Source organism: Novosphingobium acidiphilum DSM 19966, from assembly GCF_000429005.1.
Lineage (GTDB): Bacteria > Pseudomonadota > Alphaproteobacteria > Sphingomonadales > Sphingomonadaceae > Novosphingobium > Novosphingobium acidiphilum.
The window spans coordinates 57,672-172,006 of sequence record NZ_AUBA01000006.1; the positions used below are offsets into that span (position 1 = coordinate 57,672).

Annotated in this window: 106 protein-coding genes and 1 tRNA gene (2 of these 107 cut by a window edge); 44 read left to right on the forward strand and 63 right to left on the reverse strand. The window is 64.6% G+C overall.

Annotation, left to right across the window (positions count from 1 at the left end; all coding sequences use genetic code 11):
* From G404_RS0106900 to G404_RS0106930, 7 genes are all read left to right on the forward strand, one after another.
* On the forward strand, positions 1 to 454 hold the final stretch of the coding sequence (locus G404_RS0106900; protein WP_036520695.1) for a hypothetical protein. It extends 548 nt beyond the left edge of the window; 454 of the gene's 1,002 nt are visible here — the last part of the coding sequence; its start codon lies off the left edge, out of view; the stop codon is at positions 452 to 454.
* A 20-nt stretch (positions 455 to 474) separates the two neighbouring features.
* Positions 475 to 2,154: an ABC transporter ATP-binding protein gene (locus G404_RS0106905; protein WP_028640432.1), complete on the forward strand. Its 1,680-nt coding sequence runs from the start codon at positions 475 to 477 to the stop codon at positions 2,152 to 2,154.
* Positions 2,147 to 2,791: a S8 family serine peptidase gene (locus tag G404_RS0106910; protein WP_028640433.1), complete on the forward strand. Its 645-nt coding sequence runs from the start codon at positions 2,147 to 2,149 to the stop codon at positions 2,789 to 2,791. The genes G404_RS0106905 and G404_RS0106910 overlap by 8 nt, the downstream gene beginning before the upstream one ends.
* 219 nt (positions 2,792 to 3,010) lie before the next feature.
* Entirely contained in the window at positions 3,011 to 5,491 is a 2,481-nt protein-coding gene (locus G404_RS0106915) for a TonB-dependent receptor (protein ID WP_211230742.1), read from the forward strand.
* 193 nt (positions 5,492 to 5,684) lie between these two features.
* Positions 5,685 to 6,509: a hypothetical protein gene (locus G404_RS0106920; protein ID WP_156906222.1), complete on the forward strand. Its 825-nt coding sequence runs from the start codon at positions 5,685 to 5,687 to the stop codon at positions 6,507 to 6,509.
* Between the two features lie 191 nt (positions 6,510 to 6,700).
* Positions 6,701 to 7,672: a helix-turn-helix transcriptional regulator gene (locus G404_RS0106925; protein WP_084601101.1), complete on the forward strand. Its 972-nt coding sequence runs from the start codon at positions 6,701 to 6,703 to the stop codon at positions 7,670 to 7,672.
* Positions 7,673 to 7,818: 146 nt separating this feature from the next.
* Positions 7,819 to 8,583, forward strand: coding sequence for a hypothetical protein (locus G404_RS0106930; RefSeq protein WP_028640437.1), 765 nt, complete (start codon positions 7,819 to 7,821; stop codon positions 8,581 to 8,583).
* A gap of 5 nt (positions 8,584 to 8,588) precedes the next feature.
* Here G404_RS0106930 and G404_RS0106935 read toward each other — a convergent pair whose 3' ends face one another.
* Positions 8,589 to 9,449 carry an oxidoreductase gene (locus G404_RS0106935; RefSeq protein WP_028640438.1) on the reverse strand — a complete coding sequence of 287 codons (861 nt, stop codon included), beginning with the start codon at positions 9,447 to 9,449 and terminating at the stop codon, positions 8,589 to 8,591.
* The gene (locus tag G404_RS18370; RefSeq protein ID WP_051280335.1) at positions 9,449 to 10,111 is read right to left on the reverse strand and encodes a TetR/AcrR family transcriptional regulator; all 663 of its coding nucleotides are present in this window, start codon (positions 10,109 to 10,111) and stop codon (positions 9,449 to 9,451) included. Before G404_RS18370 ends, G404_RS0106935 begins: the two co-directional genes overlap by 1 nt.
* Before the next feature lie 87 nt (positions 10,112 to 10,198).
* Between G404_RS18370 and G404_RS0106945 the strand changes: the two genes are divergently transcribed.
* The 3 genes from G404_RS0106945 to G404_RS18375 are packed head-to-tail and all read left to right on the forward strand — an operon-like array spanning position 10,199 to position 14,430.
* The gene (locus tag G404_RS0106945; RefSeq protein WP_084601102.1) at positions 10,199 to 11,644 is read left to right on the forward strand and encodes an efflux transporter outer membrane subunit; all 1,446 of its coding nucleotides are present in this window, start codon (positions 10,199 to 10,201) and stop codon (positions 11,642 to 11,644) included.
* Between the two features lie 42 nt (positions 11,645 to 11,686).
* Positions 11,687 to 12,805, forward strand: a complete 1,119-nt coding sequence (locus tag G404_RS0106950) for an HlyD family efflux transporter periplasmic adaptor subunit (RefSeq protein WP_028640440.1) — start codon at positions 11,687 to 11,689, stop codon at positions 12,803 to 12,805.
* Positions 12,806 to 12,819: 14 nt separating this feature from the next.
* Entirely contained in the window at positions 12,820 to 14,430 is a 1,611-nt protein-coding gene (locus G404_RS18375; protein ID WP_084601104.1) for a DHA2 family efflux MFS transporter permease subunit, read from the forward strand.
* Here the strand turns inward: G404_RS18375 and G404_RS0106960 are convergent.
* On the reverse strand, positions 14,360 to 14,998 hold the full coding sequence (locus G404_RS0106960; RefSeq protein ID WP_028640441.1) for a glutathione S-transferase: 639 nt from the start codon (positions 14,996 to 14,998) through the stop codon (positions 14,360 to 14,362). The two genes, G404_RS18375 and G404_RS0106960, sit on opposite strands and share 71 nt — an antisense overlap.
* Positions 14,970 to 16,778 (reverse strand): DUF885 domain-containing protein, encoded by a 1,809-nt coding sequence (locus G404_RS0106965; protein ID WP_028640442.1) that lies wholly within the window; start codon positions 16,776 to 16,778, stop codon positions 14,970 to 14,972. The genes G404_RS0106960 and G404_RS0106965 overlap by 29 nt, the downstream gene beginning before the upstream one ends.
* A gap of 138 nt (positions 16,779 to 16,916) precedes the next feature.
* Between G404_RS0106965 and G404_RS0106970 the strand changes: the two genes are divergently transcribed.
* A complete protein-coding gene (locus G404_RS0106970; protein WP_028640443.1) occupies positions 16,917 to 18,542 on the forward strand; it encodes an alpha-amylase family glycosyl hydrolase in 1,626 nt (541 codons plus the stop codon).
* A 6-nt stretch (positions 18,543 to 18,548) separates the two neighbouring features.
* Here G404_RS0106970 and G404_RS0106975 read toward each other — a convergent pair whose 3' ends face one another.
* The 8 genes from G404_RS0106975 to G404_RS0107010 form a co-directional block, all read right to left on the reverse strand.
* Entirely contained in the window at positions 18,549 to 19,424 is an 876-nt protein-coding gene (locus G404_RS0106975; protein WP_084601108.1) for a tetratricopeptide repeat protein, read from the reverse strand.
* Between the two features lie 151 nt (positions 19,425 to 19,575).
* Positions 19,576 to 20,532, reverse strand: a complete 957-nt coding sequence (locus tag G404_RS0106980) for a fumarylacetoacetate hydrolase family protein (protein WP_028640445.1) — start codon at positions 20,530 to 20,532, stop codon at positions 19,576 to 19,578.
* Between the two features lie 4 nt (positions 20,533 to 20,536).
* Positions 20,537 to 21,316 carry a cyclase family protein gene (locus G404_RS0106985; RefSeq protein ID WP_028640446.1) on the reverse strand — a complete coding sequence of 260 codons (780 nt, stop codon included), beginning with the start codon at positions 21,314 to 21,316 and terminating at the stop codon, positions 20,537 to 20,539.
* A 21-nt stretch (positions 21,317 to 21,337) separates the two neighbouring features.
* Positions 21,338 to 22,510: an alpha/beta hydrolase family protein gene (locus tag G404_RS0106990; RefSeq protein ID WP_028640447.1), complete on the reverse strand. Its 1,173-nt coding sequence runs from the start codon at positions 22,508 to 22,510 to the stop codon at positions 21,338 to 21,340.
* A 3-nt stretch (positions 22,511 to 22,513) separates the two neighbouring features.
* Complete coding sequence (locus G404_RS0106995; protein ID WP_028640448.1) at positions 22,514 to 23,416, reverse strand: VOC family protein; 903 nt, start codon at positions 23,414 to 23,416, stop codon at positions 22,514 to 22,516.
* 20 nt (positions 23,417 to 23,436) lie between these two features.
* Entirely contained in the window at positions 23,437 to 24,552 is a 1,116-nt protein-coding gene (locus G404_RS0107000; protein ID WP_028640449.1) for an FAD-dependent oxidoreductase, read from the reverse strand.
* 106 nt (positions 24,553 to 24,658) lie between these two features.
* Positions 24,659 to 25,567: a LysR family transcriptional regulator gene (locus G404_RS0107005; protein ID WP_028640450.1), complete on the reverse strand. Its 909-nt coding sequence runs from the start codon at positions 25,565 to 25,567 to the stop codon at positions 24,659 to 24,661.
* Positions 25,568 to 25,647: 80 nt separating this feature from the next.
* Positions 25,648 to 26,100, reverse strand: coding sequence for a c-type cytochrome (locus tag G404_RS0107010; RefSeq protein WP_051280337.1), 453 nt, complete (start codon positions 26,098 to 26,100; stop codon positions 25,648 to 25,650).
* 301 nt (positions 26,101 to 26,401) lie between these two features.
* On the opposite strand from G404_RS0107010, the gene G404_RS0107015 reads away from it, so the two are divergent.
* A complete protein-coding gene (locus G404_RS0107015; RefSeq protein ID WP_156906223.1) occupies positions 26,402 to 26,704 on the forward strand; it encodes a hypothetical protein in 303 nt (100 codons plus the stop codon).
* Between the two features lie 150 nt (positions 26,705 to 26,854).
* Here the strand turns inward: G404_RS0107015 and G404_RS19795 are convergent, their stop codons facing one another.
* From G404_RS19795 to G404_RS0107035, 4 genes are all read right to left on the reverse strand, one after another.
* Positions 26,855 to 28,537: a TadE/TadG family type IV pilus assembly protein gene (locus G404_RS19795; protein WP_028640453.1), complete on the reverse strand. Its 1,683-nt coding sequence runs from the start codon at positions 28,535 to 28,537 to the stop codon at positions 26,855 to 26,857.
* Between the two features lie 4 nt (positions 28,538 to 28,541).
* A complete protein-coding gene (locus G404_RS19800; RefSeq protein ID WP_051280338.1) occupies positions 28,542 to 29,195 on the reverse strand; it encodes a TadE/TadG family type IV pilus assembly protein in 654 nt (217 codons plus the stop codon).
* Entirely contained in the window at positions 29,189 to 29,920 is a 732-nt protein-coding gene (locus G404_RS18390) for a TadE/TadG family type IV pilus assembly protein (protein WP_051280339.1), read from the reverse strand. Before G404_RS18390 ends, G404_RS19800 begins: the two co-directional genes overlap by 7 nt.
* 138 nt (positions 29,921 to 30,058) lie before the next feature.
* Complete coding sequence (locus G404_RS0107035) at positions 30,059 to 31,360, reverse strand: MFS transporter (protein WP_156906224.1); 1,302 nt, start codon at positions 31,358 to 31,360, stop codon at positions 30,059 to 30,061.
* A gap of 137 nt (positions 31,361 to 31,497) precedes the next feature.
* Here G404_RS0107035 and G404_RS0107040 point away from each other — a divergent pair, with 137 nt between their 5' ends.
* A complete protein-coding gene (locus G404_RS0107040; RefSeq protein WP_028640455.1) occupies positions 31,498 to 31,896 on the forward strand; it encodes a GFA family protein in 399 nt (132 codons plus the stop codon).
* 6 nt (positions 31,897 to 31,902) lie between these two features.
* Here G404_RS0107040 and G404_RS0107045 read toward each other — a convergent pair whose 3' ends face one another.
* The 10 genes from G404_RS0107045 to G404_RS0107090 form a co-directional block, all read right to left on the reverse strand.
* Positions 31,903 to 33,426: a hypothetical protein gene (locus G404_RS0107045; RefSeq protein WP_028640456.1), complete on the reverse strand. Its 1,524-nt coding sequence runs from the start codon at positions 33,424 to 33,426 to the stop codon at positions 31,903 to 31,905.
* 158 nt (positions 33,427 to 33,584) lie between these two features.
* Positions 33,585 to 34,754, reverse strand: a complete 1,170-nt coding sequence (locus G404_RS18395; RefSeq protein WP_051280341.1) for a hypothetical protein — start codon at positions 34,752 to 34,754, stop codon at positions 33,585 to 33,587.
* 1 nt (position 34,755) lies between these two features.
* Positions 34,756 to 35,943, reverse strand: a complete 1,188-nt coding sequence (locus tag G404_RS0107055) for an acyltransferase family protein (protein ID WP_036520697.1) — start codon at positions 35,941 to 35,943, stop codon at positions 34,756 to 34,758.
* Between the two features lie 180 nt (positions 35,944 to 36,123).
* On the reverse strand, positions 36,124 to 36,903 hold the full coding sequence (locus tag G404_RS0107060; RefSeq protein WP_028640458.1) for a DsbA family protein: 780 nt from the start codon (positions 36,901 to 36,903) through the stop codon (positions 36,124 to 36,126).
* A gap of 10 nt (positions 36,904 to 36,913) precedes the next feature.
* Entirely contained in the window at positions 36,914 to 38,260 is a 1,347-nt protein-coding gene (locus G404_RS0107065; RefSeq protein ID WP_036520698.1) for a M48 family metalloprotease, read from the reverse strand.
* Positions 38,261 to 38,280: 20 nt separating this feature from the next.
* Positions 38,281 to 39,273 (reverse strand): alpha/beta hydrolase, encoded by a 993-nt coding sequence (locus G404_RS0107070; RefSeq protein WP_084601113.1) that lies wholly within the window; start codon positions 39,271 to 39,273, stop codon positions 38,281 to 38,283.
* A gap of 75 nt (positions 39,274 to 39,348) precedes the next feature.
* Positions 39,349 to 40,731, reverse strand: a complete 1,383-nt coding sequence (locus tag G404_RS0107075) for a PAS domain-containing protein (RefSeq protein ID WP_028640461.1) — start codon at positions 40,729 to 40,731, stop codon at positions 39,349 to 39,351.
* A 131-nt stretch (positions 40,732 to 40,862) separates the two neighbouring features.
* Positions 40,863 to 41,501, reverse strand: a complete 639-nt coding sequence (locus G404_RS0107080) for a glutathione S-transferase family protein (RefSeq protein ID WP_028640462.1) — start codon at positions 41,499 to 41,501, stop codon at positions 40,863 to 40,865.
* Positions 41,498 to 42,085, reverse strand: coding sequence for a Rieske (2Fe-2S) protein (locus tag G404_RS0107085; protein ID WP_028640463.1), 588 nt, complete (start codon positions 42,083 to 42,085; stop codon positions 41,498 to 41,500). The genes G404_RS0107080 and G404_RS0107085 overlap by 4 nt, the downstream gene beginning before the upstream one ends.
* Positions 42,082 to 42,951, reverse strand: a complete 870-nt coding sequence (locus G404_RS0107090) for an aromatic ring-hydroxylating oxygenase subunit alpha (protein ID WP_028640464.1) — start codon at positions 42,949 to 42,951, stop codon at positions 42,082 to 42,084. The genes G404_RS0107085 and G404_RS0107090 overlap by 4 nt, the downstream gene beginning before the upstream one ends.
* A gap of 290 nt (positions 42,952 to 43,241) precedes the next feature.
* Here G404_RS0107090 and G404_RS0107095 point away from each other — a divergent pair, with 290 nt between their 5' ends.
* Entirely contained in the window at positions 43,242 to 45,716 is a 2,475-nt protein-coding gene (locus G404_RS0107095; protein ID WP_084601115.1) for a TonB-dependent receptor, read from the forward strand.
* Positions 45,717 to 45,806: 90 nt separating this feature from the next.
* Positions 45,807 to 47,165, forward strand: coding sequence for an NCS2 family permease (locus G404_RS0107100; protein ID WP_028640466.1), 1,359 nt, complete (start codon positions 45,807 to 45,809; stop codon positions 47,163 to 47,165).
* A gap of 3 nt (positions 47,166 to 47,168) precedes the next feature.
* On the opposite strand, the gene G404_RS0107105 is transcribed toward G404_RS0107100, so the two are convergent.
* The 6 genes from G404_RS0107105 to G404_RS0107130 all read right to left on the reverse strand — a co-directional run bounded on the left by G404_RS0107105 (position 47,169) and on the right by G404_RS0107130 (position 52,728).
* Complete coding sequence (locus G404_RS0107105) at positions 47,169 to 48,056, reverse strand: HpcH/HpaI aldolase/citrate lyase family protein (protein WP_281170258.1); 888 nt, start codon at positions 48,054 to 48,056, stop codon at positions 47,169 to 47,171.
* The gene (locus G404_RS0107110) at positions 48,043 to 49,284 is read right to left on the reverse strand and encodes an MFS transporter (protein ID WP_028640468.1); all 1,242 of its coding nucleotides are present in this window, start codon (positions 49,282 to 49,284) and stop codon (positions 48,043 to 48,045) included. The genes G404_RS0107105 and G404_RS0107110 overlap by 14 nt, the downstream gene beginning before the upstream one ends.
* Positions 49,285 to 49,310: 26 nt before the next feature.
* The gene (locus G404_RS0107115) at positions 49,311 to 49,763 is read right to left on the reverse strand and encodes a DUF2141 domain-containing protein (RefSeq protein WP_084601117.1); all 453 of its coding nucleotides are present in this window, start codon (positions 49,761 to 49,763) and stop codon (positions 49,311 to 49,313) included.
* On the reverse strand, positions 49,760 to 50,470 hold the full coding sequence (locus tag G404_RS0107120; protein WP_028640470.1) for a sterol desaturase family protein: 711 nt from the start codon (positions 50,468 to 50,470) through the stop codon (positions 49,760 to 49,762). Before G404_RS0107120 ends, G404_RS0107115 begins: the two co-directional genes overlap by 4 nt.
* Before the next feature lie 111 nt (positions 50,471 to 50,581).
* Positions 50,582 to 51,949, reverse strand: a complete 1,368-nt coding sequence (locus G404_RS0107125) for a DEAD/DEAH box helicase (protein WP_028640471.1) — start codon at positions 51,947 to 51,949, stop codon at positions 50,582 to 50,584.
* A 281-nt stretch (positions 51,950 to 52,230) separates the two neighbouring features.
* Complete coding sequence (locus tag G404_RS0107130) at positions 52,231 to 52,728, reverse strand: MmcB family DNA repair protein (protein WP_028640472.1); 498 nt, start codon at positions 52,726 to 52,728, stop codon at positions 52,231 to 52,233.
* Between the two features lie 137 nt (positions 52,729 to 52,865).
* Between G404_RS0107130 and G404_RS0107135 the strand changes: the two genes are divergently transcribed.
* Positions 52,866 to 52,942 (forward strand) — tRNA-Arg (locus G404_RS0107135).
* An 86-nt stretch (positions 52,943 to 53,028) separates the two neighbouring features.
* Here the strand turns inward: G404_RS0107135 and G404_RS0107140 are convergent.
* From G404_RS0107140 to G404_RS0107150, 3 genes are all read right to left on the reverse strand, one after another.
* Positions 53,029 to 53,289 carry a hypothetical protein gene (locus G404_RS0107140; RefSeq protein WP_028640473.1) on the reverse strand — a complete coding sequence of 87 codons (261 nt, stop codon included), beginning with the start codon at positions 53,287 to 53,289 and terminating at the stop codon, positions 53,029 to 53,031.
* 113 nt (positions 53,290 to 53,402) lie between these two features.
* Complete coding sequence (locus G404_RS0107145; protein WP_028640474.1) at positions 53,403 to 55,052, reverse strand: M28 family metallopeptidase; 1,650 nt, start codon at positions 55,050 to 55,052, stop codon at positions 53,403 to 53,405.
* A gap of 32 nt (positions 55,053 to 55,084) precedes the next feature.
* Positions 55,085 to 56,911, reverse strand: a complete 1,827-nt coding sequence (locus G404_RS0107150) for a DUF885 domain-containing protein (RefSeq protein WP_156906225.1) — start codon at positions 56,909 to 56,911, stop codon at positions 55,085 to 55,087.
* Positions 56,912 to 57,071: 160 nt separating this feature from the next.
* On the opposite strand from G404_RS0107150, the gene G404_RS0107155 reads away from it, so the two are divergent.
* Together G404_RS0107155 and G404_RS18400 are read left to right on the forward strand one after the other, a co-directional pair.
* Positions 57,072 to 58,427, forward strand: a complete 1,356-nt coding sequence (locus tag G404_RS0107155; protein WP_028640476.1) for a sugar porter family MFS transporter — start codon at positions 57,072 to 57,074, stop codon at positions 58,425 to 58,427.
* Positions 58,424 to 60,028 (forward strand): glycoside hydrolase family 32 protein, encoded by a 1,605-nt coding sequence (locus G404_RS18400; RefSeq protein ID WP_051280343.1) that lies wholly within the window; start codon positions 58,424 to 58,426, stop codon positions 60,026 to 60,028. Before G404_RS0107155 ends, G404_RS18400 begins: the two co-directional genes overlap by 4 nt.
* Here the strand turns inward: G404_RS18400 and G404_RS0107165 are convergent.
* Together G404_RS0107165 and G404_RS0107170 are read right to left on the reverse strand one after the other, a co-directional pair.
* The gene (locus G404_RS0107165) at positions 60,025 to 60,462 is read right to left on the reverse strand and encodes a DoxX family protein (protein WP_028640477.1); all 438 of its coding nucleotides are present in this window, start codon (positions 60,460 to 60,462) and stop codon (positions 60,025 to 60,027) included. The genes G404_RS18400 and G404_RS0107165 overlap by 4 nt on opposite strands.
* Positions 60,463 to 60,599: 137 nt before the next feature.
* Entirely contained in the window at positions 60,600 to 60,878 is a 279-nt protein-coding gene (locus tag G404_RS0107170; protein ID WP_028640478.1) for a BufA1 family periplasmic bufferin-type metallophore, read from the reverse strand.
* Positions 60,879 to 61,307: 429 nt separating this feature from the next.
* Between G404_RS0107170 and G404_RS0107175 the strand changes: the two genes are divergently transcribed.
* Positions 61,308 to 61,805, forward strand: a complete 498-nt coding sequence (locus tag G404_RS0107175; RefSeq protein WP_036520702.1) for a c-type cytochrome — start codon at positions 61,308 to 61,310, stop codon at positions 61,803 to 61,805.
* Between the two features lie 40 nt (positions 61,806 to 61,845).
* Here G404_RS0107175 and G404_RS0107180 read toward each other — a convergent pair whose 3' ends face one another.
* The 7 genes from G404_RS0107180 to G404_RS0107210 form a co-directional block, all read right to left on the reverse strand.
* Positions 61,846 to 62,121 (reverse strand): hypothetical protein, encoded by a 276-nt coding sequence (locus G404_RS0107180; RefSeq protein ID WP_245584433.1) that lies wholly within the window; start codon positions 62,119 to 62,121, stop codon positions 61,846 to 61,848.
* 5 nt (positions 62,122 to 62,126) lie between these two features.
* The gene (locus G404_RS0107185) at positions 62,127 to 62,609 is read right to left on the reverse strand and encodes a TspO/MBR family protein (protein ID WP_028640481.1); all 483 of its coding nucleotides are present in this window, start codon (positions 62,607 to 62,609) and stop codon (positions 62,127 to 62,129) included.
* A complete protein-coding gene (locus G404_RS0107190; protein WP_028640482.1) occupies positions 62,606 to 63,808 on the reverse strand; it encodes a geranylgeranyl diphosphate reductase in 1,203 nt (400 codons plus the stop codon). Before G404_RS0107190 ends, G404_RS0107185 begins: the two co-directional genes overlap by 4 nt.
* Complete coding sequence (locus tag G404_RS0107195) at positions 63,805 to 65,112, reverse strand: BCD family MFS transporter (RefSeq protein WP_028640483.1); 1,308 nt, start codon at positions 65,110 to 65,112, stop codon at positions 63,805 to 63,807. Before G404_RS0107195 ends, G404_RS0107190 begins: the two co-directional genes overlap by 4 nt.
* Entirely contained in the window at positions 65,109 to 66,017 is a 909-nt protein-coding gene (gene chlG, locus G404_RS0107200; protein ID WP_028640484.1) for a chlorophyll synthase ChlG, read from the reverse strand. The genes G404_RS0107195 and chlG overlap by 4 nt, the downstream gene beginning before the upstream one ends.
* Positions 66,018 to 66,087: 70 nt before the next feature.
* The gene (gene ppsR / locus G404_RS0107205; protein ID WP_028640485.1) at positions 66,088 to 67,518 is read right to left on the reverse strand and encodes a transcriptional regulator PpsR; all 1,431 of its coding nucleotides are present in this window, start codon (positions 67,516 to 67,518) and stop codon (positions 66,088 to 66,090) included.
* Between the two features lie 33 nt (positions 67,519 to 67,551).
* Entirely contained in the window at positions 67,552 to 68,370 is an 819-nt protein-coding gene (locus G404_RS0107210) for a cobalamin B12-binding domain-containing protein (RefSeq protein WP_245584434.1), read from the reverse strand.
* A gap of 310 nt (positions 68,371 to 68,680) precedes the next feature.
* Between G404_RS0107210 and bchF the strand changes: the two genes are divergently transcribed.
* The 15 genes from bchF to G404_RS18410 are packed head-to-tail and all read left to right on the forward strand — an operon-like array spanning position 68,681 to position 84,529.
* A complete protein-coding gene (gene bchF, locus G404_RS0107215) occupies positions 68,681 to 69,199 on the forward strand; it encodes a 2-vinyl bacteriochlorophyllide hydratase (RefSeq protein ID WP_028640487.1) in 519 nt (172 codons plus the stop codon).
* Entirely contained in the window at positions 69,196 to 70,473 is a 1,278-nt protein-coding gene (locus G404_RS0107220; RefSeq protein WP_028640488.1) for a ferredoxin:protochlorophyllide reductase (ATP-dependent) subunit N, read from the forward strand. The genes bchF and G404_RS0107220 overlap by 4 nt, the downstream gene beginning before the upstream one ends.
* Positions 70,473 to 72,017 carry a ferredoxin:protochlorophyllide reductase (ATP-dependent) subunit B gene (bchB, locus tag G404_RS0107225; RefSeq protein WP_028640489.1) on the forward strand — a complete coding sequence of 515 codons (1,545 nt, stop codon included), beginning with the start codon at positions 70,473 to 70,475 and terminating at the stop codon, positions 72,015 to 72,017. Before G404_RS0107220 ends, bchB begins: the two co-directional genes overlap by 1 nt.
* Positions 72,007 to 75,675, forward strand: coding sequence for a magnesium chelatase subunit H (locus tag G404_RS0107230; protein WP_084601124.1), 3,669 nt, complete (start codon positions 72,007 to 72,009; stop codon positions 75,673 to 75,675). Before bchB ends, G404_RS0107230 begins: the two co-directional genes overlap by 11 nt.
* A gap of 11 nt (positions 75,676 to 75,686) precedes the next feature.
* Positions 75,687 to 76,592 carry a ferredoxin:protochlorophyllide reductase (ATP-dependent) iron-sulfur ATP-binding protein gene (bchL, locus tag G404_RS0107235; RefSeq protein WP_028640491.1) on the forward strand — a complete coding sequence of 302 codons (906 nt, stop codon included), beginning with the start codon at positions 75,687 to 75,689 and terminating at the stop codon, positions 76,590 to 76,592.
* A gap of 1 nt (position 76,593) precedes the next feature.
* Entirely contained in the window at positions 76,594 to 77,280 is a 687-nt protein-coding gene (gene bchM / locus G404_RS0107240) for a magnesium protoporphyrin IX methyltransferase (protein ID WP_028640492.1), read from the forward strand.
* A complete protein-coding gene (locus G404_RS0107245; protein ID WP_084601126.1) occupies positions 77,277 to 78,776 on the forward strand; it encodes a BCD family MFS transporter in 1,500 nt (499 codons plus the stop codon). The genes bchM and G404_RS0107245 overlap by 4 nt, the downstream gene beginning before the upstream one ends.
* 13 nt (positions 78,777 to 78,789) lie before the next feature.
* Complete coding sequence (gene puhA / locus G404_RS0107250) at positions 78,790 to 79,557, forward strand: photosynthetic reaction center subunit H (protein ID WP_028640494.1); 768 nt, start codon at positions 78,790 to 78,792, stop codon at positions 79,555 to 79,557.
* Positions 79,554 to 80,192: a photosynthetic complex putative assembly protein PuhB gene (gene puhB, locus G404_RS18405; protein ID WP_051280347.1), complete on the forward strand. Its 639-nt coding sequence runs from the start codon at positions 79,554 to 79,556 to the stop codon at positions 80,190 to 80,192. The genes puhA and puhB overlap by 4 nt, the downstream gene beginning before the upstream one ends.
* Complete coding sequence (gene puhC, locus G404_RS0107260) at positions 80,189 to 80,674, forward strand: photosynthetic complex assembly protein PuhC (RefSeq protein WP_028640495.1); 486 nt, start codon at positions 80,189 to 80,191, stop codon at positions 80,672 to 80,674. The genes puhB and puhC overlap by 4 nt, the downstream gene beginning before the upstream one ends.
* Positions 80,671 to 80,967, forward strand: a complete 297-nt coding sequence (locus tag G404_RS0107265; protein WP_028640496.1) for a hypothetical protein — start codon at positions 80,671 to 80,673, stop codon at positions 80,965 to 80,967. The genes puhC and G404_RS0107265 overlap by 4 nt, the downstream gene beginning before the upstream one ends.
* Before the next feature lie 5 nt (positions 80,968 to 80,972).
* Positions 80,973 to 82,034, forward strand: coding sequence for a magnesium-protoporphyrin IX monomethyl ester (oxidative) cyclase (acsF, locus tag G404_RS0107270; protein WP_028640497.1), 1,062 nt, complete (start codon positions 80,973 to 80,975; stop codon positions 82,032 to 82,034).
* A complete protein-coding gene (gene puhE / locus G404_RS0107275) occupies positions 82,031 to 82,834 on the forward strand; it encodes a putative photosynthetic complex assembly protein PuhE (protein ID WP_028640498.1) in 804 nt (267 codons plus the stop codon). Before acsF ends, puhE begins: the two co-directional genes overlap by 4 nt.
* Positions 82,831 to 84,051, forward strand: a complete 1,221-nt coding sequence (gene hemA, locus G404_RS0107280) for a 5-aminolevulinate synthase (protein ID WP_028640499.1) — start codon at positions 82,831 to 82,833, stop codon at positions 84,049 to 84,051. The genes puhE and hemA overlap by 4 nt, the downstream gene beginning before the upstream one ends.
* 40 nt (positions 84,052 to 84,091) lie before the next feature.
* A complete protein-coding gene (locus tag G404_RS18410; protein WP_156906226.1) occupies positions 84,092 to 84,529 on the forward strand; it encodes a DUF5990 family protein in 438 nt (145 codons plus the stop codon).
* Positions 84,530 to 84,533: 4 nt separating this feature from the next.
* Here G404_RS18410 and G404_RS0107290 read toward each other — a convergent pair whose 3' ends face one another.
* From G404_RS0107290 to G404_RS0107345, 12 genes are all read right to left on the reverse strand, one after another.
* Positions 84,534 to 85,043, reverse strand: a complete 510-nt coding sequence (locus G404_RS0107290; protein ID WP_028640500.1) for a YqhG/Tai3 family protein — start codon at positions 85,041 to 85,043, stop codon at positions 84,534 to 84,536.
* Positions 85,044 to 85,070: 27 nt separating this feature from the next.
* The gene (locus G404_RS0107295; RefSeq protein WP_028640501.1) at positions 85,071 to 86,324 is read right to left on the reverse strand and encodes a DUF3422 domain-containing protein; all 1,254 of its coding nucleotides are present in this window, start codon (positions 86,322 to 86,324) and stop codon (positions 85,071 to 85,073) included.
* A gap of 61 nt (positions 86,325 to 86,385) precedes the next feature.
* On the reverse strand, positions 86,386 to 87,501 hold the full coding sequence (gene pufC / locus G404_RS0107300) for a photosynthetic reaction center cytochrome PufC (RefSeq protein ID WP_028640502.1): 1,116 nt from the start codon (positions 87,499 to 87,501) through the stop codon (positions 86,386 to 86,388).
* Complete coding sequence (gene pufM, locus G404_RS0107305) at positions 87,498 to 88,472, reverse strand: photosynthetic reaction center subunit M (protein ID WP_028640503.1); 975 nt, start codon at positions 88,470 to 88,472, stop codon at positions 87,498 to 87,500. Before pufM ends, pufC begins: the two co-directional genes overlap by 4 nt.
* Positions 88,473 to 88,487: 15 nt before the next feature.
* The gene (gene pufL / locus G404_RS0107310) at positions 88,488 to 89,312 is read right to left on the reverse strand and encodes a photosynthetic reaction center subunit L (protein ID WP_028640504.1); all 825 of its coding nucleotides are present in this window, start codon (positions 89,310 to 89,312) and stop codon (positions 88,488 to 88,490) included.
* A gap of 152 nt (positions 89,313 to 89,464) precedes the next feature.
* Positions 89,465 to 89,644, reverse strand: a complete 180-nt coding sequence (pufA, locus tag G404_RS0107315; protein WP_028640505.1) for a light-harvesting antenna LH1, alpha subunit — start codon at positions 89,642 to 89,644, stop codon at positions 89,465 to 89,467.
* A 61-nt stretch (positions 89,645 to 89,705) separates the two neighbouring features.
* The gene (gene pufB / locus G404_RS20050) at positions 89,706 to 89,861 is read right to left on the reverse strand and encodes a light-harvesting antenna LH1, beta subunit (RefSeq protein WP_084601128.1); all 156 of its coding nucleotides are present in this window, start codon (positions 89,859 to 89,861) and stop codon (positions 89,706 to 89,708) included.
* Between the two features lie 136 nt (positions 89,862 to 89,997).
* Positions 89,998 to 91,443 carry a chlorophyllide a reductase subunit Z gene (gene bchZ / locus G404_RS0107325; RefSeq protein WP_028640506.1) on the reverse strand — a complete coding sequence of 482 codons (1,446 nt, stop codon included), beginning with the start codon at positions 91,441 to 91,443 and terminating at the stop codon, positions 89,998 to 90,000.
* 1 nt (position 91,444) lies between these two features.
* Positions 91,445 to 92,881: a chlorophyllide a reductase subunit Y gene (gene bchY, locus G404_RS0107330; RefSeq protein ID WP_084601148.1), complete on the reverse strand. Its 1,437-nt coding sequence runs from the start codon at positions 92,879 to 92,881 to the stop codon at positions 91,445 to 91,447.
* Positions 92,882 to 92,963: 82 nt separating this feature from the next.
* Positions 92,964 to 93,962, reverse strand: a complete 999-nt coding sequence (locus tag G404_RS0107335; protein WP_028640508.1) for a chlorophyllide a reductase iron protein subunit X — start codon at positions 93,960 to 93,962, stop codon at positions 92,964 to 92,966.
* On the reverse strand, positions 93,959 to 94,876 hold the full coding sequence (gene bchC / locus G404_RS0107340) for a chlorophyll synthesis pathway protein BchC (RefSeq protein ID WP_036520741.1): 918 nt from the start codon (positions 94,874 to 94,876) through the stop codon (positions 93,959 to 93,961). The genes G404_RS0107335 and bchC overlap by 4 nt, the downstream gene beginning before the upstream one ends.
* Before the next feature lie 107 nt (positions 94,877 to 94,983).
* Positions 94,984 to 96,108, reverse strand: coding sequence for a methyltransferase (locus G404_RS0107345; protein ID WP_028640510.1), 1,125 nt, complete (start codon positions 96,106 to 96,108; stop codon positions 94,984 to 94,986).
* 58 nt (positions 96,109 to 96,166) lie between these two features.
* Here G404_RS0107345 and crtD point away from each other — a divergent pair, with 58 nt between their 5' ends.
* A complete protein-coding gene (gene crtD / locus G404_RS0107350; RefSeq protein WP_028640511.1) occupies positions 96,167 to 97,729 on the forward strand; it encodes a 1-hydroxycarotenoid 3,4-desaturase CrtD in 1,563 nt (520 codons plus the stop codon).
* The gene (locus tag G404_RS0107355) at positions 97,630 to 98,562 is read left to right on the forward strand and encodes a carotenoid 1,2-hydratase (RefSeq protein WP_028640512.1); all 933 of its coding nucleotides are present in this window, start codon (positions 97,630 to 97,632) and stop codon (positions 98,560 to 98,562) included. The genes crtD and G404_RS0107355 overlap by 100 nt, the downstream gene beginning before the upstream one ends.
* On the opposite strand, the gene G404_RS20055 is transcribed toward G404_RS0107355, so the two are convergent.
* From G404_RS20055 to G404_RS0107370, 4 genes are read right to left on the reverse strand one after another with little or no spacing between them, the layout of a single operon-like run.
* A complete protein-coding gene (locus tag G404_RS20055; RefSeq protein WP_211230743.1) occupies positions 98,509 to 98,688 on the reverse strand; it encodes a hypothetical protein in 180 nt (59 codons plus the stop codon). The two genes, G404_RS0107355 and G404_RS20055, sit on opposite strands and share 54 nt — an antisense overlap.
* Positions 98,685 to 99,569: an alpha/beta fold hydrolase BchO gene (bchO, locus tag G404_RS0107360; protein ID WP_028640513.1), complete on the reverse strand. Its 885-nt coding sequence runs from the start codon at positions 99,567 to 99,569 to the stop codon at positions 98,685 to 98,687. The genes G404_RS20055 and bchO overlap by 4 nt, the downstream gene beginning before the upstream one ends.
* Positions 99,566 to 101,275, reverse strand: a complete 1,710-nt coding sequence (locus G404_RS0107365; RefSeq protein ID WP_051280349.1) for a magnesium chelatase subunit D — start codon at positions 101,273 to 101,275, stop codon at positions 99,566 to 99,568. The genes bchO and G404_RS0107365 overlap by 4 nt, the downstream gene beginning before the upstream one ends.
* Positions 101,272 to 102,204, reverse strand: a complete 933-nt coding sequence (locus G404_RS0107370; RefSeq protein ID WP_425411621.1) for a magnesium chelatase ATPase subunit I — start codon at positions 102,202 to 102,204, stop codon at positions 101,272 to 101,274. Before G404_RS0107370 ends, G404_RS0107365 begins: the two co-directional genes overlap by 4 nt.
* Before the next feature lie 94 nt (positions 102,205 to 102,298).
* On the opposite strand from G404_RS0107370, the gene G404_RS0107375 reads away from it, so the two are divergent.
* Positions 102,299 to 102,790, forward strand: coding sequence for a TspO/MBR family protein (locus tag G404_RS0107375; protein ID WP_028640516.1), 492 nt, complete (start codon positions 102,299 to 102,301; stop codon positions 102,788 to 102,790).
* Here the strand turns inward: G404_RS0107375 and G404_RS0107380 are convergent.
* From G404_RS0107380 to G404_RS0107390, 3 genes are all read right to left on the reverse strand, one after another.
* The gene (locus G404_RS0107380) at positions 102,775 to 103,215 is read right to left on the reverse strand and encodes an allene oxide cyclase family protein (protein WP_028640517.1); all 441 of its coding nucleotides are present in this window, start codon (positions 103,213 to 103,215) and stop codon (positions 102,775 to 102,777) included. The two genes, G404_RS0107375 and G404_RS0107380, sit on opposite strands and share 16 nt — an antisense overlap.
* Positions 103,216 to 103,232: 17 nt before the next feature.
* Positions 103,233 to 104,708 (reverse strand): amino acid permease, encoded by a 1,476-nt coding sequence (locus G404_RS0107385; RefSeq protein ID WP_028640518.1) that lies wholly within the window; start codon positions 104,706 to 104,708, stop codon positions 103,233 to 103,235.
* Between the two features lie 75 nt (positions 104,709 to 104,783).
* On the reverse strand, positions 104,784 to 105,917 hold the full coding sequence (locus tag G404_RS0107390; RefSeq protein ID WP_028640519.1) for an aminomethyl transferase family protein: 1,134 nt from the start codon (positions 105,915 to 105,917) through the stop codon (positions 104,784 to 104,786).
* Positions 105,918 to 106,076: 159 nt separating this feature from the next.
* On the opposite strand from G404_RS0107390, the gene G404_RS0107395 reads away from it, so the two are divergent.
* From G404_RS0107395 to G404_RS0107425, 7 genes are all read left to right on the forward strand, one after another.
* Positions 106,077 to 106,700: a dimethylamine monooxygenase subunit DmmA family protein gene (locus tag G404_RS0107395; RefSeq protein WP_245584435.1), complete on the forward strand. Its 624-nt coding sequence runs from the start codon at positions 106,077 to 106,079 to the stop codon at positions 106,698 to 106,700.
* On the forward strand, positions 106,697 to 107,641 hold the full coding sequence (locus G404_RS0107400) for a PDR/VanB family oxidoreductase (RefSeq protein WP_245584436.1): 945 nt from the start codon (positions 106,697 to 106,699) through the stop codon (positions 107,639 to 107,641). The genes G404_RS0107395 and G404_RS0107400 overlap by 4 nt, the downstream gene beginning before the upstream one ends.
* 11 nt (positions 107,642 to 107,652) lie before the next feature.
* On the forward strand, positions 107,653 to 108,714 hold the full coding sequence (locus tag G404_RS0107405; RefSeq protein WP_028640522.1) for a heme-dependent oxidative N-demethylase family protein: 1,062 nt from the start codon (positions 107,653 to 107,655) through the stop codon (positions 108,712 to 108,714).
* A 24-nt stretch (positions 108,715 to 108,738) separates the two neighbouring features.
* Positions 108,739 to 109,434 carry a helix-turn-helix domain-containing protein gene (locus G404_RS0107410; RefSeq protein ID WP_084601131.1) on the forward strand — a complete coding sequence of 232 codons (696 nt, stop codon included), beginning with the start codon at positions 108,739 to 108,741 and terminating at the stop codon, positions 109,432 to 109,434.
* 93 nt (positions 109,435 to 109,527) lie between these two features.
* The gene (locus G404_RS0107415) at positions 109,528 to 110,883 is read left to right on the forward strand and encodes an NAD(P)-binding domain-containing protein (protein ID WP_028640524.1); all 1,356 of its coding nucleotides are present in this window, start codon (positions 109,528 to 109,530) and stop codon (positions 110,881 to 110,883) included.
* A gap of 23 nt (positions 110,884 to 110,906) precedes the next feature.
* The gene (locus G404_RS0107420) at positions 110,907 to 113,051 is read left to right on the forward strand and encodes a trimethylamine N-oxide demethylase (RefSeq protein WP_028640525.1); all 2,145 of its coding nucleotides are present in this window, start codon (positions 110,907 to 110,909) and stop codon (positions 113,049 to 113,051) included.
* 22 nt (positions 113,052 to 113,073) lie between these two features.
* Positions 113,074 to 114,335 carry the 5' portion of a trimethylamine N-oxide permease gene (locus G404_RS0107425; protein WP_028640526.1) on the forward strand. Its footprint extends 358 nt past the window's final position, so only the first 1,262 of its 1,620 coding nucleotides appear in the window; it begins with the start codon at positions 113,074 to 113,076; its stop codon lies beyond the right edge, outside the window.

Genomic DNA, 114,335 nt, shown 5'->3' on the forward strand with positions numbered 1-114,335 from the left:
GGTGGCACCGGCAGTCGGCGCCATCGGTCAGGTCGCCGCGCGGTTTGAAACTTCGCCGCGTATCCTCGAACACCCTGCCGCGTCCGATCGCCTGACGTTGGGCAGTGCGGCGCTGGCGCTCGATCCGATCTGCGGTGATGGCACGGCAACGGCGGTGCGCGGCGGCATTCTGGCGGCAGCAGTGGCGGCGGGCATCACCGGGCACGATGGGCCGGGGGCCGATGCCCAGGCGCTGTCGGCGCATTATCGCGCGATGCTGATCGCTGCGATGCGCCGGCACCTTGCCGTGTCGTGGCCATTCTATGCGCGCGGCGGGCACAGCGCGTGGTGGCAGGAAGAGGCCGCGGCCTTGGCCGATGGTCATGCCTGGTGCACGCGCCAGCTTGCCGAAGCGGGCGAAGCGCGCTTTATCCTGGCGGGTGATCGCCTCGTGCCCCGGGATATTGCCGCCTGAAACCGCCTGACCACACCCCGATGTCCGCGCCGGTGGCCAGTTGGGGCACCTATCGCCGCCTGTTGCCGTGGATCATGCCCTATCGCGCGCGATTGCTCGGCGTGCTGGGGATCAGCCTGCTGGCGACGGGCGTCGGGCTGGTTCAGCCGTATTTGTCCAAATTGATGATCGATGGCGCGCTGCTGCATCGTGATTTTGCGCTGCTGGTGCGGATTGCGCTGCTGACCGTGCTGGTCACCGTGGTGGGATCGGTGCTGAACATCGCCTCGTCCTATCGCTATGTCGCGCTGTCGGCGGCGATGCTGTACGACATTCGCGTCGCGCTGCTGGCGCATCTGCAGATGCTGAGCCCCCGGTTCTATGCGCGGTTCCGGCTGGGCGATCTGATGAGCCGCATCAACAGCGATGTCAGCGATGTGCAGCGCGCGGCGGGCGATACGCTTTTGGCGGTGCTGGGCAATGTGCTGTTCCTGATCGGATCGCTGGCGATGATGGCCTGGCTCGATTGGCGGCTGTTTGTGGTTGGCACCGTGCTGGTGCCGGTGGCGACCGGGCTGTTTGTCTGGCTGCAGCGCCGGCTGGTTGCGATGACCCGCACGATGCGCGAACGCGGTGCTGATCTGGGCAGTTTTCTGGTTGATACGGTGATGGGCATGCGCGTGGTGACGGCGCTGGGCGGCGAAGCGCACGAAGCGGAGCGCTTTGCCGTGCGCAACCGCGCGTTTGTGTCGGCGATGCTGCAGATGCAGATGACCTCGTTCATGGCCGGCGCCTTGCCCGGCGCGGTGCTTGCCGCATCGAGCGCGGCGGTCACATTGTATGGCGGGTGGCGCATCCTGACCGGTGCAACCACGATCGGCACGCTGGTGGCGTTCATGGCCTATCAGTCGCGGCTGTTCGGCCCGGTGCAGTCGCTGCTGGGGCTGTCGTCGGGGCTGGCCAGCACACGGGTGGCGCTGGGGCGGATTTTCGAACTGTTCGATACGCCTGCCGACGTGGCCGATCCGCCGCAGCCGCGTGCGCTGCCCACAGGGCCGCTGGATGTGGGTTTTGCCGGGGTGCATTTCCGGCACGATCGCGATGCGGTGCTGGCGGGGGTGGATTTCACCATTCCGGCGGGTGCGATGGTGGCCATCCTGGGGGCGAGCGGCGCGGGCAAATCGACTCTCGCCGATCTGATCGTGCGGTTTCGCGATCCCGATGCGGGCCAGGTGCGCATCGGCGGGATCGATGCGCGCGAACTGTCGCTGGCCGAGTTGCGCCGCGCGGTCGTGCTGATCGATCAGACGCCGTTTCTGTTCAACGCGACGATGGCCGAAAATATCGCCTTTGCCGTGGCGGACGCCGATCGCCTGGCGATCCAGGCGGCGGCGCTGGCGGCGGGATTGGGCGACCTGATCGCGCGTCTGCCCCACGGGCTGGACACGCCGGTGGGCGAACGCGGTCTGGCGCTGTCCACTGGTGAACGGCAGCGCGTGGCGCTGGCGCGCGCGTTGCTGCGCCGCCCGGCGGTGCTGGTGCTGGACGAACCGAGTGCCGCGCTCGACGCCGAAACCGAAGCGCGCGTCGCCGCTGGTCTGCGCACCATGCTGCCCCGGGCGACAATCGTGATCATCACGCACAAGCCCGCGCTGGCCGATCTGGCGCAGATGGTCATCACGCTCGACCACGGCCGCGCGACGGTGTCCACGCGTGGCTGACCGCGTGTGCATCGCCGTGATCGACAGCGGCGTGTTCCCCGCGCACCCGCATATCGACGCCGCGCGCCTGTTGCCCGGCATCATGATCATGCCCGACGGGACGATCGAGGCGGGGCCCGGCGCCACGCTCGACCGCCTGGGCCACGGCACCGCCGTCACCGCCGCCATCCAGGAACTGGCACCGCATGCCGACATCCTGCCTGTCCGTGTCTTCCGCGAGGCCTTGCGTGCCAGCGCGCTTGCGCTGACCACCGCGATCACCTGGGCGGCAGGCCATGGCGCCGCGGTGATCAATTGCAGCCTGGGCACCACCAATCCGGCCCACGCCGCCCTGTTCGATGCCGCCGTCGCGCATGCCAAAGCCCACATCGTTGCCCCCATGTCAGGCCCCGACGGCGCGCCATGCTGGCCGGGGCAATGCGCAGGCGTGATCCGCGTCGGCCTGGACCGGGATCTGCCACGCGGCACCGTGCGCGTCATCGATGGCGTCCACCACGCCTGCGGCTATCCCCGCCCGATCCCCGGCGTTGATCCGCGCCGCAATCTGCACGGCATCAGTTTCGCCACTGCGCAGGTCAGCGGATGGGTTGCGGGCGGTTTGGTCAACGCGTCCGGAACACCTTTTCCAGCAGTTTGAACGGCTGGTTTTGGGACCAGGCGGCAACGTCATTTCGGCAGCACTGCCCTTGTGCGCAAAGATTTAACTGCGCGGTTGACATTGCCGCGGCACGACGCGACTAGCGGCGGCAGTTCGTCGGCCATAAGGCCCACAAAAATCGGTATTTTTTGGGAGGTTTGTGTTTGTATGCGTGATATTCGCACGTCTGTGTCCGCTCTTGCCGTTGTTCTGTCGCTGGTGGCGACCGCTGCCGTGGCCCAGACCGTGGCCCCCAATCCGGCGGCGCCCGCTGCGACCCCCACACCCGAACACCATGTCGACGAAATCATCGTAACCGCGCAAAAGCGCAGCAACAGCCTGCAGAACGTGCCGATCGTGGTGACCGCGGTGGGCCGCCAACTGCTGCAGGACACCGGGATCAAGGACATCAAGGACCTGGCGGTGCTGACGCCTGGCCTGCTGGTCACGTCGACCACCAATGAAGGATCGACCACGGCACGCATTCGCGGTGTGGGCACGGTTGGCGACAATGCCGGTCTGGAATCATCGGTGGGTGTGGTGATCGACGGCGTCTATCGCCCGCGCAACGGCGTCGGTTTCGGCGATCTTGGCGATGTCGAACGCATCGAAGTTCTCAAAGGTCCGCAGGGCACGCTGTTCGGCAAATCGGCCACCGCCGGCGTCATCAACATCCTGACCGCGGCGCCTTCGTTCAAACTGGGCGTCAATGCCGATCTGACCGTGGGCAATTATGATGCCATCGGCGGCGCGGTTCAGGTCACCGGGCCGATCGTCGGCGATACCGTGGCGGCCAGCCTGTATTTTGCCGATCGTCATCGCGACGGCTATTTCAGCGTGAGCGACGGCCCCGGGCCGAACACCGCGACGCAGGATACCAATCGCAATTTCTACACCGTGCGCGGTCAATTGCTGATCCTGCCGACCAGCGATCTGAAAATCCGCCTTATTGCCGATCATTCGCACCGCAATGAAGCCTGCTGCATCGCGGTGATCACGCGCGCCAGCGAAGGCAATTTTGCCAACAGCCTGGTTGGCGCACTGGGTGGCAATGACGGCAATGCCGCCAACCCGTATGCCCGCACGGCCTATGCCAATCGTCCCGACGGGCAGCTGGTGGACGACAGCGGCGTTTCGATGCAGATCGACTGGAAAGTCGGGCCCGGGGCATTGACCTCGATCACTGCCTATCGCGACTGGAAGAACACCGCCGGTTTCGACGCCGATTTTTCGACCGCCGATATCGATTATCTGCCGTTCAACAACAGCAACTCGACGCAGTTCCGCACCTTCAGCCAGGAACTGCGCTATGCCGGCACCGCGGGCCAGCTCGATTACCTGATCGGCGGTTTCCTGTCGAAAGAGACGCTGCAACAGAACACCAGCATCCTGGTCGGCAGCCAGTTCACGCCTTATCTGGGCCTGCTGTTCTCGTCGCTTGTGACGGGCACGCCCAATCCCAATTTCCTGCAGACGGGTCTGACCTTCCCGTATGTGGGCGGGGTCAGTTATGCAGCGGGTTCGGGTTCGGTCGATCAATACCACCAGCGCGATGCGACATATGCGCTGTTCACCGACAACACCTTCCACTTTACCGACAAGCTGAGCTTCAACGGCGGTCTGCGTTATACCTTTGACGACAAGACCCTGCTGCAGAACAGCAACAACATCGGCGGCGGAGCAGGATGCGGCGCGGCCAACGCGGCGTTCGGCATTCTGAGCCACGTGAACCCCGCGGCTGCAGCCCAGCTGGCCGCGGTCAACGGCACGATGTGCCTGCCGTTCCTCAGCCCCGGCTACAACGATTACGTCAACACCCAGTCCGAATCCGAAAACGTTTTGTCGGGCACGGCCAAACTGGTCTACCGCGCCAACCGCGAACTGCTGCTCTATGCCTCGTATGCGCGCGGCTACAAGGCAGGCGGGTTCAACCTCGATCGCGTGGAATGCACCGTGGGCACCACCGGCTGCGCACCGGGCAGCGCGGCGGTCAACACCCCGATCAACAACACCGCGTTTGGCGATGAAATCAACAATTCGTTCGAGCTGGGTGAAAAGGCCACGCTGTTCAACCGCAAGCTGCTGCTGAACGCATCGCTGTTCTATCAGAAGTACACGGGTTTCCAGCTGAACACCTTCAACGGTCTGGTGTTCGTCGTCACCTCGGTGCCGTCGGTCATCAGCAAGGGCGTCGATGCCGATTTCGTCTGGATTGCCACCAACGATCTCAGCATCCAGGGCGGGGTGACGTATGCCGACACGCGGTACAATCTGAACGCGGCGCAGCTGGCCACTTTGCAGGCGCAGACCGGTTTCCTGGGCACGGCCAATTCGCGGCTGTCGCTGGCGCCGTTGTGGTCGGCGTCGTTGTCGACGACGTTTACCCAGCCGATTGGCGATACCTACAAGATGCGCTTCAACATCGGCGCGAAGTATTCGTCGGGATACAACACCGGATCCGATCTTGATCCCGGCAAGTACCAGGACGGCTATGTTCTGGCCAATGCACGCATCGCATTTGGCCCGCGGGACGACCATTGGGCGCTTGAACTGTGGTCGGAAAACCTGACCAACACCAACTACAAGCAGGTGGCGTTCAACTCCGGGTTCCAGAACGTGCCGACCAACGCCACCGGCGTGCTCGATGCGTTCCTGGGCGCGCCCCGCACCTTTGGCGCAACGTTCCGCGTAAAGCTCTGATCCCGGACTTTTGACGTTTGACGGGCATGATGGCGGCGATCGCCATCATGCCCGTTTTTCGTTGTGCAGCCGTCAGTTCCGGCAGGATATCTTCGCAAATTTCGAAATCCGGCGTGCGCATTCTCGAAAGCATGCATTGTACATTGCGCCCATGCCGGTCCGGGTTCTTCCGCATTACGGGGGTCAGCGGCGTATGAAACTTCAATCGGGCTTGATTGGCGAACAGGCGCTCAATCATTATCGTGCAGATGGGTTTGACGGGGCCAGGCAGCAGGCCCTGCCACGGATTTCTGCGATGCAGATGGTGGTGCGCAGCGTGCAGTTGAACGACAAATGCGTCGAAGCACGCCGCGACTGGATCAGCCGCGTGTTCGAAGCAGTTGAAACCTTTTCGTACCGCGATCAGGACACGCATTATTTTTCCAGCGCAGAGCGCGATTTCGACGTGTTCCTGGTGCACGGCGACGATGCCGAACGCATCCGCCAGCTGTTTCTGGCCAATGAAATAGTGCTGCGCCGCAAACTGAAGATCTGCGTCATGGCCAGCAGCAATGCCAGGTCGCGCGCCACCGTGCTGAAAAGCGGTTGCGACGATGTGTTCGACATCACCCGGGTCAATCCGCAGGAAGCGATCGCGCGCATGCACGGCATGTTTGCACGCTATGAAGCCAGCCTGGGGTCATGCGATCTGCTGAAATGTCAGGAAAATCTGGCCAGGATCCTGTTCGGCGGCCGCAAGCTGACGCAAAAGAGCCAGGCGCTGTTTTTCGTGCTGATGAAAAACTATGGCAAAAAGCTGAAATTTTACAACATCAAGGTCAATTCGGGCATCGCCGATATCCCGATGACCGACAGTCGTATCCAGGCGCTGGCCAAATATCTGTCGAAACAGATCGGCTGCGGGTTCAAGATCGAAATGGTGTCCGACAGCGAATGTCGGCTGGTGCTGGACCAAGCCAAGATATCGGCGTTCAGCCTGGGGCTTGAGGCGCAGATCCGGGCGATCCGTTATGTTTGAAGCGCGGACCGGCCGCGCGCGGCAGGGCCAGGGTTCCGGTTTGGCGTGGTTTGCAATCTTGCGACAATTCTGACACATTTGCCCCGCAGGCCTTGAAATGCGTCGGGGTGCGTGCTTTAACTAAAGTTAGACAATTGTAATCACCTGCATTGGCCGGTGGACCGATTGATCCGTGGGACGAGGGCAGGCCGATGCCGCTCATTCGAATGCCGTTCGGCGCCTCCGGCGCCCAGGCCGTATCGCGTCTGCGCGATGCCGCGGACATGATGGCCAATCTGATGCCCGATCTGACCATCGACAGTGCCCCCGGGCGCAAACCGTTCGCGATGAAACTGGCGCACCAGGTAATCGGCGATCTGGACGTGGTTGCACATGTGTCCACGCCCGCGCGCTGGCAGGTCGACCGCGCCAGCGGCTGGGTGTTGAAGGTGCCGATGTCGGGTTCGATCCTGCTGGAATGCGATGCCCGCGCGTTCCGATTGCATGCAGGCCACCGGGCCATGCTGATCCCGCCGGTGCCGCGCCGGGTCGAACGCAGCGCCGGCGCGTTGGTCAATGCGCTGGTCGATCCGGTACGGCTGAACCGCACGTGCGCCGCGATCCTGGGCGATGATCCCGCAACCGACTGGATCGGCGAACGCGTTCACGCGCTGGAACTTGATCGCGTGCGCGGCGCCTTTGGCGTGTTTGAACATATCTGCGGGCTGATCGATGTGGCCGCGCGCCAGCCCGGGCTGGCCGCGATCCTGTCGCTGGATGACTTGTGTTATCGCTGGCTGGCGATTGCGCTGGTTACAGGCGATCAACTGCCCGCTTCGCACCGCGAACCCGATGGCCGGACCGCGCGGATCGACGTGCTGTGCGACATGGTCCGTTCTGCGCGCGAACAGCCGCTGACTCTGACCGAAATGGAGCAGGTTACCGGATTGGGGCGGCGCGCATTGCAAAAGGCGTTTCACGTAAAGTTCGGAATTTCGCCGATGGAATGGCAGCGCCGCGAACGCATGGGCATGGCCCGCTCGATGCTGCAGGCGGCAGAACCCGGCAAAACGATCACCGAGGTGGCCCACGCCATGGGATTTTCGTCATCGGCGGCGTTCGCGACGCTGTACAAGCGGTATTTCAAGGAAACGCCGTCGGAAACGCTGAACCCGCCGCGATGACGATTTTTTAAAACGTTAATTCGCATTTTTGAACGCGCAAACGTTTGAATTCGTCCATGTCGTTGTCTGCAAGGGGAATTTGTCAGGACACGACGATGGCTACGAGGGCATTGCATCACACAGAGTTTTTCGCACTGAATTCGGTCATGCGCCGGCGCGAACATGCACCGGCACCGCGCATCGGGCGCGAACAGATATTGGCGCGTTGCGTGCAGGTACACGACAGGTCTGTCGAACTGCGCCGCGTGTGGATCATGCAAGTATTTGCTTCACCGGAATTTTATGCATTCCGCGATTCAGATACGCATTACTTTTCCAGCGCGGATCGGGATTACGACGCGGTGGTGATCAGCGGGGACGACGTGGAACGTCTTCGCCAGATGCTGGTCGCCAATGCGGCCATGCTGCGCCGCAAATTGACGATCTGTGTCATGGCCAGCAGCACCGCGCGCACGCGCGCAATCCTGTTGAAGGCGGGTTGCGATGATGTCGTCGACATCAACCGGGTTGACCCGCAAGAGGCGATTGCGCGGTTTACCACCATGTTTGCCCGCCACACCGCGGCCTTGCGCGTGCACGATCGCCGGCAGCTGTGCGACAATGTGGTGCGCGCGTTGTACAGCCGCGGGAACATCACCCGGCGCAGCCAGATCCTGCTGGAACACCTGGTTAGGAATTATGGTAAATTCGTAAGGTTTTCGCACCTCAAGCAGCATTTCGACATCAATCATGAACCGGTGTCGGATATCCGCATCCGTTCGATGATCCGTTACCTGTCAAAACACATCGGCCAGGGTTTCCGGATTGAAATCCTGCCCGGCGACGAATGCCGGCTGACCATCGATCGCGATTGCACCGCGCCGGTCCATCTCGATCTGGAACGGCAGATCCGATCAATCCGGTTCGACTGAGCCGATCACAGCGTATCGAGCATGGCCATGGTGGCGGCATCAAGATCGATGTCGGCCACCGCCAGGTTCTGCGCCAGGTGCGCCAGCGATGCTGTGCCGGTGATCAGCAGGATATTGGGGCTGCGGTGCAGCAACCACGCCTGTGCCACCTGCATCGGCGTGGCGCCCAGGTCTTGCGCGATGCAGTTCAGCCGTTCCGATTGCAGCGGGTTGAACCCGCCCAGCGGAAAAAACGGCACATAGGCGATGCCATCGGCGGCCAGCTGGTCGATCAGCGCATCGTCATGGCGATGCACGATGTTGTACATGTTCTGCACGCACACGATCGGGCAGATCGCGCGTGCCTCGGCCACCTGCGCCGGGGTCACGTTGCTGACCCCGATATGCCGGATCAGGCCCTGCTGCTGCAGTTGCGCCAAGGCGTCGACTTGCGCGGCAATCGATCCTTCGGCGGGGCCGTGGTTGCTGAACATCGCGCGAAAATTCACCACCTCGATCCGGTCGAGCCCCAGATTGCGCAGATTGTCGTGCACGCCCCGGGTCAATTCGTCGGGCGTAATCGCGGGCAGCCAAGATGCATCATCGCCGCGCCGCGCGCCCAGCTTGGTCACCAGCACCAGGTCATCGGGATAGGGGGCCAGTGCTTCGCGGATCAGGCGATTGGTCACGTGCGGACCATAGAAATCGCTGGTGTCGATATGGTTCACACCCGCAGCGACAGCCGCGCGCAGCACCGCCAGCGCGGTGGCATGATCCTTGGGCGGGCCGAACACGCCGGGCCCGGCCAGTTGCATCGCGCCATAGCCGACGCGGCGGACGGTGCGATCGCCCAGCAGGCAGGTTCGGGTCACAGGGGTTGCGGACATCAGGGTGTTCCCATCATTGATCGTGTGTCGGGATCGCGCGGCACCAGGCCGTGCACGAAGATATGCGCGGCATGGCGCGCGTGATGATCGATCTCGTCGGGATCGGGCGCAGGCAACAGGCCCGAGGAAAAGCGCAAGTGCCGATCGCCGCGCAGCATGCCCAGAAATTGTCCCGCGGCCAGTATCACATCGTCGCACGCAATCCGGCCGCGCGCGACAAACCGGGACAGCGTGGCGCCCAGTTCGTCGAGCACCGCATCGGGCCCGGCGCGAAAGAATGCCTGGGCCAGTTCGGGAAAACGGCCGCCTTCGCTCTGGATCAGGCGATGCACATCGAGCGCCTGGGGTTCGTAGATCTTGATCAGGAACCGCGCGCCGAATCCGGCCAGCAGCGTTTCCAGATCATCGCTGTCGCTGCTGCGCAGATCGCGCAACGGGGCCAGCACGCGTTCGCAGCGCTGTTGCATGACCGCCTCGAACAGCTGGTCTTTCGACGGGAAGTATTTGTAAAGCGTGGCCTTTGACCCACCCAACCGGCCGGCGATGGTCGACATCGAGGTGGCGCCATAACCCTCTTGGGCAAAGGCTTCGGCTGCGACCGCGATGATGCTATCGCGGCGCTCTTCGGGGCAGGAACGGGTTAGCCTGACGCTAGTGACCATCCCGTACACTTAGCGCTTGACAGGGTCGCGTCAAGCATGACATCCGCTTTAGTGACCGATCGGTACAGTTTTTTTCCCGGAGCCCAGATGCCCAGCCTTGATTTCCGTCGCCGGTCCGGCGCGATCTGCGCGCCGCTGGTATTGCCAGTGATCGCGTGCCTGTTGCTTGGTGCCTGTTCGGTGCCGCCGCCGATGGCCGCGGCACCTGCCTTGCGCCACGCCGAAACGATTGCCGCCGACAGCCTGAACGGGGCCGAAGCGGCCGCGTGGCCCGATGAAAACTGGTGGCGCGACTATGGCGACGCGCAATTGTCGCTGCTGATCGAAGAGGCGATCAAGGGTTCGCCCGATCTGGCGCAGGCGTCGGCACGGCTGCGCGTGGCCGAAGGCTATGCGCGCAGCGCGCATGCCGCGCTGTTGCCCACCGCGTCGCTTGGCGGCAACGCGGGCGAGCTTCGCGAAAGTTACAACCAGGGCATTCCGCCGGCCTTTGTGCCCCATGGCTGGAATGACACCGGCGCAGCGCAAGCCAATGCCGGCTTTGACCTCGACCTGTTCGGGCGCAACCATGCGGCGCTGCGCGCGGCAACCTCCGAACGCGTGGCGGCAATGATCGAGGCGCGCGCCGCAAGGCTGGCGCTGGCGACGTCGGTGGCCGCTGCCTATGCCGATCTGGGCCGGCAGACGGCGCTGCGCGATGTGGCCGCACGCGGTGTAAGCGTGCGCCAGGAAACCGCAGATCTGGTCACCCGGCGCGTGCGCAACGGGATTGGCACGCGGGCCGAACAACGCCAGGCCGAAGCCGACGTGCCGGTGGCGCGCGCCAGTCTGGCCGCGGCCGAACAGGCGTTGATGCTGACGCGCAACCGGCTTGCCGCTTTGCTGGGGGCAGGGCCCGACCGTGCCGCCACGATCACCCCGCCCGCATCGGCGCAATTCCGCATGGTCGCGCTGCCGCAACGGCTGGCGCTTGATCTGGTGGGGCGTCGCGCCGATATCGCGGCCGCCCGTGCGCGGGCAGAGGCGGCGGCGGCACGCGTGGGCGCGGCGCGTGCAGCCTATTTTCCCGATATCAACCTGATCGGATTTCTGGGCGTGCAATCGCTGGGCCTGGCCAATCTGACCGCGACGGGTTCACAGGCCGGTCAGGCGCAGGCCGCGATCAGCCTGCCGCTGTTTTCGGGTGGCCGGCTGGCGGGTGAGTATCGCGCCGCCCGCGGCACGTATGACGAGGCGGTGGCGCGGTATGACGAAACGCTGGTGCAGGCGGTGCGCGAAGTGGCCGATGCCGCAGCCGGGCAACAGGCGCTGGCGATCGAACTGACCGCCGCGCAAGAGGCGGTGACCCGCTCGGAAGAGGCGTTTGACCTGGCCAAACGGCGCTATGCCGGGGGCCTGGCGGGCTATCTGACCGTGCTGTCGGCCGAAGACGCGCTGTTGCGCAATCGCCAGTTGCTGGCCGATTGCCAGGGCCGGGTGCTGCTGGTGCGGGTGGATCTGGTCCGCGCACTGGGCGGCGGTTTCCGCGCCTGAACCTTCATTTTCATCAATTTTTTGCCGGGATACGCGACTGCCATGGCCGACACTGACGCCACACACGATAAAAACCCCACGCGCAAGCGCGCCTTTTTGCTGTTCGGCGCTGCGCTGGGCGTGGTTGCGCTGGGCTGGCTGGGATACCAGTGGGCCCAAGGCGCGCGCTATGTCGAAACCGACGACGCTTATGTCAACGCGGAAGTCGCCGCGGTAACCCCGCTGACCGGCGGGGCCGTTACCGATGTGCGCGTCAGCAACACGCAGGCCGTGCATCGCGGCGATGTCCTGGTGGTGATCGATCCGACCGATGCGCGCCTGGCGCTGGCCTCGGCCGAGGCCGGCTATGCCAGCGCGGTGCGCCATGTAAAGCAGATCCTGGCCACCGGCGGCGCGCTTGGCGCCACGGTGGGCGAACGCGCCGCCGATATCGACCGGATGCGCGCGCAAGTGTCGATTGCCGAAGCCGATCTGGCGCGCGCGCGGATCGATCTGACCCGGCGCGAGGCGCTGGCCGCCGATGGCGGCGTGTCGGGCGAAGAACTGAGCTCGGCGCGCAACGGCTTTGCCGCAGCGCAGGGCAATCTGGCGGCGGCGCGCGCGGGCCTGGCCCAGGCGCAGGCCGCACGCGGCGCGGCGCACGGGCAGGTCACGGCCAATGATGCGCTGGTTTCGGGCACGTCTGTCGACACCAATCCCGATGTGCTGGCGGCCAAGGCCAAGCTGGATCAGGCGCGGATCGATCTGGAACGCACCGTGGTGCGCGCGCCCGTCGACGGAGTGGTCACCCAGCGCAATGTGCAACTGGGCCAGCGGGTCAGCGCGGGCGCCACGCTGATGACGATCGTCCCGGTCGATCAGGCCTATGTCGATGCCAATTTCAAGGAAAGCCAGCTGCGCGGCGTAAAGCCCGGACAGCCGGTTGAACTGACCGCCGACATCTATGGCGGCAAGGTCGTCTATCATGGCCGTGTCGCAGGCTTTTCGGGCGGCACCGGTTCGGCGCTGGCGGTCATTCCGGCGCAGAACGCCACGGGCAACTGGATCAAGGTGGTGCAGCGTCTGCCGGTGCGGATTGCGCTCGATCGGCAGGAACTGGCCCGGCATCCGCTGCGCATGGGTCTGTCGGTGGACGCCACCATCGACACCAAGGGCAACTGAAGGAGCACGACGCGATGGCAGGCCCGGCACCGGTTTTTGCGCCGCCCAGCGCCCCGCCCCTGACCGGGGCGGCGATGGCGCTTGGCGCGTTTGCGCTGGCGCTGTCGAACTTTGTCGTGGTGCTCGACATCACGATTGCCAATGTGTCGGTGCCGCATATTTCGGGCAGTCTGGCGGTTTCGCCCAGCCAGGGCACCTGGGTGATCACCAGCTATGCCGTGGCAGAGGCGATCTGCGTGCCGCTGACCGGCTGGCTGGCGGCGCGGTTTGGCGCGGTGCGCGTGTTCCTGCTGTCGCTGATCGGGTTCGGGTTCTTTTCCTTGCTGTGCGGCCTGTCGCAAAGTCTTGAGGCGCTGATCGCGTTTCGGGTGATGCAGGGGCTGTGCGGCGCGCCGATCATGCCGATGTCGCAGACGCTGCTGCTGCGGATCTTTCCCCCCAGAAAGGCCAGCGCGGCGCTGGGCCTGTGGGCGATGACCACGGTCTGTGCGCCGATTGCCGGCCCGATCCTGGGCGGGCTGATTTCCGACAATCTGTCGTGGCACTGGATCTTTTTCATCAATCTTCCGATCGTCGCGGTTTGCGCCACGGTCGCGTTTCGCCTGATCCGCCGCTATGAAACGCCCACCGTGCAAAAACCGATCGATTTCATCGGGTTGGCGCTGCTGGTGGTGTGGGTCGGTGCGTTGCAGATCATGCTCGACAAAGGCCGTGAAGAAGACTGGTTTGCCAGCAATCTGATCTGCACACTGGGCGTGGTGGCGGTGATCGGGTTTGTCGCGTTCCTGATCTGGGAACTGACCGACCGGTTTCCGGTGGTCGACCTGTCGGTGTTCCGCCATCGCGGGTTTACCGTCGGGGTGCTGACCCAAAGCATGTCGTATGCCGCGTTTTTCGCGATGGTCGTGCTGACGCCGTTGTTTTTGCAGACCAATCTTGATTACACCGCGACTGTCGCGGGCCAGGCAATGGGCTTTATGGGCGTGCTGGCGGTGGTGATGTCGCCGATTGTGGCGCAATTGACGACAAAGTTCGATGTGCGCGGCCTGATCTGTTTTGGCGTGTCGTGGCTGGCGATGATGGCCTTGTTGCGCAGCGACTGGACCACCGGCATGGATTTCTTCCACATTGCGCTGCCGCAATTCCTGCAAGGGTTCGGCATGCCGTTCTTCTTTGTCGGCACCACCACGCTGGCGCTGGGATCTGTGCTGCCACAGGAAACCGCATCGGCCGCGGGCATCCAGAATTTCATGCGCACGCTGTCGGGCGCTTTTGCCACCTCGATCTCGGCCACTTTGTGGGATCGCGAGACCAAGTACGCGCATGCCGAGCTGGTCGGGCGCGTGCATCCGACCGCGGCAATGATGCAGCAGGGCATGGTCGGCCGGATGACTTTGGAACGGCTGGTAACGACCGAGGCAACGACGCTGGCCACCAACACGGTGTTTCTGGGCTGTGCGGGGATCCTGGCGTTTGCTGCGTGCTTTATCTGGCTGGCGCCCAGGCCCAAGCCGCGCGCAGCCCCCGCCACGCCGCCGACGCCCGCCGCTGTTGTCAGGGCAGAGCCGGTTGCGGCATCCGCACCGGTGCGTCACCCGGTGCCCATGGCGCAAGGCGCAGCATGATCGCCGCATAAAGCGGTCCGTCGACAAAGCGGTTGAGCCAGGCGTGGACATGCGGCAGCGGCAGGGCATCGAACCAGCCGCGGTCGACCCCTGCAAACTGCCGCACAAACGGTATGATCGCCGCATCGGTCAGGCCGAACTCCGGTGCCGCCTGCGCCTCGACCGCGCGCAGGAACGCAACGCCGCTTTCGCGGTGATCGCGCGGGTCGGCGCCGTGGCGCTCGGGATATTTGTACCGGTCAAGCGCCTGTTTGAACGGCCCGTCGCACTGTGCGATCAGATCGCGATCGTCACGCGCCAGCCACCGCGCGGGATCGTGCCGCGCCAGCGCCCAGCGCATGATATCCAGGCTTTGATCGATCACCGTGCCGTCTGCCAGCACCATGACCGGCACCGTGCCCTTGGCCGAGGCGGCCACCATCGCGGCGGGCTTGGCCGACAGCTTGACCTCGCGCAGGATGTACGGCGTGGCGCTGATCGCCAGCGCCAGCCGCGCCCGCATCGCATAGGGGCAGCGGCGAAAGCTGTAGAGGATCGGATCAGCCGCGCGCAATGTACCGGTCAACATTGCCGGCCAACACATCGAGCGGTACATTGCCGCCATCGACCACGACCTGGTTGAACGCACGCAGATCGTATTTCGCACCCAGCGCAGTCTGCGCGCGGTGGCGCAGATCGACAATCTCGGTCTGGCCGACCTTGTAGCCGCAGGCCTGGCCCGGCCAGGAACAATAGCGGTCGATCTCGCTTGCCGCGTTCGAAGCGGGAAGGCCGGTGGCGGCGGTGAATTCCTGCAGCGCGCGCGCGCGGCTCCAGCCTTTGGCATGGATGCCGGTATCGACCACCAGCCGCACCGCGCGCCACGACAGACCCATCAGATAGCCAAGTTTGCCGGGCGCATCGTCGTCGTACATGCCCAGTTCGTCGGCCAGCTGTTCGGCATACAACGCCCAGCCTTCGGAATAGGCGTTAAAGGCCAGGATCGACCGGATCAGCGGCAGTTGCTGGGCATATTCGCCCTGCCAGACGTGTCCGGGAATGCCTTCGTGAAACACCAGGTCGGGGATCGTCACCTTGTTGTGGATCGACGGATCGCCCAGATTGACCCAGATCTTGCCCGGCACCGTGCCGTCGATCGAGCCGGGCCCGCCATAGGCCGCAGGCGCGCCGGGTTCCTGTGCTGCGGGCATGCGCCGGATTTCCAGGTTGCCGCGCACCAGGCGGGTAAAGGCCTTGTCCAGCCGGGGCCGGATCGCGTCGATCCGCCCCTGCATATAGGCGACGATCTGCGCGCGCCCCGCGTCATCGTTCGAAAATCCCAGCTCGGGGCGGCGTTGCAGCGCCATCGCGCGTTCGGCCACGCTGCCCTGCGTCAGCCCGAGCCCGGTCAGCAGCGTGTCCATTCGTGCGTGCAGATCGGCCAATTGCGCCACGCCCATCGCATGCAGGTCTTCGGCCGAGCGGCGGGTGGTGGTGCTGGCGCGCAGTGCCCAGGCGTACCATTCGGCGCCGTGGGGCCGGGTCATCATCCCGGCATCGCCGGTGGCATGGGCGCGTTGCAGTCGGATTTCGGCCAATTGGCGTTCCAGCGCAGGCACGATCGTATCGGTCGCGATCTGCACTGCATGGTCGACATGCGCGCCCGGCAGGCGCTTGCGCGCCAACGGGCCCACGAACGGTCCGTCGGCGCGCCCGGCATGGGCCAGGCACTGGCCCAGTGCGGCAATCGTACGGTCAAGCAGGAAATCGGGCGCGACCAGGCCCATCGCGCGCGCCGCGCGGATCCGTTCCAGCTCTCCATCGAGCAGCGCCGGGGTGGCCGACAGCCGCGACAGATAGGCATCGGCATCGGCGGCATCGTGCAGCGGCTGATCGCCGTCGAGCATTTGCGGAATGTCGAGGTATCCGCCGACATTCTGGATGACCGCATACGGCGTGTTGCGCCAGCCGCCGATCGCGACATCGCCATAGGGCAGCGCCATGCCGTCGAGTGCCGTGCGAAACGCGCTTTGCGCCACCGCCAGGCTGGTCAGCGTGACACGATCAAGCCCGTCGCGCGGCACCGCGGCCAGCCGGTCAAGCGCTTGCGCCAGAAAGCGGCGGGTGGCGGCAAGACCAGCGGGCGAACGATCGTCGAGCGCCGCACGCAGCGCCGCATGCGCACCGGTGTCCACCCCCAGCGCGGTGGCCTGCGTGGGCGACAGCGCCAGCAATTGCCAGGCCAGATCATCCAGAAGTGCCGCGGGTGATGCCGCAGCCGCCGCTGCGCGGGCCGGCGCCGCGGCCAGTGCGGCACTGGCGGAAACACCGGCGATCATCGCGCGGCGCGAAAGGGTGGGGCTGTTCATCGTGTCATTCCGGACCGGGTGGAAGGATGGGGTGCGTTGGGTCCATGACATAGGTATGTCATATTGTCATCCGGCAGACACTGGCCCAACACCCGCGGCATGCGCAGACGACAAGCGCCAACCGGGCGAGGCAAATTCATGAAGACACACTGTGCGGCGATCGCGCTGGCGACGGCCCTGCTGACCGGATGCGGCGGCGGGGGCGGCAGCACGCCGGTGGTCAACCCGGTGCCGACGCAGATCACCGTCGATGCCAGCACCGTGGCCATGGCCGATCCTGGCAGCCCGCTGCCCGCCAACTGGCAGACCAGCAGTGCCTTCATGGAAATATTCGTGCGGTCCTATTTCGACAGCAATGGTGATGGAATCGGTGATTTCCAGGGCGTGATCCAGAAACTGCCCTATCTGAAGGCGCTGGGGATCAAGGGGATCTGGCTGATGCCGGTCACCGCCAGCATGGATCATGACCATGGCTATGCGGTGGCCGACTACCGCGCGACCGAGCCCGATTACGGCACGATGGCCGATTTTCAGGCGCTGGTGACCGCCGCCCATGCGCAGGGCATCGGCGTCATCAACGACTATGTGATGAACCACAGCGCATCGCAAAACCCGTTTTTCCTCAATTCGCAAAGCGGGACGCAATCGCCCTGGCGCGATTGGTATATCTGGTCGGCAACCCAGCCCAGCGGCTGGTCGATCTATGGCAACAACCCCTGGATTTCGGACAACGGCGCCTGGTACCTTGGCGAATTTTCCAGCACGATGCCCGACTGGAACCTGACCAACAGCGCGGTCATTGCCTATCACCAGTCCAACATGCGGTACTGGCTGAACATGGGGGTCGACGGGTTTCGCTACGATGCGGTGTCGAACTATGTGAAGAACGGCGCCAATGCCTGGCTCGATCAGCCGCAGAACTATACCATCGCCAACAGCAATCGCGCGCTGCTGGACCAGTACCGGCAGCGCTATATGGTGTGCGAGGCATCGGGCGATCCGGTGGGCTTTGCGGCCGGTTCGGCCTGTGGCTCGGCGTTTGCGTTCGGCCACAACACCGATCTGATGAATGCGGCGCAGGGCAATCTGGCGGCAATCCAGGCGGTGGCCGCCTATCCCGCGCAGGTGCCGGCAACGATGGCCACGTTCCTGGCCAACCATGACAGCGGCAATGGCCAGCGGATCTATGATCAGCTCAGCGGCAATCCGGCGCAATACCGGCTGGCGGCCGCGACGTATCTGCTGCAGCCGGGCATTCCGTTCATCTATTACGGCGAAGAAGTCGGCATGGCGGGGGGACAGGGTCTGACCGGCGATCCCGCGCTGCGTTCGCCGATGAGCTGGACCGGCAACGTCGCCAATGGCGGCTTTACCACCGGCACGCCCTATCGCGCGCTGGCGTCGAATGTTGCCACCTATAACGTGCAGGCGCAAATTGCCGATCGTGCGTCGATCTACAGTTTTTATGCGGCGATGCTGGGGCTGCGCAACAGCCACCCCGCGATCGCGCAGGGCAGTTATGACTTTTACGCGGTGCAGGGCGCCGCGCTGAGCTTTCAGCGCAATCTGGGGTCGGACCACGTGCTGGTCGTGCTGAACTATGGCGCCGCCGCCGGCACGGTGGCGTTGTCCAATCTGCCCGCCAACGCCACGTTGAGCGTGCTCTATCCCGGCGCGGGCCCGGTGCTGCCGTCGGCTGACGGCAATGGCCAGGCCAGCGTGTCGGTGCCCGCGCAGACGGTGCTGGTGATCCGGATCAATTAGCGCCGATTACCAGCCGCCGTCGTCGCCGCCGCCGCCCGACGAACCGTCATCCCACGAATCGCCGCCGGAAACGCCGAAATCGTTGCCGCCCATGTCGGCGTTGGGATCGACCTGCGGCTGGTTGTCGGCATAGCCGCCGCCACCGCCGCCATAGCGTTCGCCACGTTCGCCGCCGCCCATCATGTGATCGACCACCTCTTCGCCCACGGCAAAGCCTGCGCCCATCGCGGCACCGCTGGCCAGGCTGCCCATCAGGCCGCCTCCGCCGCCCATGCCACCGCCATACCCGGGGGCGCCATAGCCGGGTCCATAACCGGGCCCTGGCATCGGCGCGCCATAGCCGGGCTGAACGCCCGACGCGCCGCCGTAGGTCTGCACATAGGGCGGGGTCGAACGCCGGCGCAGCAGCGCCAGAACACCAAAGATGACCACGCCTGCGATGATGATCAGGCCCCATGGAATGCTCGAATGGCGTTCCTGCGGCGCGACCATGCCGGGTGCCATCGCGCCCGACACGCGATTGGCGGGCACCAGCCCGGTCGGGCTGTTCAGCTTGGCCTCAAGCTCGCGCACCGAACGGCTGTTGACCCCGGGCAGTCCCGGCGCCAGGCTCTTGGCCTTGGCCAGCTCGGTCCTGGCCTCGTCCAGCCGATTGGCCTTGGCCAGCAATTCCGCCTCGATATAGTGGGCCTTGGCACTGTCGGGGTGGTCCTTCAGCACCGGCGCCATCAGTGCGAGTGCGCCATCGATATCGCCCGACTTGGCCTTTTGATAGACCTCGTCCTTCGTGGCATCGGCCGCGAAGGCAGGCAGGACAGAACCGCACACCAGCAGGGCCGCGAGCATGGCTCCGGTCCGGTAATGGGTTACACGTGAAACCATAAGACCATCCTTGCAAGTGTGCGCGCGATGTTGCCACCGATGGCACAATCCGGGTTAACTGCTGCTGGCCTGACCGGCCCGCGCGTGTGAATCTGGCCCCGAACGCGCCGGTTTTCAAGACTGGATGCTGATTGCGCCGCCGGTGTGGCGGTCAAGCCCTGAACGTCACCTGGTCGATGGCGCCAAACGGGGTGCGGCCATCGCTGGTGCGGCCTTCCATCTGCACGCTGTCGCCGATCGCCATGAAGGCGGTCTGCGCCTGACCGTGGGCAATGATCTCGATCGCGCGGCGTTCGGAAATGCACGCCGAACCGCGTGTGGCATAATCGCGGTTGGACACGGTGCCCGATCCGATGATCGTGCCCGCCACCAGATCGCGGGTGCGCGCGGCGTGTGCGACCAGTTCGGGGAACGAAAACGCCATTTCGTCTCCGCGCACCATGCCAAAGCGCTGTCCGTTCCACGCCACCGCCAGATCGCAGCACACCCGTCCATCGCGCCAGTCGCGCCCCAGTTCGTCGGGCGTGACGGCAAACGGTGCCATGCTGCACGCGGGTTTGGCCTGGATCCAGCCGAACCCGGTCTTCATTTCGACCGGTGCGATCGCGCGCAACGACCAGTCGTTGATCTGGACGATCAGGCGGATGTGCGCGGCCGCATCGTGCGACGTCACCCCCATCGGCACGGCATCGACGATCACGCCGAATTCGCCTTCGAAATCGATGCCGTCGGCTTCACTGGCAAACGGGATCGGATCGGTCGGGCCATAAAACCGGTCCGAAAGGCCCTGATACATCAACGGCCGGTCGGTTTCGATCGGCGCCTGGTTGAAGGCGATCTGCATCAGTTCGCCGTGCTGGTTGAATGCCGATCCGTCGAGCCATTGCCACGAACGTGGCATCGGCGCGCGCAGCTGCGCCGGACCAAACGGATCGCCCTGGCCCAATGCCAGGCGGGCCGCCAGCGCCTGCAGCACCGGCAGCACTCCGGGCCAGTCGGCGATTGCGGCGATCAGGCTGGTCTGCGCGGGCAGAACCCTTGTGCCGTCGGGCGATACCACCACCAGCGCGCCATCGGGGGTGCCATCATCGAGCGTGGCCAGGCGCATCCGCTCAATCCTCGAGGATCGCGACGGCGCGGGTCCAGCCGGCAGAGGCGCCCTGGATCTTCGCCGGAAAGCACGACACGGTAAATCCGTCCGCTGGCAGCACTTCGAGATTGTGCAGTTTTTCCAGGTGGCAATAGCCGATGTCGCGCCCGGCCTTGTGCCCTTCCCAGATCAGCGAGGTGTCGCCGGTTTCCGCAACCTTTTTGGCGGTATGGGCAAACGGCGCGTCCCAGCTCCAGGCGTCGGTGCCGGTGACGCGCACGCCCCGGCTGGTAAGGTACATGGTCGCCTCGTAACCCATGCCGCAACCGACATTGACGAAATCGGGCCGCCCCAGCGCCTTGCCCGCCGCGGTGTTGACCAGCACGATGTCGAGCGGTTGCAGCGTGTGGCCGATACGCGCCAATTCGTCCTCGACGTCTTGCGCGGTTACGACATAGCCATCGGGAAAATGCCGGAAATCCAGCTTGACCCCGGGTTGAAAACACCATTCCAGCGGCACTTCGTCGATCGTGATCGCGCGTTCGCCGCCGTTCATGGTGGGGTGGAAATGCCACGGTGCATCAAGATGCGTGCCGTTGTGCGTGGTCAGGCGCACCCATTCGGCGGCGGCAAAGCCCTCGCCGCCGGGGATCGCCTCTGCGGTCAGGCCGGGAAAGAAATGCGCGGCCTCGGCCACGGTTTCACCATGGGTCTGATAGGTGATTTCGGGCCGCATGAACGGCGGGTCGGACACCACGTCGTTGCACAGCGTGATCGACAGATCGATGAATTGACGCGCCATGTGTGATCCTTTGAGTGTCATTCAGGCGGTCTTGCCGCCCAGCGTATCGGCAAACCAGTCGGCGATATAGTCGCGGCCATAGGTCATGTTGTCGGCGCCGACATGTTCGACCCCGCCTTCGCGCGCGGTAAAGATCTTCAGCTCGCGGCGGGGGCTGTTGACCAGCTGTGCGTAACAATCATGGGCATATTGCACGCTGATCTGGCGGTCGTTGGCGCCGTGGGTAACCAGGAACGGCACACGCACCCGGTCCATGTGGCCGTTCAGGTTCATTGCGTCGGCCCGGGCAAAAAAATCGTCGATGTCGGTGGCGCCAAAGGCCCACATCACATGCGCCCAGTAATGCGGCACCGGGTTTTCACCTTCGCGCAGGCGGCGCTTGTCCTGCACTTCGCGCCAGTTGTGGTTGGCGCCCCAGCACGCACCGCTGGCAAATCGCGGCTCGTAGGCGACCGCGCGCGGGGCGAAATGACCGCCGAGCGAAATCCCGGTCATGCCGATGCGTTGCGGATCGACATCCTGGTGCAATTCCAGCCAGTCGACCGCGCGGCTGGCCCAGCGTTCGCTGTCGGGGGCAACGGGCAGGCCCTGCAGGCGCAACGCCTCGCCGCTGCCCGGCTGATCGACGCACAGTGTCGAAATGCCGCGCCGCGCCAGGGCCGCGGGCAGGCGCGACCAGAACAGCAGTTCCTTGCAGCTGTCCAGCCCGTTGCAGTAGACCACCACCGGATGCGGGCCGGGTCCGGGCGCGCGGGTATACAGCGCGGGCATCGTTGCCCCCGCGGGATAGCCATCGCCCAGCGGCACTTCGACGCGTTGCCGGTTGATCGCGCCGGCGCGGGTCGATCGTTCGAACGTGGCCAGTGCCCTGGCATATGTCTCGGCGCGGCCCGGATGGCCATGGCCCTGCATGCGTTCGGCGTTGAACAGGTAGAGTGCGGCGCGCTCCAGCTTGTCCGAGGCGCTGAACGCGCGTCCGCGCGCTTCGTCTTCGGCGGCGAGTTCGATCAGCTTGTCGCCCATTGCCGCCCACTGGCGCATGAATGCGGGCGTGCCCGCGTCGGCGCCTTGCGCTGCGGCATCGCGGATCGGCTGGCACATGTCGACAATTTCGCCGATCTGGCCCCCCGATTCCATGGCGATGGCAACCGCCAGGTTCCAGATATAATTGGGAAAATATTCAAACAGCGCCATGGTTCAGGCCTCGATCGCAACGTACAGCCCCGGATTGGGATGGGCATGGGGCAGGGTCTGCGGGCCGCCGGTGCCAATGCCCCACTGGTCCATGACCAGCGGTGCAGGTACATGCACGGTCGGTGCGTGCGTGGCGAAATCCACCACATCCAGTTCGCTGGTATATTCGGCAACGAACCCGCCGGGGGTGACGAAATAGCTGAAGGTGTTGTTGCCGGCGGTGTGCCGTCCCGGCCCCCAGCCGATATCGATGCCTTTCACCTTCAGCCGGTGCGCGCCGCGCATCATGTCATCCAGCGTCGGCATGTCATAGGCGACATGGTTCAGGCAGGGCGGACCGGGCAGAATCGCAAAGCGGTGGTGCGCATCGTTGCAGCGCAGGAAACACATGAAATCGCCCAACCAGTCGGACACCTTGAAGCCCAGCACATCGCAGAACCACGCCGCCAGCGCCTGATGGTCGGGCGAATGCAGCACGATATGGCTGATCCGTTCGGGCAAGCCTTCCCACCTGGACAAGGGCCGACCGGGGCCGCGCGCCACCCCGGCGCTGATTTCGAACTGCAGGCCATCGGGCGAAAAGAAGCGAAAGCCATAGCCGCCGCCCGGTGTGGTCAATGCCTGGGGCGCATGGACGATCCGTCCGCCCGCGGCCGCAACCTTGTGCGCCAGTGCATCGACATCGGCGGCGGTTTCCGCGGCCAGCGCGATCACGTCGATCCGGTTTTCCTCGGCCCGGCGCAGGCGCACCACGTGGTGTTCATCGTGGCCCGGCGTCTTGAACCAGGCCATGCCGTCGTCGCTGGGTACGCGGTCCAGCCCCCAGACATCGGCGTAAAAGGCGGCCTCGGCGTCGAAATCGACCACGCCATAGCCCACGTAACGGATCTCGGTCACTCGGCTCATGCGATATTCCTTCGGATGGGTCAGATCGGTTGCGCCACGACATCGAACATTTCGGCGGTGGCTGCGGCGTTGTCGACCGGCGGGCCTTTGCCGATCTGGCCGTGGCAGATGGCCAGGCTTTTTTCGACGATATAGCGGCAGCGCTCGAACCGGCGGTCGCGGTACGCGGCAAAGGCCTGTTCGGGCGTGTCGGCGGCGGCGATTTCCTGCGCCAGCACCACGCTGTCCTCGATCGCCATGCCCGCGCCCTGGCCCAGGTGTGGCGTGGTGGCATGCACCGCATCGCCCAGCAGCACCACGCGGCCCTTGTGCCAGGGGCCGGTCACCAGATTGACCTCGAGCGGGCGATAGACGACGCCGTGGTCATCGGTGATTGTATCGGCCAGCGCCTGGATCGCAGGCGCGGTACCCGCCAGCTTTGCGCGCATCCGCGCGGCCAGACCTTCGGTGGGATAGCGCGGATTGTCGGGCTCGGGCGTGGTGACATACATGTACATCAGGCTTTCGCTGATCGGCACCAGGCCGACGCCGGTGGGCCCGTTGTAAACCTGCAAGGCATCAAGATCGGCGGGGCGCGGGAAATTGTACCGCCACACCGATTGGCCGGTGAATTCGGGCGCCTGGGCTTCGGGCAGCACGCGCGTGCGGGTGGTGGAATGGACCCCGTCGGCCGCGATCACCAGATCCCAGGTGCCGTGGCTGCCATCGGAAAACGTGGCGTTGACCGCAGCACCCGTGTCGTCAAGAATTTGCGCGGTCAGGCCCAGCCGCACCTCGGCGCCGGCAGCGATTGCGGTATCGCCAAGCAAGGCGTGCAGCGCGGGCCGGCCGATGCCCAGATTGACCGGCAGCCCGGGCGCGACCGGATGGCCGGGTACGCGTGCCACTTTGTGCCCGCTGGGGATGAAGATTTCGACCGCGTCAAACCCGACACCGGCCGCAAGATAGCCCTCCAGAATACCCAGCGCCTGCGCCGCGCGCAGCACGTTCGATTGCTGGATGATGCCCACGCCATAGACCGACCAGGTCGGATCGCGTTCGATCACCGTCACCGCATGGCCATCACGGCACAGCGCGATCGCGCTGGTCAGCCCGCCAATGCCGCCACCGATGATCAGGATCCGCAAATTGTCCAACGTCGCTCTCCCCGCGGGCGCTTCGCATGCGCCCCGGACCGTAGAATAGGCGCTGGGTCAGTGATCTGTAAAAATCATTAGAATTATGCCTATGCATCAATTCAATTCATGCCGTGGCCAACGCCGCCATACGCAGTTCCTCGCGCAGCCAGATCAGGCCGCCATCGTCGCGGCGCGATTCGTGAAACTGCACCATTTCGCGCAGGCGCGGAAACGGGAAGGGCATCGGCACGAACGCCAGATCGAATTGCGGCATCATCGCGCGCACCAGGCGTTTGTGCAGCACCGCCAGGCGATCGGTGCGCTGGACAAACCATGGCACGCTGGCAAACGAGGCGACCTCGATCTCGATCCGGCGCTGGCGGCCCATGCGCGCCAGCTGGGTATCGGCAAAAGTCGCCGCGCGCTGTGCGCCCAGCGCAACGCCGACATGGCCGGCGGCAAAGAACAGATCTTCGGTCAGGCCGCCGTCCATCGCCGGATTGCCCCTCCACCCGACCACGGCCTGTTCCTCTTCGTACAGGAAATCCGACGGATGCCATGGTGCCAGCAATTGCTCGGGTGCGATCAACAGGTCGATCCGGCCGTTTTCCAGATCTTCGGCGTTGGTTTCCGAAGGCAATTGCACCTCCAGCTGGATGCCCGGGGCGCGCGCGCGCAGCCGCGCGGCCAGTTCGACCAGCACCGCCACCATGACATAGTCCGAGGCGTTGATGCGGAACCGCCGCGACGAGGTGGCCGGATCAAACCCCGCCGGGGTCGCAATGGCGTGGGTCACCTGGGTCAGCGCGCGCTGGATCTGGGGGTAGAGCGCCTCGGCAAAGGGGGTGGGATGCATCCGCTTGCCCACTTGTACCAGCATCGGATCGCCGAAATAGGTGCGCAACCGGCGCAGCGCCGCGCTGGCGGCGGGCTGGGTCAGGCTCAGCCGCTCGCCAGTGCGTGTCACGCTGCGCGTTTCCATCAGCGTGGCAAACACCACCAGCAGGTTGAGATCGAGTTCCTTGAAACGCATGGTCACAAATCCGGATTATGGTTCGCCGTTGCAACCATAGATCAGGATTGGCAAAACTGAAGCCGGTACGCTGCGCGGGATCAATCCTTTTCGCGGTACTTTTCGTGGCATGCCTTGCAGGTGCCGCCCAGCGTGGCCAGCGCGGCGCCGGTGGCGGCCAGGTCGTTGCCCTGCGCGGCCGCGCCAAAGGCCTTGGCCGCGGCCGAGAAATCGCCCGCCGCCTTGGCAAAACCTGCCGGATCGGTCCAGATTTCGGCCTTGGCGCCGGTCTTGGTGGGGCCGCCGGCGCCGGTTCCGGCAGGGAACCAGGTGGCCAGCTTGTCGGCGTTGCCCGCGATGACCTGGGCATTGGCGCGGATCAGCACTGCATCGGGTGATCCCGACTTGAAGCTTTCGGCAGAGCTTTTCATCGCCTTGCCCATCGCCTTCAGACTGGTCTGCCGCGCCTCGATCACGTCGGCCGGCGTGGCCGAACGGGCCACGACGGCGGTGCCCAGGACAAGCGTTGCGGTCATCAGCAAAAACGTGCGCATGAGTGTCTCCTTTCGAAAGGCCGCGGCAGAACACCGGTGTCCGGTCTTTGGCCAAGCCTGCCCGAAATATGCGCCCGGTCAAGGCGGGTTGGACGCTGCGCGTTATGTGCGATCGGATGTCTTAACCATCAACGGCAAGCATCCTTTTATCACAATCGTCTAGATCTGCGTTCAAATACAGGGTTGGCCCGGCCTGCAAGGACGGCGATCGATCCTGCCCTGGCACGCCGAGTGCCGCGATCGACTGGTGTCAGATGTCATGATCAAGGCGTACGTATTGCGATCAAGCATGGCGATGTGCATGGCCGTTGCGGCCATGCCGGCACTTGGGCTGGGCGGATGCACGCAGTCGTCGCAAAACGCTGATCTGGAAAAGCGCCTGGCCGATGCAGACGCGCGCACGGCCGCTGCGGAAAAGCGGCTGGCGGCCGCGACGCATGCGGGCGACCCGCGTGGCTTTGCAACGATCGCGCCGGCAACCCTGCCGCAGCCCCACGCGGCGAACGACGCAATCCCTGTGGATGCGGGCAACGGATCGTCGATGGACACCCATTACGCGCCTTATCGGGACACCGGCTCGGGGCCGAACAAAGACGTGCCCTGACCCCGGCACCAGACACCGCCCGGGCGCGGGCAAGGCCGGCGCATGGCCGGTATCATTGCATGAAACATGATGCCCCTGCGGTCCTTCGGCCACAGGGGCATCGTTGTATCTGGCGCCGGTCTTTCGCGGCGATGATTGCAGCGGACCGGTTCAGCTGACGATATAGGCGCTTTGCACCACGGCGGCGAACAGCTGCTGCAACGCCGGCACGATCGACTGGCCCTGGCTGACCTGGTAGAACAGCGGCGTTCCGCTGGCATTGGGCGATGCGCAGGACTGCAAGGCGGCCGCCACCTGGTCGGTGGGGGTCAGCACCGAGGCGTAGCTGGGATACTGGGTCTGGATCGAACTGGCCAGGTACTGCGTGTAGATCACCGCGATCTTGATGCCGCGCGCCTTGATCGCGTTACATTGCGCCAGTTCGGCCGTGGTGAAAGTCCCGCGGTTAGTCCCATACATATCGTCGTAGCCATCGGTGATCAGAAACAGCACATCCTGCGGCGTACTGCCCGTTTGCCCCGTGCCGGGATTGGGTATCAGCGTGCTCATCGTCGACAGCATGTTCGGGTTGTCGGTGGTATCCCCGTTGGGCGATTGATTGGGGCACGAAACCGTGGTCACACAGGTCGAATTGACCCAGCGCGGCACCGGGATCTTGGGTGGGGCAAAGGCCGTTGCGCTGTTCAAGGTGGTCATCGCTGTCATCTGCACGACCGCCGTGCCCGAAATCTGCGACGCGCCGCTGGGCAATGACGGATAGAGGTTCTGCGGGTCGCTGACCTTGTTGTTGTAGAAAAATTCCTGCAAGGCATACGTCGCGTTGTTGGTCTGCGACACGCCGTAGGCATAAGGCCCGATCGCCTGTACCGCATTGGATGCGTCGTCGATCCGCAACTCGATATTGGAGTTGCCGGGATAGAGTACGGAAAAGTTTTCCACGGCCCAATAGCCGTCGGCCCATTGCCCCGAAATCGTGGTCTTGGAACACCCCTGGTTGGTTGTCGCCATCGAGACCGAGGTGGCAGTTGTGCCGTCAGAGCCGGCGCAAACCTGATAATTGGTCAGCAGATTGTTACCCGGATCGTAAACTTTGGTCACGTCGGTGGGGCTGACCCACATGAAATATTGCGACCCGGTCATCGACGGCGAGGTATAGGGGCTGTCGGGAATCCACGCGACATAGCCTGACGTGGTTTTGCCCGGCCAAAGGTTGGTGACCTGGTAGCTGTAGCTGGTCTGCGGCAGCCGGTTGTGACACGTAAATGCGCAGCCGCCGTCGCTGGTGGTGGTGGTCTGTTGCAGCTCCGAAATACCGGCGGCCGAATCCGGGATCAGCATCGAAGGCGAATTGTCGACCATGATGTAGAAATTGATATTTGGCGGCTGCGATGCCGCAGTCGATGCCGACCCCGACAGCGCCAGCGAGGGCAGCCCCAGGAAATTGGCAAAAAGATTGGTCGAATTGGCGGTCCAGGTGATCGTGACATTGCGCAGGCCGCCGATGCCGCTGCCGGTCGTGACCGAGGGTGTCATCGTGATGCCGGTCAGCCCGCTCAAGCTGGCGACCTGGGCGTTCCACATCGCGGTGGCTGCCGTCTGGGCGGTGGCATTGGTCTGATAGATCATCGACGGGTCAACCGCGGTCAACGCCGCCGCATCGGCGATGGCATTGAGCTCGGTCTGCGCCGCCTCGGCACGGCTGTAGTCCACGACAAAACCGAATGCGAAACACAACGTCAGCATCGCGAGCGCGGTCATCACCAGAACATTGCCGTCGCGGTTCCGCCGCAAGTGCCCCAGCAATCGTGATGTGCGGATCGAAATCATCTGCATGGCCTCAGAACAATCGTGGATTCATGTAGAGAATGGTGCTCAGCGGCACGGTGGCGGGAAAGCCGAAGCCGGGCAGGGGCTGGTAGGTGTAATCAACCTCGGCCAGGTACAGATAACCACCCGCCGTACCGACTTGCGTTTTCTGCGCGGTGGTGGCGGAATAGTTCTGGCATACATCGCTGCCATCGGGTGAGGTCGGCACCGATGGCGTGGTTGTCATGTTGGCAGGCAAGGCGATGACGCTGCTGCTGCTCAGCGATCCGGCGGTCAGCACCGGTGTGGTCGATTTCGCGTTGCCCGATGAATCATAGGTTATCGCCTGCGTCCAGATGACATAGGCATGCGTGGCATCGCAGATCCGCACCAGCGCAACGTTTTCGACAGCATGCGAAGTGCTGTAGGGTGTCAGGGTGATCCCCGCTGCGGTCAGGATTGCGGTGGCATCGGTGCTCGACGGGCTTGATGCGATCACCGAGGGCGAATAGCTGCGGCTCATCAAATCGACCAGCGTGCGTGTCGCGATCGACACCTTGCGGCTGCACGAAACCTCGTCAACCGCGACATAGCTGCCGATATAGAGCACCGCCAAGACCGGCAGGCAGATCGCGAATTCCAGCATGGCCGATGCGCGCGTGTCGCCAAGCAGCCGCCTCAGCATGTCGTCTGCCCCGTCGGGCAGGGGTAGGTTTCGGTATCGATCACTTCGGTCGCGGTCAGAATGCGATTGTTGGCCGACGTATTGCCCATGTTGAGACCCAGCGGCCCCGTCACCGTCGGCCACAGATACAGCAATTGTACCACCAGGATCTGGTTCTGGGTGGTGCCGCCGGACGAAGTTGAAAAGCTGGTGCCGGTGATATTGCCGTTGCTGTCGACGCTGAGTGTCACCGGTGCGGTCGATGCGTTGGAAAAGCTGCTGGCCGGCGCGACATTGACATAGAGATTGCTGCAACTCAGCAGCGGCGGCAGCAGGCTGCCGCTGCCATAGGTTGTCGGCGTGCTGGCATTGGCCGTGGCGTTGTACGTCAGGGTTCCGCAAATCGCGTTGGTAAATTGCGTGGCCGTCATGCCGGTGTTCTTGGTCGAGCCACTGTAGGACTGAAACGTCTGCGCCTGGCCTGTCAGCAGCTGGCGTGCCGCGCTTTCGGCCGCGGTTTCCAGCGCTTCCTGCGCCAGATAGATCAGCAGCGTGTTGGTGATCGCCAGCAACAGGGCAATGAATGCCGGCGCCAGCAGCGCAAATTCAAGCGCCGCACCGGCCTCGTCATCGCGCAGCAGCCGCCGCCGATCGGACGCGCCGGCGCGTCGTCCATGCCGTGCGGGCCTTTCCGGGTTGCGGAAAAGCGCTGCAATTGTGCCAAGAATGGGTGCCCGTACAGCCATGACCGGGACTTCTACGCGGGCAGGCGTTAAATTTTGGTTTGTAAGCCAGGCCATCCGTGGTCGCAGCGGCGGCCTGCGCGGCGATAAACATGGTTAACCGCGGCCGATTGCCCGCGTCTGCCGGCAGTGCGCGTTTTCCTATCGCGACGGGCGTTCCAGCCCGTGGCCGTCGGGGCCGGTTTCGTGCCGCCACAGCGCGATGACCGACGCCAGTGCCGCCAGGCTGATCGCTCCGAAAAACACCAGCACCACGCCATATCCGGCCGGATTTGCAGGGCCGGCCCCGGCACGATCGGCAAAATAGCCCGCGCCCAGGTTCGCCGCGCCGATGCCCAGCGCCTGGATCAGCGTAATCAGGCCAAGCGCTGTGCCCAGCTGTTCCCGCGCAACGATCATCGTCGTCGCCGGCCAGATCACCGCGGGCACCAGCGACCAGCTGATCCCCATCAGCACGGTCGACAGCCATGGCGACAAATCGGTCAGCCCCAGCACCGCCAGGGTGACGGGCAGCAACACGGTGCCAAATACCAGCATCAGCGCGCGATGCCCGAACCGGTCGGCCAGCACCCCGAACAGCGGCGTGGCAAAGATTGCCGCGACAAACACCCACGAATTGCTGAGTGCTGCGGCCTGCAGCGTCATGTTCTTGGCATGCTGAAAATATTCGACCGCATAGGTCTGGCGGAACGGAAAGAAGACCGAGGCATACAGCACGTGCAGCGCCAGGATGTACCAATATGCCGCGCCAAACCGCAGCCGGGCCCAGCCCTGCGGCACCGGCAGAGGCCGGTCGCCAGGTGATGCGGCGCGCTGCGGGCGATGCGGATCGAGCAGCCAGAACACCGTGGCCGCCGCCAGACCCAGCGCGGCAATCCCCGCACCCAGCCACAGCGGCGGCTGCCAGCCCGCATCGTAAAGCGGCTTTGCCCAGGTTGACGAGCTGTTGCACAGTGCCGACCCGACCCGCGCCATCGACAGCCACAGCGCGGTGGCCAGCGCAATGCCCTTGCGCGGAAACCACAGCGCCAGCCCCGCGATCAGCGCCATGAAAATGGCACCTTCCGCCACGCCAAAGATCAGCCGCCCCAGCCACATCAGCCAATAGGGCGATCCGATCGCGGTCAGGCAGGCGCCGATCAGCCCGATCGCGGCGGTCCACAATGCCATGCGCGCCGCGCCATAGCGATCGATCATGACCCCGCCGACCAGCGCCAGCACCACGCTGGGCCAGTAGATCGCAGCATTCAGGCTGCCGATCTGGCTTTGCGTAAAGCCGCGCTGGCGGATCAGCAGATCGGCAATGTCGCCGATCACATCGGTTTCGTAATACGTCGCCAGAATGGCCAGCGCCGCCACCACCAGCGCCAGCCAGCGCAGCGGGATCGCCGGCAGGTCCGGATCGGACGCATGCCCGTCCGCAGTATCAGCAACCCCCGCCACGTATATCCCCCCAAGAACAGTGCGATCACGCTATGGGCGCAATCCCGCGCTGTCTAGGCGGCAATGGCCACCCGTCGGTAATCGGTTGCGCAATCAACCGGCCGGATTAGGATGCAGGTGGTCAGCGGAGGCGAACCATGAAGGCACAGTGTCAATGCGGTCAGCTATGCGTCGACCTTCCGGGCCCTACGCCGGCCGTGGTCGCCTGCCATTGCATCGCGTGTCAGCGCAGAACCGGGTCACCGTTTGGCGTGATCGCCTATTATCCGGCGGACCAGGTGGTCGTTTCGGGCAATGCCACCCGTTTTGAACGCGCGACGGACACGGGCAACAGCTTCGAAACGTTTTTTTGCCCGACGTGCGGAACCACCGTCTATGCCCGCACCGGCAGGCATCCGGCGATGATCGGCGTCACGGTCGGCACGATTGCCGATCCGCAATTTCAACCCCCGGTGCGATCGGTGTGGGAACAATCGATGCACACCTGGGTGTCGATCCCCGGCGCAATCGAGCATTATCCGCAAGGTCGTGTGTAAAACGGGCTAGACGAACAGAAAGTTCGATGCTGACAGTTGCGCCATGCCGACATGGTTCAGCACAAGCTGGTCGTGCGCATCATAGGTGATGACCACGCTATCGCCCACCTGATGCATCGCGCCTTGTACCGCGGCAAAGCTGTCGAACAGACCCTTGTCAAACTGGATCACGTCGGCCGGGGCCGTGCCGCCGACAAAGCCGGTGATCGTCTCGTTGCCAAACCCTGCGTGCAGCGCAAACGTATCGCGATTGCCGGTGGCGGTGATCGTGTCACCCGCAGCACCCACGATCAGCATGCCCGATGCCGTGGCCTCGATCGATTTTGATGCTGCGCGCGCGCCATCCATGGCAGGGGTCCACGTCGGCACCGGGGTCAATTCCACGACCAGCGGGTCAGCCCCCAGCGGCAAAGCGATCGATGATACATCGTGATAGGTCGCAATCGGCGTCGTGCCCAGCAACGGGTCATAGACCGCGACGGTCTGCATGATGCGCGCAAAACGAAGCGCTTCGGTGTGGGTGCTGGCGGCCACTTCGCTGTGGCTGGCACTGTTCCAGATCGGCTGTTCGTCCCACACCACCAGGTCGAACAGATTGGTCGCCTTTTGCAGCAGCATTGCGCCGGCAGTCTTGTCCGCGCCGGTGATCGACCAGGACAAGCCTCCTGCGCTATAGGATGCCGGGCCACCGCCCAGGATCTGGGTCAGGTTGTGCAGCGCCACCGCGGCCGGCTTGGGCGCGTTGCCGATGTCGAACAGGCCAAAGTGATTGCCCACCAGCGTGCCCGCCGGATCGGCATAGGCATCGAGCAATTCATAGAGGAACGCGGACTGTGCGCCCGCCGCATGGGCGTCGAACAGCGTGTCGAGATCGTAGATCGCCTGGACATGCGCATCGACCCCGCCCGATGCGCTGCCCAGGCTGGAATAGCCCGCCTCGGTCACCGCAAAGGGCTTGGCTGCGGGCACGGCGGCCAGATTGTTGTGCAGATACGACAAGGGCGCTGCCCCGTTCACGGCATAAGGATGGATCGTGGCGACATCGTACCCGGTGGTCGAGGAGGCCCCGGCATTCATGGTATAGCTGTAGACAGTCGTACCGTTCAGAACCCCATTGGCGCGAATATCGGCAAAGAGGTCGTTCTGGAACGACACCGCGGCCGCAGCCCCGGTCAGGCCGCGGTAGGCGACGCCGAAATTGTTGATTTCATTGGGGCCTTCGATCGATACCAGCGCGCCGGGATGGGCGCTGGCAAAGGCCGCCATCTGCGCCACGCTGGTCTGGGGCGCGGGATTGGCGTATAGCAGCATGTCAAAGCGGATGCCCTGGCTCGCCGCAAGGTTGTACGCCGACTGACCCTGCATGCCGGGAACATAGGCCGCGGTGCGGATCAGGCTGACCCCGATATATTTCAGGTCGGCCAGGACGGTCTGGATATTGGCGTATTTGCCATCGGTATAGTTGATTGACGCATTGACGCCGATCGAGGCGACAAAACGGGCGGCGCTGGTGGCAGTGATCAGGGTCATGCCATGCAGCGTAAGTCATAACCGTTTTTAACATTTTGATGGGCCTGGTAAACGCCGCTTCAGGTCGTTTGCGATTGTTTGCAAACAAAGTAATCATCTTGATTCAATATGGTGTGGTAACGTAACAACCCGGTTGCCACGCTGTTTTCGCGCCAATTTTACCGGAACGATATTTCGACGATCAGCGGGTCTGCAGCCATGCGCAGATCGAGCGTCGCCGTCCCCGGCTTGTTCAGCATTGGCGCGGTGTCGCGCATCGGATCAAACACGGCGATTGCACGCGGCACCGTGCCAAAATGCACGGTGCGATGGTGCGCCGTGGGTGCAATCGGGGCATGCGTCTGGCCGTTCCACAGCGGCTGTTCATCCCACACCACCAGATCGAACACGTCGGGAGACTTTTGCAGCAGCAGCATGCGGATCGCAGGGTCGGCGGCGATATCGATCGATCCGGGCGCAAACGCGGCCTGCCCCGACGAACGCCCGGGGCCAAGAATGCGCGCCAGATTGTGCAGGGCAATCGCCGCCGGCTTGGGGCGGTTGGCCCGGTCGAACAGGCCGAAATGGGTGCCGATGCGCGAACCGTCGGGGTCGGGATAGGCGTCGAGCAATTCATAAAGATAGATCGCCGAAGCGCCCGCATGTGCGGCGTCGAGGATCATGTCCAGAGTGTAGATCGCCTGGACGCGGCCATCCACCCCGTCCTTGTCGGTGGGCAGCGTGGGATAGCCTGTCTCGGTCAGCGCAAAGCGTTTGCCCGCCGGCACACTGGCGATGTTGGTTTCGAGGAACGCGCGCGGCGCGCGGCCACCGACGGCATAGGGATGGATCGCCGCATAGTCATAGCCGGTGGTCGATGTTGCCCCGGCGTTCATCGTATAGCTGAAGACCGTGGTGCCCTGCAGCACGTGATCGGCGGCAATCGCGCGATAGAGATCATCCTGAAAACGGGTTGCGGCCGCTGCGCCGTTCATCGCGTGGTAGTGCGCGCCGAAATTGTTGATCTCGTTCGGCCCCTCGATCGCGGCGATGGCGCCCGGATGTGCGGCGGCAAACTGCGCCATTTGCGCCACGCTTTGCCCCGGCGCGTCGGTGGTGTTCAGCACCATGTCGAACCGCACACCCGCCTTTGCCGCGATGTGATAGGCCTGTTCGCCCTGGATGCCGTGGAACCAGGCGCCGGTGCGGATGCAGTGAATGCCCAGATAGTCGAGATCGGCAATCACAGTGGCGATCTGCGCGTAACCCCCATCGGTATAATGGATCGGTGCGCCCACGCCCAGCGCGCCAAGAAACGCGCTGGCCAGCGTGGCGATCATGCGTGGCATTTTACGAGGCGACCGCCGCCGCCGGCTTGGCCGCAAACCACGGGCCGGCCAGCCGGCGGCCAACCAGCCTGGACGCCGGCACTTCAAACCGCACATGGATCATATCGGCCAGCACCACCGTGGCCGGCGTTGCCAGGCACACCAGCAACGCCTTGGTGCCGAGCCCGGCGATCGTGCGCCCGGCGGTCCAGTCGATCCCGAACAGATCGGTCAGCGCTTGCTGAAAGATCACCAGGATCAGAAAATGGATCAAATAGCCCGAATACGAGGCCCGCCCGATGCGCACCAGTCGCGGCCGGTCGAGCAGGCTGTGCAAAACCGCGCCGGGGGTGGCGGCGCTGGCAACCAGCCCGGCCGACAGCAGCATGATCGGGGTAAACATGACTGCGGCGCGCCCTTGCCCCACCGCATTGCCCGACAATATTTTTTCCGCGATGCCCATCCCGCGCGCGCCAAAATGGTAATTGACCGCCATGTAGCTGACAATGAACCCTGTCATCGCGGCGATGCCGACGATCAGCAACAGCCGCGCCCGGCGCCGATCGAGCCATTGCCGATGCAGCGCCAGCAGCGCGCCTGCCGCAAAGGCATCGAATTGCCACGGCGAAAAATGGCTGACCTGCTGCAACCGCGCGACATCGAATGCACACCACAGCCGTGAAACCGTAACCAGCACGATCGCAGCCATCAAACCCGGCCCCAGCCAGGCGCGGCGCACAAACATCAGCACCGGCCCGAACAGCAGGTAGAACTGCATTTCCACCGACAGCGACCACAGATGCGATGTCGGGATCAGCGGTTTGGTGTCCAGCCAGACCAGATAGAAATTGTACCAGAACAGCGATTGCGCCAGGCGCGAACCGGCCTCGAACGGGGCGCCGATGATCAAGGTCAGGATCATCGCCAAAAGGACATAGGCGTAATAGCCGGGCATGATCCGCGCGATCCGCCGCTGATAGAACTGGCGCAAGGCCTGCCCCGCCGCCTGCCCTGCCGGCGGATTGTCGATCACCGACAGCGTCACGACAAACCCCGAAATCACGAAAAAGATCTGTACCCCCAGCCACCCGAACGGGAACAGATCGGCATGCTGGGCAATCACCACGATCATCGCGATCGCGCGCAGCGAATCGACCGAAGCCAGCCGTTGCGAAGCCGGATCGCGATGTGCCCGCCTTGCTTCATCCACCGCCAAGGCCGCCTCCCATGTCCGAATCGCGTGCAATGGCCTGCACAGCGGATATCTCCGGTGGCGATCCTGGTCGATCAGGCGGGGCGGGTTAAGCGCAAGAACCACCGAAACGGCCCAAACCGCCGCTTGGTCCATGCTGCGCAACGCCGGGGCACCGCGCCCGGCGCAATGGACCGATCAGCTGGTGCGTGCGGCGTCGACGGCTTGTTGCAGCTTTTCGCGGCCGACCGCGCCCGCGATGATCTGCCCGCCGATGGCAAAGGCCGGCGTGCCGCTGATCCCCAGTTGGCGGGCATAGGCCAGGTTGTGTTCGATTTCCTGGCCCACATCGGCGCGTTTCATGAACGCTTGCGCCGCGGTCAGGTCCACGCCGGCGCTGGCGGCGGCGGCGGTGATGCTGGCACTGTCGGGGCGCGGGCCGGCAAACATCGCCGCGTGATAGGCGCCGAATTTGCCTTGGGCAGCGGCGGCCAGCGCCATGCGCGCGGCGGGTTCGCTTTCGGGTGCGATGATCGGCAATTCGCGCACCACCACCTTCAGTTGCGGATTGGCCACGATCAGCGCGTTGATGTCGGCAACGCTGCCCCGGCAATAGCTGCAGGCAAAGTCGGTGAATTCGACCATCGTGATCGTGCCCGCCGGATTGCCGAGCACCGCGCCCGGAAACGGCGTTTCCAGCGCCTGCCGCACCGGTTTCAGCCGCTCGGCATTGTCGCGCGCCTGCAACCGGTCCATCGCCTGGGGCAGGATTTCGGGGTGTTCAAGAATATAGGCACGCACCAGTTCCTCGAACGCGGCGCGCTTGCCAGGATCGATCCCGGCACGGGCAAGGTCTGCGCCCATCGCATCGCTGCCCCGTTCGGCCCGGCTGGCACGATACCAGCCCAGCGACCCGCCCGCGATCAGGCCTGTGGAAACGATCAGGATGACAAGGCGAAGACGCGGAGACAGCTGCATGCGCAAAGCCTTATTTCTTTTTCTTCGTTCGCTCAATCATCGCGCGCGAACTCATTTCGATATCCTGCGCACGCAGCCAGTCGGGCGATCCTTTGGGCAGGGCGGCCTCGGCAGCCTGGGCATTGCGCAACGATTCGACAAAGTGCAGTTCCATCTGCTGCTGTTCGGCGCTGGCCAGCCGCGCGCGCGCGGTATCGCCTTGCGCTTCGTAGACCACCCCCAGTTCGTACCATGCAAACGGGTTGTCGTGGTCCTTGGCCACGGCACCTTTGAGCACGCGTTCGGCCTCGGCAAAATGCGCCGGGTCTTCGGTTGCAAGCAGCGCGTGGGCGAACGTCGTGGCGATCAACGGCTGGTTCCGGGTCAGATCGACTGCGCGGCGCAACGGCGGGATGGCTTCGAGCGGGCGCCCGGATTCGAGCAGAACCTGGCCTTTCAGCTCCAGGGCATAGGCATCGTCGGGTTGCTGTGCCAGGATCGCGTCGGTTTCGGCCAGCGATTTGTCCATGAACGCCTGCTTGTGATAGGCATAGGCGCGCGCATAGTGTGCCGGCACATCGGTCAGATATTCAGGATACGCGGTCAACGTCTGCTGCGGTTCGGCCAAATATCCGTATAGCTTGGCCTTGATCCGCAGAAACCGGCGCTGCAGATCGGGGTTCTCGGGCCGGTTCCACGCCGCATCCTGCTCGAACGAGTCCTGCAATGTCGTCAGGCGGTCTGCCGTCATCGGGTGGGTGCTATAAAATTCGGCATCGGCAGTGCGGCGGAACCCGGCGCGATATTCCATGTTTTGCAGCTTTTTGAAAAAGCTGACCGAGCCGCGCCCGGAAATCCCCGCGCCCGCCAGAAATTTTACGCTGGCCGCATCGGCGGTGGCTTCCTGTGCGCGGCTGAAGGCCAGGTATTTGCCCATGGCCGCCTGTTCGCCCGCCATGAAAATGCCCATGCCCGCCTCGGGCGCGCCGGCGGCCGCGGCGGCTGCGCCCAGCAGCAACGACAAAAGCGTGATCGCGGTCGCGGGTTTGGCGCCTTCGCCGCCGCGAATGGCATGGCCGCCCACGATATGCCCCAGTTCATGGGCAAACACGCCCTGCACTTCTTCGGCGTGGTCGGCCGCACCGAGCAGGCCCGAATTGATATAGACCGTCTGCCCCCCGGCGACGAAGGCGTTGATTTCGCCATCGTTCAACAAGACCACATCGACATTGTGCGGGTCCATCCCGGCGGCCTGGATAATCGGCGCCGACATGTCGCGGAAAAAACTTTCGGTTTCGGCATCGCGCAGCACTTCCTGCGCCTGCGCCCGGGGGGCGATGCAGGCCAAAGCCAGCACCGCGGCTGTCGAAAGGGTCAATCGTTTGAGCACAGCGCGGGTTATGCCGGTGCAGACTGAACGGGTGCTGAAGCAGGCTCGGCCATGACCTGCGCAAGAAAATCGCACACCAGCACCAATGGACGCCGGTCGCGCAGAAACGGTCGGGCAAAGCGCATGATCAGCCCTTCGTGGCCGATGCCGTCAAGCATACGGGTTTCGCTGCGGCCGCCGCTGCGCCCCAGCGCACGCGCCAGCGCCAGGCTGTGGCGCGGCAGCACACGCGTGTCGTCGCCGCCATGGATCAGCAGCAGCGGCGGGCCATCCCCCCGTGCATGGTGGATCGGCTGGGTTTCGGAGGGGTCTGCGGCATGGCCGAACGCGGCGATCGTGCTGTGATTGTCGAACGGCAGAAAATCATACGGCCCGGCCAGGCCGATCACCCCGCGCAGCGCCTGATCGGGCAGGCCGCCCTGGTCCCACCAGCGCCGGTCAAGCGCCAGCATGACCGCGTTGTAGGCACCCGCCGAATGGCCCATCAAACTGATGCGCGCGCTATCGCCGCCATGCGCCTGCGCCTCGGCTGCAATCCAGCGCAGCGCTGCCGCCCCGTCTTCGAGCATCGCCGGATAGCGCCCCGCTTCCAGCAGGCGATACCCCGCCAGCACCACGGCATAGCCCGCCGGCGCCAGATTGCGCGCGATGAAGCGGTAATCGCGGGCATCGCCGCTGGCCCAGCCGCCGCCGTGGATGAACACCACCAGCGGCAGCGCGCGGCCCGTGACCGCCGGATCGAGCGCGGGATCGGTCGGCACAAACAGCTGCAGGTGTTGCGACGGATCCGCGCCGAATCGTGCCGCGGCCGCCAGACGGATTGCGCGATCGCCGCCCGCCAGCAGCCGGTCGGTCTGATCAAGCATGGCGACACTGCCGCGTTGGGTGGCAAAGCGCACGCCGGCAAGGCCAAGGCCCCCCAGCACCACCAGCCCCAGGCCGGCCCAGGCCTGACGGGACAGCGCGCGGCGCGAAGCGGGCAGTCGAACGAAACGGTTCATCGCAGGCAGGCTAGCACCGCCCGGCGCCCCGAAGAAAGCGTATTTGCACGGACCACGCCGCGAGCGCATGCCCGATCAGGCGACAAACCGTCGTACGGCGCGTGCCAGCAGCGCGGCATCATCGCTGATTTCGCCCAGCATCGCAGGCTCTGCACCGGGCAGACGGCGCACCATGACCAGCGCGAATTCCGCGCCATCCTGCGCCAGATCGGCAAGCGGACGGGCGGGCAGCGCGCGCGCCGTGGCCTGCCAGCCCTTGCGCTGCACCGCGGTGCGGTCTGTGCCCCGCCTGGCCGCGCGTTCACGCGCGACAATCGCCTTGATCCCGCCCGGGGTTGCGCCCAGCACATCGGCCAGCGCGCCTTTGGCCAGATCCAGGCGCCGGGCGTGGGCCAGGACGGTCGCGTATTCGGTCAGGCGGGTCTTGTCGTAATCGGCGCCGAACACCAGCTTGATCAGCGGGATCAGCGGCGCGCGATCCTGCAGCACCAGCCCGGCCTCTGCCACCAGCCGCGCATAGTCGGCCGGCGCAATTGCGGCCGCCAGCGCAAAATCCCAGGCGCGGCCGATCGCGGCATAAAGCGATTGGCGGGTGCGGTCTTCGCTGGCTTGCGCGCGCAGCGCACTGGCGCGGGCTTTTTCCAGCCATTCGGCCAGCGTCAGTGGCTCGGCCGCCGCAGGTTCCGGTGCGAAGGTCGGCAATCCCGCAGGGGCAAGGTCTTCGCCGTCGTCATCGATGAACGGGGACAGATCCAGCGGCAGCGGCAGATCGTCGGCCCACAGGCCGCCCGAACCGTCGGTCAGCGGGCCATCGGCCCAGGCTTGCGATGGCGTTCGCGATGCAGCGCCGCCCAGCACCGGCTTGCGCCGCGCCACCGCGCCATGGCCCAGCGCCTGGCCGATTTCGTGCATCAGTTCGTCGGTCGTCCGCTGGTCGGCCAGTTCCTTCCAGTTGATCACCCCGTAGATATAGTCGATCGTGGCATCATCGGTGGAAAACGGCAGCAGAATGCCGCGATACAGGATGGTTGCCCCGCGCGCGTTGACGAATTCGGCTTCGAACCCGATCGGCGCCTCGTTGGCGATGATCTGCAGATAGTGGTCGGTGATGCGCGACAGCACCGATCGGCCAGGCACGTGGCTCAATCGCCCGATCGGCTGGTTGTCACCGCATTCGGCGGCCAAGGCCGCGCCCAGCGCCAGCACGCTGGGATCCTCGATCCCGTCGGCGAAATGCAGCAGCACCGCATTGCTGGAAAATTCGGGCAAATCGCCCGCGATCAGGCGATCGGGCAACGGAAACCGACGCTTTCCCAACAGGCCGGCCCAGTAATTGTAGGCGCGCACCTGCATGCGCCGCTCGTCCTGCCCGATCACCGGCGGCGGGGTATCGATCACATCGTCGAGTTCCTGGCCCTGGTCATCGGCGCCGAAGTCGCCCCCCCGCAAACCATCCATATCGCAATCGCACCTTCCGCCCACAGGTCCTTGTCAGCCGGTTGTGGCGCAACATGGTAAAAAAATGGCTAAGTTGTGCGGCGGCTTGTGCGCACGGTGTGCGTCATCGCGCTGTCACGCGGGCATTGCGGTCAACCCGCGTTCAAATCAGCCGTATTGGCCATGGGCGGGAACACGCCGCTCATCGCGACAAAGCCCGGGGCGAAGCGGATGCGGTCGCACCAGCGGCGCAATGCGGGGCGGTCGCGCAGGCTTGATCCCCCGTCTTCGCATGGGGCGACAAACACAAACGCGGCCAGATCGGCCACGGTCGGATGCGGCCCGGGCATCAGCCAATGCCACCCGCTGCGTTCGCCAAACCACAGCCGCCGCTCGATTTCGTCAAGCAGGATCGCGGCACGCGCACGCGCCGCATCGGCATCGCCAGGCGCACCAAATGTTTCGATCATCCGCGCCAGGCCGGCACTGCCGCCAAGATCGCGCGCCATGCCCAGCCATCCGACCAGGGCGGGATCGTGCAGCGGACACCACGCGGCATCGTGCCGCAGGGCCAGATCGACCATGATCTCCTGCCAGTCGGTCAGAACCCGTTCGCCATCGATCAGCACGGGCAGGCTGGCCAACGGATTGATCGCGGCAAAGGCCTCTGCGTGGTGCTCGTGCCCCGGATAGACATCGACCGGCACCAGGGTCAGATCGCACCCGAGCATTACCGCCAACAGGCGCACGGCATAGCATTCTGCCAGATGATGCGCGTCATAAAGGATCATGCGCCCGCCTCCAGCCGGCGGCGCAGCGCCAGCAGCGCCTGGTCGGCGCGCACCAGATCGCCATCGGTTGCGGCGCCGCGCACAATCGCCCGGTCCGCTGTGCAAGGCTGGATGGTCAGCGCCAGCGCCGGCAACGCGGCGCCGTCGATCGCGCGTTCCAGGTCTTCCGCGCAGCGGTCAATCGGGATTGCGCGGATCACTGCGCCATCGGGCAGGGCCGGGGGCGCACCCACCGGATCGATCCCGGTCCAGATCAGTCCGCTGGCCTGCGCCATCGGCCACACCGTTGCATGGATCGCACCGGGCACCTTGCGGTCGGGTTGCGCGGGGATGAAGGTGCACGCGCCGCCCGTGCCAAAGCGCCAGGCATGATACTGGCAGCGCAATTCATTGCCCACCACTTCGCCCAGCGACAGACGCACCCCCCGATGCGGACAGCGATCGTGCCAGACGCAGACCGTACCATCGCGTGCGCGCCACAGGGCCAGATCATGCCCGCCCAGCGTGGTGCGATAGATATGGTTTGCCACCAGATCATGGTCCGCGGCAACCGCGTACCAGCGGCCCGGTTCGAGCAAGGTCATGCCGCGTGCGCACCCCTGACGGGGGCGGGAATGACGCCATAGGTCAAACCGATCGCCGACAGCCAGCGGCGATACGCGACCGAGGCCTTGTCTGCCGCGATCGGCAATTCGGCGCCATCGGTCAGCGGCAGGCGTTTGGGAAACTGGTTTTCCAGGATCGGCTTGTCCTGCAGAAAGATCGTCTGTTGGAACGCGCGCAAGCCCTGCGGCGTGGTGCCATCGGGCAGGCACAGCAGCACAGGGTGGGCCACGCTGGTCTCTTCGGTCACCGGCTGGACAAACAGGTAGATCACGTCGAACCGGTTGCGGTGCATCGGGTTGGATTTGTACAGGCACGTCACCAGCGCGCGTTCGACTTTGTAGACATAGTCGACATCAAACGCTTCGGTGGCGGCGGGCGATGCCTGCGGCTGGTACATCTTGCACCCCGTTGCAATGATCCCGCCCCCGGGTAGCGCGTTGACGGCATAGGGCAGGACGCGCGTATGCGGATCGTCGCCCAGATAGCCGGCGTGGACATAGCCGAGATGGCCCAGATCGAGAAAATTTTCGATCACCCGCGGGGCAGACGCGCGTACGCCGATCGCGCCGACGACAATTGCCGGCCGGTCGGGTTCATTCGCCGCGTCAATGGACAGCACGTCCCGCGCCGGCGTGCCCAGGCACACCCAGATCAGGCCATAGCGTTCGGCGTGGTGCACCCTTTGCGCATCATCGCGCCGGGCGATGATCGTGCCCGCACCATCGATGGTCACGGTCAGGGGCACGTCCAGCAGCATGGTGCGGTGCGCACGCGCGGGATCGAGCGTGCAGCGCGCGGCCACCGGGTGCCAGTCATTCCACAGGATCGGATCGGTTTCGGCCATAGCCGCGGCCTAATTCGCAACAGCGCAAAGGCAAGCGCGATTTTGTTTCTCGCGTCTGGACGCCGCGCGTGCCCGGGCCACGATCAGATCCTCCAAAAAGGGCGTGTGCGCATTTGTGCCACGCTGGTATGCAAATCGACAGACATTTGCATGTTTCATCTCGCAAATGCAAAAAATGACATTGGCGAGACACCTTCCCCGGCGCTAGGGGCCGGGCAACACAAAGTGCGGCGCAAGGGGCGATCGCATGGCGCCGCCGGCACGGTGGTGGGTCGAATTCGGGGGTATACATGGGATACAAGGTTCGCATCGGTCGCACCGACGGGGATTCGTTGGTGCGCAATCGGCTTTGCCTGGCACAGGTTTCGGGCCTGGCCATCGCGCTGGGCCTGGGGCTTGGGGCAAGTCCCGTGCAGGCCGCAGAAACGGCCGCAACCGCCGCCGAACCTGCGGCGGCGCCGATCACCGACATCGTGGTAACCGCGCAAAAGCGCGAATCGAACGTGCAGCGCACGCCTTTGTCGATCACCGCGTTGCCCGCCGATCTGCTGAAGCAGAACGGGGTGGCCGATGCGGTCGATCTGAATGGGCTGGTCCCCGGGCTGGTCGTATCGACCTCGGAAGGGTACGAGCGCAACCTGGCCATTCGCGGGATCGGCTTCAACGTGCCGCAGAACGACAGCGCGCAGCCGTCGATTTCGTACCATGTCGATGGCATCTACATCGTCAATCCGGTCGCGCTGAACACCAATTTTCTTGATGTCGACCATGTCGAAGTCGTGCGCGGGCCGCAGGGCACCGTCTATGGCCAGAACTCGACCGGCGGCACGGTCAATCTGATCACGGTTCAGCCCAAGCTGGGCCAGACCAGCGGTTATGTCCATGCCGACGCGGGCATGTTTGCGCTGGCCGGCTTTGAAGGCGCGATCAATCTACCGGTGGGCGATACCGTGGCGATCCGCATTGCGGCGCAGGGCACGCACCACGACGGCTATGCCAAGGCGACGCAGGTTCCTGGCACAAGCGGCGATTACCAGCTGTCGAATGAAAACAGCCTGCACGGGCGGATCACCGTGCTGTATCAGCCCGATGACAAGTTCAGTCTGGAACTGCGCGCCGAATATGCCCGCGCGCGCAACAACGAGACCGAAGGCAAGAACATCTTCGATCCCAATCCCAACCCCTGGGAACAGACCAGCGACTGGCCGGGCAAGCTGCAATACGACAACGACCTGTTCAGCGCGACCGCCAACTATGATTTCGGTTTTGCCAAGCTGAAGGTGCTGGGCAGCTGGCAGATGGTGCGCCAGAACGGATCGGTCAACGAAGACGGGCTCGATCTGCCCACCTCGATCGCGGTCTACGGCTATACCGACCCGACCAATTCGGCGAATGTCTACAACACCGTCCACGATCTGCAGTATTTCTATCACCGATCGACCGCCAAGACGGCCGAAGTCGATCTGGCTTCGCCCGGCGGGCAGACGGTCGACTGGATCGTGGGGGCGTTCTACCTCGCGTCGGATTATCGCGTCGGATATGACCAGTACGCGCTCAACGCCTATCCGGTGACGGGCGATCCGACCTCGTTGCAGAACCAGCTCTATCCGATCGTCACCGATCCCAACGCGCTGGGGTTTGATTCGCCCAACGGCTATTACTACCCGTATTTTTATTCGATCTCGTACCTGACGCGGCATTCCTGGTCGGGGTATGGCCAGGCCACGCTGCACGTCACGCCTGCTTTGCGGATCACCGGCGGGGCGCGCTTTACCCACGATTCCAACACCACCAATATCGTCGACTATGCCGGATCGCCGGTGTTCGTGGCGCAGACCAACACCGCCTGGACCGGCAAAGTCGGGGTGGAATACGATCTGGCGGCCAAGACGATGGCCTATGGCAGCTGGTCGACCGGGTTCAAGCCGGGCGGCGGCAACATCTCGGCCAACCCGGTGGTGCTTGGCTTTACCTACCAGCCCGAAACCATCAAGGCGTGGGAACTGGGGGTCAAGACCACCCAGCTGGACGGCAAGCTGCGCCTGAACCTGGCGGGCTTCTATTACTTCTATGACCAGTTGCAGTACGAAGGCGAAGACGCGCTGGCGTTCCAGGGCGGGGTGGCCAATATCCCGGCGATGCACGTCTATGGGCTTGAGGCCGAAATGAACGCAATCCTGCCTGCAGGGTTCCGTTTTGACGGCAATGCCACGCTCGAAGGCAGCAAGATGACCGGGCATTACCAGGTGCTCGACAACATCACCGGCTATAATATCGACAAGCAGATCTTTGCGCGCAATCCCGCCGGACTGAACTGCGCATTGCCGGGCCTTAGCGATACACCCTGCATCAGCCAGGATATCGCGGCGCGGTCGGCCGCCTATTACGATGTCTACGGCAACCCGGCGCCCAATCTGCCTTCGGTTACCGCGACCGGTACGCTTAGCCATACTTTGGCGCTGGCGGGCCATTCATCGCTGACCACCGCGGTGCAGGGCACATATCGCCACAGCTATGTCAACGCGGCCTATGGCGACAAGGTCATCGACGGGGTGCATGTCTATCTGACCCCGGGCTATGTGCTGTGGAACCTGTCGCTGCGTTACAAGCCCGAAGATCCCAACCTGACCTTTTCGGCGTCGGTCAAAAACGTGTTCAACACCGGCGCGGTGCTGGGCCAGTTCACCAACCAGTTCGGGGGTGAAGTGACCCGGCAATACGAACCGCCGCGTCGCGTGGTTGTTTCGGCCGAATACAAGTTCTGATGATGCCCAGGGGGTCGGACCAAGGTCCGGCCCCCTGCTTTGTGTGTGCGGCTGATTGCCACGCGCTGCCCACCGTTTAGGGTTTGTCCCATGTCCACCGCCGCGATTCCCGTAAACGACCCAGCCCCGTCTTCGTGGCTTGATCGCCGCTTTGCGTTTCGCGCACGGGGCAGCAACGTGCGCACCGAAGTGCTGGCGGGGCTGACCACGTTTTTTACCATGGCCTATATCGTGGTGGTCAATCCCGCGATCCTGGGCCTGGCCGGCATGCCGGTGGCGGGCGTGGCTGCGGCCACGTGCGTGGGATCGCTGCTGGCCTGCCTGATCATGGGTTTTCTGGCCGATGCGCCGGTGGCGATGGCTCCGGGAATGGGGCTGAATGCCTATTTCAGTTTTACCGTGGTGCAGCAGATGCATCTGCCGTGGCAGGTCGGGCTGGTCTGCGTGTTCCTGTCGGGCGCATTCTTTCTGATCCTGACACGGCTGGGCGTGCGGCAGATGGTGATGTCGGTCATCCCGCATCACCTGCTGGCGGCGGTCGCCGGGGGGATCGGCCTGTTCATTGCGCTGATCGGGTTCAAGAATGCGGGGATTGTCGTGGCCAACCCCGACACCATCGTGGCGCTGGGCAAGATGACCGCGCCGGGCCCGCTGCTGGCGCTGGTCGGCCTGGCGCTGATCATGGCGCTGACGCTGATGAAGGTGCAGGGCAGCATCCTGATTTCGATCCTGGTCACCACCGCGATCGGCATTGCCACCGGCATGGCGCCGGTTGCACCGATGCACCAGGGCTGGGCCGATATGGGATCGACGGTCCTTGCGCTCGATCCGGCCTGGGCCTGGCGCCTGTTCGGCCATGGCTGGGGCGTACTCGAAGTCGTGTTCGTGTTCCTGTTTGTGGACTTGTTCGAAAACATCGGCACGCTGGTCGCAGTGACCCGCAAGGCCGGGCTGGTGCGACCAGATGGCTCGATCCCCGGGCTGAACCGCATGCTCTATGCCGATTCGATCGCATCGATGATCGGCGCGCTGCTCGGCACGACCACTGTCACCAGCTATGTCGAAAGTGCCACCGGGGTTGAAGTCGGCGGACGCAGCGGACTGACCGCGGTGGTCACGGGGCTGCTGTTCCTCGTCGCGTTGCCGTTTGCGCCTTATGCGCAGCTCGTGCCGCTGGCGGCGACGGCGCCCGCGCTGATCGTGGTGGGCGCGCTGATGATGGCGCCTTTGGTCGAGATCGACTGGAACACCGGCGAAGAGGCGATCCCCGCATTTCTTGCGCTGGTGATGATCCCGCTGACCTTTTCGATCGCCAACGGCCTGGCGTTCGGCATCACCGCGCATGCGCTGATCAAGGCGTTGCGCCGCGAATTCACCCGCGAAAACGCATTGCTGTTCATTCTGGCGGGGCTGTTCGTGTTTCGCTTTGCCTATATCGCCGGAGTCTGAATTCTACCCGGCGCGCGCGGCAATCGCCGCCGCCTTGGCAATCAGCGCGGCGGCGATATCGCGGTGGAGCAATTCGGCCATCTTGCCAGCCACTTTCAGCGCGCCTTTGCCGGCGTTGGCCGGGTCGGCAAAGGCGGCGACAATCGCATGGGCCTCGGCCAGCGCGGCCGCATCGGGGGCAAACACGCGGTTGGCGGTTTCGATCTGGACGGGGTGGATCAGCGTCTTGCCGTCAAAGCCCAGATCGCGCGCCTGGATGCATTCGGCCTCAAGCCGGGCCGGGTCATCGATCGCATTGCACACCCCGTCGAGCAGGATCAGGCCGTGTGCGCGCGCGGCCAGCACCGTCTGCACCAGCACGGGCATGAACGCCGCGCGGCCAGGCGCCTGGACCATGCCGGTGTCCTTGGCCAGATCGTTCAGGCCCAGCATGAATGCGGCAAGCCGCGTGGGCGCGGCCTGTGCGGCGATGCGTTCGATCGCCAGCACCGCGCGCGGGGTTTCGATCATCACCCACAGCGGCACGTGGGCCGGATAGCCGGCCGCATCCATCGCGTCGGACAGTGCTGCGATATCGTGCTCGCTGTCGATCTTGGGCACCAGCAGCGCATCGATCGGCGCCCGGGCCAGCGCGGTCAGATCGTCATGGCCCCACGGCGTCGACAAGGCATTGATCCGCGCGATCAGCCGGCGATGGCCAAACCCGCCGGCGCGTGCTTCGTCGATCAGCGTTGCGCGCGCGGCCACTTTTGCCTCGGGCGCGACGGCGTCTTCCAGGTCGAGCGCCACCGCATCGCACGGCAGCGCGCGCGCCTTGGCCATGGCGCGCGGGTTCGAGGCCGGCATGTACAGCACCGAACGCAACGGGGCAGGGGTGTCAGGCAGGTTCACGCACAGTCTCCACAGGTTCGATCCGTCCTTCGTCGCGCTGCGGCATCGGCGCGATCAAGCGCATGATCAACGTGCAGGTCAGCCACAGCGCGGCAATGCGCAAGGTCGTGACCAGACCGACCCGGTCGGCCAGCGCGCCCCAGGCCCACGCGCCCAGCGCCATGCCGCCAAACGCCACCGCCTGGTAGATCGACAGGCACCGCGCCAGGATGTCTTCGGGCGAACGCAGCTGGATGGCCACGTTCAGGCTGGTCAACACCGCCACCCAGCCCGCCCCGCCGATCAGCGCGGCGGCGATGGCCGGCGCCAGCGTGTGCGCGGTCGACAGCACGATCTGCCCCGCCACGCAGACCACCGTGCCTGCGCCGACCACGCTTTCGCTGCCAAACCGGCGACGGATGCGGCTGACAAACAGCGCGCTGCCCACCGAGCCCAGGCCAAAGGCACCCACTTCCAGGCCATAGCCGATCTGATCGCCGTGCAGTTGCATGCGCACCACCACCGGCAGCAGCGCCTGAAACGCCACCGCGCCAAACCCGAACAGCGCCCCGCGCGACAACACCCGCGCAATCGGGCGCGACCGCGCGCAGAACACAACGCCAGTCATGATCGCGGTGCCGATCGGTTCGCGCACGCGTGGTGCGACCTCGGGGTGCCAGCGCGCCAGCACCACGATCATCGCCAGATAGCTGACGGCATTCAGCGCAAAGGCCGCGTTCACGCTCCACAGCGAAATGACCAGCCCGCCCAGCGCCGGGCCCAGGCTGCGCGCCAGATTGAACGCAATGGCGTTAAGCGAAATGGCCTGCGGCAGATCGGCATGATCGACTTGCGAGCGCACGCTGGCCTGCCACGCCGGCCCGTTCAGCGCGGTGCCAAGCCCTACCAGCAGCGTCAGCAGCAGCAGCGACCACGGCGCGATGGCGTGCATATAGCCCATGACCGACAGCACGGCCGAGACCACCAGCATGAACATCTGCGCCCACAGCATGACCCAGCGCCGGTCATAGGCATCGGCGATTGCGCCCGCGACCACGCCCAGCACCAGGATCGGGATCGTGCTCGATGCCTGGACCAGTGCGACCAGGACGTGCTGGTTGGTCAGTCCGGTCATCATCCATGCCGCGGCCACTGCCTGCATCACCGAACCGATGCTGGAAAACAGATTGGCCAGCCAGATATCGCGAAACACGCGGTATCCAAACGGCGCGAGCGGCCCGCGTGCCATCGGGGAACGGCGTTGGGCGGCCAATCTCACAGGATGTAGCGGACCTTGATCGGCAAAGTCTGGTCGCTGGCGCCCACGGTGACTTTGGCGGCGTCGAATTTTGGCGGCCCGAACTGCACCGCCGCATCGCGCGAAAAGCCATAGCCTTCGCTGGGCATGCCCATGGTCTTGTCCAGCCGGTTGTTGCTGTTCTGATCGTGGAACAGCGAAACGGCATATGTGCCGGGCATGACATGGCGGAATACCAGCACCGGGCCGTTATGCGCCGGCACCGACAGGCGCAGCGATTGCGGATCCTTGTCGCATTCGGGAAATGTTGCCGCCTTGGCCGTCAGACAGGCCCGGATCATGCCCTTGGTGTTGCGCAAGCCCGACACGTCGACCGTGATGGTTGCGCCTTCTGCCGGATCGGCGATCACGGCCTGCGGGGCAAGGCCCAGGGCTGCAGCCAGAACAAAGCGGGCGGTGCGTGCGGTCATGGCGTGGAAATTCCCCGATCGGTGCGGCACAGATGATCCCACAGGCGGAAATACAGCCCGTAATTGCACCGGTACTGTTCGTGATGGCGTGAATGGTGGCTGGCGGTGATCAGCCAATGGCCTGCACGCGATTGCACCAGGCCTTTGGGAAACATTTCCCAGCCCATGTGATTGGTCACGCCCATGATCGTCATGATGACCAGCACCGTGGCCAGCACGCCGGCCTGTATCGGGATGACAAACACCAGCGCGGGAATGAACAGGCCGACGATCGCGGCCTCTATCGGGTGAAAATTCATCGCCGCCCAGGCCGTGGGCGGCCGGCTGGCATGGTGGACGGCATGGATTCGGCGGAACACCGCCGGGCGGTGCATCCAGCGATGCGTCCAGTAAAACCAGGTGTCGTGTGCCGCCAGATAGACCACCAGCGACACCGGCATCCACCACAGCGGCAGCGCCCCGGGATTGGTGTAGATCATCGTCCAGCCATGCGTCTGCCAGCCCCAGGCGATGATCCCCGCGGGCAGGCCGTAGATCGCGCACGACACCAGGCTCCAGCCCAGCTCCATGCGGATCTGCCGGCCCAGCCCGGCATAATGGCCGGGCCGCACCCGCGCGGTCAGCCAGGCGAACAGCCCGCTGACCATGACATAACGCACCGCCACGATGATCGTCATCGCCAGCGCGGAAAGGATCAAGGCCATCATGGCGGGCCTTATGGCAAGCTATCGGCCCGCTGCACAGGTGTCATGCAAGGCGATAGCGCAAGTTTGACCGATAATCCGCCAGGCGGCGGAATTTCGGTCATGCATCAGTGTTCAGCTGACGCGGCTGACCTTGTTGCGGTGCTGGCCGACGCCGGGACCGCCGCGCGGCACGAACCGGCGCTTGGGCTGGCCATCGGCGGGGCGTTCGCCGCCACGGCCCTGCGGCTGGCCGCGGCCATTGCCGCCCCGGCCGTTGTTGCGGTTCTGGCCGCCGCGATAATCTTCATCGTCGTTGGGCTTGTGCGTCGGCTTGGGCAGCTTGGCGGCTTCGGCCTGGAAATCGGCGGGCAGCGGCAACGGCGCAAGCTTGACCCCGGTCAGCTTTTCGATGTCGCGCAGATAGGCCTTTTCATCGGGCGCGCACAGGCTGATCGCTTCGCCATCGGCGCCCGCACGCGCGGTGCGGCCAATCCGGTGCACATATTGTTCGGCCACGTTGGGCAGTTCGAAATTGAACACGTGGCTGACGCCGGCGACGTCGATCCCGCGTGCGGCGATGTCGGTGGCGACCAGCACCGGGCAGGTGCCCTGGCGAAACGCGTCGAGCGCGGCGGTGCGCTGTGCCTGGCTTTTGTTACCATGGATCGCGCGTGCCGGGATGCCCGCGGCTTCAAGATGGCGGGCGATCCGGTCGGCGCCATGCTTGGTGCGGCTGAACACCAGGCTGCGGTCAAGCTTCTGGTCGGCGATCAGGGCGCGGATGCGCAACGACAGCAGCGCCTGCTTTTCGGCCTGGTTGACGAACGTCACATATTGCTCGACGCGCTCGGCCGTGGTTGCCTGCGGCGCGACTTCAACCTTGACCGGGTTCTGGATGAACTGACGGCCCAGATCCTCGATCGATTTGGGCATCGTTGCCGAAAAGAACAGGCTTTGGCGCTGTGCCGGCAGCATCGCCGCAACGCGCTTGAGCGCGTGGATAAAGCCCAGGTCCATCATCTGGTCGGCTTCATCGAGCACAAAGATTTCGACATGGCGCAACGTCAGCGCACGATTGTCGATCAGATCGAGCATGCGGCCCGGCGTTGCCACCAAGACATCGGTGCCGCCGACCAGACGGCGCGCCTGCTTGGTGATCGGCACGCCGCCGAACACGCAATCCACGAACAGATTGAGGTTCTTGGCATAGCCCTTCATGTTGTCGGCGATCTGGGCGGCCAGTTCGCGCGTTGGCGACAGCACCAGCATGCGGCACGACGCCGGCTTGCGCGGGGTGGCATTGGCGGCCAGGCGGTGCAGCGAAGGCAGTGCAAACGCGGCGGTCTTGCCGGTGCCGGTCTGGGCGATGCCCAACAGATCGCGCCCTTCCATCAGTGCCGGGATCGCCTGGCGCTGGATCGGGGTGGGATCGGTATAGCCTTTGGTGGCAAGCGCGCGCAGAATCGGCTCGGCCAAGCCGAGATCGGAAAAATAGGACATGAAAATGGTACCTTAAGAATGCACGCCAGACGCTGACCCGAATGGGGCCACGGGCGCATGGGGGTCGACAGGGCGACCCACGCGTGAAAGGGAAGCGGCAGCAACAACGCTCAGCCGGGGCGGATCCATCCAGTCATAAACCGGCGCCATGTGTTTCGGCGGATCTCACGCTGCCCGGGCCTGCGACAAAATGCATTGCCGCCGTCCTTGCGAGGCGGCCCCTACCGATAAAATGCTTTGAAGGCAAGGAATTTGTGAAAATGCGCATTTTCGGCGCGCATTCACACCTCGCCACGCGGGGCGCAGGCAGGATCGCTTGCCACCACCTGACGGCGCAAGGCCGCGCGCGCCAGGCGCTCCACTTCGACCTTGCGCCGCGCCGCCGCCAACGGCAGAAGCGGCGCGGGGCGCAGGATTTCGGCATCATAGCCATCGGCCACGATCACCCCGCACTGGTCGGGCCGGAACGCATCGGTTTCCATCACCGCGCGATCGAGATGCGCTGCCAGCCCCCAGAAAAACCGGTCACAATGATCAAGGTAATCGGGCCATTTGGCATCGCCCAGCAGATCCGCCCGGCTGACCTTGATTTCGACAATGATCACCTGGCCCCGCGCATCGATCCCCATCAGATCGGCCCGCCGCCCGCCTTTCAACGGCATTTCGGTCAGGCACCAGATATCGTTGCGCGCAAACAGCCGCGCAATCCCGCGGGCCACGGCGTGGGCCGCGCGCACATCGGTGGTGGTATCGACGGTCGGGCAGGCTGATTCGATCATCGGCCCTGCATAGGAACAAATCAGAAACAAGCCAAGCCCGATGGCCGGATGCGCGAAGGCTGGTGCGCTGCGTGCAATCGCGGGCAAAATGGGCTGGCAAGCCATCCGCTTTGCTGCTAGGTGCCGCCGTCTAGCGCGCACCCGTAGCTCAGCTGGATAGAGTACTGCCCTCCGAAGGCAGGGGTCACAAGTTCGAATCTTGTCGGGTGCACCATTTTTTCAATGACTTGACGGTCTGAAATCTTGGGTGTGCGTGAAAATTCAAGCAACAGCATCGAACCATGGCCCAGTGGCGCGCCGTTATCGCCCCGCAGCCTTGTCCATCATGTCCATGAAATTGCGCGCCGCATCGCGGTCGGTGGCATTCTTGAATGCCACGTCCAGATCGGGCGCGGCGCCCAGCAGATAGAGCAGCGACCACATGGCAAAGCGGCGGCCCTGGTCGGTTTCGAGGCCGAAATCCACGCGCATGTGTTCGATCCCGCCGGCAAGCGCCGCAGGCGTCAGCGTGTCGAGATCACAGGTTCCGAAAAAGCGGCGCAGCTGATCGTCAAAGTTCATGGGACAGCCTATCAGGTCAAGCGCGGCGCGGGTCAACCGGGTGCGCTGGATGGCGCCCGGCCAGGACCCCGCCGATGGTGGCATCGACGGGGTCGGGGCAGGTTGGGGCGCGGTTATTGTCCGCTGGCGCGGCTGGCATCGCGCGCGGCGCGGAATTCGTCGGTGGGGTGCCAGTTGGGCCAGGTGTTGCCGTCGGCCAGCGTGCGCCCCAGGCGATAGAACAGGCCGACGTCTTCGGTGATGCCCGACCAGTCCCAGCTGTCGGAATATTCGTCGCTGGGCTGGTGATAGCGGTGCGTGACATAGTCTTCGGCGGCGGCATCGCCCGCCGCGGTGCCGCCGATCAGCAGATCGTGCCCGCGCGAAAGGTCAAACATCGGCACGCCGCGCTTGGCCATGCTGAAATGGTCCGAACGGTAATAATGGCCGCGCTCGGTGTGATCTTCGGCGGTTTCGCGCAGGCCCATGTCGGCCAGCGTGCTGCGCAGCACGCCGGTCAGGTCGGACTTGTCGCCCCCGGTCATCGCATAATCATGCGCCGCGCCCGATGGCGGCAGCGCGTCCATGTTGACCCCGCCCACGGTGTGCGACAGTGGATAGACCGGATGCTGCGCATAATATTCCGATCCCAGCAGACCCGATTCCTCAAGCGTCAACGCGACAAACACCTGGCTGCGCGCGGCCGGGCCCGTCTTCACATTGGCTTCGGCCAGTGCAAGCAGCGCGGCCACGCCGGTGGCATTGTCGACCGCCCCGTTGCAGATGCCATCGCCTTTTGCATCGGGCGTGCAGTGGCCCAGGTGATCCCAGTGCGCCGAATAAAGCACGACATCTTCGGGGTGCGTCCTGCCCGGCAGCACGCCGATCACATTGTGTGACACCGATCGGGTGATCGTGTTGGCAAACGCCACGTTGGCCGACAGGCCCAGCGGTACCGCGTGAAATCCCTTGTGCCGCGCCGCTTCGGCCTGCGCGTCAAGATCGAGCCCGGCGGCGGCAAACAGCTTGGCCGCCACACCATGCTGGACCCAGCCGTTGATCTGGGTCTGGCTCATCCCGTGATCGTCGCTGGCGACAAAGCGCTGCGGCCCCGACCAGCTCGATTGCACCACGTTCCAGCCATAGGCGGCGGGGAAGGTGTCGTGCACGATCAGCGCGCCGGCCGCACCCTGCCGGGCCGCTTCTTCGAACTTGTAGGTCCAGCGGCCATAATAGGTCATGCGGCGGCCCTTGAACAAACCGTCTTCGCTGGTCATCCAGTAATCGGGATCGTTGATCAGGATCACCGCGATCTTGCCGTGCATGTCGACGCCGGCATAATCGTTCCAGCCGAGTTCGGGCGCATTGACGCCAAAGCCTACAAACACCAGCGGCGCATTGGCCAGCGTGGTCTGCGCCACTTCGCGATAGCTGCCCACGACATAATCGCTGCCATAGGCAAACGTCAGATCCTGGCCCTTGCCGGTGATGTGCAGGCCCGAATGGTCATGCCCGGCGATGGCCACCGTCGGCACATCCTGCAGCCACCCGCCATGCACACCGGGCTGAAGCCCGACCGCGCGGAATTTGCCGATGATGTAGTCGAGCACTTTGGGTTCGGCCGCGGTTGCCGGTGCGCGGCCTTCAAACGCGTCCGAGGCAAGCGTTTTGACCGCATCGCGCATCAGCGCAACGTCGGGCTGGATCGGGGCGGCGGTCTGCGCGTGCGCGCCCGTTGCCAGCATGGTTGCGCATGCCAGCGCGGCGAGTGTCTTGCGGATCATGAAAAATCAGTCCTTGTTCTATGGCAAATGGTTCAGGCGCCGCGCGACGCGGCGATATGGTCGTCGATCCGGCTGGCCAGCACGGGCAGGGGCATCGCACCCGCCAGCAGCCCGGCGTCGTGGAACGTGCGAATGTCGAAGCGGGGGCCAAGCTCGGCCTTGGCCTTGGCGCGCAGCCGCAGCCATTCGATCTTGCCCAGCATGTAGCTGCAGGCCTGGCCCGGCCACACGCAATAGCGTTCGACTTCGGTGATCGCGGCAGTTTCGGGATCGCCCAGCGTATCGGTATAGAATTTTACCGCCTGTTCGCGGCTCCACCCCTGGGCATGCATGCCGCTGTCGACCACCAGCCGCACCGCGCGGAACATCGCATCGTGCAATTGCCCGACCAGCCCCAGCGGATCATCGTGGTACATGCCCATTTCGACCGCCAGCTGTTCGGCATAAAGCGCCCAGCCTTCGCCATAGCCCGAAAAGAACTGGATCTTGCGGATGGTCGGCAGATCGGTTTCCTGCGCCAGGCTGCCCTGCAGATGGTGCCCCGGAATACCCTCGTGAAAGGTCAGCGTGGGCAGGACAAAGCGCGGGGTTTCGGCGGTGTCGCGCAGATTGATATAGTACGCCCCCGGTCGTGCGCCATCGAGAGAACCCGACTGGTAATACCCACCCGGCGCGCCGGCCTCGGTTGCCACCGGCACGCGGCGGATATCGAGCTTTGCCCGTGGCAGGGTGCCGAACCACTGCGGCAGCATCACCGTGATCTTTGCCACCATGTGGTTCAGATCGTCGATCAGCACCTTTTTGCCTGGGTCGGTGTTGGGGTAGCGCTGCCGGGGATCGTCGTAGAGCGCGCGCAGGCGTTGCCCGACGGTGCCTTTGGTCAGGCCCTGTTTTTGCAGGATCTGGTCGATCTGCGCGGTCTGTTCGGTGACCATGTCCATGCCGATCTTGTGGATTTCCGCAGGCGGCACCGTGCTGGTGGTGTAATTGCGCAGATTGAGCGCATAGATCTGATCGCCGTGCGGCAGCCGCGCGACGCCCGCGGTGTGCACCGCCTTTGGCAAAAGCGTATCGAGCAGTGCCGCCTGGCGATCGAGCGCGGGCTGAACGCGTGCGGCATAGATTGCGGCGGCGCGCGCCTCCCATTCGCCGGGGATCGCGGCTTCGTGCGTGCGGCGCGCGATCGACTGCACCAGATTGGACTTTGCCGGCGGAGTATCGCGCAATTGGCGGATCTGCAGCAACGCCTTGGTCAATACGAAATCGGGCGGCACCACGCCCAGCGCGACATCGTGGCGGCACTGGTCGCTTTCCTGGTCGATCGCGGTGGCAAAGGCATCAAGCCGCGCCAGATAACCTTCGGCGTCGGCGCCATTGGCGATCACGTGCTGGCTGTCGAGGAAATCGGGCACCGATTGATAGGCGCCGGTCAGCTGGCTGATCGCATAGGGACCGCCCGCAAACGGCAGCACGCGGTTGACGTCGTCCTGCAGTTCGACGCCAAAACGCACCGAATCGTAATTGGACCGATTGAGCCCGGTCAGCGCCTCGCGCCGGATGGATTTGAGCGCCTTGAGGTTGGCGGCGTTGTGCGCCTTGTCCACGTCCCATGCCAGCAACGACCGGTCATCGAGCAGGGCCTTGGCGCCGAGCCGGCTGCCGCTGTCGAGCCCGAGCGAGGTGACCGATTCAGGCGATCGATCGAGCATCTGGTCCAACATGCCTTCAAACAGGACGGCCAGCCGCGCATCTTCGGCCGAGCCGGTGGCCGCCGCCGCGCCGCGCGCGGTATGACCAAGCGCCACGCCTGCCAGCGCCATTGTGGCCGCACCGGCCTTGAGCATTCCACGACGATCCATCAGGGCACCCTTTCGCACAATCCAAACGCGTTTCAATCTGCCAGGCATCGCATTGCCCGCCGGCCGACCGATCGCAAGCCTGCAATTGGGTCCACCCCCGCGTTCTGGCTACAGAAAACGATTGCAATGTCTTTGGTTTGGCCGAAAATCTGTGCAAATCATGACGGCAGGACAAAACGGGGGAATGCGGCGGATGAACGGCAGCCTGGTACGGGGCGTGTTTGTGGGCGGGCTGTCGGGTCTGCTGTTCGGGTTTGATACCGCCGTCATCGCCGGCACCACGCATGGTCTGGCCCAGACCTTTGCGCTGACCCCGGCGGTGCTGGGGCTGACCGTGTCGAGCGCATTGTGGGGCACACTGGTCGGGGCGTTTGCCGCAGGGGTGCCCGGCGATGCGTTTGGCGCCCGCAATTGCCTGCGCGCCATTGCGCTGATGTACGTGCTGTCGGGCATCGGCTGCTTTTTCGCGCCCAACCTGGCCACGCTGATTGCCGCGCGCGTGCTGGCGGGGTTGGCGGTGGGGGCATCGTCGGTGCTGGCGCCGACCTACCTGGCCGAAATCGCCCCGGCGCGGGCGCGCGGCGCGATGGTCGGGGTGTTTCAGCTGAACATTGTCGCAGGCATTCTGGTTGCCTATCTCAGCAATTACGCGATCGGGCTGATGGATCTGGGTGCGCAGGAATGGCGCTGGAAATTCGGCGTGACGGCGGCCCCTTCGCTGGTGCTGGCGGCGCTGCTGTTTGCCATTCCCAACAGCCCGCGCTGGCTGGCGGTCAAGGGCCGGCTTGACGAGGCGCGCGCCGTGCTGTCGCGCACCGGGCATGGCGATATCGCGGCCGAATTGGCCAGCTATGCCCGCGACACCGTGGCGCACGCAGGACGGCGCGTGCGCCTGTCGTGGGCAGAGCATGCACGGCCGATGACGCTGGCGGTGCTGATCGCATTTTTCAACCAGATGTCGGGGATCAACGCGATCCTCTATTACCTTAACGACATCTTTGCCGCCGCCGGGTTCGGCAAAGTGTCGTCCGATTTGCAGTCGGTGATCATCGGCGCAACCAATCTGGTATTCACGCTGCTGGCGCTGAGCGTGATCGACCGGATCGGGCGCAAGACCCTGTTGCTGGTCGGTTCGGTCGGCCTGATCATCAGCCTGTCGGGTGTGGCCCTGGTCCAGCTCAGCGGCGCGCACCAGGCGTTGTTGCTGCCGCTGTTGATCGCGTTCATCGCCGCGTTCGCGTTTTCGCAAGGCGCGGTGATCTGGGTCTATATCGCCGAAGTCTTTCCAACCGCGGTGCGCGCGCGGGGGCAGGGGCTGGGCAGTTCGACGCATTGGCTGATGGATGCGTTGATCGCCACCGCGTTTCCGGTGATCGCCGCCAGTTCAAAGGGCCTGCCGTTTGTGGTGTTTGCGCTGGCGATGGTGGTGCAACTGGTGGTGGTGTGGAAAGTCTTTCCCGAAACCAGGGGGATCGCGCTTGAGGACATGGCCGCCTCGATCGGGCACAAGGCATGACCAGGCGCGGTCGCCGGGCGCTTCTGGCGATGGCAGCACTTGTGACCCATGGCGTGCAGGCACAGACGCCGGCACAGCCCGCGCGGCGCGACGATGATCCCTGGCGCCCGGCCTGGCACTTTACCCCGCCCGCGCACTGGATGAACGATCCCAACGGTCTGGTGTTCTATCGCGGGGTCTATCACCTGTTCTATCAATACCATCCCGGCGGCACGGTGTGGGGGCCGATGCACTGGGGCCATGCGGTCAGCAGCGATCTGGTGCATTGGCACGACCGCCCGATCGCGCTGGCGCCCGATGAACACGGCACGATCTTCAGCGGCAGCGCGGTGGTCGACTGGCACAACACCAGCGGTTTTTCGCACGACGGCACCCCGCCGTTGCTGGCGATCTTTACCTATCACGACGAAGCTGCGCGCAAGGCGGGCCTGCCGCCGCAAAGCCAGGGGCTGGCCTACAGCCTGGACGCAGGCGAAACCTGGACCAAATATGCCGGCAATCCCGTGTTGCGCCCTGATGCCGGACAGCCGGATTTTCGTGATCCCAAAGTGTTCTGGTTTGCACCCGGCCAAAGCTGGATCATGGCACTGGCGGTGGGTGATCACACTGAATTCTTCGGTTCGCCCGATTTTCGCCAGTGGCACCGGCTGAGCGGGTTTGGTGCCGGCGTTGGGGCGCATGGCGGTGTGTGGGAATGCCCCGATCTGATGCCGATCCGCGTGGCGGGAACCCGGCAGACAAAATGGGTGCTGATCCAGAGCATCAATCCGGGCGGCCCGAACGGCGGGTCGGCCACGCAGTATTTCGTGGGCGATTTTGATGGCCACAGCTTCACGCTCGATCCCGCATTTGCCCGAGGCCTGGCGCGGCACGGGCCACGCTGGCTCGATTGGGGCCGCGACAATTACGCAGGCGTGGCCTGGTCGGATTTACCGCCGGGGGCGCGTCACCCGATCATGATCGGATGGATGAACAACTGGGATTACGGCGACAAGACCCCCACGGGCGCGCTTTCCACCGGCAACTGGCGCAGCGCGATGACATTTCCGCGCGAACTGTCGCTGCACCGGTCGCGCGACGGGGGCTATGCCTTGCGCCAGATGCCGGTGCGCACGTGGCAGACGCTGGCCGGGCCGGCGGTGGCGATGCGCGCAACCATGGTCTCGGGGACTGTCGAGGTGCCGCTGCCCGATCAGGCGGTGGCGCAATCGCTGGTAACGCTGGCCTTCGATGTGCCCGGGGGGCGGACACGCGTCGGCATCGAACTGTCAAACAGTCTGGGCGATATCTACCGGTTTCACTATGACGCGGCCACCCGGCGTTTTTCCAGCGATCGCACCGCATCGGGCGTGGTCGATTTTTCGCCCAAATTCGCCTCGGTCGATCACGCACCGCGGCTGGCCTCAGGCAAGACCCTGACGATGACATTCGCGATCGATCGCAGCAGTATCGAGGCGTTCTGCGATCGCGGCGCGACCGTGATGACGACGGCGGTGTTTCCGCGTGCACCGTATACACGTCTGCGGCTGTTTGCCGAACAGGGCCACGCGCGGCTGGTATCGCTGCGGGCGACACCGTTGGCCGGTGCCGCGCGCAATTAGGCCGATCTGCCCATGACCCAACGGTCCAGCGACCACCGTCCGGAACCGCGCGCCACGATGGTCAGCAGCAGGCCCAGCCACAGGCTGTGTTCGGTCCACCAGGCATCGGGATAGATGAACAGCTGGATCACCAGCGTCATCGCGGTCATCCCCAGCGCGGCAAACCGCCCGAACAGTCCCAGCACCAGCAGAACCGGCAAGAGGTGCTCCATGGCCATTGTCACAGGTGCCACGATCCCAGGAAAGGGCGTGTGAAATTCATCGCGGAACAGATCGACCTGCCCGTCTTTCAGGCCGAACCATGTGCCATCTGCGCGGCGGGTTTCGCCGGCGGCCCAGAACACGTGTGCGGCAACTATGCGCACGAACAGCAGCAGTGCCGCTTCGGGAATTTTTGCGAACAGGCCGTTTACGGTCCGGATCAGGGCGATCATGCTGCAGTCCTTCTGGTCAGGAGCCTGGTCGTGCCGCACCGGCGCGCGCGTTGACCCATCCGGGATGGCCGGATGCGATGCGCAGCGACAGGTGCGGGACCCAGGTGGGCGGGGCGGGGCTGGCCCGCCCTATTTGATCAGCCCTTTTTGACCGGCGCGGCGTTGCCGGTGTGTTCGGCCAGCGTGCCGCCCATGGCGGTGCACGTGCCGGCCTTGACGAATTTCCAGGCATTGCCCTGGTAATTCACGGTCGATGTGCCGGCGCAGCTGGTGCCGGCACCGGCCTTGCAATCGTTCTTTCCGGCCATGGCGACGCCATAGCATTTTTCCCGGCTGGGCGTTTCCGCATGGGCCGCGGTGGCGGCAACTGTCGCGGCAAGGGCAGCGGCCAGCGCCGCAATCGTGGTGGTGTTCATCGGCTGTTCCTTTTTCGGCTGAACGGATGTGGTCCGCGCATCGGCCACGTCACCATTTCGCACGCGCGGCCCGGCCGGTTACGGCAAGGACCGGTTTTTTTGTGCGCGCCGGGCAGGTGACCGAAAAATTCGACATCGCACGATGTCAATGTGCCCGTTAAGTCCATTCCCTGATCGGGTTGCGTTCCGGTATTCGGTCAGCCGCGAATAACGCCACCGATCCTGCGGTCTGACACGGTGTCAGCCGCCGCGCGAAGCGGGCGGCACGATTGCAAACGCCTGCCGCCCACCGGACAAAGTGGATGAAATGGACGTAAACACTATTGGACAAATGGATATCTCAGCGTGATAACGTGCGCGCGGGACGAGGCCGTAAGTGGAGAGAACGAGATGACGCAATCAGGATCGAAGATTCGGTTTGGTGGATTGATGTTGTGCATGGCAGTGCCGGGGCTGATGCTCGCGGCATGCTCGAAAAAGAATGACGCGGATACGACCGCCGACAGCGCACCAGCCGCGGCGACGACACCTGCGGACAGCGCTGCAGCCCCTGCGGCGCCTGCAGCAAAGGTGGCAGCCGACAACACCGACACCATCACCGGCGTAAAGCTGGCCAGCTACACCGGCGATGCCGATAAGGGCAAGGCGGCGTTCGTCACCTGCACCACGTGCCATGCCATCGAAGCCGGCGTGAACAAGATCGGCCCGTCGTTGCACGGTGTCGTCGGCCGTGCCGCGGGTTCGATCCCGGGGTATACCTATTCGGCTGCGAACAAGGGCAGCGGCATCACGTGGACTCCGGAAAAGCTGTTCCAGTATCTGGAAAATCCGCAGCGCGTCGTGCCCGGCACCAAGATGAGCTTCCCCGGTTGGAGCGATCCGCAAAAGCGCGCCGACGTGATCGCGTATCTCAAGGCCAACAGCTGATCGTTTGACGTATCGGTACGGTTGAACGGCCCGGCAGCGCTCAGCGCTGCCGGGCCGTGTTTTTGGTGGCAGAGCGCCGTGCCAGATCGGCCAGGTTGACCGGAAACGACGCCAGCAGCAGCACCGCGATCCAGCGCCAGTCAAGCCCGATCAGCGCCGCGCGCAGCGCCAGCAGCATCAGCACACCGGGTGTCAGGCACAGCAGCGCATCGTACAGCCGCCATCGCGCGCGCGTGACCAGCACGATCAACTCGCACGCGATCACCAGCAGCACAACATCGACCGCATGGCCGCTGGCAAACAGCCAGATCATCATCGGGTTCAGGCGAAAGGTCCGTTCAGATGGACGATCGTCATGTTGAGATATCCGGCAAACGTCACCCACAGCAGATAAGGCACCAGCATCACCGCCCCGCTCATCGAACGACGCCAGATCACCAGTATCAGTGCCAGCACCGACAGCCACAGGCCCAGCGCCTCGATCACGGCCCAATCGGGCCGGTGCAGGCGAAAGAACAGCAGGCTCCACACGATATTCAAAAAGCCGTTGAGCGCAAACAACCCCAACAGCCATTCGCGTTCGCGCGCATTGGGCATGGCGAGCCATCCATTGACCCCCGCCAGCGCGGTAAAGGCATAGATCGCCATCCAGGCCATGCCATATGTCGCATCGGGCGGCGCCCAGCGCGGCTGGGCCAGTCCATGATACCATGGTCCGATGTCGGTGATCGTGGCCCCCATCACCGCCACGGCAATGGCCAGGATCGACGCGATCACGATGGGAAACAGCCAGGCGCGGCTCATCGGGTGGCCCCTGCAGTTTGCAGCAAGTAACGCATATCCTTCATGAAAATACGTAGATAGGCCAAGGGATTGGCATAGACGAGTTGCTTGTTCATATAGGCCGGCCACAGCATCCGTTGCACATCGCGATCATCGCACATGGTCACAAACCGTTCGCGGCGGCGATCGTTGTGGTACCAGAAATACTGCATGATCCCCAAAATCCAGAACACCTGTCCATGCGCGCGCATGAACCGTTTGCGTGCCTGCGCCAGCGCGCGCGGCTTGCCCGTCACCAGAAACAGATCCACGGCGCGCGCCGATTCCTGCCCGGCCACCATTGCATAATAGATGCCTTCGCCCGAGGCCGGCGCAACCACCCCTGCGGCATCGCCTGTCACCAGCACATCGCGGCCATTGTCCCATTTGCGCAAAGGACGCAGCGGGATCGGTGCGCCTTCGGACCGGATCGTTTCGCACCCGGCCAGATGGTTGCGGCTGCGCAGCCGGGCAACCGCTTCGCGCAGGCCAAATCCCTTGACCGCACTGCCCACCCCGACGCTGGCGGTATCGCCATGGGGAAACACCCAGGCATAAAAATCGGGCGACAGCGCCGCCTGATAGAACACGTCGCACCGGCGCCGGTCGAACGCGGCATCGTCTGCCACAGGGGACCGGATCACTTCGTGATAGGCAAACACACAAGGCATGCGGTCGGCACCCGCGATCGTGCCGCGCGCCACGCGCGACCGCGCGCCGTCGGCGCCGATCACGCAGCGCGTGGCAATGCGGCGTTCCGCACCGTCGGCATGCGCGGTATAGACCACCACCGCGCCGCCATCTGTATCACGTTCGATCCGGTCAAACCGGCCGGTGCGGCGTTCGGCCCCTGCCAGCGCCGCGCGTTCGCGCAACCATTCGTCAAACGTGTCGCGGTCGACCATGCCGACGAAGCCGTCGCCGCCAAACCGGTCGACCGGCATGTCGACCATTGCGTCGGACGGTGCAATCATCCGTGCGGCGACCACGCGGCCCACGATCAGATGATCGGGAATGGCAAAATCGCGGATCAGCTTGGGCGGGATAGCACCGCCGCAGGGCTTGATCCGGCCTGCCCGATCCAGCAGCGCGACGCGGTGCCCGGCGCGGGCCAGATCGGTGGCGGCTGTCGCCCCCGAGGGGCCGCCGCCGACCACCACGCAGTCATAGATCGCGCTCATGCCACCAGGCGCCGCGGCTGGGTGGTCTGCGCCGGTTGGCGCAAGGCCAGCGAACCGGCGATCAGGAACAGCACCGCCTGGATGCCGAACACGATCATGAACGTGCGCGGGGTCGATCCGATCACCGCGCGGCCCAGATCGAGCCCGACCGCGCCACACAACCCGCCCAGCGCAAAGGCGATCGCCTGTGCGGCGCCCCACACACCCATGCGGATGCCTTCGCGATTTTTTCCATCGGCACCGGCCAGCCCCATCATCGTGCCGATTGCGGCCACGGCAAACACGCCGTTGCCCAGCCCCAGCGCCGCCACATTGGCGGCAAGGGGCCATCCGCGTCCCGCACTTGCGGCCATGACCAGCCCGGCCAGGGCCAGCGACGAGGCGGCGCACCCGACCACGATCCACAGCCGCATGCCCGCCACGGTGCGTTTGCCGATAACACTGCCGCCGACGCCGACCACGATCATCCCGCCCAGCACCCCGCTGTGCAGCACGCCTGCCAATTGCGTCGACTGGCCGGGGGAATAGCCGAACAGCAGCCCGGCGAATGGTTCCAGGATCAGTTCCTGCATCGAATAGGCAAACATCGACAGGAACACGAACAGGGTAAAGCGGCGCGTATCGTCATCCGCCATCATCGTGCGCAGCGCGACGCCAAACCCGGGGCGATGCACTGGTGTGGCGGTGTCACGGGTCAGCGCCGCCGGGCCTTCGACCCGCGCGACCCCCACCATGGCCAGGCAAAACGCCGCCGCCGCAATGCCGCACACGACCTGGGTCAACCGGTGCAGCGAAAACGGATCGATCAGCTTGCCGGCCACGCCGGCGGTAATGACAATGCCCACGATCATCATGATCCACGTGATCGATGCCGCCGCCGCGCGCCGCGCGGGCGCAACCCGCGTGGCCAGCAGGGCCAGCAGCGACGTGCCCGCAGCGCCAACCCCTGCGCCGATCATCGAAAAGGCCGCGATCGCCAAGGCCAGGCCCCCGCCGGAATGCGCCGCCAGCAGGCCAAGGGCGGTGACCGACAGCATTGCCCCGGCGGCGAGCGTGGCCATCCCCAGCACGATCCAGGGCGTGCGACGCTGCCCGCGATCAGAGCCATGGCCCCAGACCGGGCGCGACAGTTGCACCGCGTAATGCCACGCCACAAGGCCCGCGGGCAGTGCGGCGGGCAGCGCATATTCAACCACCATCACCCGGTTGAGCAACGATGTGGCCAGCATCACGATCGATCCGATCGCCGATTGCACCAGGCCCAGCCGGACAATTCCGATCCAGCCGAGCGGCGCGCGTGTCACAGCCCGGTTGCTCCGCCAAGCGCAAACGCCGAGGCCAGCATGCCAAGGACATAAAGCGTGGTGCCCGTCGCGTTGTACCACGGGGTGTGTTGGCGCGGATCGCCGAGCAGCCGCGGCATCAGGCCCAATTGCCCGGCCAACACCACCGCGACCAGTCCCGCGCCGATGCGATGCACCCAATGCACCAGCAGCGCCACCACCACGATCTGCGGCGCGGCCATCACCGCGCAGGCCAGCCGCGCGGCAGGGCCAACCCCCATGACGACCGGCAACGATCGCAGTCCGGTCAGGCGATCGCCTTCGACCGCCTTGAAATCGTTGAGTGTCATGATGCCATGGGCGCCAAAACTGTACAGGGCCAGCACGATCAGCACATGCGTCGCGGGCAGCGCGCCGGCCATCACGCTGGCGCCTGTAAACCAGGTCAGCCCCTCGTACGTCAGGGCCACGACCGCCGGCCCCCATATGCCACTGACCTTGAACCGGAACGGCGGCGCGCTGTATCCCCAGGCACAGGCCAGGCCCAGGCAGGTGGCGCCGACCACCCAGGGGCCGGTGGTCCAGGCCAGCAACAGCGACAGGCCGGTGCCGATCATCGCGATCCACAGCCCCCAGCGTCCGCCGATCCGGCCCGACGGGATCGGCCGTTCGGGCTGGTTGATCGCATCGACATGCCGATCGAACCAGTCGTTGACCGCCTGGCTGGTGCCGCACACCAGCGGGCCGGTCAACAGCACGCCCGCGATCAGGAAAGGCCAGCGATGGCTGATCGGCACGCCCGACGAAACCACGCCGCACATGAACGCCCAGATGGGGGGGAACCAGGTAACCGGTTTGAGCAGTTCCAGCACGTCGCGCGGCGCGGGCAGCGATACGTGCGGGCGAAGGGTGGCCGAATGGTCCATGGCTGCAAGGCTAAGCCTTGACACCCCAAAGCGTCAAATCGATTTTACACGGGCGCGTGCAGAATTCGCTTCAACTGTCGCCCGATGCCTGATTGGCCAGACCGTGGCGATGCAGCTTGGAATACAGGCTCTGGCGGCTCAGGCCCAGGATCTCTGCGGCAGAGGCGCGGTTGTCGGACGTATAGGCCAGCGCTGCTTCGATACACAGCCGTTCGATCATGTCGGTGCTTTCGCGCACGATGTCTTTCAGCGACATGCGGCCAACGAGTTCGGTCAATTGTTCGACCGAACGGGGCAAATCGCGCTGTGCCGCGGTGTCATCGCGCAGGCGGCGCGCAACATTGCGGATGGTAAAGCCGTAGCAGTCCTTGCCTTCCATCGTGGCCGACACGCCCGACAGTTCGATCTCTTCCTGCGCGCCTGCTGCACCGCGCACGATCGTGGCGACATTGCGGATCGAACCGTGATCGCGCAGTTGGCCCACGATCAGTTCCAGATCGCGGCCGGGACGCGCCAGCCAGGTGCCGACGGGATTGCCCACGACGCGATCGGCCGAGGGCATTTCGGCCAGTTCGACAAATGCGGCATTGGCCGTCAGCACTTTGAGTTCGCGGTCGACCAGCACAAAGGCATCGGGCATCCGTTCCAGGACATCGCCCAGCGTGCTGTCAAACCGGTGTTCGGCATCGGCCGGCGTGGTTGGCTCGATCCGCACGATCAGCATCGGCGTGCGCGATTGGCGGAACAGGCGCGCCGAAATTCGCGCCTCGCCCTTGTGGTCGATCAATTGCAGCACGACCGGGTCGAGCGAATCGCTGGCTTCGGCGGCGCCGAGATAGGCCACCAGGTCATCGCGCTGTTCGCTGGCCACGATCGAGGCGGCCGCATTGCCGATCAGCGATCCCTCGCGCGCATCGAGCAGACGATGCGCGGCGGGGTTGGCCTCGCGAATACGGCGGGTCTGGCCATCGACGATCATCACCGGTTCGGACGCCATGTCGAACAGCAGGCGATACCGGGTTTCGGCCTGTCGCAGCCGGATGTAATCCCGCTCGAGCGATTGCTGGGTCTGCAACAGGCGCTGTTGCATGTCGGCGGCGGCGCGCATGTCGCGGCCGATCGCGATCAGCCGGTCACTGTCGCCCAGAGTCATGACCATATAGCGCAACGGGATATCGCCGCCGGCGGCATGGTGGTTGACCTGGCGCCAGCGTCCCGGCGCATTGCCGGTCGCGGCCTGCAGCATTTCGACCGCCTTGTTGCGGCTTTCCACGGTCATTGCCTCGATCCACGATCCCCCGATCCAGTCGGTAAAACCATGGTTGGCAAGATCGCCTTGCGCCACCGCCACATCGAGTATCGTGCCGTCGCGGGTCAGGATAAACGTGACATCGCCCGCCGCTGCCAGCAGCGAAGCCGCCACATCAGCAGAAAGCAGGCCCGGCAGGATGCCGGGCGTCAGGAAGGCCGTGTTCCGGGAAGGGGCGATATGCTGGCTCATTGACGAGCGACGCACTCCAGGCGAATGGTAACGTTACGTCGCAACAGCCCGCTCGCGTTCACGAACAAGTTGATCTGCAACACGCGGCGCAGATTTGGCATCCACGGCGGTGCCATCGGCACCGACCTGAACAGCAAGTTCCGGATTTGCGCTAAAAACCCGTCCCCCGACCATGATGCCGACATGCGGATTTTTCGAAATATTCCGCAGTGCAGCAATGATCGCCCGCAGCGGGCCAATATGGCAGTCACAACTGACGGTCAACCCGATTATGTCGAACCACTGGGCTTGCGCGCGCTTGAGCAATTCCGGGGTTTGCGGGTCGCACAGCCGATCGGTCATCCATCCATCGCGGCGGAAGATGTCATCGATCATGACCGTGCCCAGGCTGTGCTGATCACCCGGAACCGGGCAGAACAGAGCACGTCGACCGCCATCGGCAGACGTCTGCCCGGTCGTCATGCCGCCGGTGATTTCGTGAACCACTTCCTGCAGACGCCACAGGCCCATCGTCACGTCCATGAAGTCGCACGTGTCGTTTTCCCAGAATTCACCCAGCATCCGCGCGGTCGGCGCCAGCAGATCGACCAGCACCGATTCCATCGGCACCCCGCGCGCCAGGATGGCTTCGACCACGGCAAACAGTTCGTCGGCCTCGATCTGCATGACCAGCGGGGCAAACGCGGCAATTTCGTCCGCGCCGATCACATCGTCGGCAATGACAGCTGTACACGACGTGGTCGCACCCGAATGGGCTACCATCATCCGCGGGATGATCTGGCTTTCGATCAGCGCAGTCAGCGAACGCGCATAGTCCGCGTCGATCCGCGCACGAAACGCGGACAGCCCCAAGGGTTCGGCAGCCGGACCGCATCTGACCAGTTGTTCAATCGCAAAACGACCGTCTGATGATGTAATCTCATCGTATCGGTTCATCGATGCCATCCCCGGCTCTCCCCGCCTGACCGACATTTCGTCTGGATTGCTGGTCATCGACTGTGGACCTGCGACTCGCAGCGTATGCTTGTTGCCACCTGCTGGCAACAGCCATAGTCCCGATCTGGCCCCCAAGTGTCAAAATAAATGGACGTCAATTTAGATTGACACTTTGCGGTGACGGGATAATTCTCTGCCTGCAACCAAAAGGGGCAGGCGAGAGGCGATGCGGGCGAGCAACCCACCTTTCTCAAAGGAAAAGAGCGGCGCAGCAGTGTCACTCTACACGCCTGAGGAACGTATTCGCCGCGACTCGACAGCCTGGACGCTGGTTCAGGGGATCCTTGCCCCGGTGCAGTTCCTTGTGTTCCTGGTCAGCGTGGTGCTGGTGCTGCGTTACCTGCACACCGGCCAGGGCGCGACCGCGGCAACCGTGTCGATCGTCGTCAAGACCATCACGCTTTATTCCATCATGATCACCGGCTCGATCTGGGAAAAGGTCGTGTTCGGCAAATGGTTGTTCGTGCCGGCGTTTTTCTGGGAAGACGTGTTCAGCATGCTGGTGCTGGCGCTGCACACGGCATACCTCGCCGCGCTGATCGGCGGCTATGGCACCGAACGCGGGCGCATGCTGCTGGCTTTGGCCGCCTATGCCACGTACGTGATCAACGCGACGCAGTTCATCCTCAAACTGCGTGCGGCGCGCCTGCAATCGGCGCCTGTTTCGATGGCGATGGCCGCATGACCCCGGCGCTGCCCGCCGGTCTGCCCGGATGCGTTTCGGCCCCGGTGCTGCGCGAACGCGGCCAGCGCGAAGTGTTCTGCGGATTGACCGGGATCATCTGGCTGCACCGCAAAGTGCAGGATGCCTTTTTCCTGGTGGTCGGGTCACGCACGTGCGCGCACCTGCTGCAATCGGCCGCAGGGGTCATGGTGTTTGCCGAACCGCGCTTCGGCACCGCGATCATCGAGGAACGCGATCTGGCCGGCATGGCCGATTGCAACGAAGAACTGGATCGCGTGGTTGATCGCCTGCTGGCGCGGCGGCCCGATATCAAGCTGTTGTTTCTGGTCGGTTCGTGCCCGTCCGAAGTGATCAAGCTGGACCTGTCGCGCGCCGCATCGCGGCTGTCGGTCAAACATGCCGGGGCGACCAGGATCCTCAATTATTCGGGATCGGGCATCGAAACGACCTTTACCGAGGGCGAGGATGCCTGCCTTGCCGCGCTGGTGCCCGAATTGCGCGCCGATCACGACACCGCACCCGGGCTGATGATCGTGGGCGCCTTGCCCGATGTGGTCGAAGACCAGTTCGCCCGCCTGTTTGCCGAGCTTGGCATCGCCAATGTGCATTCATTCCCCGCGCGCCGCGCCGATGCGATGCCGGCGGTTGGGCCCAACACCCGGTTCTTGCTGGCCCAGCCGTTCCTTGGCGAAACCGCGCGCGCGCTGGAAGATCGGGGTGCGACGCGGTTGGATGCGCTGTTCCCGTTTGGCGCCGAAGGGACGACGAACTGGCTTCACGCTGCCGCCAAGGCGTTTGGCATCGATGAAATGCATTTCCGCCGGGTGATTGCGCCGGGCCGCGAACGCGCCAAGCGCGCGATCGAGCACCGCCGTGCCACGCTGTCGGGCAAGCGGGTGACCTTTCTGCCCGACAGTCAGCTCGAAGTGCCGCTGGCACGGTTCCTGTCGAACGAGCTCGGGATGGTCCCGGTCGAAGTCGGCACGCCCTATCTGCACCGTCGCCACCTGGCGCAGGAACTGGCTCTGCTGCCCGCCGGCACGCTGATCAGCGAAGGCCAGGATGTCGATCTGCAGCTTGATCGGGTGCGCGCCGCCCGGCCCGATCTGACGGTGTGCGGGCTGGGCCTGGCCAATCCGCTGGAGGCCGAAGGGCTGACCACCAAGTGGGCGATCGAACTGGTGTTCTCGCCGATCCACGGTTTCGACCAGGCAGGCGACCTTGCCGAACTGTTCACCCGCCCGTTGCGGCGCCGCGACGTCTTGAGGGTCTGATGCAGCTGACGGTCTGGACATACGAGGGTCCCCCTCACGTTGGCGCGATGCGGATCGCAACCGCCATGCAGGGCGTTCACTATGTCCTCCACGCACCGCAGGGCGATACCTATGCCGACCTGCTGTTCACGATGATCGAACGCCGCGCCAAGCGTCCGCCGGTTACCTACACCACGTTCCAGGCGCGCGATCTGGGCAAGGACACCGCAGAGCTGTTCCAAACGGCGGCACGCGATGCCTTCAACCGGTTCCAGCCGCAGGCCATGCTGGTCGGCGCATCGTGCACGGCCGAGCTGATCCAGGACGATCCCGCCGGGCTGGTCGAGGCGATGGGGCTGCCATGCCCGGTGGTCGCGCTCGAATTGCCCAGCTACCAGCGCAAAGAGAACTGGGGCGCGGCCGAAACCTTCTACCACCTGGTGCGTACGATGTGCGCCGGTGCCACGGCGGCACCGCGCACGGACACCGCCCGGCCCCGCGTCAATCTGCTGGGGCCGACCGCGCTTGGGTTCCGGCATCGCGACGATGTGATCGAAATCACCAGGCTGCTCGACACCCTGGGCATTGCCGTCAATGTAACCGCCCCGCTGGGGGCCAGCCCCGCCGATCTGGCGCGGCTGGGCGAGGCCGATTTCAACATCTGCCTCTATCCCGAAATCGCCGATACGACCTGTCGCTGGCTGGAACGCCAGTTCGGGCAGAAAACCGTGCGCACCGTGCCGATCGGCCACGGCGCGACGCGTGATTTCATCGCCGAAGTGGCGGGCCTGGCGGGCGTCGATCCTGCCGCCGTGCTCGATACGTCGAACCTGCCGTGGTGGAGCCGCTCGGTCGATTCGACCTATCTGACCGGCAAACGCGTGTTCATTTTCGGCGACGCCACGCATGCCATTGCCGCGGCACGCGTGGCGCGTGACGAGCTGGGCTTCGAAGTGGTGGGCCTTGGCTGCTACAACCGCGAATTCGCCCGCGATTTGCGCGATGCGGCAAGACTTTACGGCGTCGAACCGCTGATCACCGACGATTACCTGGCGGTCGAAGATGCCATTCAGGCGCTGCAGCCCGAACTGGTGCTGGGCACGCAAATGGAACGCCACATTGCCAAGCGGCTGCGCATACCCTGCGCGGTCATCTCTGCGCCGGTCCACGTGCAGGATTTTCCCGCGCGCTATTCGCCGCAGATGGGGTTCGAAGGCGCCAATGTGCTGTTCGACACCTGGGTCCACCCGCTGGTGATGGGCCTGGAGGAACATCTGCTGACGATGTTCCGCGACGATTTCGAATTCAGCGATGGCGCGGGTGCGTCGCACCTGGGGCACGGTACGGCGGCGCACACGCCCGCCCGACCGGTGCTTGAACCGGTGGCAGACGCACGCGTTGCAGCCGGCGGCTGGTCGCCCGAGGCCGAGAAGGAATTGCTGAAAATCCCGTTCTTCGTGCGTGGGAAAGCACGGCGGAACACCGAGCGCTATGCCACCGAGCTGGGCATAGCCGCCATAACGCTCGAAACGCTCTACGATGCGAAGGCGCATTATGCCCGCTAGCAGCTCAGCCATCCCGGTGCGCGTGGTCATCATCACGCTCGACAACCATCTGTCGGGCGCTGTCACGCGCGCGCAGGACCACTTCACCCGCGCCGGATCGGGCGTGACCATCGGATTTCACGCCGCCGCCGACTGGGAGGAAAAGCCCGCAGCACTCGAAGCCGCACGCGCCGACATCGCGCGCGGTGACATCATCTTGATGACCATGCTGTTTCTTGAAGATCACATCCGCGCCGTGCTGCCGCAGCTGACCGCGCGGCAGAACCTGTGCGATGCCATGATCGGGCTGATGTCGGCGGCCGACATCGTCAAGCTGACCCGCATGGGCGAATACCGGATGGACAAGCCGGCAACCGGCCTGTTGTCGCTGATCAAGAAGATGCGCGGTACCAACAAGGCGGGCGCCAGTTCGGGCAAGGGACAGATGGCGGTGCTGCGCCGCCTGCCCAAACTGCTGAAATTCGTGCCCGGCACGGCGCAGGACGTGCGTGCCTATTTCCTGACCATGCAATACTGGCTGGCCGCATCGGACGACAATGTGTTCGACATGATCGGTGCGCTGGTCGACCGGTACGCCGATGGCGAACGGCGGTCGTTGCGAGGCACGATCAAGGCGCAAGGCCCCCGTGATTATCCCGAAGTCGGTGTCTATCACCCTGCGCTGCCGCAGCGGATGGCGCGCACGGTTACCGAATTGCCGCGCCGTCGCGCGCCGGTGGGAACGGTTGGCCTGCTGATGCTGCGGTCCTACATCCTGGCCAAGGATGCCGCGCATTACGACGGTGTGATCGCCGCGCTCGAGGCACAGGGCCTGAACGTGATCCCGGCGTTTGCCGGCGGCCTCGACGGCCGCCCGGCGATCGAGGCGCTGTTCATGAAGGATGGCGTGGCCACGGTCGATGCAGTGGTCAATCTGACCGGATTCAGCCTGGTCGGCGGGCCGGCCTATAACGACACCGCGGCTGCCGAAGCCATCCTGACCCGCCTCGACCGGCCCTATATCGCTGCGCATCCGGTGGAATTCCAGACCTTGCAGGCGTGGGGCGCAAATCGCCAGGGGCTGCTGCCGCTCGAATCGACGATCATGATCGCCATTCCCGAACTCGACGGCGGCACCGTGCCGATGGTGTTCGGCGGCCGTTCGGATGGCAGCGATACACCCTGCACCGGGTGTGTGCGCGCCTGCACGTTTGCGGCATCGGGTCAGGTCCGCGCGATGCAGTCGTGTTCCGAACGCGCCGACATGCTGGCCGCGCGCGTGGTCCGGATCGTGGCGCTGCGCCGCGCGGCCAATGCCGACAAGCGCATTGCCGTGGTGCTGTTCAATTTTCCGCCGGGCGCGGGTGCTGCGGGCACCGCACAGTTTCTGGCGGTGTTCGAATCGCTGCACGCCACGCTCGCCCGGCTTGCCCGCGAAGGTTACACCGTCGAAGTGCCGCCATCGGCCGATACCGTGCGCGAACGCATCCTGATCGGCAATTCGGCGCGTTATGGCACCGAAGGCAATGTCCATGCGCGGGTCAGCGCCGATACCATCGTGCGCGGCGAAACCTGGCTGAAAGAGATCGAGGCTTCGTGGGGTCCTGCGCCGGGCAAGCTGCAATCGGACGGCACAGCGGTGCAGATCCTGGGCGCACAGTTCGGCAATGTGTTCGTCGGCATCCAGCCCGCGCTTGGCTACGAAGGCGATCCGATGCGCCTGCTGTTCGAGGGCCGCTTTGCGCCTACGCATGCTTTCGCCGCGTTCTATCGCTGGCTGAAAGAGGATTTCCGTGCGCATGCCGTGCTGCATTTCGGCACCCACGGCAGCCTGGAATTCATGCCCGGCAAACAGACCGGTCTGACGGCCGAATGCTGGCCCGACCGGTTGATCGGCGATCTGCCCAATATCTATCTCTATGCCGCCAACAATCCGTCCGAAGGCGTGCTGGCCAAGCGGCGTTCGGGCGCCACGCTGGTCAGCTATCTGACGCCGGCGCTGACCAATTCGGGCGTTTACAAAGGGCTGGCCGATCTCAAGGCCACTGTCGAACGGTGGCGGCAGGCCGATCCGGGCAGCGACGAACTGGCGGATCTGGCCGAACTGATCAACGACCAGGCCGGCGCACTCGATCTCGATGGCCGCGATATCCCGGCGCTGGCCGCGCGGCTTTATGAAATCGAACGCGAATTGATCCCCCAAGGGCTGCATGTGGCAGGCGCTGCGGCAACCCGCGAAGAACGCATCGACATGATTGCCGCCTCGGCCAGCGCGCGCGGCGAAACGCTGTCGCGCGACACGATCGAAGCCATCGTCAACGGATCGGCGCGGCTCGACACGCCGTTGCTCAAAGACATGGCGGCGCTTGACACCGCGCTGTCGTCGAATGGCGAAATCGACGGGCTGGTCCGCGCGCTCAATGCGCAATTCATCGCCCCGGTCAGCGGCGGCGATCTGCTGCGCACGCCCGAAATCCTGCCCACCGGACGCAACATCCACGGGTTCGATCCGTTCCGCCTGCCATCGGCCTATGCGGTCAGGGATGGCGCGGCGCAGGCACAGCGGCTGATCGATCGCAGCATGGCAGATGCCGGCCATATCCCCGAAACCGTTGCCATGGTGTTGTGGGGCACCGACAACCTGAAAAGCGAAGGCGCGCAGATCGCGCAAGTCCTGGCGCTGATCGGCGCGCGGCCGCGGTTTGACAGCTACAACCGCCTGGCCGGTGCCGAACTGATCGGTCTGGAAGAACTCGGCCGCCCGCGCATCGACGTCGTGGTTACGCTGTCCGGGGTGTTTCGCGATCTGCTGCCGCTGCAAACGCGCATGATGGCAGAGGCCGCGCTGCTTGCCGCGCAGGCCGATGAACCGGTGGAGATGAATTTTATCCGCCGCCACGCGCTGGCGCATGCCGCCGAGCAGGGTTGCACTCTGGATATCGCGGCGCTGCGCGTCTTTTCCAACGCCGAAGGGGCCTATGGCGCCAATGTCAATCTGATGATCGACAATGGCGGCTGGTCCGATCCCGACGAACTGGCCGACAGCTTCGAACGTCAAAAGGGCTTTGCCTATGGGGTCAAAGGTGCCCCCGTGCGGCAGGCGGCGGTGCTGGCCGCGGCGCTCAGGACGGTCGATTGCGCTTATCAGAACCTCGAAAGCGTTGAACTGGGGGTCACCACGATCGACCAGTATGTCGATGCGCTGGGCGGGATCAGCCGCGCCGTCACCCGCGCCAAGGGCGGACAGACCGCGCCGGTCTATATCGGCGATCAGACGCAAGGGTCGGGTAAAGTCCGTTCGCTGCAGGAACAGGTCGCGCTCGAAACCCGTACGCGCATTCTCAATCCGGTGTGGACCGAAGGCCTGCTGCGCCACGGCTACGAAGGCGTGCGCCAGATCGAAGGCAGTGTAACCACCACCATGGGCTGGTCTGCCACCACCGGCGAAGTCGACCCCTGGGTCTATCAGCGCATCGGCGAGACATATGTGCTCGACGCCGCCATGCGCGAACGCATCGCAGCGCTCAATCCCCGGGCGGCGGCGCGCGTTGCCAACCGGCTGATCGAGGCCAGCGAACGCAATTACTGGCAACCCGACGCAGCGACACTCGCCGCACTCCATGCCGCCAGCGACGAACTCGAGGATCGCCTCGAGGGTGTCGTTGCGGTGGCGGCATAAAGGAACAGACGATGGCTCTTTTCGATCCCCCCGCACGCCACCGCGACACGATCGGCCTTGACGGGGAAGGCAGCGTCCAGGTCAAGCTTGATCCTGCCGACATGATCGGCACCGCCAAAGTCTTTGCCGTCTATGGCAAAGGCGGCATCGGCAAGTCGACCACCAGTTCCAACCTGTCGGCGGCGTTTTCGCTGCTGGGTAAGCGGGTGCTGCAGATCGGCTGCGACCCCAAGCATGACAGCACCTTTACGCTTACCAAGAAACTGATGCCGACAGTGATCGACGTGCTGGAAACGGTCGAATTCCATGCCGAGGAATTGCGCCCCGAAGATTACATGTTCGAAGGATTCAACGGGGTGATGTGTGTCGAGGCGGGCGGGCCGCCGGCCGGCACCGGCTGTGGCGGCTATGTCGTGGGGCAGACGGTGAAACTGCTCAAGCAGCATCATCTGCTCGATGAAACCGATGTCGTGATCTTCGATGTGCTGGGCGATGTCGTGTGCGGCGGATTTGCCGCGCCGCTGCAACATGCCGAAAGCGCGCTGGTGGTGGCGTCGAACGATTTCGACAGCATCTTTGCGATGAACCGGATCATGGCGGCGATCCAGGCCAAATCGAAGAACTATGCGGTGCGCATGGCGGGCATGATTGCCAACCGGTCCGCCGCCACCGACGAGATCGACCGGTTCAATGCCGCGACCGGGCTCAAGCGGCTGGCGCATTTTCCCGATCTGGATGCGATCCGCCGTTCGCGGCTGAAAAAATGCACGCTGTTCGAGATGGATGCCACCCCCGAAGTCGATGCGGCGTGCCTTGAATACAAGCGTCTGGCCGCGCAGCTGTGGGCCGGCTGCGAACCGCTTGATGCCAAGTCGATGAAAGACCGGGATATCTTTGAATTCCTGGGATTCGAATGACATGACCACGGCGACTTACGACCGGTTCCGCACGAACCTTGAAACCTACTTTGACCGCACCGCGGCCAAGGCCTGGGAACAGTTGACCTCTGACGCGCCGGTCAGCGGCATTCGTGCCACCGTTCGCGCCGGGCGCACCGACATGCGCAACACGCTGCTGGGCTGGTTGCCCGCCGACATGCGCGGGGTTCGCCTGCTTGATGCCGGGTGCGGCACCGGGGCGCTGGCGGTGGAGGCGGCACAACGCGGCGCCGATGTCGTGGCAATCGATGTGGCGGGCAGTCTGGTGGCGATCGCGCAGGACCGGGCGCCTGCCGGGTTGAAGATCGACTGGCGCGTGGGCGATATGCTGGATCCGACGCTTGGCCGGTTCGATCATGTCGTCGCGATGGATTCGCTGATCCATTATCAGCCTGCCGACATCGTCGGGGCGGTCGCGCGCCTGGCGCAGAACACGCGCGGATCGATCGCCCTGACGTTTGCCCCGCGCACCGCGCTGCTGATGGCGATGCTTGGGCTGGGGCGGCTGTTTCCGCGCGCGGACAAATCGCCGGCGATCCTGCCGGTGCGCAATGACCATCTGCGCGCGCTGATCCACAATGCCATGCCCGGCGCGCGCATCGGCCGCAACGCACGTATTTCAGCCAGCTTTTACACCAGCCACGCGTTGGAGGTGATCATCGCATGAGCTATCTGATTGCCCTGAAGGCGTCGCTTGCGTCCGAACCCGGCGCGGCCGGCCGGCTGCAAAGCCTCAGGACCGGGGCCTTCTGGAACCGGTTGGGCACAAAGTTTCTGCCCTTTGCCGATGCCGCAACCGAAGATCTGCCGCTGGGCCGCATCTTGCGGCTGTCGCTGTTTCAGGTCTCGGTGGGCATGGCTGCGGTGTTGCTGACCGGGACGCTTAACCGGGTGATGATTGTCGAACTGGGCATGTCGGCCAGCCTGGTGGCGGTGATGGTATCGCTGCCGCTGCTGTTTGCGCCGCTGCGCACGCTGATCGGGTTCAAGTCGGACCACCATGCCTCGTTGCTGGGGTGGAAACGTGTCCCGTATATCTGGTTCGGCACGCTGATGCAGTTTGGCGGGCTGGCCATCCTGCCGTTTGCCCTGCTGGTGATGACCGGCGGGGGTACAGGGCCGGCGGTGTTCGGCCAATTGGGTGCGGTCATGGCGTTTTTGCTGGTGGGGGCAGGGATGCACACCACGCAGACCGCCGGGCTCGCGCTGGCCACCGATCTGGCACCCGACCACGCACGGCCCCGCGTGGTTGCACTGCTGTATGTCATGCTGCTGATCGGCACGATGATCAGTGCACTGGTGATCGGACGCCTGCTGGCCGATTTCAGCCCGACCAAGCTGGTGCAGATCGTACAAGGCGCGGCCGCGCTGACCATGATCCTGAACCTTGTCGCGCTGTGGAAGCAGGAACCGCGCAACCGGTCTGTCAACCGGACCCGCGAAGTGCAGCCTTCGTTCGGCGAAGTCTGGGCAATCTTTATCGCGCGACCCAGGACCATGCGCCTGCTCGTGGCCGTGGGCCTGGGGGCGGCGGCATTTTCGATGCAGGATGTGCTGCTCGAACCCTATGGCGGGCAGATCCTGGGCCTGTCGGTCGGGGTCACCACGTCGCTGACGGCATTGTGGGCGCTGGGCATGTTGTCGGGTTTTGCCTATGCGGCGCGGCGACTGGGCGATGGCGGCGATCCGCATCGGCTGGCCGGGTTTGGCGGCGTGGGCGGGATCGGCGCATTCCTGCTGGTGCTGTTTGCAGGGCCGCTCCATTCGGTGCCCCTGCTCGAAATCGGCGCGACCTTCATCGGGCTGGGCGGGGGGCTGTTTTCGGTCGGCACGCTGATCGCGGCGATGGAAATTTCGGATACCGAGGCGCTCGACGGGCGTACCGGGCTGGCGCTGGGTGCCTGGGGCGCGGTGCAGGCGACCAGTGCTGGTCTTGCCATCGCGATCGGCGCCTTTGCGCGCGATCTGGTCGGGCACGCTGCGGCCACCGGCCGTCTGGGTGCCACGCTTGCCGGGCCCGCCACCGGATACGTGTTCGTCTATTCCATCGAAATTGTCCTGTTGTTTGCCACGATTGTTGCACTTGGGCCGCTCGTTCGCAGCAAGGGCCGTACACCCGTGCCAGCCGGCGCGCGTTTCGGCCTGAGCGAGTTTCCGATTTGAAAGGGGAATTGTCATGCATCCCAATCTGACTGCGGGGATCGACGTTGCGCTGCTTGTGTTTTACGCGTTCGTCCTGTTCTTCATCGCCCTGGTGTTTTACCTGCGCCGCGAAGACCGCCGCGAAGGCTATCCACTCGAAGACGAGGTGACCGGCCGGGTCGACACGTTTGGCGGCGCACTGCACACCGCCGCGGCCAAGACCTTTATCCTGCCGTTTGGCCATGGCACGGTAAAGGCCCCGGCCTGGAGCCGCGAGCCGGTGGATATAGCCGCGCGCCGCACCGACCGTTTTGCCGGTGCGCCGTATGAACCGACCGGCAATCCGCTGGTCGACGGGATTGGTCCGGCAGCCTGGGTCAATCGCGCCAAACGGCCCGATCTCGACATGGAAGGCCATCCGCGCATCGTGCCGCTGACCACTGCCGACGGGTTCGGCATCGCGCGCGAAGACTCTGATCTGTCGGGCTGGCCGGTGGTCGGGGCCGATGGCGCGGTTGCCGGTCATGTCAGCGATCTGTGGATCGACAAGGCCGACCGTCTGGTCCGCTATATCCAGCTGAGCGCAGAAGGCGGCCCGCTGCTGGCCCCGATCATGATGGCCAAAGTTGACCGGCGCCGCCGCCGGGTGGTGATCGATGCGTTGAACGCCGCGCAGTTTGCCGGGGTCCCCCGGCTCGAATCGCCGAGCCAGATCACGCTGTACGAAGAAGAACGCGTTCAGGCCTATTTCGGGGGTGGCTATCTCTACGCCAGTGCCGACCGTCAGGAGCCGATCCTGTGACCGAGTATGAAAACGAGCCGATCCGCGGTCTGCCAGGGCTGTTGCCGCCAGGCGAACAGATCATCTGGCAGGGTGCACCCGATTGGCGCATGCTGGCGCGCACCGCCTTTTCCACCCGGCTGGTCGCAGGCTATTTCCTGGCGCTGACCGGATGGGCGCTGGTCACCGCATGGACTTCGCACAGCGGGTATCTGGGTGTGGACATGACGTTCGGGCTGGGCATGATCGCGGTGGTTCTGCTGCATGTTCTGGCCTGGCTGTCTGCGCGTACCACGGTCTATACCCTGACCAATCGCCGGGTGGTGCTGCGGTTTGGCATTGCGGTGCCCAAATGCGTCAATCTGCCCCTGGCCAAGATCGGTGCGGTCGATCTGGCGCAGCATGCCGCTGGCACCGGCGATGTGCCGATGACCATTGCGGGCCCGGCAAAACTGGGCATAGTCACATTGTGGCCGCATGCCCGGCCGTGGAAGGTCGTCACGCCCCAACCGATGCTGCGCGCCATTCCCGATGCACAAGGCGTGGCGGCGCTGGTGGCGCGCGCGTGTCTGGCCGCCAATCCCGACGGCCGTCTGGGCGTGATCGAAACGTCCGCACCGCGCGGCCGCGCATTCACCGAGGTTGCCGAAGCATGACCGCACACAGCCATAGCCACGCCGACATGCTGCCCAAAGGCACGCTGATCACCGCAGGCGCGCTCGTCCTGTTCGCCCTGACCGCCACCGCAACGGTGCGGTTGGCGCATATCCCCGCAGCCGCATCGCCCGTGGCGATGCGCGATGCCGGGCACATGGTGCCGGTGGAACAGCGCAATCTGCGCTTTACCGATCGCGCCGACGGGGCGGTGGTGATCGAGGATGTCGACCAGCGTGCCACCGCGGCGGTGATCGAGCCGGGGCAGAAGACCGGGTTCATTCGCGGGGTGATGCGTGGCCTGGCGCGCGAACGGCGTTCACGCGGCATTGGCAATGGACCCGCGTTCAACCTGTCGCTGTGGCGCGATGGTGAATTGTCACTGACCGACAGCGCCACGGGCCGGTCGATCGAACTGACCGCGTTTGGATCGACCAACCGCGCGTCATTCCTGGCACTCCTGCCCAAGGCGCCGGTATCATGAGCGCGCTGCGCCGCACCCGGTTCAACACGGCCTGCACGATCGAGGTCGAACACAGCGACAGGCAGCTGTGCGCGCATGTCGAACTGGCCGGCGGAGTGGCGATCGGCCCGGGCGACCGGGTACAGGTTCACGGCGCACCGATCAGCCTGGGCTTTGGCGAACGGCGCGTCGAACAGCGCATGGCCACGGTGGAACGCGCCAGTACGCTGGGTCGGCTATGGACCAAATTTGCCGGCCATTTCGAAATGGCCGAGTTGTGGGAAGTAAGTTTTAGCGACGGGAAGCTGTCATGAACACGATGACCAGGATCAAGCCTGCGGCAAGCAGCGAACTGATGGAAGCGGCCTGCAAGGAAACGATCCTGTCGCCGCGTTTTTACACCACGGATTTTGCTGCGATGGACCGTATCGACGTTTCGCCGGTGCGCAAGGAATGGGATGTGCTGATTGCCGAAATGGTCGGCGATCCCAACAAGCTGCATTTCAGGCGCACGCAGGGCTTTGACGGTGTGATCGAAAGCCTGCCCGAGCCTTTGCGGTCGGAATTTGTCGATTTTCTGGTCAGTTCGCTCACCTCGGAATTTTCCGGCTGCATCCTCTATGCCGAAATCGCCAAGCGCGTGAACAACCCCGATATCAAGCAACTGTTCCGCCTGCTCAGCCGCGATGAAAGCCGCCATGCCGGGTTTATCAACGAAACGCTGAAGGACGCCGGGATCGGCATCGATCTGGGGTTCCTGACCAAGGCCAAGAAATACACCTATTTCCGGCCGAAATTCATTTATTACGCTGTCTATCTGTCTGAAAAAATTGGCTATGCGCGCTACATCGCGATTTACCGGCATCTGGCACGCCACCCCGAACTGCGGTTTCACCCGATTTTCAACTGGTTTGAACAGTGGTGCAACGACGAGTTCCGCCATGGTGAAGCCTTTGCGATCCTGTTGCGCACCGATCCCCGGCTGCTGACCGGTGTCAACAAGCTGTGGATCCGGTTTTTCCTCGTGTCGGTCTATGCCACGATGTACGTGCGCGATCACAATCGCCCAGCGTTTCATCAGGCGCTGGGGATCGATCCGACCGAATACGACCACAAGGTCTTCAACATCTGTTCGGAAATCAGCCGCCAGGTGTTTCCGGTCGTGCTCGACAGCGATGGGCCGCGGTTTCGCGCCGGGCTGGAACGGATGCGGATCCTGGCCGGCCGGATCGACGCGGCAAAACAGCAGGGCGGCGTGATCGGCAGGGTCAAGCGTGCCGGATTGACCCTTGCGGCCGGACTTGCCTTTGCCGGGCTCTATTTCACCCCGGTCAAACGCAATGTCGCGCCTGCCACCGTACGGCTGGTGCCGGCCTGGTGATCCTGCCCCCGCTCATCTTCGCGTTCCTCATGTGGTTCATCGGCACCGCGGCGATCGTCTGGCTCGACAGCCGGCCGCGCGCGACATACGCCACCAGCCTGACCATGGTCGGATTGCTGGCGATGGCGGCGACGGGGCTGGTGTGGGCCAGGGCCGGCGATGCCAGCCTGGGCGGGGCCTATACGGCATTTGCCGCGGCGATCGTGATCTGGGGCTGGCACGAGATGAGCTTTCTGATGGGCATTGTCGCAGGGCCAAACCGCGGCGACTGCCCCGAAGGTGCTACGGGCTGGACGCGGTTCAGCGCGGCCACTGCAACCGTGATCCATCATGAGCTGGCAATCGCGGCCACTGCCATCGTGCTGTTTGCGGTGACCTGGGGCAGCCCCAACCAGACCGCACCGCTGACATTTTTGCTGTTGTTCGTGCTGCGGCTGTCGGCCAAGTTCAACTTGTACCTGGGCGTGCCGAACCTGAGCGACGAGGTGTTTCCCGCACACCTGGCCTATCTCAAAAGCTATTTTCGCAAGCGCCGCTGCAATGCGCTGTTTCCTTTTTCGATCGTGTTCAGCAGCGGTCTGACCGCCTGGGCCTGGGTCGCGGGGCAGGCGGCGCCTGCGGGCAGCGGTGCCTGGGCCTGCGGTGTGCTGCTGGCCGGGCTGGCGGCCTTAGGCGTGATCGAGCACTTTTTTCTGGTGTTGCCGCTGCGCGATGCCAAACTGTTTCAATGGGCGTCTTCATCTTCAACCAGAACGGCAAAAGCCGCCGTCCTCTTCGAACAAGCGGGGAAGATTAAATGAATTACGAGGCATTTTTCGAAGCAGAGCTGGCGCAACTCAAGGGCGATGGTCGCTATCGCATCTTTGCCGAGCTTGAGCGCAAGGCCGGTGCCTTTCCCGCCGCGCAGCAATTTGTCGAAGACGGCACCCGGCCCGTTACAGTGTGGTGTTCGAACGATTACCTCGGCATGGGCCAGCATCCCAAAGTGCTGAGTGCGATGCACGAAACGCTCGATCGCTGCGGCGCGGGCGCGGGCGGCACGCGCAACATTTCGGGCACGACGCACAGCCACGTGCTGCTTGAGGCGGAACTGGCCGATCTGCACGGCAAAGAGGCGGCGCTGCTGTTCACTTCGGGCTATGTCTCGAACTGGGCGGCACTGGGCACGCTGGGCGCACGTCTGCCGGGTTGTGTCATCCTGTCCGATGCGCTGAACCATGCGTCGATGATCGAGGGTATCCGCCACAGCCGCGCCGAAGTGCAGAAATTCGCGCACAATTCGCCCGAAGATCTCGATCGGCGCCTGTCGCAAATCGATCCGTCGCGGCCGAAGCTGGTGGCGTTCGAAAGCGTCTATTCGATGGATGGCGACATTGCCCCGATCGCCGAAATTCTTGACGTGTGCGAAGCGCATGGCGCGATGTCGTATCTTGATGAAGTGCACGGCGTCGGTCTTTACGGACCGCGCGGCGGCGGCGTTGCCGAACGCGAAGGCCTGATGGACCGGCTGACCGTGATCGAGGGCACGCTGGGCAAGGCGTTCGGGGTGATGGGCGGCTATATCGCCGCTTCGGCCGCGCTGTGCGATTTCGTGCGCAGCTTTGCCAGCGGGTTCATCTTTACGACCGCTTTGCCGCCGGCGCTGGCCGCGGGTGCCACCGCCAGCATCCGCCACCTGAAGGAAAGCAATGCCGAGCGCGAACTGCACCGCGATCGCGTGGCCAAAGTGCGCCGCCGGCTGGATGCCATGGGCATCCCCACGCTCGACAATCCCAGCCACATCATCCCGATCATGGTGGGTGACGCGCACAAGTGCAAACGCATCAGCGACTGGCTGCTCGAACACCACGGCATCTATGTCCAGCCGATCAATTATCCCACTGTGCCGGTCGGCACCGAACGTCTGCGTCTGACGCCTTCGCCGGTGCACACCGATGGCGATATCGACAAACTGGTCCGCTCGCTCAGCGAAATCTGGTCGATGTGCGAACTGGCGCGGCAGGCCAAGGCGGCCTGACGGGCTGGAACATCGCCGCGCGATGTGCCAGGCAGCCGCAATGATGCCGACACCTGCACAGATTGCGTTGCGCCTGGTATATCGGGGTGATCCTCCGGTGCATTGGACCGGTTCTGCCGCCGGTTTCGGAGTGCAGGACAAGGACAATCGCCTGGTTGCCCCCACGCGCCTGGACGACGGTGGCTTTGGCTTTGAATTTCCGATGACGGTGCGGACCGGCACCGATGGTCTGCCCGATTTTGCAGGTCCCTTCGCGCATGGGCCGCGCGGGGCGCGGTTTGTCTATCTCAGCTGGCGCAATGCCAATGGCGCCTATGCGCAGCGTTTCAAGCTGCCGCTGGGTTCGATCACTGCGGCATTGGTCGAACAGGCTTTGGCGGGGGGGCGCCCGATCGCCGCCACATTGGTGATTGACCGGCAGCGTGCGACCACGACGGGTGCAAATGTAGGCGGAACCCGGCCGGTCGACTGGGTCTGACGCGCTATTTCAGCGCTGCACAGCGGTCCACGCTTTGCCCGCTGGCGCGCCTGGCCCGGGCGCAGGCATTGTGTCGTGCCAGCAAGGCGCGGATACTGCCGCGCGCCTCGATCACGTCGTAGAATTTCCATGCGCCGCCCACTTTGCGCATGATCACCTGCCAGCTTCGAGGCTCGCCCGTCCTGCGGACGGTGGCGATATAGCGGCCCGCAGCGTCGGACCTGCCGCTGACCTGATACGTTCCCCCGGCGTCCTGACATTGGCAGACCGGGTCGTAGTCAAGGACATCGAGACCATCAAACAGCCGCTGGTTGTCGTGATCCAGCCTCAGGAAAGTCGCGTCAAAATCGCCTTGCTGCGAAACGCCGGCGGCTTCGGCAAAGTGCTTGTGCAGGACACCATCGGCAGACAGCGGAGCGGCATGGATCATGGCGTGCAACGGTTGCGGAACAGCCAGGGCAGTCATGGCAATCATCATTGCCCGGACGGCGATGCGGCTCGAACCTTCGATCATCCATGTCACTCCACCGGAATGTCGGCCCTATTTCAGCACGTGATGCTTCATCCGGTAAAGCCCGAGCGTAACCAGCACCAGCACGACAGGCACCGCGATGGCCATGGCGACATCGTGCGAAACGATCGTCACCACGCCCAGCACATGACCGACCAGTGCGACCAGGTAATAGCTGATTGCCACCACCGACAGTCCTTCGACCGTCTGTTGCAGGCGTAGCTGCAGATCGGTGCGGCGGTCCATCGATGACAGCAGGTCGCGGTTTTGCCGTGCCAGCGCAATATCGATCCTGGTGCGCAACAGATCGCTGGTCCACGCCGCGCGCCGCGACAGATCGTCAAGCCGCGCGGAAAAGCTGTCGCACGTGCGCACCGCCGGCACCAGCCGCCGCTCGGTAAAATCATCCAATGACTGGTACCCGCGCACCACCCCGATGGTCAGGCTGCCCAGCCGGTCTTCGCTGATCTGTGCATAGGCGCGCGTCGCGCTCATGCGATAGCGGGTTTCGGCCACCAGCCGGGCGAGTTCTGCGGACAGAAAGCTCAGTTCATCGAGCAGAAAATCATCCTGAGACGATCGTTCCGACACCGCATGGGTCAATTCGGCCAGGCGCGCTTCAAGCTGGCTGACCATCGGGGTCAATCGCTGCGCCAGCGGCAGGCCGAGCAGCGCCATGTTGCGATAATTGCCCAATTCCTGCAGACGCAGCACAAGTTGCCCGGCCTCGTCATGCTGCAACCCGCGGTCATGGATCAGAATGCGGCCATAGCCGTCCGTATTCAGCCGGAAATCGGATGCGATCCGCGCCAGGCCCCCCGCCACATCGCACACGACCGTCGCCTCGGCGGCAAACCAGCGTGGCAGGTCAAGCACCGCCGGTTCCCATTCAGGCCCGGCCACCAGCGCGATCTGGGTCGAGCGAATGATTTCACCCGGCATTGCGGCGTAAAGCCGGTCGCGCACCGGATCGAAATCGGCCGGGTCGAAGGGGTCGGCCGTCATGCCGGGGCGCAACAGGGTATAGGTCGCAAATTCGGTATGCCGTTCCCAGACCAGCGTGATCCCGTCGATCAGCAGCACCGCATATTTGGCCGACAGCGGCACGATCACCGTGGCCAGCCGCTTCAGCGCCTCGATATGCGCGCGCGGGGCATCGGTGTTGGTTTCGCCCAGCACGGTGACAACCTGCATCAGGCGACACGGCGCCGTCATGCGCGGCAACCGGCGGACATGCATTTCCGCCGACAGCGCGCCGCGTAGCGGATGATCCTGGATCGTCATGCGCGGATCGCTGGCAGGTGGCGGTGGCCCGCGTCGCCGATCACGGCGGCGCGGGCACCGGTCATGGCTTTGCCGCGGTGGCAGGCATGGCGTTCAGCGCCACGGGGACAGGGCCGGGCGCAGCCGCAGGCGCCGCAGCGCCCTTGGTATAAGCCGCAACCGAGCCCCACAGCGCAGGGGCCTGCGCCATCAGGCTGACACCCCCCAGCGGCAGGTTCTGACCCTGGTGGCAGGTCATGCAATTGACCTTGTAGGGATCGCCATGTGGCCCCTTGCGGTCATGGTTATCGGGGAACACCGATTGCAGCGAACCGATGTAGGCGTTGTTGACATCGCGCACCATGCGGATGCCATACCACGCGGTCACGCGTTGCGGACGGCTGAGGTTCCACGCGGCAAAGGCCCGGGTGTTATGACAGAATGTGCAATTGACCCCCAGCGACTTGCTCATGTGCATCATCAGGCCATAGCTTTCCTCGGCCGTCTGCACCGAGGCGCCCTTGCCATCGTATTTCGGCAGGGCCTGGGTGGTGTTGACGCGGATGGTCTTTGCATCGAGCAGGTAATCGGCAAATCCGGTCGTTGGCAGATCCGAATAGGCCGCATCCGCGCTCAGTTCGTTCTGGTTGTGGCGGTCGCCGCGGATCGATCCGGGGTGCGGTGCGCCAGCCGGCAATGCCCACTTGTACTGCGGCACGCCGTTGCCACGATGGCAGGTATAACAGGTGACACCGACTTTCTGGACGTGGGGCGACCAGGTTGAATTGATCTGCTGCGTCATCTGGATCATGCGCCGCGCGACGACTTTGGTGTATTTTTCGTCCGACGCCATGTTTTCAGGGTTGTGGCAATAGGCGCAACCTTGTTCGGGCGGGGCCACCCACTGGCTGATTTCGGCCATCAGGTGGTTGAACCGTTCGGTGCTGACCCCGCTCAGAACTTTGACATTCTGATAGGCTTCGCCGGCTTTCTGCCCGCCGTCGGGTGGCAGGGGATAGGGCTCGGGCGGGATTGCTGCGGTTTTGACCGCGTGCTTGACGTCGACGATCTGGTCGGCGCCGGTGCCGCGATAGCCGGTCTGGGTGGACTGCTTGGGGCCGATCTCGCACCCGGCGAGCAACGCCAGCCCCAGACCCCCGACCGCGACGAGCGCGGTTCTTTGTGTGAAACGCTTCATTTCGGTGCTCCCGGCAGGGTGGCGGGATCGATGACACCGGTGCTCGGATAACCCGGCGCATAGTGGTGCGTAACCGCCCAGAGATACCAGTTGTCGACGACCGTACCGGTCAACAGGATGCCGATTCCGCCGGTCAGCGGGGTCAGCACGGCAAACCACCAGGCCCAGCGATGGATCGATTCCATCGTGGCGTTGAAGCCCATGGTCCAGCGCCAGAACAGCGCTGCGCGTTCGGACGCGGTGCCGCGATCGGTAATCTGCTCGATTTCGCGTTCACCACCGTAACGGCCCACCGCCAGGATTGTCGCGCCGTGCATCGCAAACAGCAGGGTCGACCCATAGAGGAACGCGATCGAAAGGCAGTGGAACGGATTGTAGAACAGATTGCCGTAGCGGATCGAAAACGCCGCGGTCCAGTCAAGGTGGGGAAAGATGCCGAACGGCACTGCTTCGGCCCAGCTGCCCATCAGCATCGGGCGGATGAAGCCCAGCGTGATGATCAGGAAGATGCCGGCCGCAAAGGCCCAGGCAACATGCGTGCCCATGCCCAGCGACCGCGCCCGGCGATATGTGCGCAGGAACCACAGAATCAGCGACGTGGTCATGCAGAACCCGGCAAACATCCACCAGCCACCTTTGGCAAGCGGAACGAACAGCGAAAAGCCGTATTCGGGTCCTGGTGGCTCAAGCGCGAGCCATGGCAACTGTCGGACAAACTGGACCGGGTTCCAGTTCACGCTGGCAAACATGTTCAGCCCGATGATCTCGAAGGCGAGAAAGGCAAACATGAGCGAGGCCATGCCCAAGGTGCCGAGATAGACCGGCCCGATCTGCGCATTGCCGAATTTGCCCAGCCAGTAGTTGTAGAACCCTGTGCCGGTGCGGGTGAAGGTGGCGTCGCGCAAGGGGGGGCCGGCTTCGAGCGGCCCGCGCAATTGCACCTGGGTGAACATGTTTTGATAACGTGCCATCGGACGAGCCCCTCCTTAGGACCAGATCGGCAGATTGAGCCACCACGACCACCATTCCGGCCAGCCGCGTGTCCACAGCGGGCCCGAGATGATGATGCAGATCGCGCTCCAGAATCCCGCCGACAGGGCGCAGAACAGGCCAAGCCGGTGAATGCCCAGCGTGCCAACGGAATAGCCGATCGTGTCGCGGAAAAAGCTGTCTTCGTATTCGGGCGATTTTACCGCTTCGCCAGGCGCCGGATTGACCGACGACAGCACCAGCGCGCCATGGAAGGCAAGCGCCCCGCCGGTGACGAAGAAGAAGCTGACCGCGATCATGTGCGCCGGATTGTAGTGGAAATGCAGGTACTGGTACCCGGTGTTCGACACCCAATCGAGATGGCTGAAGATGCCATAGGGAAACCCGAAGCCCCAGGCGCCAAGCAGGAATGGCCGGATCACTTCCAGCGAGATATAGGCAAAGATTGCAAAGCCATAGGCAAAGGGCACATGGTAACCGATGCCCAGTTTGCGGCAGATCTCGACCTCGCGCAGGGCCCAGGACACGAAGGCAACGATCGCGCAGATCGTGATGACCTGCCAGAAGCCGCCTTCACGCAGCGGGGCCAGCGCCAGGCCATAGCTGATGTCGGGCGGGGCGATGCTGATGAGCCAGATGTTCCACGTCGGCCCAAGCGAGGCGGCGTAGACAATGAGCAGGGTACCCAACAGGGCGGAAATCGCCGTCGTGACGCCGAAAAAACCGACATAGAAGGGGCCAACCCAGAAGTCGAACAGGTCGCCGCCGATCAGCGTGCCCCCCCGCACCCGATATTTTCGCTCAAAGCTCAGCAGCGCCATCGTTTCTCTCCACTTCCCGGCATGCACCGGGGATTATGTCCCGGCCGAAGCCGGGAAGTCTTGTTTTCGGACGTTATCGAGCGACGAGCCCGGCCGTGGCGTCCGGACCCGTCCGCCCGAAATCGCGCGTATGCGCGACACGCCTTTGTGCGTCAGGTGCCTGCCGGTGAAGCAGGTGCCATCGCGACCGCCTTCTTGTGCGGACCGTCGAGCCAGTTGTACCGATCGGTGCTGAGCAGGATGAAGTGAATCAGCAATGCCAGCACGAACAGGAAAACAAACAGGGCGACCAGCGTGCGACGCGGGTCGAATATCAACCAAACTCTCCACATGATGTGGCTCCTTCTCGATTACTGCCTGGATATCCGGGACATCAGCCCGGCGTAGCGCAGGTCAAAGCCAGGGGCGCCAGTTCCACACGAGGAAGTGTGCAACAGCCGCAACCGCCGTGAAGATCAGGAAACTGACCACGAACAGCTTGTGAAATTCCTTGGCTTCTTCAGGAGTCAGGTAGGTTCCCGGCCCCATCCTTTCGTTTGGATCACTCATCTTTGCGTCTCCATTGTTCCCGACGATGGCGGAAGCGTGAAACGCTCACCCCGGCGGCATCCACGCGGGCAGGCTGCCCGCAAGGATCGGTGCACCCGCGTGCCGGCAAAACCGGTGCGGGAAAGGCGGGCCGCGCTCATGCGTCGCGGCTTTCATGAATGGCGAGCGCCAGGCGCTCGGAACTGACCACGTCTTCGCCTGCGCGGCGCGCGGCGCGTTCGGCGGCATCGCGGATGCGTTTGGCCATCGAGATGCGCACCAGCACCGGCGCGCGTTCGACCACCGCATCCAGATCGGATTTGGCCGCGGCATCCCATGACAGTTCGCGCAGGTTTCGCGCAGGCGTGGCTTCGACCTTGTCGAGCTGGCCCGCCAGCGGCAGGATGTGGAACAGCGCATCGAACAGCGCGTTGCACACCTCCTGCACAAGATACGTCGCGCCCGAATAGCCCATGAACGGCGTGCCGGTGTGGCGGCGGATCACAGCACCGGGGAAACTGGCGGGGATATAGACCCCGCGTCCGCCGGCCTCGGCCATGTACATGCGTTCGTTGAAGCTGCCGAACAGAACCAGCGGCGGACTGGTTGCGATCAGGTCCTTGACCGCCTGGTTGTCCGACTTTGTCCCCGCGCAACGTGCCACCGCGAAATTGCAGGGCAGGCCCATGTCGTCTTCAAGGAATTTGCGGATGCCGCGCGCATAGGTTTCGGTCGCAACAATGCCGAAGCTGGCGGTGCCGAAGAAATCCTGCGTGACCGAACGCCACAGATCCCACAGCGGTTTGATCGTGGTGTGCTTTTCGCGTTCGATGAACGGCTCGGGGTCCAGCCCGGTCAATTCGCCCAGCGTGCGCAGGAAACGCGTGGTCGATTCCAGCCCGATCGGTGCCTGCAGATATGGCCGTTCCAATGTTTCGCACAGGCCCCGACCGAATTCGCGATACAGGCAAACATTGACCTGCGCATCGGCGAGCCGCCGCACCTGGGCGAGGTGGCTGCCCAGTGGAAAGGCCATGTTGACCTCGGCGCCGATCCCTTCGATCAGGCGGCGGATTTCCGCCAGGTCGCTTGGCATGTTGAACGTGCCGTACATGGGCCCGATAATGTTGACCTTCGGCTTTTCGCCCGGCTTTGGCGCGCGCGCTGGCGGCGCCTTTTTGGGCCCGAACTGGGTCCACAGCCAGGTCAGCGCGCGATCGGCGGCCTGCCACTGGTCTTCGTCGATGGTCCGCGGCAGGAACCGTTGAATATTGGTGCCTTCCGGTGTCACCCCGCCGCCGATCATCTCGGCGATCGATCCGGTCACGACCACGGCGGGCAGATCGGGATCAAGCGTCTTCCATGCGCGCTTCATGGCGCCTTCGGTGCCGTCGCGGCCCAGTTCCTGTTCGCCCAGCCCGGTGACGACAATCGGCAATTCGTGCGGGGGCAGCCCGTCGGTGTAATGCAGCACCGAGGTCACCGGCAGGTTTTCGCACCCCACCGGCCCGTCGATGATCACCTGCAGGCCCTTGATCGCGGTGAACGCATAGACCGCACCCCAATATCCGCCGGCCCGGTCATGATCGAGGATCAGCGCCATGTCAGACCCCCACGCTTTCTTCGGCTTTGGCCGCAGCGATGCGCTTGGCGGCATATTTGGCCTTGAACTGCGGTTGATCGACGGGTGTCGTCTCCCACACGCCCGCCGTATGGCCGGTGCCGACCCCGTCGAAAAACGCGGTCATCCGGTCAAACCGGTGCCGGTTGGCAAGTGCGGCGTTGACCACCATGGCCAGGCTGCCGGCGCCCGCCGGGCCCATCAGCGGGCGCGCGGAAATCAGGTTGGTGAAATAGAGCGAAGGGATCGACTTCTGTTTGGCATATTGCACCACCGGGGTGGTGCCGATTGCCAGGTCGGGGCCGAATTCGTCGACCGCGGCAATGTCCTGTTCAAGACTGGCGCGGTATTGCACGCGGCAGCCATGCGCCTCCAGCCATTCGCGATCGGGATCGGACCAGATCGTGCGCGGGCAGGCGGTGCCCACGTATGGCACCTGTGCCCCGCTTTCGATCAACAGCCGTGCCACCAGCAGCTCGGACCCTTCATAGCCCGATACGGTAATCCGGCCCTTGATCGGCCGCGCCGCCAGCGCGCCGGCAATTGCCGGCAAAAAGGTGTTTTTCGCCGTGTCGATACGGCTTTGTGCCACGCCGCAGGCATGGCCGATCGCGTCGAGCCAGGCGGCGGTGCCATCGCGGCCGACCGGGGCCGATCCGACAACGGTGCGCCCGGCCGCCTGGAATTCGCGCACGCTGGCGGTATAGAACGGATGGATCGCGCCGACCACCGCGCAATCGAGCGCGGCATACAGTTCGCGCCATTCGCGCGTTGGCACTACCGGTCCGGCGGCAAGCCCGAGCGGCGCCAGCAGCACGCCGATGCCCGGGGGATCGGCGGGAAACATTTCACCCAGCAGCGTAACCGTGGGCCGGTCGGGCCGTTCGCGCGGCGCCGCCACCGGGCCGAGTTCTGCCTCCTTGCGGGCATAGGACAGCATGGCGCCGGCCAGCACATCCTTGGCCTCGGCATGGGTGGGCACGCCAAAGCCGGGCACATCGATCCCGATCACGCGTACGCCGTTGATCTGGTCGGGCAGCAATTGCAGCGGGACCCCCGATGCAGTGGGCACGCACAGATTGGTAACGATGATCGTGTCGTACAGCGCCGGATCGGCCAGGCCCTCGACCGCTTCCTTGATATCTTCGAACAATTTGCCGGTGACGAGCGTTTCGGAACTGAACGGCACATAGCCGACGCTGCGTTTCGCACCGTAGAAGTGCGATGTGAACGTCAGGCCGTACACGCAGCACGCCGAACCCGACAGCACGCTGGCAGTGCGGCGCATGCGCAATCCGACCCGCAACGATCCGAACGCCGGGCACATCGATTGCGGCTGATCATGCGGCCCCTTGGGATAGTCGGCGGCATAGCGCGCCAGAACTTCGGACTTGCCGGCCTGTTCGGCTGCGGCGCGCATCGTGTCCTTCGACCCGCAGCCGCCTTCGGGCGCCAGGTCGATGCGGTCGCGCGTCCGGGAAGGGGTGATCACATCCACCGGGTCAAACCTCGTCGTACACGACTTCGAGGCTGGGCTTCGTTTCGAACACCCCGCCACGCATGTCGGCCTGGGTCGCGGGCGTCAGCGAGAAATCCGCACCGGTCACATCCGCGCTGAACAGGCCGAGCAGTCCATCCTGGTCGAGTGGCTTCGGGCGCAGCGGCGGCGCGCTGGCGACATTTTCGGCCAGCTGTTCGAACAGCGATGCCCATTGTCCGCCGGGCTTGCCGATGATCTGGTAATTGGCGCTTTTCTTGCGGATGTCTTCGTTGGCGGGGATCGCGGTCAACACCGGAATGCCCACGGCCTGCGCAAAGGCATTGGCTTCGCCGGTGCCGTCGTCCTTGTTCAGGATCATGCCCGCCACGCCGACATTGCCGCCCATCTTGCGGAAATATTCGACCGCCTTGCACACGTTGTTGGCGACATACAGCGATTGCAGGTCATTGGAGGCGACCACGATCACCTTCTGGCACATGTCGCGCGCGATCGGCAGACCGAACCCGCCGCAGACCACGTCGCCCAGGAAATCGAGCAAAACGTAGTCGAAGCCCCATTCGTGAAAGCCTAGCTTTTCCAGCGTTTCAAAGCCGTGGATGATTCCACGCCCGCCGCAACCGCGCCCGACTTCGGGCCCGCCCAGTTCCATCGCGAACACGCCGTCGCGCTGGAAACAGACATCCTCGATACCGATGTCTTCGCCGGCCAGTTTCTTGGCCGAAGAGGTTTCGATGATGGTGGGGGTGGATTTGCCGCCGAACAGCAGGCTGGTGGTATCCGATTTGGGATCGCACCCGATCAGCAGCACGCGCTTGCCCTGCTGCGCCATCATGTAGCTGAGATTGGCAAGCGCAAACGATTTGCCGCTGCCGCCTTTGCCATAGATGGCAATGATCTGGGTCTGGCTGGTGACCGGACCGGTATGCACAGGATCGGGCTCTTCGTGGGCTTCGTCGCGCAATTGATCGGTCAGCGATTGTCCGGGATCGAGCATGCTCATCGTTCACTCCAATCAAGGACCATTTTCAGACAATCGGGATCGTCAAACGCCTGCGGATAGGCCTCGGCGGCTTGCGCGGCGGGGCGCACGTGGCTGATCAGCCCGTCAAGGCGCAACGCGCCCTGCGCGATCAGCGCGGTGGTCGCGGTGATATCAGCCGGGGTGAATTCGGCCGAAATGCGCAGCCGCGCTTCACGCATGAACGCCGCGGGAAACGCGAACGACAGCCGGTCGTAGAACCCGGCCAGCACGATTTCGCCGCCTTTGCCCAGGCGCGGGATCAGCATATCGAGCACATCGCCCGCGCCGCTTGCGTCGCAGATCGTGCGATAATCGCGCCGATCATCGCTGGCGGGGTCGATCACGGTATAGCCTGCGCCATCGCGCCGCGCCGGGTTGGTTTCCCACACCATGGGGGCAGGGGCACCGGTGGCGATCACCAGCCGCGCGATCAGGCGGCCCAGAATGCCATGGCCCACAATCAGTTCGGGCGCCGCGCCGCCGGCCACTGCGTGGCGCGCGGTCGCAGCAAGGGCAAGCAGGATGCCATCGCGACCCAGTGCCTCGTCGATCGGCATCGCCCTTGCGGCGGGCAGGACAACGGTCCGCGCGCTGCCGCCAAACAGGCCGCGTGCATCGCGATAGCAATTGGCGCCGGGCACAAACACCCATTGGCCCAGCCGGTCGCGCACTTCGGCACCGGCATCGACGATGCGGCCAACCGATTCGTAGCCTGGCACCAGCGGGTAACCCATGCCGGGGAAACTGGGCATCCGCCCGGTCCACAGCAGCTTTTCGGTGCCCGACGAAATCCCGCTCCAGTCGATGTCGATCCGCACGTCGCCGGGGCCCATCGGGTTCAGCACGAGCTGACGCAGGGCAAGCCGTTCCGGCGCTTCCATGATGACCGCCATCGCGTTCACATGCACATCCCCCGAGTCAGGAAGTTCCGACCGAACCCCGTTCATCACTGTCACTTTATCTGGACATCAACCAATGTCAAGAATGTTGGACCGTGCGGTCAACGCGTGGCGACAATGGCGCGTGCGGTCAGCGGGACAGAGGTGTTCAACAGGCGCGATCGTGCAAATCCGGCATCGCGCAGCATGGCCCGGATCTGGTCCGGACTGCGCGGCCTGCCCGATCCCATCGCCAGCAAATAGAAGCCGAAATACGCATCGCCGGCGGGTTGTGCGCCGGGCGTTTGCGCCATCGGCTCGGCAATGAACAGCGTGCCGCCCGGGGGCAGTGCCGCGTGGATCGCGCGCAGCAGGACCATCGCCGCGCCATCGTCATGATCGTGCAGAACGCGGATCAGGGTGATCACGTCAAACCCCCGGGGCAGCGCATCGACCAGAAAATTGCCCCCGTGCAGCGTCACCCGTCCGGACATCCCGGCCTGGTCGAGTCGCACGTGCGCCCGTGCGCAGACCGCCGGCAGGTCGAACAACCCCAAATCGAGCGCGGGCACCCGCGCGCCGACCGTGGCCACAAACGCGCCTTCGCCGCCGCCGACATCAAGCAGCCTGCGATGGCGATGAAACTTATAAGAATCAATTGCCTGTGCCGCAACGAGGGGCTGCGAAGCGGCCATCAGTGCCGAATAGGCGGTAACGGCCGCCGGGTCGCCGCTGCCCGGCGACTCGGCATAACGCCACAGATCGGACAGCGCCCCACCGCCGCCGCCGCGCCGCAACAGCGCCACCGGATCGGCCAGATCGGTGTAGAGCAGGTGGTGGTGGGCGACCATTTCGGCAATGCCGCGATTGCCCAGCAGGGCCGCTCCATCCGCGCCCAGTGCCCAGTGTGTGCCCAGCGGCTGGATCAGTCCAAGCGCCGCGCCCGCACGCAACAGACAGCGCGCGCCGTGCGTCGGCAACATGCAGCGCGCTGCCACGGTTTCGGTGTCGAGCGGTCCGTCGGCCAGCAATTCCAGCAGTTTCACTTCGATGCACGCCGCCAGGATCTGCGAATAGGTAAACCCCGCCACCAGATCGAACAGCGCGCGTGCGCGCCGTCGTGCCACCGGCCGGGTCAGCGCAAAGCGCGAAGCAAAGCGCTGAAACGCGGGGCTGGACAGCACGCCGTTGCGCCAGGCGATCCAGCGGCCCCGCCAGCCGTGGTCAGAAAATTTGTACGATTGCATGTGTCAATTCTATTGGACACATGATAGCCTTCCGTCAACGACAAGGATGCCGGTGCCAATGAATGAACGCGTGGTCGTGATCGGGGCGGGGATAGGCGGGCTGGTCAGCGCCGCCCTGCTGGCCGCGCGCGGCTGCGATGTCACCGTGGTCGAGGCGGCAAACGGCCCGGGCGGCAAATTGCGCAGTGTCATGGTGGATGGCGAAGCGATCGACGGCGGACCCACGGTCTTTACAATGCGCGACGTGTTTGCCGCGATTTTCGAGGCCTGCGGTGCGTCGCTTGACGATCACCTGACCTTGCGTCCGGCAACCATCCTGGCCCGCCATGCCTGGGGCGAGGACCGGCTTGACCTGTTTGCCGATCCGTCTGCCAGCGAAGTGGCGATCGGCGATTTTGCCGGCGCCGATGCCGTGCGCGGATATCGCGCGTTCCGGGCAGAGGCAAAACGCATTTTCGATGCGCTTGATCGTCCGTTTCTGCAACGCAGCCAGACCAATCCGATCACGCTTGGCTGGCGCATGGGGCTGCAAGGCTTTCCCGATTATTGCACGTTGCGGCCCTATACCTCGCTGTGGCGCGCGCTCGGCGGCTATTTTGCCGATCCGCGCCTGCGCCAGCTGTTCGGGCGCTATGCCACGTATTGCGGGTCGTCCCCGTTCAAGGCCCCGGCCACGCTGATGCTGATCGCGCATGTCGAAGCCAGCGGGGTGTGGCTGGTCGACGGCGGCATGCACCGGCTGGCGCTGGCGCTGGAGTCGCTGGGGCGCAGTTGCGGCGTATCATTCCGGTATGGCGCGCGCGTGTCCGAAATTGTGGTGGACCACGGACGCGCGCGCGGCGTGACCTTGCAGACCGGCGAACGGATCATGGCCGCCTCGGTGGTGTGCAACGCCGATCCCGGGGCGATCGGCGCGGGCCTGTTCGGCCAGGCCGCGGCGCATGCAACCGCGCGCGTCGATCCGTCACGCCGATCGCTGGGCGCGCTGGTGTGGACCGCGCGGGCGCGCACCGGCGGATTTCCGCTGGTGCGGCACAATGTATTCTTTTCCGACGATTATCCGGCGGAATTTGCAGCGCTTGGCGCCAATCGGCTGGCCGGGGCGCCCAGCGTCTATGTCTGCGCACAGGATCGCGAGGTGGCCGTGCCCGAGCCATTGTCGGGGCGCGAAGGCTACGAACGGCTTCAGATCATAGTCAATGCGCCGCCCACGGGCGACGGTACCGGATTGACCCCGGCGGAGATGGCGACATGCACACGGCAAATGCTGGACAGGGTTTCGCACGGGGGGCTTTCCCTCGAACTGGCGCCAACGACAGTGCTGACGACACCGGCCGGTTTCGACAGCCTGTGTCCGTCGACGGGTGGAGCCCTTTATGGACCGGCCTCGCACGGGTGGGCGGCCTCCTTCCGCCGGCAGGGCAGCCGGACGAGGATCCCTGGGCTTTACTGCGCGGGCGGCAGCACACACCCTGGCGCGGGGGTCCCGATGGCCGCGCTGTCCGGACGCCTGGCCGCCGAATGCCTGCTGTCGGACCGTGTTTCGATGTCGCAGTCCCGTCGCAGGGCTATGCCTGGTGGTATATCGACGCGACCAGTGCAGACGGTGCTTACGGGCTGACCATCATCGCCTTTGTCGGCAGCGTGTTTTCGCCCTATTACAAGTTTAGCGGGCGGCGCCATCCCGACAACCATTGTGCCATCAATGTCTCGCTCAATGGCCCGCGCGGGTCCGCCTGGGCCATGACCGAACGCCCGTCCACCCGTGTCGATCGCTCGGCCAGCCATTTCAGCGTCGGGCCCAGCGCGATGCGCTGGGATGGCGAAGCGCTGGTGATCGACATCGCCGAAATTTCGGCACCGCTGCCCTACAAAGTGCGCGGGCGGGTGCGGGTGATCCCCGAAATGATCGGCAGCACCGCCTTTGCACTGGACCCCGCAGCGCGCCATCGCTGGCATCCGGTCGCGCCGCGCGCGCATGTCGAGGTGGAAATGACCCATCCCGGCATCGGCTGGTCGGGGCCAGGCTATTTCGATTCGAATTTCGGTGATGAACCGCTCGAAGACGGGTTCAACGACTGGCACTGGTCGCGGGCCCACCTGCGCGACGATGTCGCGGTGCTGTACGAGGGAAAGCGGCGCGATGGCACGCCGTTCGATCTGGCGCTGCGGATGGACCGGCTGGGCAATTGGCACGATGTGATCCAGCCCGCGCCTGCCGCGCTGCCGCGCACCGGCTGGCTGGTCAAACGTGCCACGCGCGCAGATGCCGGATCGACCCCGCGGGTGATCAAGACCTGGATCGACGCGCCATTCTATGCCCGGTCAAAGCTGGCGACGCGGCTTTATGGCGAAAATGTCCATGCCGTGCACGAAAGCCTGTCGCTCGGCCGTTTCCGGTCACCGGTCGTGCAGTCGATGCTCCCCTACCGGATGCCGCGCATCGTCTGGTAGCGGGGCTTTTTTCGCCTTGTCCTTGGCGATTTCGCGATTGACCGACACCAGTTGCCAGATGCCGAACGACATCGCCGGCACGACACAGACCGCCATGTCGAACACGCTGAACATTGACCCGTTCATCCGCATATCTCCTGTACAAATTCCTCGATCATGTCCGCGATGGATTGCGGATCTTCTTCATGCGCAAGATGCCCCAGATCGGGCAGGGGCACCAGCTGAGCCCTGGGGATCAGGGCCGCGGCCTCGCGCGCATTGGCCAGCGCAATCGCGGCATCGGCCTCGCCATGGATCAGCAGCATCGGCGCCGATACTTTGGGCAGGTCGCGGTGCAGCGCGGCCAGGTTCCAGTCGGCCATCATCGTGATCGCGCCGGCGCAATGCCCCGAAGTGGCAAACAGCGCTTCGTAACAGGCGATCCCGCTGGCATCGATGGTTGATCCCGTGCTGCGCGCCAGAAAGCGCGCGGTTTCACCCGGTATACGCGCCATCTGCGCGAACAGATGCGGCGCCAGCGGATTGACGAACAGCATGCGCGCCAATTGCGGAAACAATGCGCCGGCCAGGCCCGGTATCGGCAATAGCGCCGCGCCAATCCCGACCAGCGCGCGCGGCTGGGCAATGCCGTCGAGCCCCATGCGCAAGGCGATGGCGGTGCCCGCGGAATGCCCCACCACGATCTGCGGGCGCACCTCCATGGCGGCCATCAGTTCGCCCAGCGCATGCGCCATGGCGGCCATCGACAGGCCGGTCGCCGGGCGGCCCCGGGTAAAGCCATGCCCGGGCAGGTCGGGCACGATCACGCGGAACCGCATGGCCAGCAACGGGGCCAGATCGCGCCAGCTGTGCGTGGCGGCACCAGTGCCGTGCAGCAGCAGCATGACCGGCGCGGTGTCCGGCCCGAAGGTCTGCACATGCCAGCGCAGGCGTCCGGCCAGGACAAACCGGCTGTGACCGCGATGGGGCCAGTTGCGTCCTTCGATCGCCCAGCGCGGGTCGGTCATCCCCTTTGCCCGCGGCTGATCGCGGCGTGCATCGCGGTTGCGTCGGCCTGGGGCAGGGGCAGATAGCGCGCCCCCATGGCCGCCGCGAGCGCTGCCCCTTCGGGCCGGGGGCGGGCCGAGGTGTCGACAAAGGCCACGCCGATCCCGGTCATGCGGATCGCGCGTGCGGCCGACAACGCATCGGTTTCGGCCTGGCTGCGTACCGCGCGGCCATCGACGGCAATGTTGGCGCGCCCGTCGGTCAGAACGATCAGATAGGGCGTGCGCCCGCGCGTGCGCGCCGCCTCGGCCAGTTCGCGCGCGGCGTTCAGCCCGGCGGCCAGCGGCGTGCCGCCACCGCCCGGCAATTCGGCCAGCATGCGCCGGGCCCGCGTCAACGAACGGGTGGGCGGCAGCACCAATTCGGCCGTGGTGCCGCGAAACGCGACCAGTGCGACATGCGCGCGTTTGACATAGGCTTCTGCCAGCAACAGCTCGACCGCACCTTTGGCCTCGGCCAGCCGCGCAACGGCGGCCGAGCCCGAGGCGTCGACCGCAAAGATGGTCAGCACTTCGGTACGGGTTTCGAACCGGCGCACGCGCAGATCATCCCGGCGGATCGCCACGCGGTCACCGGCGCCACGCAGTGTCTGCCACGGTGCCGCCGCACGCAACGTGTCGATCAGGCTGAGCCGTCGGCCGCCCCCGGGGGTGCCGGCCAGCGTGCCCTTGGGCCGGCCGCGTTGCGCCGATTTGCGCCGTTCGCCGCGTCCGCGCTGGTTGGTGGTGCGCCCGCGCCGTGCGGCTCCGTCGGCAATGCGCGCCAGCACATCCTTGGGCAACGCGGCCAGCGCGGCTTCGAGCACGAGGTCGTCGACCGGGGCGGGTTCGCCGGCTTGGTCGTCGCCGCTGTCGGTTTCGGGCGGTGGGGGTGGCAGATCCGGCTCGGGCGCTGCTTCGGGCGGGGCGGGCGGTATGCGCGTGGCGCGCGGCGCCAGCACCATGCGCGCGGCAAAGGCCAGATCGCCCCGGGTGATCGCATCGCGCCCGTGCGCGTGCGCAAGCGCGCGTGCGGTGCGCCAGGCAAACAGGACTCCGCGCGCTGAATCCACGCCCAGCGCGGCGGCAGTCGTGGCCAGCATCGTCATGGCGTCGTCCACAGGCACTACAGCGTCGGGTTCGCAGGGCAAAGCTGCGCGCGGCGCGCGGGGGTCGGCATCGGTCAGGTCGATCCAGAAGGCCACCCGTTCGGCAAGCGCCGGGGCACAACGCTCGTCAGGCTCGATCCCGTCATCCAGCGCCACCAGCACGAATTGCGCCGGCGCGCGCAAGGTCGCGCCATCGCGTTCAACCACCAGTTCGCCGGTGTCGATCACCGCAGCGATCCGCCCGGCCATCGCGTCGGACAGGCGCTCTGCCATCGGCACCACGACCATTCCGCCATGCGCCTCGGCCAGGAGGCCGATGCGCGTAACCGGCTTGCCCAGCGCCAGGGTTGCGGTCAGATCGATCCCGCCGAGCAGGCGTTCGTCATCGATGTGCGACGGCACGCGGCGCGCAGGGGCGCCCGGGGGCAGCGCCTGGTGCAGATCGTGCAGCAGTTCGGCACGCAGATCGTTGCCGCCACGCACGATCATGCCGCCCAGCCGCGGATCGATCGCGCAAAGCCGTGCCGCGATCAGCGCATCGCCGATCGGATCGCAGCCTTGCGGATCGATCGCGTTCACACCGCCAGTTCCTCCAGCGCGCGTTCGATCCGCACGGTCGATCCGGTTTCGTCGAGCACATTGCGGCGCAGCCGGTGGCGCAACGCCATCGGCGCGACCGTGGCGAGGTGGCGTGGCGAAACCACCTGGTCACCGTCAAGCGCTGCCAGCGCGCGTGCGGTGCGCATCAGCGTCAGTTCGCCGCGCAGCCCGTCGGCACCCACGGTCATGCACAGCCGCGATGCCAGTGTCAGCACCGCATCGGGGATCACCACGTCGGGCAATGCGGCACGCGCGCGGGCCAGTTTTTTCAAGGTCTTGCGCTCTTCTCGGCGCCACAATTCGGTAAAGGCCTCGGGCGTGCGTTCAAACGCGTCGCAGCGTTTGAGAATTTCCACCCGCTGTTTGAGATCCTGCGGCGTGCGCACTTCGACCGACAGGCCGAACCGGTCGAGCAATTGCGGGCGCAATTCGCCCTCTTCGGGATTGCCGCTGCCGACCAGCACAAACCGCGCCGGGTGGCGCACGCTCAGCCCTTCGCGTTCGACCACGTTTTCGCCCGATGCGGCAACATCGAGCAGCAGGTCGACAATATGGTCTTCAAGCAGATTGACTTCGTCGATGTACAAAAACCCGCCGTTGGCGCGCGCCAGCAGACCGGGCTCGAACGCCTTGATCCCCGCACCCAGCGCGCGTTCCAGATCGAGCGCGCCGACCACGCGATCCTCGGTCGCGCCCAGCGGCAGATCGACAAACGGCACCGCCATCGTTGCGCCGGCTTTCGCTGCGGGCGCATCCGGGCCCTGATAGCCGCCTTGCGATGCGGGAATCGGCGGCAGCAGTGCGGCCAGCGCGCGCACCGCGGTTGATTTTCCGGTGCCGCGATCGCCAAATACCATGACCCCGCCAATGCGCGCGTCAACCGCCGCGATCAGCAAGGCCCGTTTCATTTCGTCCTGGCCGACGATTGCGGAAAAGGGGAAGGACACGCGCACCCGATGTGTGTAACACGCGTTGGACGTTCCGCAAGATGGACATGACACAATGTGGTTGCCGACACTTGTTGCCGCAGGCGGGGCGGTATTCCTGGGCGGTCTGGGCGGGCTGATGACGCCGATCGGCCCCTGGTATCGCGATCTGCGCAAACCCCGGCTGCAGCCGCCCAACTGGCTGTTCGGCCCGGCCTGGACGGTGATCCTGGGGCTGGCCGCGTGGTCGGCGGTGATCGCGTGGAACGCGGCGCATGATCGTGCCGATCAGATGCGCGTGATTGTCCTGTTTGCCACCAACGCGCTGTTCCATGCGTTGTGGAGCCCGCTGTTCTTTCGCGCACGACGGCCCGACTGGGCGCTGATCGAAGTGCCATTCCTGTGGGGATCGCTGGTGGCGCTGGTCGTGGGGTTATGGCCGATTTCGCATCAGGCAAGCGCGCTGATCGTGCCCTATCTGCTGTGGGTCAGCTTTGCCAGCTGGTTGAACTGGGCGATTGTCCGGCTCAACCAGCCGTTCGGGCAGCGCAATCACATCAGGCGGTAATGGAAATCGTACGCGGTGGCCTTGGCGTCGCGCGCGTGGATCAGCATGTCGCCGCGTGCGCCGCGATAGGCGCCGGTGCCGCCTGTGACAGCCAGTATCGTGTCAGGCGCATTGTCGCCATCACCCACCGGTCCTTCGACCATGATCTGGCCTTTGGCGAGCGTCAGTGTCCAGTGGCATTCGATCGTCTTGCCGATCAGCCGGACGCAATAGCCCTGATCCATGCCGACCTTGGTGGTGTTGGTTGCGTCATAGATCGGGTTGGTGAATGTCAGCACATCCCCCACGTTTTCGGCTGCGGTGCCGCCCTTGACGCTGGCCGCATCGGTTTCGGCGCGTTCGACCAGATCAAGCTTGGTGATGTGGGCCGGCGCAGCTTGGGCCGGCACGGCGATCGCGCCCAGCACGAACAACAGGTTACGCATCCTCAGGTCTCCTTTTTTCAAGATTTGCCGGCAGGGCGGCGCAGCCAGGCATCGCCTGCCGGGGCGTCGCTGCGATCGTAAGGCCGGCCGGCCAGCATATAGAGCAGGCCCGAGACGATCACCGCGCCAAAAGTCAGCGCCATGCCATAGCTGGCATACCACGCCATCGCGCCATCGGTTGGCCGCAGCATGATCAGGATCGAGGTGATCCCCCAGGCGATCCCCGCCAGATTGACCGGCCATCCCCATGCGCCCAGCCGAAACTTGCCATGCGGTACCCAGCCGCGCGCGCGCGCAAAGGTCGCGCCGATCACCACCATCTGGAATCCGGCATAGATGCCCACAACCGCAAAGCTGACAATCGTGTTCACCGCATCTGCAAAAAACATGCCCAGCACCAGGATCGCGCAGGCGATCAGTCCCGAAACGACCAGCGCGTTCATCGGCACATGGTGCGTTTTCGACACTTTGCCCAGCCAGCCGCTGGCAACCACCATCTCGTCGCGGGCATAGGCATAGACCAGCCGGCTGGCCGCGGCCTGCATCGAAAGCGCGCACGACAGGAACGAGACGAGCACGACGACAACCACCGCCCTCGCGCCGATCGGACCGAACGCCACGTTCAGCGCATCCTCGATCGGATTGGCCACGCGTCCGCTGATCACCCCCATCACATCGGGCAGCGACAGGATCAGCGCCAATGCGACAAAGATCGAGGCCGACATGCCGACATAGATCGTCGATTTCATCGCCTTGGGAATGGCCACGCCGGGGTTGGGGGTTTCTTCGGCCACATCGCCGCAGGCCTCAAAGCCATAACAGGTGAACAGGCCGACAATGGCCGCGCCGAGGAACGCCGGGGCGTAGGACCCGCTCTTGACGATGCCAAAGCTGTTGAAAACCACCGCGAGCGGCTGATGCCGGTGAAACAGCAAAAGAAACGCGCCAACCACGATTGCGCCCAGGATTTCACAGACAAAGCCGAACATTGCCACCCGCGCCAGCACGCGCGTACCCGCAAGATTGGTCAGCGTGGAAAACACCACCAGCCCGATGGCCAGCAATCCCGCGGTCACAGGCGTGGTGTGAAACCCGAACAGCGGCCCGACAAACGGCGCCGCGCCCGCCGACACCGCGGCGATCGAGGTGAACAGCGCCCAGCCATAGATCCAGCCGGCCATCCACGCCCATTTCTTGCCCACCAGACGGCGGCACCACGGATAGAGCCCGCCCGAAATCGGAAACTGCGAAACGACTTCGCAAAAGGTCAGGCAGACAATCATCTGCCCCAGCGCGGCGATCAGATACCACCAGATCATCGGCGGCCCACCCGCCTGCATGCCGATGGCAAACACCGAATAGACCCCGACCACCGGCGACAGATAGGTAAATCCAAGCGCAAAGTTTTCCCACAGCGACATCGACCGTTCGAATTGCGCGGAATAGCCCAGCGCTTTCAGATCATCGTCATCGCTGCTGATGGCGTCAGTCATGGATACGGTTTCCCCCCGGAAGAATCGTGCGCGTGATCACAGGTAATCAAATTGGCCGGTCCGAGGCTACGCCTTTTAGCCCACTGCGGTGCGCTTGGTCTTTTTCGGATCGTCAAACGGCAGCGGCTGCGCGGTGGCCGCCACGGTGCCCTGCGCCCCGACCAGCGTCAGCGGCCTGCCGGGGACCGCGCATTCGGTGTCAAGCCGGGCGATGCCCAGCGTGCGTCCGGTCAGTTTGGACACCATGCCCAGCGTCACCACGCCCACGTCGCGGGTTCCTGCCTGCAGCCTGTCACCGGCCTGCGGGGCCACGCCCGAAGCCAGTTCGACGCCATAGATGCGGAACCGTTCCCGGCCTTTAAAACGCGCATGCGCATCGGCGCCGCGAAACCCGGTCTTGCCCGGGCTGACCGTGAAATCAAGCCCCAGTTCCCACAAGCTGTCGCCGGCGGAGCCATCGGCAAAGGGAAAATATTCCGACATGTCATAGGGATAAAACAGCAGATAGCTTTCCACCCGCAACAGGTCGAGCGCGGTGAAGCAGGCCGGACCAATACCAAACGGCTTGCCCTGTTCCAGGATCGTGTCCCAGATCAGCGGCGCGTCCGCCGCGCGGCAGAAGATTTCATAGCCGCGTTCGCCGGTATAGCCGGTGCGCGAAATCAGCACCGGCGCGCCGAACAGCCGTGCGCCCATATGGCTGAAATACCTGAGGTCGCGAATGCCCGGCACATGGTCGGCCAGAAAATCGACCGCTGCGGGCCCCTGCAACGACAGGTCGTGCAGATCATCGTCGAACAGCATCGCGACATTGCGCCCGGTGGCTGCCGCCACCAGCGCTTCGTGCCCGGCGCCGCTGCCATGCACCACCATCCAGCTGTCGGGCCCCATGCGATAGAGAATGCAGTCGTCGATGAAATGCCCGTCGTCGTTCAGCATCGTGGCATAGGCCGATTTGCCGGGCGTGATCTTGCCCACCGACCGCGTGGTCACCAGATCGAGCACGCCATTGGCGTGCGGCCCGACCAGATGGACCTTTTTCAACCCCGACACGTCCATCAGCCCGGCGCGGGTGCGGATCATGGTATGATCGTCCTGCACGTCATGCGCATACGTCCACGCCGTGCCCATGCCGTTCCAGTCTTCCAGTTGCGAACCGAGCGCGCGGTGGCGACTGGCCAATGCGGAAAAACGCCAGGAATCGGGCATGTGCAACCTCTCGTGCGGGTCTTGGCCGGGGCTGGCCCGGGGCCGGGAACGGTTTCCTCTATGGCAATCGGAATTATCAACGGGGGTGTAGGCTGTCGAGGCGATATTTGCCTCATTGACAATTTTATTTCCCCCTGAGAAAGTTTTGCCATATCCCGCATGGAGTTTCACGATGTCCCGCGCACGCTGTTGCTTCTGCCCCGGATGGTGGCGCCGATGAGCAACCGGCCACGCTATGCCCCGCTGATGCCGGTTGCCGGGGCACGCGCGCATCTGCTTGTGACCGACCATGCCGTGCCTGCGGCGCAGGCGTTCGATCCGCGGTGCAGCGAAAACGATTTTGCCGAACGCTGGACCGTTGTGGCCCATGCGATGGTCCTGCCGCAGCCGTTCGGCGGCCCTGGCGTGCAGCATTTCCGTTCTGCGAGCCATCTGCTGGCGCTGCTGCGCCATCGCCTGGGCGCCGAAACGATGGGCCTGCGGCTTTATGTCGCGGGCAGCGAACCGTTTGTGTGGGATGCGGCGCGCGTGGCGTTCGATGCGGGGATGGGGCGCGAAGAACTGCACCTGTTTGCCTGCGGACAACCGTTGCGCCGGGTGTGGTGCGTGCATTGCCGTACGGTCAATCCCGGCGTGACGACAACAGTGGCCACGTGCGCCGGGTGCGGCGTGTCGCTGAGCGTGCGCGATCATTTTTCGCGCGCCCAGAATGCCTGGATGGGCGTGCAATGCGATGCCGAAGTGCCCGGCGACGTGCCGGCGATCAAGGACCTTTCGGCATGATGGACACGCAGACGCTGACCCTGGCCGTGGCCGAAGCTGCATTCGTCGCGCCGGGCTTGCGGCGCATCACGCTGGTGGCGGCCGATGGCGCGCGCCTGCCGCCTGCTGCGCCGGGCGCGCATGTCACGCTGGCGCTGCCCGGCGAAACGCGGATCTTGCGCAATTCCTATACGCTGGTCGGCGCCGACCCATGCGCGGGCTATACGATGATCGTGCGCCGGTCGGAACGTTCGCGCGGCGGATCACGGCACATTCACGAGGTGCTGCAGGTCGGCGACGTGATCGAGGCGACCATGCCGCACACTCTGTTTGCGCTGCACAGCCAGGCAAAGAAACATCTGCTGATCGGAGGCGGCATCGGCATTACCCCGCTGCTGGCCTTTGTCGCGCATTTGCGGGCCAGGGGCGGACTGTTCGAACTGCACCAGATCGCCGGCGCCGGCGAAGCCTGCGTGTTCGAAACATTGCTGGCGCCGCGCGCGGGCGAACGCATACATGTGCATGCCGGGCGCACCGGGCTTGACCTGGTTGCACTGCTGGCCGCGCAACCGCTGGGCACGCATGTCTATACTTGCGGCCCGGCCGGCTTGATGGATGCGGTCGATGCCACCGCCGCCGCGCTCGGCTGGCCCCGCAGCCATGTGCACCGCGAAGATTTCGGCGCCGCCGGGGGAGAGCCGTTCATGCTGCGGCTGGCCGCATCGGGCATCGAGATCGCGGTGGCGGGCGATCAGACCATGCTCGAAGCGATCGAGGCGGCAGGCGTGGACACGCCCTCGCTGTGCCGGGGCGGGGCCTGCGGGGTGTGCATCGTGCCGGTGCGCGAAGGAACCCCCGAACACCGCGACCATTTCCTGAGCGAAGGCGAACGCGCGCGCGGCTGTCATGTCATGCCCTGCGTGTCGCGCAGCAAAAGCCCTGTCCTTGTGCTTGATCTGTAAGGAAACCGACCATGGCCACCGTGTTCAAGCCCGACGAGACGTTTCGCGACGATTACCGCTATGGCAACAGCGACAGCGCCATCTTGCGTTTTCCTTTTCCGTTCGGCGAAGACGGCTACATGTACGGCGTCAACATCGAGCCGCATTCCCGGCCGGGATCGAGCGGGGCGTTTGCCGTCGCGTTCGATGTCGACGAACATTACGTGTCCGAATGCGCCGAGCGCGCGACGGCGCTGGCGCTTGAACCGGGCCGCTGCCTGGTCCTGCCGCACATGCGCGAAGCCGAATGGGACACGCTGGAACTGATCATGGAAAGCCTGGCGGCGGATTATCCCGACCAGTTTGCGCTGGAGCGCCAAGGGGATGACTGGACCTGGACCAACCGGCCGCTCGGCCTTCACCAGCGTTTCCGTTTTGGCGATGCCACCACGCTGCCCCACCCGCCGTTCGAATATATCGTGCGCCAGGCGCAGGGCGATTTCACGCTGCAGGATCAGCGCGACGGCACGCTGTACATCGATGGCGGCATCGCCACGACGCCTGCGGACTGGAGCCTGGCCTTCGATGTGGGGATGACATTCCACGAATGGCACGGCCCGGTGCCGCTGGCGCATCAGGCCGGGGTGTTCGACCGCGCGCTGCAATATCTGATGCGGGTGCGCTATGGTCATCCGGCGCGGCGGCTGAACTGGACCATGACGATCAATCCGCGGCTGGACACGTCGCCCGAAAACTATCCGCTGTGGGGCCCCGATCGTGCCAGCCTGACCGCGCAGACCATCGGATCACGCCTGTTTCTGCGCGTCGAATTGCAAAGCTTTTTCCGGCTGCCGCGTTCGAACGCGCTGCTGTTTGGCATCCGTACCTATCTGGCCAGCCTGGACGAACTGACCCGCGTGCCCAAATGGGGGCGGCGGCTGCACCGGGTGATGCGCGACCTGCATCCCGACATTGCGGAATACAAGGGGCTGTCGCGTTATCACGACTTGCTTGTGGCGCATCTTGCCGCCTATGACGACGGCCGCCCGACAGAGCCGGGCATTGCACCGGATATCAATGTCTTGGCAGGTTGATCACCCGCCTGCTGGGAGAAAATCATGGCACGACGGGCACGCAGCAACGCAAACGACGATCCCGCGACGGCTGAAATGGATGCAGCGACCGCGGCCGAACAGTTTCCCACCGGATCGGGCGCGCCACGCAACGACCCGCGCGCGCTGGAAAAAGCGCTGGGTCTGCGGGTGCGGCAATTGCGCCGCCAGCAGGATCTGTCGGTGGCCGATCTCAGCGCGGCTGCGGGTCTGTCGACCGGCATGCTGTCCAAGATCGAAAATGGCCAGATATCGCCTTCGCTGACCTCGGTCCATTCGCTGGCGCAGGCGCTCAACGTGCCGATTTCGGCATTGTTTGCGCTGGCCGAAGACCGCCAGGACTGTTCGTATGTGGCGGCCGGTCAGGGGGTCAAGATCGAACGCCGCGGCACCAAGGCCGGGCACAATTACCAGTTGCTGGGGCATCTGCTGAGCGGCGACCTGGCGATCGAACCGTATGTGATCACTCTGGCGCAGGACGCGCTGCCCTACACCAGCTTTTCGCACAGCGGGACCGAGCTGATCTATATGCTCGAAGGCGCGCTCAGCTATCGTCACGGCGACCGCAGCTATGACCTGAAACCCGGCGATACACTGTTGTTCGACAGCCAGGCGCAGCATGGGCCCGAAGTCATGGGCGATGGCGTGATCCGCTATCTGTCGATCATCGTCTATCCGCGCGCCGGCAGTGGCGGGGGGTAAGCGCAAAAATTCTTTTGGAGAAATTCTTTTTCTCCTTAGTTGACCCAAATTGGCCTGCCCGTTATCCCTTCGCGACCGGGGTTGGAGACAGGTATGGCCAAGCGAATTGCAGTGATCGGTGCGGGCGCAAGCGGATTGGCGGTGTTGCGCGCGTTCCAGAGCGCCAAGGCCAAGGGGATCGAGGTTCCCGAAGTGGTCTGCTTTGAAAAGCAGGACGATTGGGGCGGGCTGTGGAAATACACCTGGCGCACCGGGCTCGACCAATATGGCGAGCCGGTGCATGGTTCGATGTACCGCTATCTGTGGTCGAACGGCCCCAAGGAATGCCTCGAATTTGCCGATTATTCGTTTGAAGACCATTTTGGCCGCGCGATCCCGTCGTACCCGCCGCGCGCCGTGCTGCACGACTATATCATGGGCCGCGTCGAAAAGGCCGGGGTACGGCCCTATGTGCGTTTCAACAGCCCGGTGCGCTGGGTGTCGTGGGACGCGGCGACGCAAACGTTCACGGTGCGGGTCAAGGACCAGGTTGCCGACCGCGTCTATGACGAAATCTTTGACCATGTGATCGTCTCGTCGGGCCATTTTTCCACGCCCAACGTGCCGCATTTCGACGGCATCGAAACCTTCCCAGGCCGCGTGCTGCACGCGCATGATTTCCGGTCGGCCGATGAATTTGCCGGCAAGGACGTGCTGATGGTCGGCAGTTCCTATTCGGCCGAGGATATCGGCACGCAATGTGTCAAATACGGCGCAAAATCGGTTACTTTCAGCTATCGCACGCGTCCTCTGGCGTTCGATTGGCCCGACCAGTTCGATCAGCGGCCCTTGCTGACCAAAGTCGACGGCAACACCGTCCATTTCATCGACGGCACGTCAAAGGTGGTCGATGCGATCGTCTTGTGCACCGGCTATCTGCATCATTTCCCGTTCCTGCCCGATGATCTGCGGCTGGTGACGCACAACCGGCTCTATCCCGGCAATCTGTGGCAGGGCGTGGTGTGGCAGGACAATCCCGCGTTGTTCTATGTCGGCATGCAGGACCAGTTTTTTACCTTCAACATGTTCGACGCGCAGGCCTGGTTTGTGCGCGATGTGATCCTGGGCAAAATCGCGGTGCCCGATGCGGCAACCCGCACGGCCGAATTCACCGATTGGCAGGCGCGCGAAGAGGCCGCGGGCACCCCCGAACAGCAGATCGATTTCCAGGCGGCTTATGTGGCGCAACTGATCGCGGCGACCGATTACCCGTTCCTGGACACAGACGCGGTGGCCGCGCTGTTCAAGCGGTGGGAGCATGACAAGCAGGACGATATCATGGGGTATCGCAACCAGTCCTATCGCTCGATCCTGACCGGTACGCTGAGCCCGCAGCACCATACGCGCTGGATGGAGGCGCTCGACGATTCGCTCGAGGCGTTTCTGGCCACCAGCGAAACCACGGTCTGAACCGGGCGCGGCGCGAGGATCGCATGACCACCGCCGCTCTTGCCGGATCGCGCGACATCCTGCTGGTCGTCCCGGGCGGCGGACAGCTGCGGTTCGATGTCAGCGCGCGCGATGTGGTGCGGATCATCGATCCCGAAGGTTTGCAACCGGGCATCCTGATCCGTCACCGACCCGATGGCGAAACCACGCAGGGGCTGCCGGGCGGAGCGGCCGGTGCGGAACACCGCTTTACCGCCGAGGCCGCGCAAGCTTGGACCGTGGTCGCGCCGGGCGCGCCGATGGACCCGGCTGCGCAGGATGCCCCGACCGACCTGCATGTGCGGATTGCCCGCGCCGATCCGGCCGGCGATCTGCCGCCACCACTGGCCGATGTGCTGCTGGATCTGCGCGTGCCCGCGGCCAGCGCGCGCGCCTATCGGGTAAAGGCCGGCGACTATATCCAGATCATCGATGTCGCCGGGCGGCAATGTTCGGATTTTGTCGCGTTCGATGCTGCGGCACTGGACCAGGGGCACGAGCTTGGGCTTGATGCCACGGTCACGCGCAGTCTGATGGGGCGCAGTTTTTCCAGCCCCGGCCTGCATGCGCGCTATTTCGACGCCACGCTTCGCCCGCTGGTCGAAGTGGTGCGCGATACGGTGGGACGGCACGACACGTTCCTGCTGGCGTGCACGGCCAAATATTACGAGGACCAGGGGTATCCCGGGCATTCCAACTGTACCGAAAATTTCAACACCGCACTGCGCCCCCACGGCATTGCGCCGCGCGCGGGGTGGCCCGCGATCAATTTCTTCTACAACACGTTCGTCGCCGCGGACGAGACGATCGGCATGGACGAGCCCTGGTCGCGCCCGGGCGACTATGTGTTGCTGCGCGCGCTGACCGATCTGGTCTGCGCGTCGTCGGCGTGCCCCGATGATATCGATCCGGCCAACGGCTGGAACCCCACCGACATCCACGTCCGCCTTTATGACAGGAGTGCCGCGCCCACGGCCGGCAATGCCCACCGCATGACCCCAGACGCCCCGCCGATGCTGACCCGCGAAACCGGATTTCACCCGCGCACCGCCGCACTGACCCGCCAGATGGTCGATTATCGCGGGTTCTGGCTGCCCACCGCCTATAACAATCACGGCGCGATTGCCGAATACTGGGCCTGCCGCGAACGCGCCGCGCTGATCGACCTGTCGCCCTTGCGCAAGTTCGAGATCACCGGGCCCGGCGCCGAAAGCCTGATGGATCTGGCGGTGACGCGCGACATGACCAAGCTGGCGGTGGGACAGATCGTCTATACCGCGATGTGCCATGAAACCGGCGGCATGATCGATGACGGCACGGTGTTCCGTCTGGGCCCGGCCAATTTCCGCTGGGTCTGCGGTGATGACTGGTGCGGGGTGTGGTTGCGCCAGCTTGCCGCAGAGCGGGGTTTGCAGGCCTGGGTGCGGTCGTCGACCGATCAATTGTCGAATGTTGCGGTGCAGGGCCCCTTGTCGCGCGCCCTTCTGGCGCCGCTCGTCACCACCCCGGCGCACCGGCCGGGCGTGGCCGAACTGGGCTGGTTCCGCTTTACCACCGGGCGCATCGGCGATCTGCCGGTGGTGGTTTCGCGCACCGGATACAGCGGCGAACTGGGTTATGAAGTGTGGTGCCACCCGACCCGCGCGCCCGACCTGTGGGATGCGCTGATGGCGGCCGGCGCTCCGCATGGGGTGCTGCCCGCCGGGCTCGATGCGCTCGACATGCTGCGGATCGAGGCCGGGCTGGTGTTTGCCGGATACGAGTTCTGCGACCAGACCGACCCGTTCGAGGCCGGGATCGGCTTTGCCGCGCCCAGATCCAAGCGCGCGCCGTTCATCGGGGCAGACGCGCTGGCCCGCCGCCGCGACCATCCCCAGCGCGTGCTGGCCGGCCTGGATATCGTGGGCGCCGACCCCATCGCGCATGGCGATCCGGTCTATGCCGGGCGGGTGCAGGTCGGCGTGATTACCAGCGCCACCCGTTCGCCGATTCTCAACCGCACGATCGCCCTGGCGCGGATCGATGTCAGCCAGGCTACGCCGGGCAGCGCATTGACCATCGGCAAGCTGGATGGTCAGCAAAAGCGGATTGGCGCGACCGTGGTCCGATACCCCCATTACGACCCCGACAAGACGCGCGTGCGTTCCTGATCCCCCGACCAAAGGACGATCGATGGCAACTGTGGCGCAAGCCGACCCGACCGGCGCCGACAGCCCCGGCCTGCAACGCGGGATCAGCTGGACCGGCGCGTTCTGGATCGCCAGCGGTGTGCCCGCATTGGTGCTGTTCACGATCGGCACGATTGCCGCCACGGTCGGCACCGCATCGTGGCTGGTGTGGACGCTGTCGATCCTGTTCGGGTTTATCCAGGCGTTCAGCTATGCCGAAATTGCCGGGCTGTTTCCCAACAAGTCGGGCGGCGCCTCGGTCTATGGCGCGGTGGCCTGGGCGCGCTATTCCAAGCTGTTTGCGCCGGTCTCGGTGTGGTGCAACTGGCTGGCGTGGTCGCCGGTGCTAGCGATCGGATCGGGACTGGCGGCGGGCTTTTCGCTGTCGATCCTGTTTGGTGCGGATGCCGCGATCAACACCTGGCAGGTGAACCTGGTCGATCTGTCGGCGTTGAAGGCGGGGCTGGCGCTGCGGATCAACGCAACCTCGATCATCGGCGCGGCATTCCTGTTGATCGCCTTTGCCATCCAGCATCGCGGGATCAGCTCGACCGCGCGCACCCAGGTCGTGCTTGGCGTGGTGGCGCTGTTGCCGCTGCTGCTGATCGGGCTGGTGCCGTTGCTGACCGGCGATCTGCCACGGCACAATATCTGGCCGGTGATGCCGCTGGGCCATGATGGTGCCGGGCACCCGGTCAACGGGCACTGGAATGCCATGGGCATCTCGATCTTCATGGGCGGACTGTTTGTCGCGGCATGGTCGACCTACGGGTTTGAAACGGCGGTGTGCTACACGCGCGAATTCCGCAATCCGGCCACCGATACGTTCAAGGCGATCATGGCGTCGGGGCTGTTGTGCATCGTGGTGTTCACGCTCGTGCCGATCAGTTTCCAGGGCGTGCTGGGGCTTGACGGCATGCTGTCACCCGACATTGCCAACAACATGGGCGTGGGCAAAGCCATGGCCGGCATGATCAAGGCCGGTCCGGTGGTGGGCAATGTGATCGTGGTGATGATGATCCTGGCGCTGCTGCTGGCGATCATCATGTCGATGGCGGGGTCTTCGCGTACGCTGTACCAGGCTTCTGCGGATGGCTGGCTGCCCAAATATCTCAGCCGGGTGAACCATGCCGGTGCGCCAACCGCGGCGATGTGGACCGACCTGGGGTTCAACCTGATCCTGTTGTCGATGTCGGACTATGTGTTCGTGCTTGGCGTGTCGAACGTCTGCTATATCCTGTTCAACTTTCTCAATCTGAATTCGGC

Bases quoted from the DNA above. Each gene is read 5' to 3' on its own strand.
- G404_RS18370 (WP_051280335.1), bottom strand. From the start codon at position 10,111: ATGGTCACTAGCGTCAGGCTAACCCGTTCCTGCCCCGAAGAGCGCCGC.
- G404_RS0107355 (WP_028640512.1), top strand. From the start codon at position 97,630: ATGCCTGCTGTCGGACCGTGTTTCGATGTCGCAGTCCCGTCGCAGGGC.
- puhA (WP_028640494.1), top strand. From the start codon at position 78,790: ATGCATCCCAATCTGACTGCGGGGATCGACGTTGCGCTGCTTGTGTTT.
- G404_RS0107185 (WP_028640481.1), bottom strand. From the start codon at position 62,609: ATGAGCCGCGCCTGGCTGTTTCCCATCGTGATCGCGTCGATCCTGGCC.
- G404_RS0107170 (WP_028640478.1), bottom strand. From the start codon at position 60,878: ATGAACACCACCACGATTGCGGCGCTGGCCGCTGCCCTTGCCGCGACA.
- G404_RS20055 (WP_211230743.1), bottom strand. From the start codon at position 98,688: ATGAACGGGTCAATGTTCAGCGTGTTCGACATGGCGGTCTGTGTCGTG.
- G404_RS0106950 (WP_028640440.1), top strand. From the start codon at position 11,687: ATGGCCGACACTGACGCCACACACGATAAAAACCCCACGCGCAAGCGC.
- G404_RS0107150 (WP_156906225.1), bottom strand. From the start codon at position 56,911: ATGGATCGTCGTGGAATGCTCAAGGCCGGTGCGGCCACAATGGCGCTG.
- bchL (WP_028640491.1), top strand. From the start codon at position 75,687: ATGGCTCTTTTCGATCCCCCCGCACGCCACCGCGACACGATCGGCCTT.
- G404_RS0107070 (WP_084601113.1), bottom strand. From the start codon at position 39,273: ATGAACCGTTTCGTTCGACTGCCCGCTTCGCGCCGCGCGCTGTCCCGT.
- G404_RS0106985 (WP_028640446.1), bottom strand. From the start codon at position 21,316: ATGGCGCGTCAATTCATCGATCTGTCGATCACGCTGTGCAACGACGTG.
- pufC (WP_028640502.1), bottom strand. From the start codon at position 87,501: ATGAAGCGTTTCACACAAAGAACCGCGCTCGTCGCGGTCGGGGGTCTG.
- G404_RS18375 (WP_084601104.1), top strand. From the start codon at position 12,820: ATGGCAGGCCCGGCACCGGTTTTTGCGCCGCCCAGCGCCCCGCCCCTG.
- G404_RS0107375 (WP_028640516.1), top strand. From the start codon at position 102,299: ATGTGGTTGCCGACACTTGTTGCCGCAGGCGGGGCGGTATTCCTGGGC.
- G404_RS0107180 (WP_245584433.1), bottom strand. From the start codon at position 62,121: ATGATGATCTGGCTGTTTGCCAGCGGCCATGCGGTCGATGTTGTGCTG.
- G404_RS0107345 (WP_028640510.1), bottom strand. From the start codon at position 96,108: ATGCAATCGTACAAATTTTCTGACCACGGCTGGCGGGGCCGCTGGATC.
- pufA (WP_028640505.1), bottom strand. From the start codon at position 89,644: ATGTGGAGAGTTTGGTTGATATTCGACCCGCGTCGCACGCTGGTCGCC.
- G404_RS0107390 (WP_028640519.1), bottom strand. From the start codon at position 105,917: ATGCCCGATTCCTGGCGTTTTTCCGCATTGGCCAGTCGCCACCGCGCG.
- G404_RS0107385 (WP_028640518.1), bottom strand. From the start codon at position 104,708: ATGACTGACGCCATCAGCAGCGATGACGATGATCTGAAAGCGCTGGGC.
- pufB (WP_084601128.1), bottom strand. From the start codon at position 89,861: ATGAGTGATCCAAACGAAAGGATGGGGCCGGGAACCTACCTGACTCCT.
- G404_RS0107045 (WP_028640456.1), bottom strand. From the start codon at position 33,426: ATGACCCTGATCACTGCCACCAGCGCCGCCCGTTTTGTCGCCTCGATC.
- G404_RS0106995 (WP_028640448.1), bottom strand. From the start codon at position 23,416: ATGAGCCGAGTGACCGAGATCCGTTACGTGGGCTATGGCGTGGTCGAT.
- G404_RS0107085 (WP_028640463.1), bottom strand. From the start codon at position 42,085: ATGACCTTGCTCGAACCGGGCCGCTGGTACGCGGTTGCCGCGGACCAT.
- chlG (WP_028640484.1), bottom strand. From the start codon at position 66,017: ATGGACCATTCGGCCACCCTTCGCCCGCACGTATCGCTGCCCGCGCCG.
- G404_RS0107415 (WP_028640524.1), top strand. From the start codon at position 109,528: ATGGCCAAGCGAATTGCAGTGATCGGTGCGGGCGCAAGCGGATTGGCG.
- G404_RS0107040 (WP_028640455.1), top strand. From the start codon at position 31,498: ATGAAGGCACAGTGTCAATGCGGTCAGCTATGCGTCGACCTTCCGGGC.
- acsF (WP_028640497.1), top strand. From the start codon at position 80,973: ATGACCAGGATCAAGCCTGCGGCAAGCAGCGAACTGATGGAAGCGGCC.
- G404_RS0107165 (WP_028640477.1), bottom strand. From the start codon at position 60,462: ATGATCGCCCTGATCCGGACCGTAAACGGCCTGTTCGCAAAAATTCCC.
- G404_RS0107075 (WP_028640461.1), bottom strand. From the start codon at position 40,731: ATGGATGGTTTGCGGGGGGGCGACTTCGGCGCCGATGACCAGGGCCAG.
- G404_RS0107130 (WP_028640472.1), bottom strand. From the start codon at position 52,728: ATGATCGAATCAGCCTGCCCGACCGTCGATACCACCACCGATGTGCGC.
- bchF (WP_028640487.1), top strand. From the start codon at position 68,681: ATGCGGGCGAGCAACCCACCTTTCTCAAAGGAAAAGAGCGGCGCAGCA.
- pufM (WP_028640503.1), bottom strand. From the start codon at position 88,472: ATGGCACGTTATCAAAACATGTTCACCCAGGTGCAATTGCGCGGGCCG.
- bchO (WP_028640513.1), bottom strand. From the start codon at position 99,569: ATGACCGACCCGCGCTGGGCGATCGAAGGACGCAACTGGCCCCATCGC.
- bchB (WP_028640489.1), top strand. From the start codon at position 70,473: ATGCAGCTGACGGTCTGGACATACGAGGGTCCCCCTCACGTTGGCGCG.
- bchM (WP_028640492.1), top strand. From the start codon at position 76,594: ATGACCACGGCGACTTACGACCGGTTCCGCACGAACCTTGAAACCTAC.
- G404_RS0107265 (WP_028640496.1), top strand. From the start codon at position 80,671: ATGAGCGCGCTGCGCCGCACCCGGTTCAACACGGCCTGCACGATCGAG.
- G404_RS0106930 (WP_028640437.1), top strand. From the start codon at position 7,819: ATGCGCCGGCGCGAACATGCACCGGCACCGCGCATCGGGCGCGAACAG.
- G404_RS0106990 (WP_028640447.1), bottom strand. From the start codon at position 22,510: ATGGCGCTGTTTGAATATTTTCCCAATTATATCTGGAACCTGGCGGTT.
- G404_RS0106970 (WP_028640443.1), top strand. From the start codon at position 16,917: ATGAAGACACACTGTGCGGCGATCGCGCTGGCGACGGCCCTGCTGACC.
- ppsR (WP_028640485.1), bottom strand. From the start codon at position 67,518: ATGAGCCAGCATATCGCCCCTTCCCGGAACACGGCCTTCCTGACGCCC.
- bchC (WP_036520741.1), bottom strand. From the start codon at position 94,876: ATGGCGGTCATCATGGAAGCGCCGGAACGGCTTGCCCTGCGTCAGCTC.
- G404_RS18395 (WP_051280341.1), bottom strand. From the start codon at position 34,754: ATGCCACGCATGATCGCCACGCTGGCCAGCGCGTTTCTTGGCGCGCTG.
- G404_RS0107060 (WP_028640458.1), bottom strand. From the start codon at position 36,903: ATGCAGCTGTCTCCGCGTCTTCGCCTTGTCATCCTGATCGTTTCCACA.
- G404_RS0107380 (WP_028640517.1), bottom strand. From the start codon at position 103,215: ATGCGTAACCTGTTGTTCGTGCTGGGCGCGATCGCCGTGCCGGCCCAA.
- G404_RS0107420 (WP_028640525.1), top strand. From the start codon at position 110,907: ATGACCACCGCCGCTCTTGCCGGATCGCGCGACATCCTGCTGGTCGTC.
- G404_RS0107095 (WP_084601115.1), top strand. From the start codon at position 43,242: ATGGGATACAAGGTTCGCATCGGTCGCACCGACGGGGATTCGTTGGTG.
- G404_RS19795 (WP_028640453.1), bottom strand. From the start codon at position 28,537: ATGCAGATGATTTCGATCCGCACATCACGATTGCTGGGGCACTTGCGG.
- G404_RS0106975 (WP_084601108.1), bottom strand. From the start codon at position 19,424: ATGGTTTCACGTGTAACCCATTACCGGACCGGAGCCATGCTCGCGGCC.
- G404_RS0106925 (WP_084601101.1), top strand. From the start codon at position 6,701: ATGCCGCTCATTCGAATGCCGTTCGGCGCCTCCGGCGCCCAGGCCGTA.
- G404_RS18400 (WP_051280343.1), top strand. From the start codon at position 58,424: ATGACCAGGCGCGGTCGCCGGGCGCTTCTGGCGATGGCAGCACTTGTG.
- G404_RS0107005 (WP_028640450.1), bottom strand. From the start codon at position 25,567: ATGCGTTTCAAGGAACTCGATCTCAACCTGCTGGTGGTGTTTGCCACG.
- G404_RS0107400 (WP_245584436.1), top strand. From the start codon at position 106,697: ATGATGGACACGCAGACGCTGACCCTGGCCGTGGCCGAAGCTGCATTC.
- bchZ (WP_028640506.1), bottom strand. From the start codon at position 91,443: ATGGCGCTGATCCTCGATCATGACCGGGCCGGCGGATATTGGGGTGCG.
- G404_RS18410 (WP_156906226.1), top strand. From the start codon at position 84,092: ATGATGCCGACACCTGCACAGATTGCGTTGCGCCTGGTATATCGGGGT.
- G404_RS0107080 (WP_028640462.1), bottom strand. From the start codon at position 41,501: ATGATCCTTTATGACGCGCATCATCTGGCAGAATGCTATGCCGTGCGC.
- crtD (WP_028640511.1), top strand. From the start codon at position 96,167: ATGAATGAACGCGTGGTCGTGATCGGGGCGGGGATAGGCGGGCTGGTC.
- G404_RS0107015 (WP_156906223.1), top strand. From the start codon at position 26,402: ATGGCCGTTGCGGCCATGCCGGCACTTGGGCTGGGCGGATGCACGCAG.
- G404_RS0106945 (WP_084601102.1), top strand. From the start codon at position 10,199: ATGCCCAGCCTTGATTTCCGTCGCCGGTCCGGCGCGATCTGCGCGCCG.
- G404_RS0107010 (WP_051280337.1), bottom strand. From the start codon at position 26,100: ATGCGCACGTTTTTGCTGATGACCGCAACGCTTGTCCTGGGCACCGCC.
- G404_RS0107125 (WP_028640471.1), bottom strand. From the start codon at position 51,949: ATGTCCTATTTTTCCGATCTCGGCTTGGCCGAGCCGATTCTGCGCGCG.
- G404_RS0106920 (WP_156906222.1), top strand. From the start codon at position 5,685: ATGAAACTTCAATCGGGCTTGATTGGCGAACAGGCGCTCAATCATTAT.
- bchY (WP_084601148.1), bottom strand. From the start codon at position 92,881: ATGCGCGCCGCAGCCGAACAGGCCGGCAAGTCCGAAGTTCTGGCGCGC.
- hemA (WP_028640499.1), top strand. From the start codon at position 82,831: ATGAATTACGAGGCATTTTTCGAAGCAGAGCTGGCGCAACTCAAGGGC.
- pufL (WP_028640504.1), bottom strand. From the start codon at position 89,312: ATGGCGCTGCTGAGCTTTGAGCGAAAATATCGGGTGCGGGGGGGCACG.
- G404_RS0107140 (WP_028640473.1), bottom strand. From the start codon at position 53,289: ATGAACTTTGACGATCAGCTGCGCCGCTTTTTCGGAACCTGTGATCTC.
- G404_RS0106980 (WP_028640445.1), bottom strand. From the start codon at position 20,532: ATGCGCCTGGCCACGCTCGATGATGGCACCCCCGATGGCGCGCTGGTG.
- G404_RS0107110 (WP_028640468.1), bottom strand. From the start codon at position 49,284: ATGGCACGCGGGCCGCTCGCGCCGTTTGGATACCGCGTGTTTCGCGAT.
- G404_RS0107175 (WP_036520702.1), top strand. From the start codon at position 61,308: ATGTTGTGCATGGCAGTGCCGGGGCTGATGCTCGCGGCATGCTCGAAA.
- G404_RS0106960 (WP_028640441.1), bottom strand. From the start codon at position 14,998: ATGTTGACCGGTACATTGCGCGCGGCTGATCCGATCCTCTACAGCTTT.
- G404_RS0107245 (WP_084601126.1), top strand. From the start codon at position 77,277: ATGAGCTATCTGATTGCCCTGAAGGCGTCGCTTGCGTCCGAACCCGGC.
- G404_RS0107295 (WP_028640501.1), bottom strand. From the start codon at position 86,324: ATGACGATCCAGGATCATCCGCTACGCGGCGCGCTGTCGGCGGAAATG.
- G404_RS0107405 (WP_028640522.1), top strand. From the start codon at position 107,653: ATGGCCACCGTGTTCAAGCCCGACGAGACGTTTCGCGACGATTACCGC.
- G404_RS0107410 (WP_084601131.1), top strand. From the start codon at position 108,739: ATGGCACGACGGGCACGCAGCAACGCAAACGACGATCCCGCGACGGCT.
- G404_RS0106905 (WP_028640432.1), top strand. From the start codon at position 475: ATGTCCGCGCCGGTGGCCAGTTGGGGCACCTATCGCCGCCTGTTGCCG.
- G404_RS0106965 (WP_028640442.1), bottom strand. From the start codon at position 16,778: ATGAACAGCCCCACCCTTTCGCGCCGCGCGATGATCGCCGGTGTTTCC.
- G404_RS18390 (WP_051280339.1), bottom strand. From the start codon at position 29,920: ATGGCTGTACGGGCACCCATTCTTGGCACAATTGCAGCGCTTTTCCGC.
- G404_RS0107100 (WP_028640466.1), top strand. From the start codon at position 45,807: ATGTCCACCGCCGCGATTCCCGTAAACGACCCAGCCCCGTCTTCGTGG.
- G404_RS0107395 (WP_245584435.1), top strand. From the start codon at position 106,077: ATGGAGTTTCACGATGTCCCGCGCACGCTGTTGCTTCTGCCCCGGATG.
- G404_RS19800 (WP_051280338.1), bottom strand. From the start codon at position 29,195: ATGCTGAGGCGGCTGCTTGGCGACACGCGCGCATCGGCCATGCTGGAA.
- G404_RS0107145 (WP_028640474.1), bottom strand. From the start codon at position 55,052: ATGATCCGCAAGACACTCGCCGCGCTGGCATGCGCAACCATGCTGGCA.
- G404_RS0107370 (WP_425411621.1), bottom strand. From the start codon at position 102,204: ATGAAACGGGCCTTGCTGATCGCGGCGGTTGACGCGCGCATTGGCGGG.
- G404_RS0107290 (WP_028640500.1), bottom strand. From the start codon at position 85,043: ATGATCGAAGGTTCGAGCCGCATCGCCGTCCGGGCAATGATGATTGCC.
- G404_RS0107335 (WP_028640508.1), bottom strand. From the start codon at position 93,962: ATGAGCATGCTCGATCCCGGACAATCGCTGACCGATCAATTGCGCGAC.
- puhC (WP_028640495.1), top strand. From the start codon at position 80,189: ATGACCGCACACAGCCATAGCCACGCCGACATGCTGCCCAAAGGCACG.
- G404_RS0107090 (WP_028640464.1), bottom strand. From the start codon at position 42,951: ATGGCCGAAACCGATCCGATCCTGTGGAATGACTGGCACCCGGTGGCC.
- G404_RS0107220 (WP_028640488.1), top strand. From the start codon at position 69,196: ATGACCCCGGCGCTGCCCGCCGGTCTGCCCGGATGCGTTTCGGCCCCG.
- G404_RS0107230 (WP_084601124.1), top strand. From the start codon at position 72,007: ATGCCCGCTAGCAGCTCAGCCATCCCGGTGCGCGTGGTCATCATCACG.
- G404_RS0107120 (WP_028640470.1), bottom strand. From the start codon at position 50,470: ATGATGGCCTTGATCCTTTCCGCGCTGGCGATGACGATCATCGTGGCG.
- G404_RS0106935 (WP_028640438.1), bottom strand. From the start codon at position 9,449: ATGTCCGCAACCCCTGTGACCCGAACCTGCCTGCTGGGCGATCGCACC.
- G404_RS0107155 (WP_028640476.1), top strand. From the start codon at position 57,072: ATGACGGCAGGACAAAACGGGGGAATGCGGCGGATGAACGGCAGCCTG.
- G404_RS0107115 (WP_084601117.1), bottom strand. From the start codon at position 49,763: ATGACCGCACGCACCGCCCGCTTTGTTCTGGCTGCAGCCCTGGGCCTT.
- G404_RS0107190 (WP_028640482.1), bottom strand. From the start codon at position 63,808: ATGAGCGCGATCTATGACTGCGTGGTGGTCGGCGGCGGCCCCTCGGGG.